This is a genomic window from Brevundimonas sp. (assembly GCF_036400995.1).
GTDB lineage: Bacteria > Pseudomonadota > Alphaproteobacteria > Caulobacterales > Caulobacteraceae > Brevundimonas.
This window is the reverse complement of sequence record NZ_DASWWG010000059.1, coordinates 1-111,785: the sequence shown is the minus strand read 5'-3', so window position 1 is coordinate 111,785 and position 111,785 is coordinate 1. Positions and strand designations below refer to the sequence as shown.

Sequence of the window (111,785 nt, the reverse complement as noted above, 5' to 3'; positions counted from 1 at the left end):
TGGATCTGATCGACACCGCGCCCGACGGCGTGCGCACCAAGCCCGAGCAGTTCGCGGTCGCCGCCATGGTGCTGGACGCCATCCCCCGGGTGGTCGCGGCGCCGCCGGGCCTGCTCCGCCTGTGACCTGACCGGGTTGCCCGCTAACAAAAGTCATGTCACTTTCAATCAAAGACTAAAAACGACAAACCGAGGAAACGACCATGGCTGAGCGCGATCCCGAGGTGCAGGCGCTTCTGGACAAGAAGGCGATCGAGGAGGTGCTGCTGCTCTTCCTTCGGGGTTGTGATCGGGGCGACGAGGCGCTGGTCGAACGCGCCTACTGGCCGGACGGCTGGGAGGATCACGGCGGCACCTTCAACGGCCCGGCAAGCGAATGGGTGGCCGTGGTCAAGGAGCGCCTGCCCAAGGCCGGCCTGATGAACCACCTGGCCATGAACATGGTCGTCGAGCTGAAGGGCCCGACCTCGGCTCTGGCCGAATGCTACATCCTCACCGCCTCGCGCCTGAAGGTGAAGGGCGAATGGTTCGACACCCGCACCCTGGCCCGCTGCGTGGACCAGATGGAGAAGCGCGGCGACGAGTGGCGCATCCTTCGCCGCACCATGTGCTGGGAGTGGAACGAGGAACACGAAATCAGCGAGACCTGGGCGCGCGGGGCGATCACCAGCGATCCGACCCAGTTGCGTCGCGGGGCCAAGAAGCCCGACGACATCCTCTACACCGCCGCCGCCTGAGGCCCGGTCATGGAGGTTCAGGGCTGTGTCGCCATCGTCACCGGCGCCAATCGCGGGATCGGCGAGGCTTTCGTTCGGGTGTTGATGCAGGAGGGGGCGGCCAAGGTTTACGCCGGCGCCCGTGATCCGGCGTCGGCCAGACACCTCGAGGAGGAGTTCCCCGGCAAGGTCCGGGCGATCGCGCTGGACGTGACGGACCACGGGCAGATCGCCGCCGCGGCGGCCGCCTGCCCGGACGTCTCGGTCGTGGTCAACAACGCCGGGGCCTTCAACAACCAGCTGCTGATCGGGGCGGACGACATGTCGGCCGCGCGTCAGGAGATGGAGGTCAACTATTTCGGCCCCTTGGCCATGTCGCGAGCGTTCGCACCCGTGCTCAAGGCCAACGGTGGCGGCGCGATCCTGAACGTCCTGTCGGTCGGGGGCATTCTCGCGGCGCCGAACATGGGTGGCTACAGCCCGTCGAAATTCGCCATGCGCGCCGCCGGAACCTGTATCCGCGCCGAGCTGGCCGGGCAGGGCACCACGGTCACCTCGCTGATCGTCGGCTCCGTCGACACCCGCATGGCCTCGCATGTGAAGGGCGCCAAGGAGGCGCCCGAGGACATCGCCCGCGCCGCCATGCGCGGCATTACCCGCGGGACGGACGAGATCGACACCGACCGCTTCGCCATCGAAATGCGCGCCGCCATGGCCCGTGATCCGAAGGGGCTGGAGCGACAAATGGCCAAGGCCGTGCACGTGAAGGAACCGACGACCGGCCGTTGAGCCGGCGCGTACAACAAGGGGAGGGAGCCCAATGCCGCCAGTTCAGGAGATCATCACGATCCTGGGGGTCAACCTCGGGATCTGTATCGCGTCCTTCGTCATCCTCTGGGCCATCGGATGCGCCCTGAAGGACGTCACCTTCGTCGACGCCTGGTGGGCGCTGGGCCTGGCCTTCATGGCCGTGACCACGTTCCTGCAGGCGAACGGCTCGCCGGAGCGGATGCAACTGATCCTGGTCCTCGCCGGCGCCTGGGGGCTGCGGCTGGGGCTCTACATCCTCTGGCGCTGGCGCTCGCACGGGCCGGACAGGCGCTATGTGAAGATGCTGGCCCGCGCGCAGGAGGCCAAGGGCTGGAGCTTCCCGGTCGCGTCCTGGCGTCTGGTCTTCATGTTCCAGGCCCCGATCCTGTGGGCCGTCAGCCTGCCGGTGCAACTGGGCCAGCTGTCGACCACCCCCGTCGCTGTCGGCACGCTGGGCTGGGTCGGCGCCGGTCTGGTGGTCTTCGGCATCCTGTTCGAGAGCACCGCGGACTTCCAGCTGGTCCGCTTCAAGGCGAACAAGGCCAATGAGGGCAAGGTGCTGGCCAGTGGCCTGTGGAAGTACACGCGGCACCCGAACTATTTCGGCGACCTGTGCGTCTGGTTCGGCCTGTGGCTGGTCGCCGCCGAGACCGGCCTGCCGGGTCTCGTCTCCATCGCAGGGCCGCTGCTGCTGCTGCTGATGTTCGTGAAGTACAGCGGCGGACCGTCCTATGAAAAACGCCTGACCTACCAGCGCCCCGGCTATGCGGACTACATCGCGCGGACCAGTTCGCTGATCCCCTGGCCGCCGAAGAAGGCCGGGTCGGAGGCCGCGTGAAGAGGCCCGCCACCCCCCGCGTCATGTCCACCCCCGGGATCGGCGAGATGACGCCCCGGGGGATGGGAGCCCTGCTGGACATCCATGCGGCGCGTGATCCGGACGCCCCGGCCCTGTCGTTCGAAGGGACGACCCTGACCCGCGGCCAGCTGGCCTCGCGGGTCAACCGCCGGGCGCGGACGCTGGAGCGGCTGGGGGTGCGGGCTGGGGACTTCGTCGCCATCGCCCTGCCCAACAGCCCGGCCTTCCTCGAACTGGCCTTCGCCGTCTGGGCGGTGGGAGCGACCCCGGCGCCGCTGTCGCACAAGCTGCCCGCCGCCGAACTGGCGGGTATCCTCGACCTGCTGAAGCCGCGGCTGGTCGTCATCAATGACGCGTCGAAGGCCGGGGACTGGCCCGCCCATGCGGAGGCGGACACCTTCGACGCGGCCGCCGATGACGGCCCCCTGCCCGAGAAGGTCGCGCCGCATCTGAAGGCCATCGCCTCGGGCGGCAGCACCGGGCGGCCCAAGGTCATCGTCGACATGTCGCCGGGCGTCGCCGATCCGGACAAGCCCCTGCTCGGCATGCTGCCCCAAGGCGACGTGCTGATGAATCCGGGGCCGCTGTATCATGCGGCCCCCTTCGGCATGACCTGCTTCGCCATGGGCTGGGGCCTGCACGTGGTCCTGATGCCCCGGTTCGACGCCGAGGAGGCCCTGCGCCTGATTGAGGCGCACAGGGTCCGCTGGTTGTTCCAGGTCCCGACCATGATGCACCGCATCTGGGCCCTGCCGGACGCGACCAAGGCGAAGTATGACATCGGCTCGCTCGACGCCGTCATGCACATCGCCGCCCCCTGTCCGACCTGGCTGAAACAGGCGTGGATCGACTGGGTCGGGGCCGAGACGGTGTGGGAGCTCTACACGGGTACGGAGGCCATGGGCGGCACCGGCATCAACGGCCTGCAGTGGCTGGACAAGCCCGGCTCGGTCGGCCGCATCCTGCCCGGCTACGAGATGCAGGTCCTGCGTCCCGACGGCTCGGCCTGCGACGTCGATGAGGTCGGAGAAATCTTCTTCCGCCCGCTGCGGGGGCAGGGGACCACCTATCGCTATCTCGGCGCCGAGCCGAAGGCGGTGGGCGAGTTCGAGACCCTGGGCGATCTGGGGCGGCTGGACGCCGACGGCTATCTGTTCCTCGCAGACCGGCGCGTGGACATGATCCTGTCGGGCGGCGCCAACGTCTATCCGGCCGAGGTGGAGGCGGCGATCGACGCCTTCCCGGGCGTCCAGTGCAGCGTCGTCATCGGCCTGCCCGACGCCGATCTGGGCCAGCGGGTCCACGCCATCGTCGAGACCGCGGATGGGCGGCTGGATCAGGCGGCTCTCGCCGCCTTCCTCGCCGAGCGCATCGCCCGCTACAAGCAGCCACGCAGCTTCGAGGCCACCGCCGAACGCCTGCGCGACGATGCGGGCAAGGTCCGGCGCAGCCAGCTTCGGGCGGGGCGGGTTGAAGCGTGAGTCTCAACCCGTCGCCGCCGGGTCCTTCATCTGGAAATAGTCGCGCCAGGCGGTGATCTTGCCGGCGTCGTTGAACTCGATGATGCCCATATAGGGATGGGACACCTTCACGCCGTCGGCGTTGACGTAGTCCTCGCGGCCCTCGGTCAGCACCTTGTTCCCGTTCTCGGCCCAGTTCACCAGCACCCACTCCGTTTCGGAGTGATTGGCCCAGTAGCGGGTAATGAATTTATCCACCCACTCGACCCCGATCAGGGGCCGGGTGCCGACGTGGTAGTGATACTCGATCGCCGGGTCGAAGGCGGCCAGGAACGCCGCCTTGTCGCGACGTCCCGAGACCACCATCAGCGCCCGCAGGCGCTCGATGGGCGCCGTCACGCCGAGGCCTTCTCGGGCTTGGCCGGGGCGTGCACCTGCGAGGTGTCATAGTAGTCCCGCATCCGGCGGATCAGGCCGTCGCGGACCTCGAAGACCTGGACGAAGGGGTTGTCCATCTTCACCCCCGTCGACCGGTCGACCAGGACCTCCATGCCCTCGACGAACAGCACCTCGCCGGCCTCGGCCGAATGGGTGATCCTCCATTCCTGCTGGTCAAAGCCCTGCTCGTAGTTCGACAGGAATTTGCGCATCTTGTCCTTGCCGATGGCCGGACGCTTGGTCGGGTGCCAGTGGTACTCGATGTCGTCGGACAGGGTGGCGATGAAGCCCTCGACGTCGCGCTTCTTCCACGCGGCCATCATGGCCTCGACCACCTTCATATGCTCGCCCATGGCGTCTCTCCCGTTCTTGTCGTTGGGCAAACGCTAGGACGGTAAGTTTGTTTATGCAAGCGACATGATCGACGCTTTCAAACGCGGACTTTCACGTCCGCGCGAGCGGCTCTTCGGTCAGGCGATGGTGTGGCCCTTGCCCGGCTTTAGCAGGACGTCGGACATCTTCAGCCGGCCCTTGCAGCAGCTGCAATCGACCTCGCTGGCCAGGGCCGCGCCGCAGTTGTGGCGGATGCGAACCGGCGGCCCGGCCTTGTCCTTCAGCCAGGTCTCGGCCCAGTTCAGCATGGTCAGGGCGTGGGGATACAGGTCCAGCCCCTTCTTGGTCATCCAGTACTCGTACCGGGGCGGGGTGATCTCGTAGAGACGGCGCTCGAAGATGCCCGCGTTCTCCAGCGTGCGGAGCCGGTCGGTCAGGATGTTGGACGCGATGCCCAGCATGTTCTGCATCTCGTCGAACCGGTGGATACCGAAATACTGGACGCTGACGACCAGACCGGTCCACCGGTCGCCCAGCAGGTCGACCAGCTCCAGCACGGGCGTCGTGTCGGTCGGCTGGCGCTTGCGGTGCATGCGCTGGACCGGGAGTTTCTCCATGCCCTGACCCGGGCCGGGCACGAAGCTGCAGCTGTGCAGGGTCATCAGTTCGCCGCAAGACGAGCAGCGCACCTCGGGCAGCATCGGCTTGCCGCAGACCGAGTGGATGAAGACCGTCGGCGCGCGGCGGCCGGCCACGCCCCAGCGCACGCCCCAGCCCCACATCAGGATCATGCTGTCGAACAGGTCCAGACCGCGCGGCGTCAGGTGATAGGCCATGCGCGCGCCCTCATCCTTGTGCGGGCGCTTCTCGAGGATGCCGTGGCGCTCCAGCGCCTGAAGGCGGCTGGACAGGGTGCTGCGCGCCCCGCCGAGTCGTTCGTGGAACTCCTCGAACCGGGTGGCGCCGAGGAAGGCCTCCTGTACGATCAGCAGGCTCCAACGGTCACCGAGCGCATTCAGCGCCCGGTTCAGGGAACTCTTGGGAACCAGCCGGGTCTTCGGCGCGCCTGCGGATGCCATGGCCTGTCTTAGCGGTCTCGCCGAACGGGATTCAAGCGGTCGAGAGCTTCTGTCGGCGGACGGACAGACCGGCGGCTTCCCGGTCGAAGGTTTCCGCCGTCACCCCTTCGGCGCGCAGTCCCGTCTTCTGGATCTTGTTGGTCGGGGTCTTGGGCAGCTCCGCCTCGACCCGCACATAGCGCGGCACCATGAAATGGGTCATGCGGGGGATCAGGTATTCGAGCAGTTCTCTCGGATCGATCGTGGCGCCGGGCACGGGGGCGACGGCCACCATCACCTCCTGCTCGCCGCCCGGCAGGTCGACGCCATAGGCGGCCGCCTCGCGCACCGCCGGGTGGCCGCAGACCTCGATCTCGATCTCCAGCGAGGACATGTTCTCCCCCCGGCGTCGGATCGCATCCTTCTTGCGGTCGATGAAGAAGAAGCAGCCTTCCTCGTCCCGCCGCATCAGGTCTCCGGTGTGGAACCAGCCGTTGCGCCAGGCCTCGGCCGTCGCCTCCGGGTCGCCCAGATAGCCGTGGCTGAGGGTCCAGGGATTGTCGGCGCGGATGACCAGTTCGCCGGGTTCGCCGTGCGGGACCTCATTGTCGAACGCATCGACGATCCGGCATTCCATGCCTTCTCGGGCGCGGCCACAGGAACGCATCACCGTCTCGTTCACCGCGCAGATCAGCGGGCCCGAAACCTCGGTCATGTTGAAGCCCGAGATGTAATCGAAGCCGAACCGGTCAGCGAGGGCGACGGTGTCCTCGGTGATCGGGGCCAGGGTCACCATCCGCAGGGGATTGTCCCGGTCGTCGGGCTTCGGCGGCTCCTTCATCAGGAAGGCGGTCAGGGCGCCGATCAGGCCGCTGCACACGGTCGATTCCGTCTCGCGGATCACGTCCCAGAAGCGCCGTGTGTCGAAGGCCTCGAACAGGGCCACTGAGCCGCCGCAGGACACCGCCGCCGTGATCGCCGCGATGCCGCCGACGTGGAACATCGGCAGGTTGACCAGCATCCGGTCGCCGCCGTGCATATAGCCGTAGGTGACCTTGCCGGTGGTCCACTCCTGCACATAGGAGGTCAGCACCGCCTTCGACGGACCTGTGGTGCCCGAGGTGAAGATGACCACGGGCACGTCCCACGGATCGGAAGACACGGGGATGTAGGCGGAGGCGTCGCCGGACAGGGCGGACGCCGGCTCGACCGTCACATCCAGATTGATCGGACCCTTCGCCTCGCCGGTCAGGATCAGGCGCTCGACCGAGCCCAGCGACAGGCCTTCAAGCCGCTCGACCAGATCGGGATGGACGATCAGGAGTGTCGCGCCGGTCTTGCGGATCGCATGCTCCAGCAGCTTGCCGCGGAAGCTGGTGTTGATCGGCGCCAGGGCCGCGCCGGCGAAGTTCGCGCCGAACCAGGACCGGACCAGCGCCGCCGAGTTCGGCGCCCAGGCGGCGACGATGTCACCCTTCCTCACCCCGCGCGCCTGCAGGGCGGCGGCGGTCTGGAGGGCTTTCAGCCGCGTCTCCGACCAACTCCATTCCTCGCCAGTCTCGTAGCGGATGAAGGCCTTGTCCGGGGTTTCGGCGGAATAGCGATCCAGCAGGCGCGGGATCACGCACTGGTCCGCGGTCGGCGGCGTCGGGTCGAACCACGGAAGCTTGAGGCCGCCCATCAGTGCTCTCCCTGCCATTGCTGCGCCTCATCCACGCTGGCGCGGAAGTGAGGCAGGGTCCGGATCAGGATGAGCGAGGCGACGGTGATGCAGACGCCGCTGACGATGGCCAGCGACAGGCCGATCTTCTCCGGTCCGCCCAGCAGGCCGTCGCTGATCGCCGCCACGATGGTCGGACCGCCGGCCAGCGAGATCAGGTTGCCGATCAGGAAGTAGATGGCGGTCACCTGCGCGCGGAATTGGTTCGGGGCGACCGACTGCAGCGAGGTCGCGGGCAGGCTGTTCATCACCCCGGCGAAGAAGCTGAACCCGGCCAGCGAGGCGACGGTCAGGGTCGCATCGGGCATCAGGGGCGTGGCGATGGCGAAGGGGATGCTGCACACCAGACCGATGATGGCGGCGTACAGCGGCGCATCCTTGCGGCCCCGCGCGGCCAGCCAGTCGCTCAGCCAGCCGCCGACCAGAACGCCGGGCGTCGCCGCCAGCAGCAGCACGGCTCCGTAGGTGAAGCCGACCTGCGAGGCGGTCCACTCATGCTGGCGGATCAGCACGGCCGGGATCCAGGCCAGATAGGAAATGCCCGCGATGCCGAAGATCGAGAAGCCCAGGATCATGGCGTAGAAGGTTGTCTTCCGCGACCACATGAACTTCATCACCCCGGCGTTCCTGTCGGCCTTGACCAGTCCGTGGCGGGGCGGCTCGCGGACGATCAGGAACAGGGCCGCGATCAGCAGGCCGGGCAGGCCGACCAGCACGAAGGTCTGCTGCCAGGGGGCCATCTCGCCGACGAGGGGCAGGGTCAGGGTCCCGTGCTGCGCGATCATGTCGATCACGCCGCCGCCGATCATCAGGGCCAGGCCGGCGCCGATGTACGGCCCCATCGAATAGACGGCGAGCGCCCGCGCCCGCATGCGGGGCGGGAAGTAGTCCGAGATCATCGAATAGGCCGCCGGCGACAGGGCCGCCTCGCCGATGCCGACGCCCACGCGCGCGGCGAACAGGGCCCAGAAGCTGTTGGCGAGACCGCAACAGACGGTCATCACGCTCCAGACGACGATGCCGATGCCGATGATCAGGCGGCGGCTCCCCCGGTCGGCCAGTCGCGCCAGCGGCACCCCCATCAGGGTGTAGAACAGCGAGAACGCCAGACCCGCCAGCAGGCTGAACTGGGTGTCGCTGATGTTCAGGTCGGTCCGGATCGGTTCGACGAGAAGGCTCAGGATCTGCCGGTCGATGAAGCTGGAGGTGTAGGCGATCATCAGGGCGCCGACGGCGAACCATCCCCATCCCGGATGGGGCCAGATCCTCGGCGTCGGAGGCGATGCCGCGACGGGCGTTTCGGGGGACGTCGTACTGGTCATTCGGCGAGGCCCACTCAAGCGATCAATCTAAAGGTGAAAGTGACTGCCGGAGTCTGCTTCGTCGCAAGGCGGGCGGGTGACGCATTTCGTCGCGGGCCGCGCATGCGGTCCGGCCTGAACGCTGTGACGTGTGGCCGATGTTTCCATGGCGTCGCCTCAACTCCCTGTTCTTGCGCCGGTTTTCCGGTCTTTCAGGTCCTGCCTGCGACTTCGGTCGTCCCCTTTCCGGGGAGGCTCGAAGGCGCCGTGGCGGCCTTCACTCACTCAAGCACGGAAGTTGGTCTGATTACAAAAGCTATTTGACAGTCTGAATACGCAAGTTACATCTAGCGCCGAAGCACCTTGGCTAAACGAGGGCTCATGGGAGGATAGGGCGTGAACATTCGAGGTTCGATCAGCGTATCCGCACTGGTTCTGGCGGCTTCTCTCGGCGCGACGCCGGTGTTGGCCCAGACCGCGCAACAGACATCGCCGCAAGAGAATGCGACCCAGCTGGACGAGGTGATCGTCACCGCGACCAAGCGCGAGGAGCGGCTCATTGACGTGCCCGTCGCCGTCACCGCGGTCGGCGCCGAACAGCTCCAGAACTCGGGCGTCTCCGACATCCGCGAGCTGACGGGCCTGGCCCCCAGTGTCCAGTTCCAGACCCCCGGCGGCGGCGCCGACTCGTCGATCCGCATCCGCGGCATCGGCACCACCTCGACCAACCCGGGCCTTGAGTCCTCGGTCGGCGTGGTCATCGACGGCGTGACCCGGGCGCGCACCGGCGTGGCCCTGTCGGAGCTGGGCGACCTGCAGCGGATCGAGGTCCTGCGCGGGCCGCAGGGCACCCTGTTCGGCCGCAACACCTCGTCGGGTCTGATCAACATCGTGACCCGTGACCCGAGCTTCTCGGGCGTCGAGGGGCGGCTTGAAGGCACCTACGGCAACTACTCGGACATGCGTCTGGCCGGGGCGGTCAACATCCCGCTGTCGGACAATGCGGCCTTCCGCATCGAGGCCAGCTCGGAGACGCGGGACGGCTTCTACCAGGACGCCAACAGCAGCGAGACCCTGGACAATCTGGATCGCCAGTTCGTCCGCGCCAAGCTGCGCTGGGAGCCGAGCGACACCCTCAGCTGGCGCTTCAGCGCCGACTACACCAACCGCAATGAGAACTGCTGCGTGGCCGTGCTGGCCATCGCCGGTCCGACTTACGGCCTGGTCAACACCCTGGCCGGCGCGCGCGGCGACGTCGGCTACACCAGCACCGATCCGTTCGACCGCGAGGCCTCCAAGTCCAGCGGCCGCCAGAACCAGGAAGACATCGTCGACTGGGGCGTGTCGGCCCAGGCGGACTGGGATCTCGGCTTCGGCACCCTGACCTCGATCACCGCCTACCGCAGCTGGGAGGCCTACCGATCGCAGGACTTCGATCACTCGGGCGCCGATCTGGGCTTCTTCGCCCCGGACGGCCTGCACCAGAGCTTCGACGTCTTCACCCAGGAACTGCGTCTGCAGGGCACCGCCGGCATCGTCGACTGGCTGGTCGGGGCCTACTATTCGGACGAGGACGTCATGAATGACTCCGCCTACCGGATGGGGGCGGACTATCCGCTGATCTATGGCGGCGCGGCGACCTTCCAGGCCTCGACCCTGGCCGCCTTCACCCCGGGCGACGGCGCGCGCGGCATCGGCAATCAGAACGGACGCGACGTCTCGTTCTTCACCCACAACATCTTCAATGTCACCGATCAGCTGAGCATCACGGCCGGTCTGCGCTACACCAACAACGAGAAGTCGATCGACTTCCGCGGCGAGAACTTCAACCCGGCCTGTGACAGCGCCCGGGCCACAGGGGACGCGCCGGGCATCACCCGCTTCTGCGCCCCCTTCTGGGATACCCGCCTGAACCCGGCGGGCGACTCGGACTCGCGCAGCGAGGATGCGGTCACCGGCACCTTCAACGTGTCCTACGAGTTCCTGCCCACGCTCACGAGCTACCTGTCGTACTCGCGGGGCTACAAGTCGGGCGGCTACAATTTCGACCGCGCCGGCTTCACCACGCCGGCGACCCCGAACGCCCGCGACCTGGCCTTCTCGGAAGAGACGGTGGACGCCTATGAGTTTGGGCTGAAGGGCGAGTTCTTCGACCGCTCGCTGACGGCCAACCTGGCGATCTTCCACCAGAAGTTCTCGGGCTTCCAGCTGATCGAATATACCGGGATCAACTTCGTGGTCCGCAGCCTGTCCGAGGCCATTTCGGAAGGCGCGGAGCTGGAGCTGACCTGGCGGCCGATGGAAGGCCTGACCATCACCAACGGCCTGACCTATACCGACGCCTACTACCCGACCAACGCTGGGAACCTGGGCTACTCGGGCCGCGACATGGAACAGTCGCCGGACTGGGTGAACGTGACCTCGGTCACCTATGAGTTCCCGATCGGCGAGCAGCTGACCGGCGTGGCCTATATCGACAACCGCTACAGCTCCGAGTTCTTCACCGGCGGCTTCGATCCGAACCGGATCCAGCCTTCGTTCTCGGTCGCCAACGCCCGCTTCTCGCTGCGCGGGCCGGACGAGAGCTGGGCCGTCGACATCTGGGCCCGCAACGTCTTCGACAAGGACTACTACCGCCGCGTAATCCCGGCCACGTTCCAGGCCGGTTCCTACTCGGCCTTCCTCGGCGATCCCCGCACCTACGGGATCACCCTGCGCCGCACCTTCTAAGGGCTGCGTTTTCCTGAGCCTTGGGGCCCCGGCGTTCTCCTGACGCCGGGGCCTTCTTCTTTGGGCCAAGAAAAGCCCTCCCCCGGCGGACCGGAGGAGGGCGTTGTTGTTCGGGTATGAGTGGGGTCAGAACCCCATCTGCTTGGCGGCGAGGTCGCGCAGGATCTCCTCGGAGCCGCCGCCGATGACGAAGATGCGGGCCTCGCGGTAGATGCGCTCGACGCGGTTGTCGCCGGTGTAGGCGCGGCCGCCGAGGACCTGCAGGCTCTCGCGGGCGCAGTGCTCCAGCGTGGTGGTCGCCTGCACCTTCAGCAGGGCCAGATCGGCCACCGGGGTCTCGCCGCGCTGGAAGCGCCAGACGAGAATGTCGAGGAAGGCGTAGGCGGCCTTCAGGCGCTGGATCATCTCGACGATCTTGTGGCGCATCGACTGGTGGTCGATCAGGCGCTTGCCGAAGGTCTGGCGTTCGCGGGCAAACGAAATCGCTTCAGCGATGCAGGTGCGGGCCATGGCGAGGGTGGCGGAGATGCCGCTGAAACGCTCGATGTTGAACTGGCCGGCGAGGCCCGCGAAGCCGCGGTTCTCGACCCCGATCAGATTGCTGACCGGCACCTCGACGTTATCGAACTGAAGCCAGCCGTTGTTGCGGTTGTACCATTCGAGGCCGGGCACCGGGCCGCGGCTGACGCCGGGACGGTCGGTCTCGATCAGCAGCATGGACAGGCCGCCCATGCCGGGCCCGCCGGTGCGCACGGCGGTCAGCAGGAAGTCGGCCTTCATCGCGCCCGAGATCAGGGTCTTGCCGCCGTTGACGACGAAGACGTCGCCCTTGCGTTCGGCGGTGGTGGTGAAGGCCGAGACGTCGGAGCCGCCGCCGGGCTCGGTGACGGCGAAGGCGATCTTCTTCTGGCCCGCCAGCACCGGTTTGGCGACGCGCTCCAGCATCTCCGGCGTGCCGCCCGAGATGATCGGGGGCAGGGCGATCCACGGGGTGGCGAGGTCGGCGAAGACGACCCCGGAGCCGAGGCGGAAGAACTCCTCGGCGAAGATGATGCGGTCCCACAGGTCGATGTCCTCGCCCGTGCCGCCGAGGTCCTCGCGGAAGCCCATGCCGAGGATCCCGGCCCTGGCCGCCTCGACGTAGAGGCTGTCGGGGAAGTCGGAGGCGGCGTCCCAGTCCTTCAGGTTGGGGGCGATGTGCGTATCGACGAAGCCGCGCAGCTGGGCGCGCCAGGCGTCGTGCCGTCCGGTCAGGAAGGGGCTGGGCGGCCGCAGGCCGTCGAAGTCGAGCGCCGGAGCGGAGTGGTCCGCCATCTGTAATTCTCCCTGTACCGCGCCGTGTTCGGCGTCGCTTTCGATTTGATACTAAAAGCCCTCGCCAAGCGCCGCAAGAATGGTATTCTAACGAAAGCTACTATTTCCGGGCCACTGGCCCGCAAGGAGTTTTCGATGCGTTTCGAACCGACCGGCGCCGCGCGTGACGTCCAGCTGGGCAAGGTTTCGCAGGAGCCGTTCAAGGTCACGCTGAAGCCGAACGAGCACCCTTACATGACGGGCGCCTGGACGCCGCAGCATGAGGAATTCACGGCCGAGGACATGCCGGTCATCGGGACGATCCCGACCGACATCGACGGCGTCTATGTGCGCAACACCGAGAACCCGGTGCACGAGCCGATCGGTCGCTATCACCCGTTTGACGGCGATGGCATGATCCACACGATCAGCTTCCGGGACGGCAAGGCGGCCTATCGCAACCGGTTCGTTCGCACCAAGGGCTTCCTGGCCGAGCAGGCGGCGGGCCATGCGATCTGGGCCGGTCTGGCCGAGCATCCGTCGCTGTCGCAACAGCCGGGCTGGGGCGCGCACGGCGGGCTGAAGGACTCGTCCTCGACGGATGTGATCGTCCATGCGGGCGCCATCCTGTCGACCTTCTACCAGTGCGGGGAGGGCTATCGCCTCGACCCCTACACCATGGAACAGATCGAGAGCGCCGACTGGTGCCCGCCGGAGGGCATTTCGGCCCATCCGAAGGTGGATGAGAAGACCGGCGACCTGCTGTTCTTCAACTACTCCAAGGCCGCGCCGCACATGCACTACGGCGTCGTTGGGCCGGATAACAAACTCAAGCATTTCACGCCGATCCCGCTGCCGGGCGCGCGCCTGCCGCACGACATGGCGTTCACGACGAACTACTCGATCCTGAACGACTTCCCGCTGTTCTGGGAGGAAGACCTGCTGCCCAAGGGCATCCATGCGGCGCGCTTCCATCCGGAGATGAAGTCGCGGTTCGGCATCATCCCGCGCTACGGCAGGGCCGAGGACGTGCGCTGGTTCGAGGCGGACGCGACCTACGTCCTGCACTTCCTCAATGCGTGGGAGGAGGGCGACGAGATCGTCATGGACGGCTATTTCCAGGACAATCCGGTGCCCCAGACCAGCCCGGACGCCTGGCCGGGGCATGAGCGGATCATGACCTTCCTCGACCAGAACATGCTGCAGCCGAAGCTGCACCGCTGGCGCTTCAACCTGAAGACCGGCGAGACGACCGAGCAGCGGATGGATGACCGGGTGCTGGAGTTCGGCATCATCAACAACCAGTACGGCGGGGTGAAGTACCGCTATGCCTACAGCGCCGTGTCCAAGCCCGGCTGGTTCCTGTTCACCGGGCTGGTCAAGCACGACATGGACACCGGCGAGAGCTGGTCGGTCGACTTCGGTCCGGAGCGCTACGGCTCGGAGCCCGGCTTCGCCCCGCGCATCGGCGCGACCAGCGAGGACGACGGCTATCTGATCACCTATGTCACCGACATGATCGAGAACCGGTCCGAGTGCGTGATCTATGATGCGCAGAAGCCGGGCGACGGACCGGTGGCGCGGATCATCCTGCCGGGACGTCTGTCCAGCGGCACCCACGCCACCTGGGCGCAGGGCGAAACCATCCGCGCCTCCCAGGCCGCGGCGTAAGGACGAAAGCGTATGACCTACATCCTCGGCGGCTGGCAGTCGGACTTCGCGCGCAACTATGCCCGGGAAGGGCTGGAGATCGGCGACGGCTTCGCCGAGGCGGTGCACGGGGCGCTGGACCATACCGGTCTGGAACCGGACGACATCGACGTGGGCCATGTCGGCAACTTCGTCGGCGACCTGTTCACCGGTCAGGGGATGCTGGGCGGCTTCTTCGCCATGGCGGACGAACGGTTCACCGGCATGCCGGCCTCGCGCCATGAGGCGGCCTGCGCCTCGGGCAGTCTGGCGGTTCTGGCGGCGGCGGCGGACATCGAGTCCGGTCGCTACGGCACCTCGCTGGTGCTGGGTCTGGAGATGATGCGCAACGTGCCGGGCGTGACCGCCGCCGAGCATCTGGGCGCTGCCGCCTGGGCCGGGCACGAGTATCTGGACGCCACCTATCCCTGGCCGCGCGCCTTCTCCGACCTGACCGAGGAGTACGACCGCCGCTACGGCATTGACGAGCAGCACCTGCGCCGGATCGCCCAGATCAATTTCGCCAACGCCAAACGCAATCCGAACGCCCAGACCCGGAACTACCAGTTCACCGACGCCAGCTTCTCGAACGATGACGAGGCCAATCCGGTGATCGAGGGACGGGTCCGCAAGACCGACTGCGGGCAGGTGACGGACGGGGCCTCGGCCATCGTCCTGGCCTCGCCGGAGCGGGCGGCGGAGTATGCGCGCAAGCGGGGCATCCCGCTGGAAAGCCTGCCGCGCATCAAGGGCTGGGGCCACCGCTGCGCCCCCATCGACTACGGCCGGAAGATCCGCGCCAGTGAGGGCCAGACCTGGGTCTTCCCGCAGGTGAAGCGGGCCATCGACGACGCCCGCGCCAGGGCCGGGATCGACCTGTCCGGCGTGGACGCGGTGGAGACGCACGACTGCTTCTCGATGACCGAATACATGGCCATCGACCATCTGGGGCTGACGGCGCCGGGCGAGAGCTGGAAGGCCGTCGAGGCGGGCGACATCGAGCTGGGCGGCAAGCTGCCGATCAACGCCTCGGGCGGCCTGATCGGCTGCGGCCACCCGGTCGGGGCGACCGGGGTGCGGATGGCGCTGGACGCCTTCAAGCAGACGACCGGAACCGCCGGCGACTACCAGGTCGAGGGCGCGAAGACCGTGCAGACGCTGAACATCGGCGGCTCGACCACGACGACGGTGAGCCTCGTCATCGGGGTGTGAGGCGGGGCGCGCAGATGGTCGAGACGCGTGAAATACACCGTCTATGTCGTCTATGTCGTCTACGTGGGCTGTCGATCCCAAACCCTGTCGTGGCGGGCATTTGAACGATTCAGGGCGCTGGACGGCCGCGAATATCATCCGGGTGATGGTCTATCACTTGAGGGGTCGGTTCGAGGACCGGTTCAAGTGCAGTCTGGCACGCGCCTGCGTCGAAATTGGTCGCATCCCCTTCTTTGCTATCGGGGAGAACGGATCGACACCCCGACCGTGCCCGGAGCGATGACCAGCCCGTCCGCCGTCGAGACCGTGGCCTCGACCACGGCCTTGCGGGCGTCGCGGAAGACGATGCGGCCGACGGTCTCGAGCCGGGCGCAGTCCAGCGGCGCGGCGTTGAGGAAGCGCATCGACAGGTCGGTGGTCAGCAGGCTCTGGCCGGGCTCGAGGATGGTCATGACCGCGCTGCCGCCGGCCACGTCCACCAGCGAGGCGGACACCCCGCCGTGGACCAGCCCCATGAAGTTGGCGTGGCCGGGGTCAAGGTCGCAGACGATGCGGACGAAGCCGTCCTCGAACTCCACCGGGCGGGCGTTCAGCCGTTGCGGATAGCCGCCCACGGTGTCGGCCTTCATCGCCCAGCGGCGCAGGAGCTCGAGGCCGGTGGCGGTCGGGTCGAGCTCGAAATCGACCGGCGAGACGAGAGACGCGACGGCGTTCACGCCGCCGCGCCCCGCGCCGTCCGTCCTCCGGTCTTCGACTGAAAGCGGGCGACGGCGGCGTCGTACTCGCCCGCCAGCTGGTCGACGATGTCGGCGACGGGTTCGACGGCCTTCACGGCCTCCAGCCCCTGACCGGCGGCCCAGATGTCGCGCCAGCGCTTGGTCGAGCCGCCCGAGGTGTAGTTGCGATCCGGGGCGGCGCCGAGGTTGTCGGGGTCCTGACCGGCGGCGACCAGGCTGGGGCGCAGCCAGGACGCCGGGGTGCCGGTGACGGCGGCCGAGACGACCAGATCGTCGGGCCCTGCGTCCACGACCATCTGCTTGTACTCGGGCTGGGCCATGCTCTCGGCCGAGGCCAGGAAGCGGGTGCCCATGTAGACGAAGTCCGCGCCCGCCGCGACCGCGCCCGCCACGCCCGCGCCGTCGCCGACCCCGCCGCCGACCGCGATATAGCCGTCGAAGAAGTCGCGCACCGCCGAGATGAAGGCGAAGGGCGACAGGTGGCCGGTGTGGCCGCCGGCGCCCGCGCTGACGCAGGCCAGACCGTCGACCCCGGCTTCAGCGGCCTTCTTCGCCAGCTTCATCGAGACGACGTCGGCGAAGACCAGACCGCCGTAGGATTTCACCGTCTCCATGACCGGTTTCGGCGAACCGAGCGCCGTGATCACCACGGGCGGCTTGTACTCGGCGATCAGGCGCAGGTCCTCGGGGAGCCTCGCGTTGGTCGAGTGGGTGATCATGTTGGCGATCCACGGGGCGTCGCCCGGCTTCAGCGCATCGGTGATCGTTCCCATCCACGTATCCAGGTCCTCGACCGTGCGGCAGTTGGGCGTCGGGAAGGCGCCGCCGACGCCGGCCTTGCAGGCGGCGATGACCAGTTCCGGCCCGCTGATCAGGAACATGGGCGCCGCGAAGACGGGCAGGCGCAGGGTGTCGAAGGGGGAGGTCATGCGGACTGGATCTCGGTGGTGACGTTCTGGCGAAGCTCCCGTTTCAGGATCTTGCCGACGGGATTACGGGGGAGGGCCTCGATCGTCTCGAGGCGTTCGATCTGCTTGTAGACGGCGACGTGGCGGTCGCCGGTCAGGAAGGCGTTGATCTCGGCCAGGCTCGCGCTCTGACCGGGACGGAAGACGACGAAGGCCAGAAGGCGCTCGCCCAGATTGGGGTCGGGCGCGCCGACGACGGCGGCCTCGGCGATGGCCGGATGGGCGACGAGATGGCTCTCGATCTCCTCCGACGAGATGTTCATGCCGCCGCGGATGATGATGTCCTTCAGGCGGCCGACGAATTTCAGATACTGCAGCCGGTCGCCGGCCAGTTCGAACAGGTCGCCGGTGCGGAACCAGCCGTCGGCGTCGAAGGCGCGGGCGTTGATCTCGGGCGCGCGCCAGTAGCCGGAGAAGATGGTGGCGCCCTTGACCCGCAGCTCGCCCGGCTGACCGGCGGTGGTGATCTCTTCCTCGGTCTCGGGATCGATCAGGCGGGTGAAGATGCGGTCGTGCAGGACGCAGGCCCATCTGAAGCCCTCGCCCAGACGCGGGAACAGGCTGGCGCGGTCGGCGGCCTCGGGCAGGTCCTTGAGGGCGGAGGGGAAGGAGGCCCCCTCGTTGGAGCCGAAGTAGTTGACGATCTGGACGCCGTATTTCTCGTGGAAGCCGCGCACCATCCACTCGGACAGGGGCGCGGAGCCCGAGCCGATGGACTTCAGCCGCCTGAAGTCGATGCCCTCCAGCATGGCCTCGTTCTGGAGCAGGAGGTTCAGCACGGCGGGCGGGGCGACGGTGTAGTCGATCTTCTCGTCCCGCATCTGCCTGAGCAGGACCTGCAGGTCGAAGGGGTGGTGCTGGATCAGGGCGCCGCCCAGCAGAAGCCAGCCGATGAAGGCGGTCGAGATGCCGCCCATGTTCACCATCGGGAACGGGTTGAGCAGGCTGGCGCCGGGCTCGAGGTCGGCGGCGTCGATGACGCCGTGGCCCATGATGATCCACTCATTGTGGCTGCGCGGCACGCCCTTGGGCTGGGCCTCGGTGCCGGAGGTCCAGCAGATGGTGACGATGTCGTCGGCGGTGATCTGCGCGGCCTTCGCGGCCTTCTGGGCGGCCTTGTGCCGGGCGGGCGTGACGCCGTCCATCAGGGGCTCGAGGTCGAGGCCGCCTTCGGGGCAAGTCTCGCCCAGGACGAAGACGTGGCGCAGGGTCGGGCAGGCGGACTTCAGGCCGACGATCATCTCGCCGTGCCGGTGCTTGCCGATGCGGTCGTTGGTGATGGCGGCGACGGCGTCGGTCTTGCCGATGATGTAGGACAGCTCGTGTTCGCGGTACTGGACCGGGGCGGGGCTGACGATGATCCCCAGCCGCAGGCAGGCCAGGTAGCTGATGGTCAGCTCGGCGATGTTGGGCAGCTGGACCACGACCACGTCGTCCTTGCCGATGCCGTGGGCGGTCAGGACGGCGCAGAGGCGATCGACCGCGTCGGCGGTCTGACGCCAGGTCAGGCGCTCGGCCACGCCGCCGACGATGTCCGGGGCGTTGAACGGATCGACCAGCGCTTCTGTGTCCGGATGGGCCTTCACATGCTTCTGGAACAGGTCGTCCAGGGTGATGTCACCCCACCAGCCGCGGGCCTTCATCTCGCGGATGCGGTGCTCGGGAATGACGATCATGGGCGGGCCTCCTCAGCGATGGCGGCGTCGGGATAGAGCAGGCTGCGGACCTCGCCGCGGACTACCTTGCCGACCGGATTGCGGGGCAGGGCGGGCAGGAGGTGCAGGCGTTTGGGCGTGCGCACGGGACCGATGGCCTCGCGCACGAAGGCGCGGATGGCGGCGTCGTCGATGAAACGGGCGTCGACGGCCACGGCGGCCTCCAGACGCTCGCCCCAGACATCGTCGGGCAGGCCGAAGGCGCAGGCCTCGCGCACGGCGGGATGGGCGTTCAGCGCCGCCTCCACCTCGCCCGGATAGACGTTGTAGCCGCCGGTGATGATCAGCTCCTTCGAGCGGCCGATCAGGGTCAGGCGACCCGAGGCGTCGAGGCGGCCGATGTCGCCGGTCTTCAGCCAGCCCTCGTGACGCGAGGCGGCGGTCAGGTTGGGGGCGTCGAGATATTCGGTGCGGGCCAGATCGCCGCCGACCACCACTTCGCCCTCGCCCCGGAAGACGACTTCGCCGTCGCGGGTCAGGACGCCGACGGGCGTGCCGGGGAAGGGGCGGCCGACGCTGGCGCGGAGCTCGGGATCGGCGGTCTCGGCGGCGGTCAGGCCGGTGACGGCCATCGGGGCCTCGGTCTGGCCGTAGAGGCTGGAGAGGACCGGGCCGAACCGGCAGACGGCCTGGGCGACCCGGCCCGGCGACATGGGGGCGGCCGACCAGGTGAGATGGCGAAGGGCGGGGAAGTCGCCGGCGCCGAAGTCCGTCTCGCCCATCAGCAGGGCGATCAGGGTCGGGGGCATGAAGACGACGCTGATCCGGCGCTTCAGCTCGTTCAGGATGGCGGCGCGGTCGGGCGTGGCGAGCAGGACGTGGGCTCCGCCCGCGGCCAGCACAGGCAGGATGTAGTGGGACGCGCCGTGGGTCAGGGGGGCGACGGCCAGGTTCACGTCCTCGGCGGTGAAGCCGTAGAATTGTTGGAGCGAGCGCAGGGCGGCGAGGCCGCTGGCCTGCGACTGGACCACGCCCTTGGGAATGCCGGTGGAGCCGCCGGTGAACTTCAGGGCGAAGGGGGCGGCGGGGTCGTCGAGGATCGGCGGCGGCGCGGCGTCGGGCAGGTCGGCCAGCCAGCCTCCCAGACGGAGCGGGTGGGCGGTGGCGCCCATCTGGGAGATGGAGGCGGCGTCGTGCAGGGTCAGGGCCAGACCGGCGCGGCGCTGGAAGTCGCTGTTCAGCCCGGCGCCGTTGCGCGGATTGAGCGGGGTCCAGACGGCGTTGGCGCGCAGGATGGCGAGATAGGCGACGACATGGCGCCAGCTGTTGGCGGCGCACAGGCCGACGCGGGCGCCGGGACCGATGCCACGCGTGGTCAGGTCGGCCGCGGCGCGTTCGACCAGGGTGATCAGTTCGCCGTGGGTCAGGGTGAGGTCGCCGTCGAACAGGGCGGGGCGGTCGGCCCTGGCGGCGGCGTTGTCGTAGAGGTCGCGGATCGGATGGGTCATGCGGCCCACCGTTCCAGGACAGTGACGACAGTGGCCGCCTCCTCGACGCCGAGGAAGCCGCCGCCGTTCTCGGCCACGGCGATGCGGGCGCCCTCGACCTGGCGCGGCCCCGCCTCGCCGCGCAGCTGGCTGGTCAGTTCGAACAGCTGGGCGAGGCCGGTGGCGCCGACCGGATGGCCCTTGGCGACGAGGCCGCCGGAGGGGTTCACGGGTGTCTTGCCGCCCAGCGCGAAATCGCCGGTCGCGGCGCGGGCGCCGACCGTGCCGGGCTCGGCGAGGCCGAGGTTTTCGATCTGCTGGAGCTCGGCGTAGCTGGTGGCGTCATGGACCTCGACGACGTCGATGTCGGCGGGGGCGATCCCGGCCTGCTCATAGGCGGCCGAGGCGGCGCGGCGGCCGATGTGGTTCGCGAAGTCGTCGGGCGCGCGGGCGCCGGCGCTGACCAGCGCACAGCCCCGGATGCGGACGGCGCGGGCCTCTGCGCCCAGACGCTTCAGCCCCCGGGTCGAGCAGACCACGGCGGCGGCGGCGCCGTCGCTGACCGGGGCGCACATGGCGCGGGTGAAGGGGAAGACGATGGGCTTGTCGGCCAGCACCTGCGAGGCCGTCATCGGGGTGCGGTACTGGCTGCGCGGATTGTGCGCGGCGGCGGTGTGGTTCTTGGCGGCCAGCAGGGCGAGGTCGAGCGGGGTCGAACCGAAGCGGGCCATGTGGGCGCGGGCCTGGGCCGCATAGAGGTCCATGAACAGGCTGCGGCCGTCGGTCGGCGGCCCGCCGCCCATCCGGCGGATGTAGTCCCGCACGCCGTCGCGGTCGTGGACGTCGGTGCCGCCTGCGAAGGCGGCGGCGACCTGTTCGGGGCGGTCGGGGAAGACCATCTTCTCGACCCCAACGACGAGGGCGATATCGCCCGCCCCGGCGCGCAGCCAGTGGATGGCCTGCAGCAGGGCGGTGGAGCCGGAGGCGCAGGCGTTCTCGACATTGACGACCGGGATGCCGGTCAGGCCGAGCGGGCGCAGGGCGATCTGGCCGCGCACGGTGTTCTGGCCCTCCAGCATGGGCTGGCGGGTGTTGGAGAACCACGCGGCCTCGATATCGGCCACGCTCGCGCCCGCGTCGGACAGGGCGGCGGTGACGGCCTCGGCGGCCAGCGACTTGACGCTGTCGCCGGGCCGCTTGCCGAAGGCGGTCATGGAGACGCCGGCGAGGAAAACGTCGCTGCTCATGCCAGCGGCCGCCGTCGCTGGACGATGCGGAAGCGCGAGGCGACGAAGGCCAGATCGGCGAGGCAGGCGTTGCCCGCGGGGTTCAGCCCGGTGACGTGATAGTCGCTGTAGGCGGCGGCGAAATTGATCCACATCGCGCCGGTCAGATTGATCGAGAGATTGGCCCCGGCGGCCTCATAGGCGGGCGTCGCGCGATCGATGAAGGCCTCGTCGGTCGAGTAGAGGTAGGACGAGATCGAGCCCTTCGTCTTCGCCAGCCAGGTCGCCTCCATCACCGCTTCGTCGGCGGGACGGGACACGAGGAACAGGACCGGGCCGAAGCGCTCCTCGGCGTAGATTTCGGGATCGCTGTCGCCCTCGATGGCGATGACCAGAGGGGTCAGGGTGCGGGCGTCCGGGAAGTCCGGATGGGCGTAGGGCGCGGCCTCGCGCAGGATGCGGGCGGCCGGTGCGGTCCCGGCGGCGCGGCGGGCCTCGGCGACGACATCGAGGCTGACCTGCCCCTGGATGGCGCCCATGACCCCGGCGGCCTGAGCCGGGTCGGCGGCGAGGGCGTCGATCTGGTCCACGATGGCTTTCGACATGGCCGGGAACAGGTCCGGGGCGATGTAGATGACCTGCGGGCTGGTGCACATCTGGGCCGAGAACAGGCTGGACGAGCGGGCGATGGCGCGGGCGACGGCCTCGGTGTCGGCGACGCTGTCGATGACGACGGTGTTCACGCCCGCCGTCTCGGTGAACAGCAGCTTGCCCGTGACCGTCCGCTCCAGATGGCCGCCGTATCGGGGGCTGCCGGTGAAGTCGATGATCTGGACGTCGGGGTGATCGACGAACCGGCCCGCGATGGGGGCAGCGAGGGTGTCCACCGCCAGCGTCACGAGGTTGGGATCGAAGCCGAAGTCGACCAGCACCTGACGGCAGGTCTCGACCCCGATCGCCATGGGCAGGACGGCGATGGGGTGGGGCTTCACGATCACCGGGTTGCCGGTGGCGAGGCTGGCGAAGATGGCGGGCCAGGCGTTCCAGGTCGGGAAGGAGGCGCAGCAGATGACCAGACCGACGCCGCGCGGAACGAGGGTGTAGGTCTTCTTCAGCGCCACCTGATCGGCGCCGAAGGGACGGTGGTATTCGGCCTCCGGCGTCACATCGCGCATGGCCTTGGCGGCGTAGGCGAGGGCCTCGACGCCGCGATCCAGCGCATTGGGCCCGGAGCCGCTGAAGGCCTGCACATAGCTCTGTCCCGCCACGTGCATGACGGCGTGGGCCATCTCGAAATTGCGGTCGTAGAGCCGTCGGGCCATCTCGAGGCAGAGGGCGAGGCGGAGCTCGGGATCGACCTCGCGCCACACCGTCATGGCGCCGACGGCGGAGGCGACGAGGATGTCCGGATCGCTGACCGGATACCGGATGCCCAAGGGCTGTTGCGTGAAGGGCGAAACCTCCTCGCCGACGGTCTCGCCGGTGGCGCCCGGCTGGTTCAGGTCGAAGGTCGTGTTCAGCCGCGCCTCGAAGGCGGCCTTGCCCGCGCCGGGCTTGTCGGGACCGTGGATCTTCGTCGAGGGCGAGTCGCTGAAGGGGCTCCACGCCTCGCGGGTGCGGACGGCCTCGATGGCGGCGTCCAGCGTCGCGGCGTGGCGCGCGATCAGCTCGGCGTGACGATCCAGCGCCCCCCCGTCCATGATCAGCCGATCCGCTCGACGATCATGGCGGCGCCGACGCCCTGTGCCCCCGCGGCGACGACCAGGCCGTAGCGACCCTTGGCGGCGTCCAGCGCGTCGAGCAGGGAGGACAGCAGGATGGCCCCGGTGGCGCCCATCGGGTGCCCCTTGGCCAGATGGCCGCCGCCGACGTTGACCTTGTCGGCATCGACATCCCGCTCGCGCAGGAATTTCACGATGGTGACGGCGAAGGCTTCCATGAACTCGATCCGGTCCATGTCGCCGAGCGTCAGCCCGGCCTTGGCGAGGGCGCGGTCCATGGCGGTGAAGCCCGCCGTCAGGGAGGCCTCGGGATCGCCGCCGGCCTCGGCATAGGCGACGATCTTCGCGCGGGCACCGTCGGCGGCGGCGCTGACCAGGGCCAGCCCGGCGCCGTCGCACATGGGCGGGGCGTGGGCGACGGTGTGGCGGTGGTCGATCTTCCGGGCGCCCAGCGCGTCTGCGTACTGCTCGCCCAGCGGCGCGAAGGCGGCGGGCATGGCGGCCAGGCTCTCGGCGGTGGTCGAGGCGCGGGCGGGTTCCTCGGTCGTCAGGCCGTTCAGCGGGATGCGCGACTTCGTCAGCGGCGTGCCCTCGGCCGCGGCGGTGCGCTGCTGCGAGCGCAGGGCGGCGTCGTCCATCTCCTGACGGGTGACGCCGATGTCCTCGGCCAGACGGTCGGCGGCGACGACGACGGGGATGTAGCGGGTGCGTCGCGGGAAGCTGGCGTCCTCGTAGTAGTCGGCCTTGTCACCCATGAAGGGGACGCGGCTCATCATCTCGACCCCGCCCGCCAGAGCGGTCTTCGCGTCCCCGGCGGCGACCATGTTGGCCGCCTGTCCGATCGCGGTCAGGCCCGAGACGCAGTAGTTGTTCAGGCTGAAGGCATAGGCCTCGTCCGGCAGTCCGGCGTGCATCTTGGTCACCAGCGCGACGTTGGCGCCCTGGGCGCCGACCTGCCCCACGGCGCCGAGGATCAGGGCGTCGGCCCTGTGCGCGGCGCCGCCGTTGCGCTGGTCCAGGGCGTCGATCAGACCGGCGACCAGTTCATGCGGCTTCAGGGCGGCGAGGCCGCCGTCGGGGCGGGCCTTGGCGCGGGGGGTGCGGACGGCGTCGATGATGTAGGCGGTCATACTGTTCTGTCCTCAGGCCGCGATCTGGCCGCCGGGAGCCCAAGTCCCGTGGAAGCCGGCGGGGACGCGGGCGGGCAGGGGGATGCGGGCGACGGGGCCGGCCTCGAAGTCCTTGGCGGCCAGCACCTGAACCTCGGACTGGCCGGTGGCCTCATCGGTGGTGAAGACGATGACGTAGCCGTCGTCCTCGTCCACCGCGCCGACGCGAGGGGCGAAGGCGGGCTCGGAGCCGCCGACGCCGGGGGCGAACTCGTGGGTCTTCGATGCGCCGGTGTTGAGGTCGTACTTGATCAGGCCCGAGAAGCGCTGGAGCTCCTGCGGGGCCATGGCGACGTGGTAGGACCAGTTGGTCTTGCGGCCGGTGTAGTCGAGATTGACGACCGGGAACTCGCCGACGCGATCGTCCAGCTGGCGCTTCCTCACCTGACCGGTGACCATGTTCATCCGCCATTCGACCGGCACGGCGTTGAGCGCCAGCACGTTCACCATCGAGGCGTAGGGGCCGTAGGCCGGGTTCGGCGGGAAGCCGTTGGGCGTCATCATGCAGGCGGTCATGACGACCTCGTCGCCCTCCTCCCAGCAGTTGGCGACGTGGTAGATGTAGCAGGTGTCGGTTTCGAACCAGCGGACCTGATCACCGGTCCCGTTTTTCGGCACGACGCCGAAGCGGGCGGGCTGGTCGGCGACCTTGATCTGCCACATCGAGTTGCGCAGTCCGGCCTCTGTGAAGACCACGGGCAGGTCGTGCAGGATGATGTAATTCTCGGTCAGGCCCATGTCGTGCGGCAGGCGCGGCCCGGGCAGGTCGACCTTCTGGAAGTTCGTCAGATTGTTGTTCGCGTCGACGACGCCGAAGGTCATCCACGGCTCGTAGAGCGAATAGTCGAAGAAGCAGAACTCGCCGGTCTTCGGGTCGACCTTGCCGTGAGCCGAGACGTGGCGGCGCAGGGCGCCGCCGAAGGTCTCGTTGCCGATGGTCTCGAGCGTGCGGGCGTTGACCCGGACCGGCTTGCCGGAGATGTACCAGAGGGCCATCAGCGCGCCGTTGTGGAAGACCAGATCGGTGTTGGCGGTGTCCTTGTAGACGAGGTCGCCGCGACCCGACGCCGGATTGGTCCGGGCCGAGGGGGCCAGGACGCCGCCGGCGTGGATATCCAGCCCCTTCTGTTCGGCGCGATAGTCGTCAGTGCCGACGTAGCGGTTGCGGTACTCGGCCTTGCCGTTCTCGAAATGGATGGCGTGGACCATGCCGTCGCCGTCGAACCAGTGGTGCAGGCCCGCGGGCGCATGGGCCGGGTTCGGGCCGTTGCGCACGAAGGCGCCGTACAGGTCCTTCGGAATCTCGCCGATGACCGGTAGGTCGAGCGCCGTCGTCTCCCTGGCTACAGGCTCGTAGAGCCCCTGAAGGTAGGGGTTCATTTCGTTCAACGGGGTCAGTTCGCCGGTTTCGATCCGGCGCGTCGCGGTCGCGTCATCGGCCATGGCTCGGCTCCTAAAGTCCTGATTTGCAATCTGCTCTTACTGGTCCGTTTGTGCAAGTCACGACAATCGAACGGCGGTCGCGGGACGCGCCCTGAGGAAGGCTTCGAACGCCTGGTTGCCATCTGTCGGAAGGGTCCAGTCCTCCAGCGACATCAGCGGTCCCATGGCCGCGGTCAGGTCGTCGGGCGAGACCTCGCCGGGCGGCTGGAACTGGACGCCGGGGCCCTCGATCCGCACGGCGCGCCGCACCTTGCCGGCGCCCGCGACCAGGGTCTCGCCGTTGAGCGGACAGGCCTCGCTCATCAGCCAGCTGACGACGGGGGCGACGTATTCGGGCGGCATGGCCGAGCCGACCTCGTCAGTGACATAGGCCTCGGTCATGCCGGTCAGGGCGTAGGGGGCGACGGCGTTGGCGTGGACGCCCTTCGCGGCGCCCTCCAGCGCGATCACCCGCATCAGGCCGATCAGCGCCGCCTTGGATGAGGAGTAGGCCGCCATCCCATGCACGCCGTGCAGGCCCGCCGCCGAGGTGGTGATGACGATGCGCCCGGCGCCCTGTTCGCGCATGCGCCGGTAGATCGGCAGGGTGGCGCTGACGGTGCCGAAGAAGTTGATGTCGAAGACCGCGCGCAGCTCGGCCAGGGTCTGTTTGTGCAGGCTCTTCGCTTCCGGAGCGCCGGCGTTGTTGACCAGCCCGTCGATGCGGCCGAAGGCGCTGAGGGCGGCGTCCAGCAGGCGCTCGCCCGCGTCGTCCTGCTCCACCGCCAGTGGGCAGGCGACGGCCTCGCCGCCCATGTCCCGGATGCGCTCGACCACGGCCTCGGCCGAGGCCGGCTGGCCCGACGCGCGCGGCCGGGTGTTCACGACCACCTTCGCGCCCCGTGACGCCAGATCCAGCGCATAGGCCAGTCCCAGCCCGCGCCCCGCCCCGGTCACCACGATGACCCGGTCTTTCAGTGACCGTTGTTCCATCGGCTCCTCCCTACTTGCGTAAAAAGACTTGCAAACTTGGTCCGTTGGCGCAAGCTACTCTTCCAGTCGAGCTTCCGATCAACGAGAAGCCGCTGCCCTGGGGAGGGAAACGCTGATGAAGTTCGCACACGCCACAACTGCGTCCGCCGTCGCTCTGATCGTGGGAGCCGCGCTCGCGGCGCCCGCAGCGGCCCAGACGGCGCCGCAGGACGCGCCCGCCGCGGCCACGCTGGACGAGGTCATCGTGACCGCCCAGCGGCGCGAACAGAGCCTGCAGGACGTGCCGATCGCGGTCACCGCCTTCACCGCGGAGACGCTGGAGCGGACGGCGGCCGTCGGGATCTCGGACGTCGCGGCCAAGGCGCCGGGCGTGACCCTGACCCAGTTCAACATCGGCGAGCCGCAGATCTACATCCGGGGCGTCGGCACGACGAGCGACTCGGCGGCCAGCGACCCGTCCATCGGCGTGTCGATCGACGAGGTCTCGATCGGCCGCTCGGGCGCCAGCGCCCTGGCCTTCCTGGACATCCAGCGCATCGAGGTGCTGCGCGGGCCGCAGGGGACCCTGTACGGCCGCAACGCCTCGGGCGGGGCGCTGAACATCTATACCCGCCGTCCGGTGTTCGAGGACTCGGGCAGCATCACGGCCCGCATCGGCAGCTTCGACGAATACGGGCTGGAGGGCGTGGTGAACCGGCAGGTCGCCGAGGACGCCGCCTTCCGCCTGGCCTTCCGTTATTCGACCAATGACGGCTACGCCGAGAACGTGCCCAGCGGCGAAGGGCTGGAGGGCGGGACCTCGTTCGGCGCCCGCGCCTCGCTGCTGAAGGACGAAGGGCCGTGGACCTTCCTCGGGTCGTTCGACTTCTCGCGCGACGACATGGACGGCCACGCCCGGATTCCGGTGACGACGGCCTCGACGGCCCCGGCCTTCGTGACCCTGATCAACACCCTGCGCGCGGGACTGGACCGGCGTCAGAGCTTCTCGTCGCCGGACAACTACCAGGACCGGACCAACTGGGGCTTCACCGGCCGGATCGAGCATTCAGGCGACGCCTTCGACTTCGTCTCCCTGACCTCGTACCGGGACAATGACTATTCGTGGCGGGACAATCTGGGCGGCCTGCCGTTCCCGGGCTTCCCGCTGGCGGTCGATGACGAGGCGACCGAGGGGGCGTCGCAGTTCAGCCAGGAGTTCCGGCTGGTCTCCAAGCCGGACTCGGCGATCAACTGGGTGGCCGGGGCCTACTATTTCAACGAGGAAGTCAGCCGCGGCGAGCGGTTCGTGGTGCGCGCGGCCCTGCCGATCGCCCCGCCGTCGTTCGGCGGCGACGTCTCCTTCCTGCAGGATGCGGTGAACACCAGCTACGCCCTGTTCGGTCAGGCGACCGTGCCGTTCGCGGACATCTGGGAGCTGACCGTCGGCGCCCGCTGGACCTGGGACGAGCGCGAGGTGCACCAGATCGCGCTGGACAACGAAGGCGGGGCCAACCCGCCGGCGGGCATTCCGCTGGGGCCGGGCGGCACGCCCTACAACGTCCGCGCCGAGGCCGACTTCAACGAGCCGACCTGGAAGCTGGCGCTGGCGGTCGAGCCCTGGGAGGACGTGCGGCTCTATGCGAGCTATGACCGGGGCTACAAGGCGGGCGCCTTCCCGTCGGCGGCCCAGTCGGGCGCGCAGGCGGTGCTGCCGCTGAACTCCGAAATCCTCGACAACTACGAGCTGGGGCTGAAGTCGACGCTGCTGGACGGCCGCCTGCGCTTCAACGCGGCGCTGTTCCGTCTCGAGTACGACGACCTTCAGGTCTATGAGCTGCTGGGCCTGACCCTGGTCACGTCCAACGCCCAGGCCGAGGTCGACGGCTACGAGATCGAGACCGCCTTCGCGGTGAACAACAACCTGACCATCGGCGGGTCCTACACCAGCCTGGACGCCCACTTCACCTCGAACGCCATCTCGGGCCCCCTGACCCTGCCGTACAACGGCAATGTCCTGCCGCGGTCGCCGGACAGCCAGTACACCCTGTACGTCGACGGCGAGTGGGACGCCTTCGGCGGGACCCTGGCCGCCCGGGCCGACTACCAGTGGACCGACGACTTCTACTTCGACCCGTCGAACAACCCGGAGGTCCTGTCGCCGGCCCACGAACTGGTCAGCGCCTTCCTGTCCTGGGAGTCGCCGTCGGGCCTGAAGATCTCGGCCTACGGCAAGAACCTGACGGACACCGAGTACCAGGCCCACATCATCAAGAACGTGGGCATCGGCTTCAGCGTCTTCGGGGCGCCGCGGTCGTTCGGTCTGGCGGTCAGCCAGAGCTTCTGAGGATCAGGCGGCGCCCGGAGCGACGGGCGCCGCCTCGACTTCCCAACGGATATTGCGCGGGTCCAGCAGGCGGCCCGTGGTCAGGTCGCAGACGACCGGATGGATCGCCTCGCCGGTGCGGGTGTCGACCAGTTTCAGCGGCGGACCGTCCGGGCACAGCCAGCGCTCGGCCCAGCCGTGCATGGCCATGATCATCGGGAACAGGTCCAGCCCCGCCTGGGTCAGCCGGTATTCGAAGCGCGGCGGCGCCTTCTGGTAGAGCTTTTTCTCCAGCACCCCGTGCAGAACCATGCGGTTCAGCCGGTCGGCGAGGATGTTGGTCGCGACGCCCAGCGCCTCATGGAACTCGTCGAAGCGACGCAGGCGGAAGAAGGCGGCGGCCAGCACCGCCCAGCTCCAGTAGTCGCCCATGATGTCGGTCGAGCGGTCGATGATCGCCCGGTCTGTCTCGATCGGCTGGGTGCGGCGGCGACGCGAGGTCGGAGGAGCGATAGGGGTCAGTCCCTCGCCGGCCTCGCCGCGGATGAAATGCGGATCGATCGGCTGGCCGCGCTCGTGGTCGAAGATGGCGGGGGTCACCCGCTCGCCGGTCTGGCGGTCGAAGAAGGACAGGGCGTAGCGCTCCTGCAGCGGTGAGCGCGCCCATTTGCGCTCCCACTGCCCCTGCATGACCGCGACCCCGAACATGTCGAGGCCCATTTCGGTCAGCCGGTATTCCATCCGGGTCGGGGACTCCTTCGCCGGGCGCTGCTCCAGCAGACCCGCGGCGACCAGACGGTTCAGCCGGTCGGTCAGGACGCTGCGCGGCATGCCCAGACGATCACGCCACTGGGAGAAGCGACGGGCGCCGTAGAAGGCCTCGCGCAGGATCAACTGCGTCCAGGCGTCGCCCGTCACCGCGAACGCGCGCGCGACGGGATTGCCCATGATCAGATCGCGGGTGGAGATGTGGTCCACGAGCCCTCGTTTCCGTCCTGCCCCGGACCGTTCTGGCATGAATCGCACCGGGCCGGGAGCGCCGCGTCTTGCGGCAGGTCCCTGTCTGGGGTGCGTTCGCCGCGACCGCAAGGGCGGGCGGCTCCCAAACGATGAAAGCCCTCGCCATGGGGGATGGCGAGGGCTCGACGGTCATCCGGTCCGGCTTCGGGGGGAACTCCGCCGGTGGAGGATCGTGCTGACTAAACGGGCGGGCCCGGCGGCTCCGTCGCGCACGCCACGGACTTTTCGCCGCACCCCTCGAACGGCGATAAATCCTGTTTTGCAAGTCAGTCCGGAGGGGTAGGGTGAAGGTGAGATCCGGAGAACCGGACGGTATGGGAGTTGCGCGTGCTGGATACGGTCGAGGACTTTCATCAGGCCCCCTGTCGGCCGATCCGCTTCGGCGATGTCGGGCTTGAGATCGACCGCCGCGAGGACGGGACCCTGATCCTGTCGGCGAGGGCGCCGCTGGAACCCTATGAGCAGAACCTGCTGCGCCGCTTCTGGTCCTGGGGGCAGACGCAGGGCGACAGGACCTGGATCGCGGAGCGTGACGGGGACGGCTGGCGGCGGCTGACCTACGGCGCGGCCCGGCGTGATGTCTCGGCGGTCGCGAACTGGCTGAAGGCCCGGGGCGTTCCGGCCGACCGGTCGATCCTCGTCCTGTCCGGCAATACCCCGACCCATGCGCTGTGGATGTTCGGGGCGATGGCGGCGGGCGTGCCGATCTGCTCGGTCAGCGTGAACTATTCGCTGCTGAGCACCGACTTCGAGCGGCTGCGCCACGTGGTCGATCTGGTGAAGCCCGCGGTGATCTTCGCCGAGACGGCTGACTTCGCGCGGGCGGCGCAGGCCGTGGCGCCCGCCGACGCGGTGATCGCCAGCGCCGAGGCGGAGGCCTTCCCCGCCGGGACGGTGGCGATGGCCGAGGTGCTGTCGCGCCCCGATGTGGAGGGGATCGGCCGGGCGGTCGAGGCGCTCGATCCGACCGCGCCCGCCCGCTACCTGCTGACCTCGGGCTCGACCGGGCGGCCCAAGGCGGTGATCCACACCCAGGCCATGATGACCGGCAACACCGCCAGCGGATCGCAGGCGATGGGCGACGCCTTCGACTGGGGCGGGACCATGCTGGACTGGCTGCCGTGGAGCCACATCGCGGGATCTTCCCTGCTGACCAACATCACCTGGCTGGGCGGGACCCTGCACATCGACGACGGGCGTCCCACCGCGACGGGCTTCGCCGCCACCCTGCGGAATTTGAAGGAGGTCCCGGTCCGCTTCTACGGCACCATGCCGAGCGGCTACGCCATGCTGGCCGACGCGCTGGAGGCGGATGAAGAGTTGCGCCGGACCTTCTTCAGCGAGCTGCGCGTCATGCTGTTCGGCGGCGCGGGCCTGCCCCAGCCCCTGCACGACCGGCTGCAGCGGCTGGCGGTGGCGACGACGGGGCAGAGGTTCATGTTCGTGTCCGGCTACGGCTCGACCGAGACCGGGTCGGCGATCAGCTACACCTGGTGGGAGAGCACGCGCGTCGGCATCGGTCTGCCGGTGCCGGGCGCGGCGTTGAAGCTGGTCCCGGCGGACGGCGCCTACGAGGTGAGGGTCAGGGCGGCCAGCGTGACGCCCGGCTATTTCGGCGACGAGGCGCGGACGAAGGAGGCGTTCGACGAGGACGGTTTCCTGCGCATGGACGACCTGGCCGACTTCCATGATCCGGACCAGCCGCTGCTGGGCCTGTTCTTCGCCGGGCGCCGGGTGGAGCAGTTCAAGCTGGCCAACGGCACCTTCGTCGCCGCCGGACGGTTGCGCGCCGATCTGCTGGAGGCCCTGCCGGGGATGTTCCGCGACGTGGTCATCTGCGGCGAGGGGCAGGCGGACCTGCGGGTGCTGGCCTGGGCCGATCCGGAGGCGGAACGGCGGCTGGGCGACGGGATGGGCGCCGCCGTGGCCGAGGGGCTGCGCCGCTACAACGCGACCCACACCGGCCAGAGTGAACGGCTGGCGGGCCTGTTGTTCCTCGATACGCCGCCGGACGTCGAGGGGCATGAGGTGTCGGACAAGGGCTCGATCAACCGGGCCATGGTCCTGCGTCGCCGGGCCGGGGAGGTGGCGCGGCTGTATGCGGGTGGGGACGGGGTGATCCTGCCCTAGCGGGCTCCCGCCTTCACCGCCTGCTCCCAAGCCAGCCGGGCCAGTTCCGGGAATTCGTCGGCGCGCTTGCGGGCCTTGGGCGAGACGGCGTTGCCGCGGATCACCCGGCCCCGGATGCCGTGGATGATGGCGGCGAAGCGGAACATGTTGAAGGCCACGAAGACGTCGAGGTCGGGCAGGGCGCTCCGCCCGGTCCGTTCCGCATAGGCGGCGACGTAGTCCGCTTCCGCGGGGATGCCGAGCGCCTGAAGATCACGCCCCGCCAGACCGCCCAGATGCGCGGGCATCCGGTACATCATCAGGTGATAGGCGAAGTCGGCCAGCGGGTGGCCGAGGGTCGACAGCTCCCAATCGATGACCGCCGCGACCTCGGGCCGGCCGGGGTGGAGGATCAGGTTGTCGATGCGGAAGTCGCCGTGGATGACCGAGGTCTCGTCGGGCAGGTCCCGCTCCCCTAGCCAGTCGGCCAGCCGGTCCATGTGCTGGTCGCGCCCGGCGTCGACATCCTCGCGATACTGCCGGGTCCACAGGGCGGTCTGGCGCTGGACGAAGCCGCCGCGACGGCCGTAGTCCGACAGGCCCAGCGCATCGATGTCGAGGCTGTGCAGCCGCGCCAGGGTCGCGTTCATGGCGTCGAAGGTCGCGGCGCGCTCGCCCGGATCGGCGATGTCGGTCGCCGGGTCCCAGACGATCCGGCCCTCCACATGGGCCATCAGATAGAAGGCGGTGCCGATCACCTCCGGGTCCTCGCAGACGCCGAGGATGCGCGGGACGGGGAAGCCCGCCTCGCCCAGCGCCCCCATGACCCGCGCCTCGCGCAGCACGTCATGGGCGCCCTTGAGCAGCGGCCCCGGCGGCTTGCGGCGCAGCACCAGGCTCAGGCCGCCTACGGTCACCCCATAGGTCGGATTGGACTGGCCGCCCGAGAACTGGCTGATCGTCAGCGGGCCGGGCGGGACCTTCATCCGCGCCTGCATCCACGCTTCCAGCGCTCCGGCGTCCAGCTCGAACCCGGCGCGCACGCCTGCATCTTCACTCATGGACACATCACTCAGAGAGACTGGCCGTCGTCGATGACGAAGACGCCGCCGGTGATCGGCGCGGCCTCGTCGGACCCCAGCAGGATCAGGGTCGGGTCCAGCCCGTCGCCCGGCATCAGGCGGCGGCGGGGGAAGCCCCTGATCTGCTTCTCGCCGCCGGGGCTGGAGAACCAGTCGGAATTCATCTCCGTCTCCAGATAGCCCGGGCAGACGGCGTTGACGTTGATCCCCTCGCGCGCCCACTCGCGCGCCAGCCCCTTGGCCAGCGACACGACCGCCGCCTTGGAGGCGCAGTAGCCGGTCAGGCCGGGCAATTGCAGCTGGGCGCCGATGGAGGCGATCAGGACGATGCGGCCGCGCCCGGCGTCGGCCGTCCCGTTGGCCCTGAAGGCCCGCGCCGCCTCGCGCGCGGTCAGGAAGGCGCCGCGCACATTGACGGTGAACATCTGGTCGAACTCGGCCACCGGCGCGTCGAGCGCGAGGCCCGGCAGGCCGATCCCGGCGTTGGCGTAGGCGGTGTGCAGCGGGCCCAGCGCCTGTTCGGCGGCGGCGACGCCGGCGATGACGCTGGTTTCGTCGGCGACGTCCATGGCGACGGCGAAGGCCTCGCCGCCGTCGGCGCGGATGCCCCCGACCAGACTGGCCAGACGGTCGGTGCGGCGGGCGGCGACGGTGACCTTCGCGCCCTCGCGCGCGGCGACCCGGGCCAGATGCTCGCCGATCCCGGACGAGGCGCCGGTGATCAGGACGTGACGCCCCTCAAGGCGTCGGGAAAGCTTGCCTTCAGCGGACATGGCGCAGCCGGGCCGAGCGATCGACGGTGGCGACCGAAACGGGGGAGCTGCCGGAGCCCAGCCCGTCCAGCCCGTCGGTCTCCAGTTCGGCCAGGGCGGCGCGAAGGTCCTCCATGCGGGCCGCGGCGGCGGCGAGCTCGGCGTCGAGGAAGCGGGCCACGCCCTGACCGTCGTCGGCGGCGGAGAGGGCGGCGTGAATGTCGGGCGTCGGCATGCCCAGGCGGCGCAGCCGGGCGATCAGGGCCGCCCGCTCGCGCTGGTCGACGTCATAGCAGCGGGCGCCCGACGGACGACGCCCGGCGGTCAGCAGGCCGATGTCCTCATAGTGGCGCAGCGCCCGCAGGGTCGCCCCGGTGCGGGCGGACAGTTCGCGGATGCTGATCGCCGGCCGGTGGGCCGGACTGGTGGACGCCCTGTGGTGCAACGGTACGACCGTCATCATTTCCTCCGTCACTTGCGTAACCGAACCTGCCGTGATCAGTCCGTCTTTGCAAGTGACGCGCGCGCGACTTTTCTCGCGCGTCCGGTCGCAGGGGAGCGGATGCGCGAAAGCGGCCCCGGTCCAGGGCGGCGACTTCAGATTTTCAGGGAAGGCTCCGTCTTCCGGAAGGAAGAGGAGAGAGTGGCGCACCCGAAGAGATTCGAACTCCTGACCCTCAGATTCGTAGTTAGGGTTTGAAGATGCGAGCGGTTACGGCGATCTACGAAAAGGTCAGTAAAAACGGACATCTGCTGGATTGACGCCGACTCTGGGCGCTCCTAGTTACGCTGCCATACTGCACCACAGTGCACCACAACAGCACCACAGGACAGCCGATGGCGGGCAGCTACACGGTCAGACTTTCAGCCCGGACGGTGAACGCCATCCGGCCGAACGGGACCGACTTCGACGTCCGGGACAGCGATCTGCGCGGCTTCCACGTTCGGGTTACGAAGCGAGGCGAGGCGGTCTATCGCTTCCAGTATCGGCGTGCGGACGGGACCCGTCCCGTCGTCACCCTCGGCAAGACGAGCGAGTTGACTGCGGATCAGGCGCGAAAGCTAGCGAACGATCATTTCGTTGCGGTCAGCGGTGGGGCTGATCCTCGGAAGGCGCGGCTGGATTGGGCGGCCGCTCCCACTATGGACGATCTCTGGGAGCGGTACGAACGCGACCGGCTCAAGATCAAGAACCGCCCTCGAACGGTGGCGGAGTATCGTCGCAACTGGAACAGCCACGCCAAGCCGCACCTGGGCCGGATGAAGGTGTCCGAGGTGATGCGCCGGGACATCAACACGGTCATCGGCGCGATGGGGGCGAAGCGCACCACCGCCAACCGGGTCACGGCGCTGTTGTCGGTCATGTTCTCCTTCGCCGTCGAGAACGAGTTGCGCGCCGATAACCCCGTCGCGGGGATCAGGAAGTACCGTGAGAACGCGCGTGACGTGGCCTTCACCGATGACGAACTCGCCAGGATCGCGGGGGCCATCGGCAAAGAACGGGAGGTCTGGGCGCGGACGGCGCTAACGCTTTTGATGGTCACCGGCGCGCGGGTCGGGGAAGTTCTCGCGGCGGAATGGTCCGAGTTCGACTTCAACGAGGACAGCCCCGCCTGGCGTATTCCGGCGGCGCGGATGAAGGGTGGAAAGCCCCATACCTATACGCTCGACCCGGATACGGTGGCGCTCCTGTCTGTATGGCGGCACGACGCTCCGTTCATCTCGACGCGATGGGTGTTCCCGAACGCCAAGGGCAGCGGCCCGAAGGACAAGCTGCAGAAGCCTTGGGCGCGGATCAAGGAAGCCGCCGGTGTCACCCGGGGGGTTCTGCACTCCTTCCGGCACACCTTCCTGACCCGCATGGCGGAGGCAGGCGCGTCGGCCATCGATATCCGCAATACGGGCGGCCACGCGGACATCGCCACGTCGATGAAGTATGTGCACGCGGCCGAGAACGCGCGGCTTCGGGAGCTTCAGGACGCCAACCGCAAGGGCATCCGCGAGGCGATGAAGGGCAAGCCGAAGACTGACAACGTGGTCGCCCTCAAGGGGTAACCGTCAGTCCTCGGGCCGTCCTCCGCGCGCCCTCAGCGCCTCCCAGAGTTGGCCTGGTCCCAACAGGACGTCCTTCATGTCCTCGCGGACCTTGGCGGAGTCGAGCGCCTGCTTGCTCATGGCGTGGTGCGCGGCCAGGGCGTCCATCACCGCGTTCATGATCTCGGTGGTCAGGGTCGGGGAGTTGGAGAACTGGGCCTTCGAGTTGTTGGTCGCCTGGAGCACCAGCTCGTCCGACTCCAGCAGCTTCCCCTTGATGACGTTGTTCACGTAGACGAGCTTGTCGTCGTCTGTGATCTCGCCCTCGAACAGGTCGTTCACCCGGGCGATGATCTCGTCGAGAAGGGCTTTCTCCTTCTCGTGGATGCCGCCGGACCCGACCTCGGACACCCCGGGGAGCTTGGGGGCTTCGCCTGCCGCATAGGTCAGGTCGCGCTTGCCTTCATTCTTCAGCGCATGGTGGGTCAGCTTCACCCCGCTGAGGTCAACGCCCTCGCGCTCGCGGCCGAACACCAGCAGCGGCAGCAGACGGCGATAGAAGATCGCCCGCTTTTCGACGTCGGTGTTCCCGTAGTCGATGATCTGGCTGAGGAAGCTGTAGAGGCGCATGAACGCGCCCATGTCGCCCTTGAACAGCTCCAGGGCGGACATGTGGTCCCGAGCGTCGGCCGCGCCCTGTTCGTTTTCTGTCGCCAGGGCGGTGGTCAGGGCCTGCTTGGCGCCGTTGTAAGCCTTCAGGATGCGGTCGGCGACCGGCTCCAGGGCCGAGATGAGCTGCCCCTGGGTCGCCTTGGGGTCCAGCTCGACCTTGACCACACGCTCGACCTCGTGGTCGTCATAGTGGCCCACGGCGTCCAGCTTGGCGCGCAGGTCGAAGATCAGGTTCGGGTCGGTCGCGCTCTCCAGCTCGGCCGTCTCGTAGTAGGTCTTGAAGGCGGTCAGGACTTCTTCGGAGCTGTTCACGAAGTCCAGGATGTAGGTCGTGTCCTTGTTCGGGTAGGCGCGGTTCAGGCGCGACAGGGTCTGCACCGCCTGGATGCCCGCCAGTCGCCGGTCAACGTACATGCCACACAGCTTGGGCTGGTCGAACCCGGTCTGGAACTTGTTGGCGACCAGCAGCAGGTGGAACTCGGGGCCGTCGAAAGCGTCGCGGATGTCCCGACCCTTCAGTCCGGCGTTCAGCTCCTTGCTGGCCTCGGTGAAGGGCTCGCCCCCGGACTCCTTGTCGTTCACCTCGCCGGAGAAGGCGACCAGGGTCCCCAGTGAGTAACCCTTCTCCTTGATGTATTTCTGGATCGCCAGCTGCCAGCGCACCGCCTCGATGCGGCTGCCCAGCACGACCATCGCCTTCGCCTTGCCGTCCAGAAGCGGCTGGACGTTCTCGCGGTAGTGCTCGACGACGATCTGGACCTTCTGGCTGATGTTCCAGGGGTGCAGCTGGACCCACTTCATGATGGCCTTGTTGGCGGCCGACTTCTCGACCTCCTTCTCGTCCCAGTCCTGCCCGTCGTGGGCCAGGCGGAAGGCCAGCTTGTAGGGGGTGTAGTTCTTCAGGACGTCGAGGATGAAGCCTTCCTCGATAGCCTGGCGCATCGAATAGACGTGGAACGGCGTCGGCAGGCCGTCGTCGCCCTTGCGCCCGAACAGCTCCATCGTCTTGGCCTTCGGGGTGGCGGTAAAGGCGACGTAGGTGATGCCCTTGTCGTCGGCGCGTCCGGCCATCTTGGCGGCCAGGATGTCCTCGTTCGACACCTCGCCCCCGTCCGCCAGTTCGGCGGCCTCGGCGGCGGACAGCATCTCCTTCAGCTTGGACGCAGCCTCGCCGGTCTGGCTGGAATGGGCCTCGTCGGCGATGACGGCGAAGGCCTTGCCCTCGGTCGCCGCCAACTGCTGCACGGCTTCCAGGGCGAAGGGGAAGGTCTGGATGGTGCAGACGATGATCTTCTTGCCGTCCGCCAGGGCCTTGGCCAGCTGGTTGCTCTTCGACCCGCCCTCGCTCTTGATCGTCTCGACCACGCCGGTGGTCCGCTGGAAGTCGAACAGGGCTTCCTGGAGCTGGCTGTCGATGACGTTCCGGTCCGACACCACGATGACGCTGCTGAACAGCTTCTTGTCGTCGGCGTCGTGGAGCTCGGACAGGAAATGGGCCGACCAGGCGATGGAGTTGGTCTTCCCCGACCCGGCCGAATGCTGGATCAGGAACCGCCCGCCTGGGCCTTCCTTCAGCACCTGGGCCGCCAGCTTCCGCGTGGCGTCCAACTGGTGATAGCGGGGGAAGATCACCGCCGTGATGGCCTTCTTGGCGTCTTTTCGGGTCACCATGAAGCGCCCGAGGATCTCCAGCCAGCTGTCGCGCTGCCAGACCTGCTCCCACAGGTAGGCCGTGGGGTGCCCGCCAGTGCCCGAGGGGTTGCCCTTGCCGCCATGGTTGCCCTGGTTGAAAGGCAGGAAGCGCGTGGCGGGGCCTTCCAGCCGGGTCGTCATCGCGACTTCCCTGTTGCTGACCGCGAAGTGGACCAGCGCGCCCCCGGGAAAGGAGAGTAGCGGTTCGGCGGCTTGGCCTTTGGGCTTGGGGTTCCGGTCGAACCGGTATTGGTCGATGGCGTCCTGAAGGCTCTGGGTGAAGTCGGTCTTCAGCTCGGCCGTCGCGACCGGGATGCCGTTCAGGTACAGGACCAGGTCGATGCTGTTCTCGTTGGCCGTCGAATACCGGACCTGACGAACCACGCGCAGGCGGTTGGCCTCATAGCGCGCCGTGATGTCCGGGTTCATGCCCATGGCGGGCTTAAACTGCGCCATCGCCAGCCGCCCCTTGGCCCCGACGATGTCCAGGCCGTTGCGCAGAACGTCCAGCACCCCGCGCTCGTCCAGCGACTTGCGCAGCCTGTCGGCCAACACCGTCCCCGCAGCGGCCCCGTGGCTCTTCGACAGGGCCTCCCAGGCCGCCGGATGGGTCGCCTGCACCCAGGCGGTCAGATCGGCGGGAAACAGGGCGCGGCCGCGGTCGTGCCCGGCCGCGTCGCCGGGCGCGTACAGCCAGCCGTGGGCGGCCAGATGCGCGCAGACTTCGTCCTCGAAGCTGATCTCTTTGTGGACGCTCACGTTCCCCCCCCCTCGGCTTGCCCTCAGCTCGCCAACTGCGCCGCTTCCCAGTCCTTGTAGGTTAGGCCTGTAGATGTTCGCCAGACGGTTGTCCCGTTTACGTTGTAGCCCAGCACAACGGCTCCAGCCGCGCTCGGTGATCTGAAGGCGTAGCTGCTGGTGAAGACGTAATGCTCGCCCTGTCGCAGGAGGACTCCCGTCGCCACCAGCTCCTTGATGAGCTCGGAGTATGATCCTACGCCTGACCCGACGTTTTCCTTACCTTGGGCGAGCGAGCCGGCCTGCACGACGAACTCTCCGTCGATTAGCAGCGCGTCGGCACGCAGGCCGTGCTTGCGGCTTTCGAGTTGGAAACCAGTGGCGTCCGAGACAATCAGGCCTTGAGCTGCTGGCGCTCGCCCGGTCGCCTCGACAACCACTGGACCCGTCGGGCGCACGTTCTGGACAAACATGTCGATCCGCACGGCAGGCAGGACCATGAACAGGTAGTCGAGGAAGGCTTCCATATTCGCCCGCGCCGACTCCGACAGTCCGGGGCGCGGCGGCGTGTTTCCGTTGTCGAGCGGCATGACGCCGACCTTGCGGGCCTCCTCAACAAGGCGGGACTCCAGGAACTTCGCGTGGGCCTTGTGCAGGTTGTTCGCGGCCGACGTCACCAGCACGGCGGTCGTCCACCAGTCCTTGCCCGCCTCGTGGCTCCGCATCCGTGCGGCGATGTCCTCGCCCTCGCCGATATAGGCTAGGGGCTTTCCGTCCCTCTCGCCAAGCAGCAGATAGACGCCGGTGAAAGACGACTGCGTCCGCGCCAGCGCCTCCTTCAGCCGGGTGCGCGGCGTGACCAGGACGTGGCCGGTCCAGTTGAATACCTCGGCGGTCAGCATCCCATCCGGGCGGCCGTCGATGAAGTAGAGTTCGAGAGACCGACCCAGAACGCCCGCGCTCATGCCGCTTCCGCCTGTTCGGGCGCAATGCCGCGCACGTCGATCTTGCCTGTGACGGCGGCGGAGATCAGGGCGGCGCGGCGCTCTTGGAGAAGGCTGATAGCAGCGTCGGCCTGGGTGCTGAGCTCCCGGTATCGGAACGCCGTCTGTTGAAGGTGAATGGAGATCGCCTCCTGCTCTATGAGTGGCGGAACAGCGATGACAGCGTTTGCGATCTGCCCCTTGTTTAGCGAGGGCACCGTTCCGGGGTTTGAGATCAGGTCGAATTTCACCAAGCTCATAGCGCTTCGGACGAACTCTAGGTCATTGCCGGCGTGTACTGTCAGGCCCATCATGTTGTTGTCGAGGCAGGCGGGAGCCGGCAATCGCCTCAACCGACCGAGCAAGAGTGCGGCGCCGATCTTGGCGAAAACGATGGAGTCTGCGGGGAACACGTACGCGCCGAGTCGCTTGGCGGTCTCGCGCGAAACAGTATTTTCGCCGGTTGTGAGAAAATCGTCCGGGTCAGCGAGGGCGAGTGCATTGACCTTGTAGAACGGGAGTTCCTCAAACTGGAGACCCTGCTCCGCGTCAGGGAAGCCCGCTCCGGCGTTGAACTCGCCAACGTGTTTGAGTGCCTTCACCTCCCAATGCGCCGGAACCTGGCCCAGCCATTCGACGCCGGAGTCCTTCATCGGTGCGGCGGGGTCGAGGCCCTTGGTAACGGCGTGGGAGATGACAGCCTGCCGCTTCTCCTTCAGCAGTTCGATCAGCCGCCGCTGCGCCTCCACCAGCGCATCGATCTTGCTGGTCTCCCGGTCGAGGAAGGCGGCGATAGCTGCTTGTTCTTCAAGCGGAGGGATCGGGCAGCCCACGTTACCTAGGAGTTCAAGGTTGAGGCCGTCTCGGTTGTCACCGCCAGCCATGTTTCGCAGGTTTTGATAGTTCGAGTTCAGCCACCAGAAGAGAAATCGGGCTTCGAGTTCGGCACTCGGTACGATTGCCGCCATTGACTGGTTACAAGTCGACGGCAGCCCCAACTGCGCCACCATCCCTTTTGTCTTTCCTTGACCAGCAAGCGCCATGACCAAGGCTCCGGCGGGAACCCAGCGGGCGCTACTGTTGGCGAAGGCATCCTCGGTGATGAACGCGGAAGGCACCCGGATGAGCCCTTGGTTTACGCTGCCGGAGTTGAGCCACGGGATAGTGCCGTCGGTCCAGTAGTCTTCCCGCGTCTTGTCCGGAGTGCCCCCGGCGTAGCGCTTTGAAAGCCAACGGAGCGTGCCCTCGCTCCAGTGAGCAGGAATGAAATCCAGCCACTCAGAACGCGCCGCGCGGTAGGCCGGGTATGGGCTTGTGCTCACGCCACCAGCCCCTCGATCATCGCCTTGATCTGGTCGGTGACGGTCAGCAGGTCAGCGTCAATCTCGGCCAGATCGCGCGGCGGCTCGAACACATAGAAGTGTCGGTTGAACGGGATTTCGTAGCCGATCTTGGTCTTGCTCTCGTCGATCCAGGCTTCGGGCGCATGGGGCAGGACCTCGCGCTTGAAGTAGGAGTCGACGCTCTCCGCCAGCGGCACGTTCTCGGTGTCGCGCAGGGCGCTGTCAGGCATCGGCTTGCCCTTGGCCTTGCCCTTCAGGCCGACCACCGGCCGCTCCTGGTCGTCCAGCAGCGGGCGTTCGACGGTGATGGTGCGGTAGCCGAAGGCTTCATTGTCGAAGACGCGCGACAGGGGCTGCAACTTCACCTTGCCGCCCTCGGGCGCGGCGGGCGGGGCCTCCCCGTTGATCACCACCTCGCGGGTGACCTCCTTACCACCGGCGTCCGTGACGGTCGCCAATTGGGCCGCCTGGAAATCGCCGAACAGGCGGGTCACGGTGGTGATGTCGTCGTCGGACATCTCGCGCCGCTTGGAGCCGAGAGACTTCCGCATCTTCTTCCAGAAGGCGCTGGCGTCGATCAGCTGGAGTTGGCCCTTGCGGTGCGCGGGCTTCCGGTTCGAGACGATCCAGACATAGGTGGCGATGCCGGTGTTGTAGAACATGTCGGTCGGCAGGGCGACGATGGCCTCGACCAGGTCGCTCTCCAGCAGGTAACGCCGGATCTCGCTCTCGCCCGAGCCCGCCCCGCCCGTGAACAGGGGCGAGCCGTTCAGGACGATGCCGAAGCGGCAGCCGCCCTCGGACGCGGGCCGCATCTTCGACAGCAGGTGCATCAGGAACAGCAGGGACCCGTCGGACACCCGGGGGAGGCCCGGGCCGAACCGGCCGTTGAAGCCCTGTTGCTCGTGCTCCTGGCGGACGACCTTCTCGACCTTCTTCCATTCCACGCCGAACGGCGGGTTGGACAGCATGTAGTCGAATTTGCGGGTCGGATGGCCGTCGTCGGACAGGGTGTTGCCCGGCATGATGTTGGCGACGTCCTGGCCCTTGATGAGCATGTCTGCCTTGCAGATGGCGTAGGACTCATCGTTCAGCTCCTGGCCGAACATGGTCAGACGCGCGCCGGGATTGAGGCCGGTCAGCTGTTCCTCGGCGACGGACAGCATCCCCCCGGTGCCCGCCGTGGGATCGTAGATGGTCCGCACCACGCCGGGTTTCGACAGGGCGTCGTCGTCCTCGACGAACAGCAGGGACACCATCAGCTTGATGACCTCGCGCGGGGTGAAGTGTTCCCCGGCCGTCTCGTTCGACAGCTCGGCGAAGCGCCGGATCAGCTCCTCGAACGCCAGGCCCATCTGGTGGTTATCGACGGCCTCGGGGTGCAGATCGACCCGGGCGAACCGTTCGGTCACCTGGTACAGCAGTCCGGCCTTGGCCAGCCGGTCGACCTGGGTGGCGAACTCGAACCGCTCGAAGATGTCGCGCACTTCCGGCGAGAAGGCCTGGATGTAGGCGTACAGGTTCTGGGAGATGTGGTCGGCGTCCCCGACCAGCTTGGTCATGTCCAGCTTGGACGTGTTGTAGAAGCTCTGCTTCGCGGCCCGGCGCAGGAACGGCTCGGCCGTGACGCCTTCAGCCTCGCGCTTCTCCAGCTCCGCTAGCACGGCCGGCTTCGTCGCCTCCAGCACGCAGTCCAGGCGGCGCAGCACCGTGAAGGGCAGGATCACCTTGCCGTAGTCGGACTGCTTGTAGTCGCCGCGCAGCAGGTCGGCGACCGACCAGATAAAGGCCGACAAAGACTGGTGGTTCATGCGCTTCCTCCCGAACATCCCGAATAGCACGCGGGGCGCACCCACGGGCAAGCGCGACGTGGTGCAAGACGGGTGCGTCGGAATCGGTCGTGTGGGGAAGGGCGTTTTTATCCCACCCTTGGGCCCGGAATCTTTTTCACGCACCCTTGGATAACGTTGCGCCGTTTTGGCCTCATCCTTGAGAGAGGCCATCTTTTTCCGCCACCCTTGGACACGTCAGCGTCCTCGCAGCGAAATAGGTTGCCCTATAGGAGCCGCAGCGCTCGCTCGCCGTCTCCCCCCCCCTCTCACCCCTGCTTTCTGATCTCCCGTAGGCCAATCCGCCACGGGCTGGAGACCCTATGCCTGAAACCAACCCACCCACCCTTCTCAGCATCGACCTTGGTGTCCTGCTGGACACCCCTATGCCCGAGCGGCGTTGGCTTTTGTCGCCCTGGCTGCGTGAACAGGAGTCCGTCCTCGTCTGGGCCGCGCCCGGCGTGGGCAAGACCATGCTGACCCTGTCCCTCGCGCTCGCCATCGCTGGCGGCGGCTCGCTTCTTGGCTGGACCGCGCCGCGCCCCGCCCGCGTCCTCTTCATTGACGGCGAGATGCCCTTGGATGACCTCAAGGCCCGTCTCGGGTCCCTTGCGGCGTCCGTCGAGGGCATCGACCTTGCGGCCGCCCGAGCCAACCTCATGATCCTCGCGCGGCACCACCAGTGCCCCGACACCCCGTTCCCCGACTTCGGCGCGGAGAACCAGCAGGATCAGGTCCTGTCCCTGATCCGCAGCTATCAGCCCGACCTCGTCATCCTCGACAACCTCTCGACCCTGGCGACCATGGACGACGAGAACGGGGCGGCCGAGACTCAGCGGGTCGTCCGGCTGCTGACCCGGCTCAAACAGGCGCGGATCGCCACGGTCGTGGTGCACCACTCGGGCAAGTCCGGTCGCGCTTATCGGGGCAGTTCGATGCTGGCCACCACCTTCGAGGCGATCATCGGCCTGACCAAGGAGCCGGGAGCGGACGCCCTCGACGCCAGCGGGACGGCCCGGTTCAACATCGAGTGGTCCAAGTTCCGGGGCCGTCGCGATGCGTCCGTCGGGGACCGGCTGGTTCACCTCAAGGAGACCGCAGGGGTCCTTCGGTGGTCCTCGGAGATGCCGCAGGACGAGGTCCTGAACGCGCTGGCGGCGCTGACCCGAACCGGCCGGTTCACGACCCGGGCGGCCGTAGGGGCGGCCCTGCCGGAACACCTCTGGCCTACCCTTGGGTCACCCCCGTCGGCCGGCTGGATTTCCGGGCAGTTCCGCATGGCTGGCGCGAAGGGGATCATCGGCAAGGTCGAGGTCGACAACATCCTCGGAGCCGCTCGTGAGGCCACGGAGGGCGACCTGCATGATGATCTCTGAGATCGCCCCGCTGGTCGCCTGGACGTGGATCGAGGGTGCGAGCCTCGCTCCACAGGTGATCTCATATCTCACCCTCTTCCTTAGAGCCCTGAAATCCTGAAATCGCCGCCACCACTGCCCTGAAGCGCCAGCCCGCGCGCTTGGCTTCATGAAGCCGCCGGCGGCCCGTCGGCCCTAGTACATCACCCCTCTTGAAAGGCCCGACCGGAACCCCGGCGGGCCTTTCGTGCATCTGGAGTCCATCCATGACCACGACCACCACGCGCCGGCTCTCGAACGACCCGCGCACCGTCAAGCTCTGCCCTGTCGGCGAAGCCTTTCTCGCCGCTCAGGGTGACCCTTCCTTGTTCGTCAGCTGGGACGGTTCGAAGCGCTACGGCTACGTCAGCTTCGCCGATCCCACAGTCGCCGGCGAACTGACGACGCTGTCCCGCCGGATCGCCGGCGCAGGAAGGCGGCAGCGTGTCCGCTATCTGAACGGCCAAGTTACGGACCTTCGCCGCGCAAACCTCTGCATCGAGCGCGGCGGGGCTCGGGGACAGGCGCCGAACCTGCGCAGGCTCGGAGACGCCGCTTGAGCTTTAGCTTTCTGACTCAGCCGGCCTTCAGCCTGTCCGTCCCGTTCGTCGCTCCAGCTGCAAGGCATCGGCGCACATCGCCCGTAAGAATGCTCGACAGCGCGACTCGCGAGCCGCTTCTGAGCACAGTCGAGGCGGCGACCTGTCTCGCTCTGTCTCCTCGAACGTTGGAGGCTTACCGGCGAAAGGGCGGCGGCCCGGTCTTCGTCGCCCTGTCTCGCAATGTGGTCCGGTATCGCCGGAGCGACCTGGATGCCTGGGTGACGTCTCGCTCGGCCCCTCATACCGCGCGAGCGCGAGCCCTTGTCGCGTGAGGGTCCTGTCCGGGCGTTTTAGGGTCACCTATCCGAAGGCCCATATTTGAGCGCGGACGCCCGGCCACTCCCCCCGTGGGGGTGGTCGGGTGGCTCGCTGCGTGGCGGGCCTACTTTTTTAGAAAGGGGGAGAGCGACGCAGGCGACGAAAATCCGGCGCTGTGCACCATGACGGCACCACAGCCTGTCGAGGCTAGGTGCGGGTTGTCGCTAAGTCATTGAAAAGAGTGGCGCACCCGAAGAGATTCGAACTCCTGACCCTCAGATTCGTAGTCTGATGCTCTATCCAGCTGAGCTACGGGTGCGCATGCCTCTCGGCGAGGGCGGGTCTCTAGCGCAGGCTCGCCGGGGGGGCAAGCCCGTTTGCGCGCTTTTCCGCGCAATCCTTGATCGATCATCGCTCCGCCACGGCCGCGCCGGGCCGGGAAGGCGCATGATCAGGCGGTTTCAGGGCTTTTCCGGCCCGACGAGGGTTTCGCCCGGCGCCCGTACGGTCCAGATAGGAAGTCAGTTTTCCCTTCGGAGATCGAGATGATCGCAGCCCCCTCGGCCCTGACCCGCCCGTTCGTCGCCTTGCTGACCGCAGCCGGACTGGCGCTTTCGGGGTGTTCGGGCTGGACCGGGGCGCCGTCGTCGGTTGTGACCCCCGCGCCGGTCGCGGCCGAGGCGCCGCCGGCGCGCGGGCCGTTCGTCGCGGCGGCCAATCCGCTGGCGGTCGAGGCGGGCCTTCGGGTCCTGCGCGACGGCGGTTCGGCGGTGGATGCGGCGGTGGCCGTGCAGGCGGTGCTGGGGCTGGTCGAGCCGCAGTCGTCCGGCCTGGGCGGCGGCTCCTTCATGATGGTCTATGACGCGGCCAGCGGCGAGGTGACCAGCTACGACGGTCGCGAGACCGCGCCCGCCGCGGCCACCCCGGAACTGTTTTATGAGGACGGCAAGCCGCTGGACTTCCCATCGGCGGTGCTCAGCGGCCGGTCGACCGGGGCGCCGGGCGCGGTCGCCATGCTGGCGATGGCCCAGCAGGAACACGGCAAACTGCCGTGGAGCGCCCTGTTCAGCGACGCCGAGCGGCTGGCCCGCGACGGCTTCACCGTCAGCCCGCGCCTGGCCGGAATGATCGCCGCCACGCGCGGACAGGCCCGCACGCGCTGGGCCGACGCCTATTTCACCAAGCCGGACGGGACCCGCTATGTGGCCGGCGACGTGCTGCGGAACCCGGAGTACGCCCGGACCGTCGCCGATCTGGCCGCGCAGGGGCCGGACGTCTTCTACCGCGGCCGCATCGCGCAGGAGATCGCCGCCACGGTGGCGCAGGAGCCCCGGCCGGGCGCCCTGACGGTCGAGGACATCGCGGCCTACCGGCCGATCGAGCGCGGCGCCCTGTGCCGACCCTGGCGGATCTATGTGATCTGCGTGCCGCCGCCCCCGTCGTCGGGCGTCGCCGTCCTGCAACTGATGGCCATGGCCGAGCATGCGCCCGACCTCGCCGAGGGGCCGGACAGCGCCGCCGCCTGGACCGCCTTCGCCCAGCTTCAGCGGCTGATGTACGCCGACCGGGACCGCTATGTCGGCGATCCCGGCTTCGTCGGGGTGCCGGTGCAGGGATTGCTGGATCCGACCTACGTCGCCGAGCGCGCGGCCCTGGCCCCCGGCCTGACCGGCGCCGCCCAGCCGGGCACGCCGCCCGGGGGTGTATTGGCGGGACCCGACGCGACGCATGAGCCCTCGGGCACGACCCACTTCGTCATCGTTGACGCGGCGGGCAATGCGGTCAGCATGACCACGACGGTCGAGAGCGTCTTCGGCTCGGGCCGGATGGCGGCGGGCTTCTTCCTGAACAACCAGCTGACCGACTTCTCCTTCTCGCCGACGCGGGCGGACGGCGGACCGGCGGCCAATGCGGTGGCGGCGGGCAAGCGTCCGCGCTCGTCCATGTCGCCGATCATCGTGCTGGACCGCGAGGGCCGTCTGGTCGGCGCCTTCGGCTCGCCCGGCGGTCCGTCGATCCTGGCCTACAACACCAAGGCGCTGATCGGGGTGCTGGAGTGGGGCCTGCCGGTGCAGCAGGCATTCGCCCTGCCGAATCTGGTGGCGCGCGGCGACGGCTTCGGCGCGGACACGGATCGTTTCCCGGAGACTGTGCGCGAGGGGATGGCGGCGCGGGGCATCACCCTGCGTCCGAACGCCAGCGAGAACTCCGGCCTGCACGGCGGCATCTGGCGGCAGCGTCCCGACGGCGTCTGGGCCTGGGACGGCGGCGCGGACGACCGGCGCGAGGGCGTGGCGCGGACTGAATAGGTTCCAGGTTTCAGGGGGCAGGTTGGAGACTTCCCCCAGAACCTGACCTCTGGAACCTAGCCCCTCACTCGGGCTTGATGCTCAGCTGGAAGGCGATCAGGCCTTCGGAGACGTCGGTGTCGACGCCGTGGCCCGCGCGCAGGCCTTCGGTCTCGATCTCGCGATAGACCAGACCGATCGAGCTCTGGATCGCGCCCCGGCGCATCGCCACGCCGATCGAGGCGTCGCCCATGAAGTTGCCGCTGTCGTGGCTGACGCCCGAGCGGGCGTAGTCGCCGTCGCGGGTGCGGGCGAAGTTGTAGCCGACCGCGCGGCCCGAGCCGGCGGCGTAGATGTACCAGCGCTGGCGCTCGCCGAAGGCTTCGCTGCCGTCGGGCACCATGCGGTCGAGGTCCGGCCCGATGCGCAGGGTGGCCCCGGCCTCGGTGGAGCTGCCCCGGCTGCCGACGCCGACGCCGATGTGCGGGGTCAGGGTGACGTCCAGGCCCGACTGGGTCCGGCCCAGGGTCTCGGTCCAGCCGCGGGTATAGCTGACGTCATAGTGTTCGGCGTCGAGCGCCGCAGCGTCCAGCGGTCCCGGGGGCAGGGGCGCGCCGTCCTCGCGGCGGATGCGGCCCTCGGTGCGCAGTCGCAGGCGGTCGTTGTAGGCGCCGCCTTCGAACCAGACGTCCCGGTTGGTCGTCGCCCAGGCGCCCCGTTCGGACGGGACGAAGCCTTCGCGGTCGGTGATTTCCTCGAAGCCGCGCGCACTGGCTTCGGCGAAGCGGGCGTCGCGGTCGATTTCGGTGAGCAGGTCGGAGACATTGGTCGGCCGTTCGCGGGCCACGGTCCACGGATCAGGCATGGCGACCTGTTTTGAAGCGGCTTCGCCCGCGTCGGCAGCCGCCGCGCAGGCTCCCCACACCAGAACTCCGGCCATGATTGCCGTAAAACGCATCAACGGTCCCCTCAGTCCGTTAACGGAATCGACCCTGCACGATCCGGGCCATCCCGCCAACTGACATTTTCATGTCACTTCCTCGCCCCGATTACGGACAGACCGGGGGCCGGTTCCGTATGGCCAAGCTTTCGGGGCCGGTGCAGGCCTGTCAGTCTTCGTCAGCGGCGGTTTCCCGGCCTTCGTGGGAAGGTGCTGCGATGAGGATGTTCCTGACGCTGCTGGTCGCCCTGGCTCTCGCCCCCGAGGCGTCGGCGCAGGTCGGACCGGAGCGGTTGACCGGCCGGTTCGATACCCTTGTGGTCACGCTGCGGCTGCGGGGCGAGCAGCCCCTGGGCACGATGGAGAACGACTGCGTGGGCTCGGTGGGACGCCGTCCCGCGCTGGTGTTCGACTACGACCCCGGCGACGCCCCGCCTCGCGGCATAGAGGTCCGGATGGTGTCCGCCACGGACACCGTGCTGGCGGTGCTGGTTCCCGGCGAGCGGTTCGACAGCAGCGGGGGACCGGCGGCTTGCAGCGACGATGAAGGCGGCGACCTGAACCCGCTGGTGCTGTTGGAGAGCCCGATAGCGGGCCGGTACTCGGTGCTGGCCGGTCCGCTGGAGGCCGGTGTCGTCGCGGAGGCCGTGCTGACGGTTCGCGCGGTCGACTAGGCGCAGCAAAAAGGGCGGAAGCCGAAGCCTCCGCCCCTTCGCGATGTCAGTTCCGGCGAGGCCTTACTGGCAGGCCAGGCACTCGTCGTAGTCGGTGCGGGCCGCCGAGAAGAGGTCCGGCTGGTTCGGATCGACCTCGGCCTCGGCCTTGTCTTCCGAGCCGGCGAAGGCGGCGCGCTGCACAGACTTGGAGCGCAGGTAGTAGAGCGACTTCACGCCGGTCTCCCACGCGCGCCAGTGCAGCATGTGCAGGTCCCACTTATCCACGTCGCCGGGGATGAAGAGGTTGATCGACTGGGCCTGGCAGATTTCCGGGGCGCGGTCGGCCGACAGTTCGACGACCCAGCGCTGGTCCAGTTCGAAGGCGGTCTTGAAGACGCCCTTCTCTTCCTCGTTCAGCTGGTCGAGGTGCTGCACCGAGCCCTCGTGCTCGAGGATCGAGTTCCACACCGCCTCGGTGTCGATGCCCTTCTCGCCCAGCAGCTTCTGCAGGTAGGGGTTCTTGACCGCGAACGAGCCCGACAGGGTCTTGTGCGTGTAGATGTTGGCCGGGATCGGCTCGATGCCGGCCGAGGTGCCGCCGCAGATGATCGAGATCGAGGCGGTCGGGGCGATCGCCATCTTGTGGCTGAAGCGCTCCATGACGCCCAGTTCGGCGGCGTCCTCGCACGGGCCCTTCTCTTCGGCCAGCAGGCGGCTGGCCTTGTCGGCCTCGCGACGCAGGTGCTTGAACAGGCGCATGTTCCACGACTTGGCCATGGCGCTTTCGAAGGCCACGCCCTGCGACTGCAGGAAGGAGTGGAAGCCCATCAGGCCCAGACCCACCGAGCGCTCGCGCTTGGCCGAATAGACGGCCTGCGACATGGCCGGCGGGGCGCGGCGGATGAAGTCCTCCAGAACGTTGTCGAGGAAGCGCATCACGTCCTCGACGAACTTCGGCTCCTCACGCCATTCCAGGAAGGTCTCGGCGTTCACCGACGACAGGCAGCAGACCGCGGTGCGGTCGACGCCCAGGTGGTCGCGGCCGGTGTGCAGCATGATCTCGGCGCACAGGTTGGACTGCTTGACCGACAGGCCCAGCTCCTTCTGGTGCGGCGCCAGCTGGCGGTTCACCGTGTCCGAGAAGATCAGGTAGGGCTCGCCGGTCTGCAGGCGGATCTCGAGGATCTTTTGCCACAGGGCGCGCGCGTCGACCGTCTTCATCACTTCCTTGTTCTTGGGCGAGACCAGGTCGAAGGTCTTGCCGTCGCGGACCGCCTCCATGAAGGCGTCGGTGATGTTGATGCCGTGGTGAAGGTTCAGGGACTTGCGGTTGAAGTCGCCCGAGGGCTTCCGGATTTCGAGGAACTCCTCGATCTCCGGGTGGTGGATGTCGAGGTAGACGGCGGCCGAGCCGCGACGCAGCGAACCCTGCGAGATCGCCAGGGTCAGCGAGTCCATCACGCGGATGAAGGGGATGATGCCCGAGGTCTGGCCCGCGCCCTTGACCTTCTCGCCGATGGAGCGGACGCCGCCCCAGTAGGTGCCGATGCCGCCGCCGTTCGAGGCCAGGGCGACGTTCTCGTTCCAGACGTTCTGGATGCCGTCCAGCGAGTCGCCCACGGCGTTGAGGAAGCAGCTGATCGGCAGGCCGCGGTCGGCGCCGCCGTTGGACAGCACCGGGGTCGCCGGCATGAACCACAGCTTCGACATGTAGTCATAGACGCGCTGGGCGTGGTCGGCGTCGTCCGAGAAGGCGGTCGCCACGCGGGCGAACATGTCCTGGTAGCTCTCGCCCGGCAGCAGGTAGCGATCCTCGAGGGTCTTCTTGCCGAAGTCCGTGAGCAGATCATCCCGCGAACGGTCGATCTGGATCGAGGGGACGAGCGACAGGTGGGGTCGAGCCTCGTCCCCGGCGCCTGCAACCGTCTGGAATTCCATCGACTTCAACGCTTCGCCGCCAGCCATTTCGATCGCCGCCCTGAACAAATTTGAGAGGGGTATCCCAGCGCCCCGACCACAATACCTAGTGGCTGAAGCGCTCCCCGAGCCAACATATGGGAGCCAGATGGCTAACCAACCGTCAACGGGCTTGACGATCACTTTCTGGGCGAATCGAGCAATCGGCGGGGGATTAGCCTGTGGATTGGCCGCGACACGGGCATGACACGGTCTTGCCGCATTTGATCACGAACGCGTGATTGGAACGTCCCACAAACGGGACCGTTAGCTTGGCCATGACCGGGGACCAGCAAGTTGTTTTCTGGCGTCGCGCACTGCGTGTCGCCCGCACCGAAATCGCCGCCGTGACCGCTCTACTGATCATCGCCCTGGGGGTGATGACCTTCGTGGAGGTGGCGGATGACGTAACCGAGACCGATGGCCAGAGGTTCGACCTCGAGGTCCTGCACTGGCTGCAGCCGCAGCCGGGCGAGCCGCGCGGGCCGTGGTGGCTGCACGAAGCGATGGCCGACCTGACCTCGTTGGGCGGCATCTCGGTGCTGACCCTGTTCGCCGTGATCGCCTTCAGCTTCCTGCTGATCCAGAGGAAGCGCCTGTCGGCCGCCCTGCTGGTGGTCGGCCTGATCGGCGGGGTGATCCTGAGCGAAGGGCTGAAGGCCCTGTTCGAACGGGAACGTCCGCCCGCCGCCTATCAGGCGGTGGAGACGATAAACGCCAGCTTCCCCTCCGGCCACGCCCTGTTGTCGACCGTCTTCTACCTGACCCTGGGGGTCATGCTGACGCGCGCCTTCCCGAAGAAGCGCCTGAAGGCCTTCGTGCTGGGCAGCGCCATCCTGATCGCGGTCCTGATCGGCCTGACCCGCGTGTACCTGGGGGCTCACTGGGCCTCGGACGTCATCGCGGGCTGGTGCGCGGGCGCCGCCTGGGCCATGGCCCTGTGGCTGGTCGCCTACGCGATCGAGCGGCGGCAGGTGGTGCACCACGCGCCGCTGCAGGACGAGGATCCGGGATGATGTCCTCCCCGTTCGCGTTGCGAATGGGGAGGTGTCGCGCTTCGGATACGAAGCGTGACGGAGGGGGCGGCTGAGGCTTCCGGAAGCCGTCCGCCAATCCCTTTCTGTCTGCGCCGCCCCCTCCGTCTCGCCCGCGATGCGGCCGAGCCACCTCCCCATTGCAATGCAACGGGGAGGAGACGGCATCAAACCTCGAACACCCGGTACGGCTGGTCGCCGAGCGTCCGCAGAACCGGCAAGGCGACGTTGTAGACGGGGACGCCCTTGTGGGTCCTGCCCTCGGGGGCGCCGCGATGGGCGTGCCCGTGGACCACCAGGCTGACGTTGTCGTAGCGATCGATGGTCTCGCCCAGACGCGATGAGCCGAGGAAGGCGTGAATCTCGGGCGGCTCGCCCATCACGGTGTCGACCACCGGGGAGTAATGCAGGAGGACGACCGAACGCTCGGTGCGCAGCATGCGGATCGAGTTCTCGATCTGGTTGGCGTCCTCGACCGCCTCCTGGACGAAGGTCTTGATGGTCGCCTCGCCGAAGGGGCTGAGCATGTAGCGGCCGAACCCGCCGACGAAGCCCTTTCCGCCCGCGAAGCCGACGCCCTCGATCTCATAGGCCTGCCCGGTCAGCATCTTCACGCCCGCATCGCAGAGCATCTTCGTGACGTGCTCCGGCTGGCCGCATTCGTGCTCGTGATTGCCCAGCACCCCGACCATGGGAATCCTGCAGGACCGGATGTCCTCCAGAAGGATCTCGACCTCGCGCGTCTTGCCGAAATTCGTCAGGTCGCCGCACAGGCACAGGACGTCGGCGTCATCGGCCACGCGCTCGAACAGCTCGCGGTGCGGGCGGTCGTGGGTCTCGCCGACGTGCAGGTCGCCGACGGCGGCCACGCGCAGCTTCTTCTTTGGACCGGCGTCGAGACCCGGCTGAGGAGTTTGAGGGTCAGTGGATGGGGTCATGACGTTCCTCCAGCCCCTTGCCCACCACGTCGCCGAAGCCCCATTCGGTGATGTCGGCGATATAGTCGCGCGGGCTGAACAGGCGGCCGCGGCAGACCTTCACCCGGGGGGCGGGCAGGTCGACCTGGGCGCGCAGGCGCTCGTTCAGTTCGACGATAAGCCAGCCCGGCACGCGATCCCGCTCGGTCGGATAGGCGAAGCGGAAGTTCAGGATGTGGGCGAACAGGACCTCCCAGTAGAGGTCCATCTGGTCCAGCAGACTCTTCCAGTCGATGGCGTCCGACTGCTTCAGGATGACGTGGTTCACGTCAGCCCCGTCGTAACGGTAGCGGTCCTGGATGAAGACCTTGGACAGGATCAGGGCCGTCGGCGGGGTGATGCCGACCTCGTGGCCATAGACGTGGATCGTGTCGCCGCCGAACCAGCTGTCGTTCACCGCGATGGTGCCGTTCGACATGGCGAAGATCACGTCGAAGAAATGCTTGTCGTCCTTCCAGACCTTGGCGATCCAGCGCTCGTCCTCGACGTCGGTGCGGTACCCGCGCGCCTGGAAGAAGGCGAGGATGCGCGGATAGTCCCCCGGCTTGCAGAACACGTCCAGGTCCTTGGTCGGCCGGCTGATGCCCGTGTAGGCGGTGACCGCATAGGTGCCCGACAGCAGGAAGGGGATGCCGCTCTCCTTCAGCAGGCGGAGGGATTCCTCATAGAAGGCCAAGGCCTCCTCGGGCGGATGGAAGGTCGGCTCGGCGATCAGGTCTGACATGGCGGTCCTCCGCGACGCGGCGGGAGGCGGCGCGGGGCAAAAAACGGCTCCGCCGTCGCGCCGGTTCCGTCGGCAGGCCGACACCGGCGTTAGGTGAAATCCCTCATTCGCGTGGAAGTCAGTTTGTTTACGGATTGGATTCTAACAATGAGGAATGGGGTTGGAGCCGGGAGGGCCTCCAGTTGCAGGGTCGTTGGCGTCTGTTCAGGCATGAAGCGGGTCGGGTCGCCGGTCCGGCGCCCTGGGTTTACGTCCTGCTCTTCGCCCTCTCGCAGATCGTCGGACACTGGAGCGCCGCAAGCTTCTCAGCGGTGACGGTCTGGCTGTCGAACGGCATCATGGTCGCGGCGCTGCTGCAACTGCATCGCCGTCCGGCCATGATGGTGATCACCGCCTGCTTCGCCATCAACCTGTTCTCCAATGTGCTGCGCGGCGACCCCGGCATCCTGCTGTGGGTCAACGCCCTGATGAACATGGCCCTCGCCTGGCTGGTCTCCGTTCAGGCCCGACGTTTCTGCGGCGCCGCGCTGGACATGCGTCGTCCGCGCCGTCTGTTGCGGTTCGCCCTGATCTGCGCCGGCTCGGTGGTGGTGGTGGCGTCGATCGGGGTCTCGATCCTTTGGGCGATCCGGCAGCCGCCGACGCCCCTGCTGCTTTTCAGCTTCACCTCCTTGGTCAGCGTGGAGCTGATGGGATTGCTATTAGTGACGCCGGTGCTGCTCCTGTTCGCGCGGACGCACCGCTTCCGGACCATGAGCTCGGCCAGCCGGCTCGAAGCCGGCCTGCTGATGACGCTGATGATTGTCGTCACCGCCGCGATTTTCTTGCAGAACCGCGCGCCGGTGATGTTCCTCGCCTTCCTGCCGATGCTGGTCATCACCCTGCGCCTGTCGCCCCGGATGGCGGGATTGGCGCTACTCATCCAGGCGGCACTGAGCGGCGCCGCCACCCTGACGGGATACGGGCCGGTCAATCTGTTCGATCCTGCCCACGTCGCGGGTCTTGAGGCCGTCCCCACCATTGTGCGCCGTCTGAGTGTCTACAACATCTACATGCTGGCCATGGTGGCGACGGTGTTGCCGTTGTCGACGGTGATGAGCGAGCGCCGCCGGCTGGAGTCGCGGCTGCGCACCCGCACCCTGGCCGCCCAGGACGCCCGCCGCCAGGCCGAGGACGCCGCCGCAGCCCGGTCGCGCTTCCTGGCGGTGATGAGCCACGAGATGCGCACTCCGCTGAACGGGGTCGCCGGTTTCGCCGACCTGCTGGCCGCCCGCCCGGACCTGCATCCGGAGGCCCTGCGTCAGGTGCGCCAGATCCGCGAGTCCGGGGACGGCCTGCTGATGCTGGTCGAGGACATCCTCGACTTCGCCCACGGCGACGACGCCCTGGCCCCCGAGCCGCTGAACCTGGCGGCTGTGGCCTGCGAGGCCCTGTCGCCGAGTCGCGCCGCCGCCGACGCGCGGGGGCTGTCCCTGACCGTCGATGACCGCCTGCCGCGCGGCGCCCGCTTCGCCTGCGACCGCCGCGCCCTGCGCCAGACCCTGCATCCGCTGGTCGCCAACGCCGTCAAATTCACCGAGGCGGGCGAGGTGTCCGTGCGGCTGGACTGGCATTCGGGCGGCGTGGTCATCCGCGTGTCCGACACCGGGATCGGCATTCCGCCGGAAGCGATGCCGGATCTGTTCGAGGCCTTCGAACAGGTCGACGCCTCGATCCGCCGCCGTCACTCCGGCGCGGGCCTTGGCCTGGCCCTGGTGGCGCGTCATGTGACGCGCATGGGCGGCCGTATCGAGGTCGAGAGCCGTGTCGGCGAAGGCTCGACCTTCACCCTGCACCTGCCGCTGGAGCGACTGGCGGACGCCGCGCCCGAGCCTGCGCCCACGCCGGCGCCGGAACCGGTGGTCGAGGTCGTCGCCGAGCCTGAAGCGACGGAACGCGCGCCGCGGGTGCTGGTCGTCGACGACCATCCGGTGAATCGCGAGGTCGCCCGGATCATGCTGCAGGCCTTCGGCTGCGACGTGGTCGAGGTGTGCGACGGCGTCGAGGCGGTCGAGACCGCCGGCGCCGAGGTCTTCGACCTGATCCTGATGGACGTCCGCATGCCGCGAATGGACGGGCTGGAAGCCACCCGCCGCATTCGCAAGCTGTCCGGCGACGCCGGCGCGGTGGCTATCGTGGCCATGACCGCCGACGCCATGCCCGAGGACGTCGTGCGCTGCCTCGCCTCCGGCATGAACGCCCACATGGCCAAGCCGGTCAGTCAGGCGGGCCTGTTCGACGCGGTCAGCCGCGCCCTGTCCGGCGAACTCCCGGACCCGCAGATGGGGCAGGCGGCCTAGTCTTCCGCGAACGGGAACCGCGCGGCCCAGAAGGCCTGCAGTTCCGGCAGGGCGTCGACCCGCCTGACCACGGGCGTCATCCTCGGCGCGACCTCGGCGAACCGTTCGCGGCGCGGACGCCAGCGGCTGACGGTGGCGACATAGAGGTCCAGCACGGTCAGTTCGTCGCCCAGCAGCCAGCGACCCGGCGTGATCTGGCTGTCCATCACGCTCCAGCATTCGGCGATGCGGTCCAGCGTCAGGGCCTCGATGCGCGCCTGCGCCGCCGGGTCGTCGCCGCCCAGCCGGGAGGGCGCGTCGCGGACCCAGAACATCGAATAGATCGAGGCGGGGATGAAGCTCATCCAGCGCAGGAACTGCGCCCTGCGCGGGTCGCAGGGCTCGGGCGCGAGGGCCGCCTCCGGGTGCTGTTCGGCCAGCCAGATCAGGATGGCCGCGCTCTCGGTGAGGGTTTCGCCGTCGGGGGTGATCAGGGCCGGTATCTGGCGCATCGGATTGACCGGGGCGACCTTGTCGCGCTCGGCGTCGCCTTCCCAGGTGACCGCCTCGATCACCTCATAGGGGGCGCCGATCAGGGTCAGGGCCGCCTCCACCGGGACCGAGCCCGAGCCGGCGGCGCCGTAGAGGGTGTAGGTCATGCGCTGTCCTCCTCGGGCCCGAACGTGCGCCGCCGATGACGGCTCCGCACCCAAGTCCTTGGCCGGACGGTATAAGTCCGGCTTGGGATCATCCCCCGCTTCGTCCCCAAGAGAGTATGGCTCAGCTACTACATCTAGCGGTCATGAAAAAAGTGATCGCAAAATAGCCTTGTTTCGGCTTGGCGCCGGAGCCGCTCGCCCGCATGGTGAAAATCCACTTCCACCGGATTCGCCGTCAGAGCTCTCCCGATGAACGCGCATGTCTCGCCCACTGGTCTGATCACGCCGGGTCTGCTGACCCCCTCGGCCGCCTACAAGCCGTTCCGGTATCCGTGGGCGTTCGACATGTGGAAGAAGCAGCAGCAGGTCCACTGGATGCCCGAAGAGGTGCCGCTGGGCGAGGACGTCAAGGACTGGGCCGTCGCCCTGGATGACGGCGAGCGCAACCTGCTGACCCAGATCTTCCGCTTCTTCACCCAGGCGGACATCGAGGTCCAGGACAACTACATGGAGCGCTACGGTCGGGTGTTCAAACCGACCGAGGTCAAGATGATGCTGGCGAGCTTCGCCAACATGGAGACCATCCACATCGCGGCCTACGCCCTGCTGCTCGAGACCATCGGCATGCCCGAGGCCGAGTTCGGCGCCTTCATGGAATACGAGGCCCTGCGCGACAAGCACGACTACATGGGCCAGTTCGGGGTCGAGACCGACGCCGACATCTGCCGGACCCTGGCGATGTTCGGCGGCTTCGCCGAGGGGCTTCAGCTGTTCGCCTCGTTCGCGATGCTGATGAACTTCCCGCGCCAGAACAAGATGAAGGGCATGGGCCAGATCGTGTCCTGGTCGGTGCGGGACGAGAGCCTGCACTGCGAGGGCATCATCAAGCTGTACCACGCCTTCAACAAGGAGACCGGCGCGGTCACCAAGTCGGTCGCCGACGACATCGTCGAATGCTGCCGCACGGTCGTGAACATGGAAGACAAGTTCATCGACCTGGCCTTCGAGCAGGGGCCGGTGAAGGGCATGACGCCCGACGACATCAAGGCCTACATCCGCTTCATCGCCGACTGGCGCCTGCGCCAGCTGCAACTGCCGGAGCTGTACGGCGGCGTGAAGGACAATCCGCTGCCGTGGCTGCAGGCCCTGCTGTCGGGCGTGGAGCACGCCAACTTCTTCGAAGCGCGCGCCACCGAGTACTCGAAGGCCGCGACCAAGGGCTCTTGGCACGGCGCCGACGGCGTCTGGGGCTCGTTCGACGCCCTGATGAAGAAGCGCAAGGAGGATACGGAGGCCTGAGCCTCCGCATCCGTTTCCACGCCTGGCCGGTCCTTACTTGGCCGGCGCGGCCGCCGGCAGTTCGGTGCTGCACGCGTACTGGGCGCAGTAGGCGTTGCGCATGTGCGCGGCCAGCCGTTCGTTGGCCGAGAAGAACTCGGGGCTGACCGCCTCGATGTCCCACAGCATCGGCAGCATCACATAGCCGCCCGAGCGCGACAGACGGCTGCGATCCTCCGGCGACAGGGCCTGGACCACGGCCAGGGGCATGGTGGCGCGGCGCTGGGCGCCCTCGGCGTCGTAGGCGCGGTCCACGATCCCGCTGACGGCGGTCATCCTGTCCAGTTCCACGGTGCGGGAGGCGCGGTAGGCGGCCGACTGGCCCTCGGCCTCGCCGATGTAGGACAGGTGACGGCGCACCAGGGCGACGTCGGAATCGCGCACCGGCTCGCCGCTGTAGGGCGCCGGGGCCGCGGGCGGGTCGAAGCTGATCACGAAGGTGATCGGCGCCGGAGCCGGACGGCCGTCATAGGTCTGGGGCGAGACGGTGTACTTGCCCAGCAGACGCGACACGCCCTTCTCGAAATTCAGGCCCTCGGGCGCGACCGCGAGCTGGCGGCAGCGCTGCAGGCTGCCGGAGATGGTGTACTCGCAGCGCATCTTCACCTTGCCGGGGATGCGGGCCATGCGGGCGAAGGTCGGGTAGACCTCGGCGATATCGGAGACCGACGGCCGGGCGGTGAAGGTGGCGGGAACGACCTCGGGTCCCTTTTCGCACGAGCCAAGGGCGACGGCGGCCGCGGCGAGCGCGGTCGCGCCCGCAAGCTTACGATTCAACATGAAAAATCCCCCTGCCGGACCGACCCCCTTCAGGTTGTCCGGTCCGAGTCTTATCGCGTCGATAGCGGCGCTCTGGCAAGTCGCTCCGTGGCGCCGAACGTGACCGCCGGGTGCGACGGATTGCTTTAGAAGGGACGCATGACGACCCGCATCCGCCCCAACGTCGCCCTGGTCGGCTTCGGCTACGCCGGCCGGACCTTCCACGCCCCCCTGATCGGCACCTGCCCGGATCTGCGTCTGCACAGCATCGTCTCCAGCCGGCCGGACGAGGTCCGCCCCGTCTGGCCGGACGTCCGGGTGACGCCGGACATGGCCGCTGTCCTTGCGGACCCGGAGATCGATCTGGTGGTTCTGGCCACCCCCAACGCCCTGCACGCGCCGCAGGCCCGGGCGGCGCTGGAGGCGGGCAAGGCGGTGGTCATCGACAAGCCGTTCGCCCTGTCCCTGACCGAGGCGCGGGGCGTGAGCGAACTGGCGCGGGATCGCGGCCTGTTCCTGTCCGTCTTCCACAACCGGCGCTGGGATGCGGACTTCCTGGGCCTGCAGGCGAAGATCGCCTCGGGCGCGCTCGGCGACATCCGGACGTTCGAAAGCCATTTCGACCGCTTCCGTCCCGAGGTGCGCGACCGCTGGCGGGAAAGGGACGGGCCCGGCGGGGGCATCTGGAACGACCTCGGCCCGCATCTGATCGACCAGGCGCTGGTCCTGTTCGGCCGTCCGCTGGCCATCCTGTGCGAGCTGGCGGTGCTGCGGGACGGCGGTCAGGCGACCGACTGGGCCCACGCGATCCTGCGCTACGCTGACAAGCGGGTGATCCTGCACGCCGACATGACCACGCCGGCCCCGGATATCCGCTTCGCCGTGCACGGGACGGAGGCGTCCTGGCTGAAGGGCGGACTGGATGTCCAGGAAGACCAGCTAAAGGCCGGGGCGCCGGTCGGCGGCGACGGCTGGGCGGTCGATCCGCGCCCGGCCACCGTGGTCGACGGCGCGACGGGCGCGCGGACCGAGGTCGACTGTCCGCCGGGCGACTATCCTGCCTATTACGCCGCCGTCGCCGCCGCCCTGACCGGTCGAGGCGCGAACCCCGTGCCGCCGGAGCAGGCGCTGGCGGTCATGGCGGTGCTGGAGGCGGGGATCGAGAGCGACCGGACCGGGGCCGAGGTGCTGCTCTCCTAGGTCCCCGGCTGGATGTAAGGGATTCGCCCGAAGAAGCGCCGTTCATCCCCGCGCGGATCGTCCTCCATGCGGGACGCGTGATCCAGCACCATGGTCTCGCGCCGCTCCAGCGAATAGGGCGTCCAGCGCGGCAGGCCCGGGTGGTTCGGGTCGCCGGTGCGGGCGAAGGCCAGAAGGGCGTCGGCCATGCGGTTGCTCATCGCCTGTCCATCGGGGCCTGATGCGCCCGATCCCTCGGCCTCGACATTGTCCAGCATCAGCGGGATGTCGGAGGTGTGATAGGCCCCCGTCCGCCCGTTGGTCCGGCGGCTGGCGAAGTCCAGCTGATAGACAAAGGCGGGCGATCCCTGCGCCGCCCGCGCCTCGGCCTCGATCACGGCCGCCCGCCAGGACCGCGCGGCCGTGGTGGCGCGGATCAGCACCTGATCGGGCGTCATCTCCGGATGTTCGCGGCGGTACCAGTCGACGACCTCTTCCGGCGCGACGTCGATGCGCATCTGGGAGGGGGTCAGCTTCGCGGGCAGGGTCTCCCAGGTCAGTCCGGCGTTGCCGGGATCGTCGCCGAGGAAGGCCAGGGTCTCCTCGCGGCAGTTGCCGATCATCATCGGGATGTGCGCGGACTGGGCCGGGGCGTCGGGCCAGAAGGGGTGTCGCGACAGGCTGCGCCCGTCCAGCACCGGACCGAAATAGAGGGAGCCGCCGAGGATCGGATCGGTCGCCCCCGCCGCCTCAAGCAGGCGGGCGACGGGCAGGGTGCGGACCGCGTCGGCGCGGTCGGGCGCCAGGCCCAGCGCCTCCAGCCAGACCTGCCCGCGCTTCGTGGCGTTCAGGGGGCCGGACGCCGTCACCTGCTGGCCGCTCATGGTCACAGCGCGGTGGAACAGGCCGGCGGCGGCGGGCATGGCCATCAGGGTGGCGATCTTGGCCCCGCCGCCCGACTGGCCCACCACGGTCACGCAGCCGGGGTCGCCGCCGAAGCTCGCAATGTTGTCCCGCACCCACTCCAGCGCGAGGATCAGGTCCAGCTGGCCCAGGTTGCCGCTATCCTCGAACCCGGGCGCGAGACGGGCGAGGGGGGCGTACCCCAGCGCGCCGAGCCGGTGGTTGACGGTGACCACCACCACATCGCCCCGCGCTGAAAGACGGGCGCCGTGGGTCAGGGGGCTGGAGCCCGAGCCGGTCGAATAGCCGCCGCCGTGGATGTAGACGATCACCGGCCTGCGTCCGCGATGAACTTCCGGCGTCCAGACGTTCAGGCGCAGGCAGTCCTCGGACTGGTCCGGCTCATTGCCGCGCTGGGGCGAGGCCGGGCCGAAGGCCGCGGCGGAGAGGATGCCGGTCCAGGGCTCGGGCGGGCGCGGGCGTTCGAACCGCGCGGCGCGGCCGTAGGGGACGCCCTTGGCGGACAGGACGAGGCCGTCGGACTGCATCCGCACGCCGCCGGAACGGGTGACGACGTCCACCGGCCGCCGGGTGCGCGCCAGGGCGGGCCGCGCGATCAGCGTGGCTCCGGCGGCCAGCGCCAGTCCGCGTCGGGTCAGTCCGTTCGCCACCTCGCCCCCCGCCCCGTGGTCCGTCCTACTGCGGCGTCACGATGCACTGGCGGCCGGTGGCCCGGCAGGCGGCGACCCGGGCGTCATAGGCGGCGCGGTCACGCTCCCACTGGGCCTGGGCCGCGGCGGCGGCGGCGACGTCGGCCTCCCACTGCACCCGGGCCGTGTCGGCGCGGGCGGTGTCCTCGCGCCAGCGCTGGTTCTCGATGTCATAGCGGGCCTGATCGGCGGCCTCGGTCTCGGCGGCGGCGGTGTTGCGGGCGCTGATGCCCTCGTTCAGCTTGGCGGTGGCCGCGACCTCGGCCGGATCCTGCTCGGACTCCGGGGCCGAATGATAGGTCTCCCCGCGCTGGCGCAGCCATTCCTCGGACCCGACGGCGGGATCGGCCGGGCGCGGCGCGGCGGCGGCCGGAGTCGACTGCTGCGCCACGGCGGGGGCGGCGACGAGAAGGGTCAGGGCCGCGAGGCCGACGAGCGTGCGGGTCATGTCAGGTCTCCTGCAGAGAAACGTGGTCAACAAGCTGGACCGTTTTCAGGCCTTCCGCGAGCCTAAACGCCGCCCGTGCGATTTCGCTTCAGGTCGGAACGACCAGAAGCCGGAAAACCGCTGCGCTTGAAAGTTGAGCGAAGTCGGTCGGCGATTTGGCTCAGTTCGGAAAACGCAGTTCGAAGGTGGTGCCGGTCGGGCCGGTCTCGATCAGGGTCAGGGTCCCGCCGTTGTTGGCGGCCAGTTCGCGCGAGATGGTCAGGCCCAGACCGCTGCCGCCCGAGGCGCGCCCGCTGACGAAGGCCTCGAACAGGCGGTCCGACACGCGAGGCGGAATGCCCGGGCCGTCGTCGCTGATCAGGATCACGCAGTCGCCGTCGGCGGTGGAGCCCGAGACGCGCACGGCGCCGTGCTTGTCGGCCCGGGTGGGGTCGCTCTCGATCGCCTGCCGGGCGTTGCGCAGCAGGTTGACCAGGATGCGGTACAGCTGGTCGGGATCGGCGTGGACGTTGAAGCGGGCGGGCAGGGCCTTCACCAGCTTCACCCCGTCCGGCGACAGCCCCGCATCCTCGGCCGCCACGGTCAGGGCGGCGGACAGCGGCGCGCGGACCTTCTGCGGCGGCGGCTCCTCGCTGCGGCCGTACTCCAGCACATTGCGCGACAGGGCGGCGGCGCGGCCCAGCGCCCGCTCCAGCCGGGGCAGGGCCTTGGCGACGGCGGGGTCCGGCGAATCGGCCAGCCGCTCCGACGCCATCTGGGCCGAGGTCAGCATGTTGCGAAGGTCGTGGTTGATCTTGGCCACCGCCTCGCCGAGCGCCACCAGACGGGCGCGCGAGCGCAGGGACTGGCGGACTTCTTCCTGCATCCGGGCCAGTTCGCGCTCGACCCGGCCGATTTCGTCCTGGCGCCGGCTGGGCGGGTCGCCCTCGACCTCGGGATCGCGGGCGAAATGCTCGATCGAGCGGGTCACCCGGCGCAGGGGCTGCAGCACCAGGAAGGCCAGGCCGGCGTAGAGCAGGGCCCCGGCCACCAGCGATACGAACAGCGAGGTCAGCAGGCTGTTGCGCAGGAAGGTCTTCAGCTCGGTCTTCAGCGGCTGGGCGGGCGCCAGGATTTCGATGAAGTCGCCCGAGCGGTAGCGCGGCCGCGCCTGCACGCGGATCGAGCGGTCGGGGTGGCCGAACAGGGTCTGCCAGGGGTCCATCAGGCGGGCCAGCGGGCGACGCTTGCGCAGGTCGATCAGGTCCGGGGTCCGGGGCAGGTTGGGCGCCTGCAGCAACAGGCGGCGCACGCCCTGGTCGCCGACGACCACCGCCTGCACGCCCCCGATGGCCAGCAGCTGTTCGGCGGTGTCGTCCTCGACCGCCGAATAGGGCAGGGCCTCGACCCCCACGGAGGCCAGCTCCGCCGACTGCAGGCGGTCCAGCAGCCAGCGCTCATGGAAGCCGGCGGCGCTGGGGGCGACGATCAGCACCTCGACCGAGGCGGCGAAGATGAAGGTCAGGGCCAGCAGCCGCCAGGACAGCGCATCCGGCGCATGAAAGCGCACGCGCTCGCGCCAGTCGGCGGGCACCCGCAGTCGCTTGCGGACTTCACTCAGAAAGGCGCGCGGCGGCGTCATTCTCCCCCTAACGCAAGGCGCTGCATGTCGGCTGCTTGTCTCACGTCGCGGCCTTCCGGCCCAGAGCGGCCTGTATGCCCTTCAATGCGAACGGAAGCACCACCGCCAGAAGGAAGACCCCGGTCATCGGGGCCCAGAACTGGGCGAACAGGGCCTGGAAGTCCGGGTTGGGGTTCTCGGCCAGAAGCGTGTTCAACCGCGCGCCGATCCAGCAATAGATGGTGTGGGCGGGCAGCAGGCCGATCACCGTGGCGAGGGTGTAGGGCGCCAGCCGCACGGTCATCATCCCGGCGGCGATGTTGATCATGTGGAAGGGCACGACCACGGCCAGCCGGCTGGCCAGCACGTACCAGAAGGTGTCCTTGTCGATGGCGACGCAGACTTTCTGCATCAGCCCCTGATTCTTTTCGGCCCGCTCCCGCAGGCTGCGGCCGAGGGCCGAGGTGGCCACGCCATAGACCATCAGGGCGCCGATGGTGGCGGCGATGGAGGTCGAGATTCCGCCGACCCACGGCCCGAACAGATAGCCGGCGGTGATGGTCACGAAGAAGACGCCGGGCACCACGCTGGCGGTCAGGACGGCGAAGACGGCCATCAGGATCAGCAGGCTGACTATATAGTGCTGGGCGGTGAAGGCCCGGAACTCGGCCCCGTGATCGCGGATGGTGTCCAGCGACAGATACCGGTTCCAGCCCATGCCGAAGATCAGGGCGATCACGGCCGCGAGCACGATCAGGGGCAGGAAGCGCTTCAGGCGGGCCATTTTCTCTCCGTACAGCCGCGATCAGATGGGCGCTACGGCGTTGACTCCGTCGGATCGTCCCCTTATACGCCCGCCCTTCCTGCGGCGGACGTGTTCCGGCGCGTCCCAGTTACTCTTTCCAAGGAGCCCGACCGTGAAGCGGACCTATCAGCCGTCGCGACTCGTGCGCAAGCGCCGTCACGGCTTCCGTTCGCGGATGGCCACCAAGAACGGTCAGAAGATCGTTGCGCGCCGCCGCGCCAAGGGCCGCAAGCGCCTGACGGCCTAAGTCGTCAGCGCTCTGCGCGAGCGCATGGGCGATAACGTCAAAATTTGTCGCCTGACGTCGCGGCCCCAGTTTCTGGCGGCCGCGAAAGGCGTTTCAGAGGCCCGCGGGGCGGTGGTCGTGCAGCGACTGGACCGCGCCGACGGCGACGCCTCGATCCGCCTCGGCTTCACCGCCACCCGCAAGGTCGGCGGGGCGGTGATCCGCAACCGCGCCAAACGCCGTCTGCGCGAGGCCGCCCGCGCGCTTGCGCCGCAGTTCGGCGTCGCCGGCAGTGACTATGTCTTCATCGCCCGCATGGGCACGGTCGACCGTGACTGGGACCGTTTGCTTGACGATGTGAAATCGGCGCTTACAAGGCTGGCGACCCCGCGGTCGGCGCCCAAGCACGCGCCCTCGACGCCCGCGCCAGCCGGCCAGGATTCCTGACTTCCATGCCCCCTCAGAACAACAGCCGCAACACGATCATCTTCTTCGTGCTCGCGGCGATCATGGTGACCCTCTATTCGGTCTTCGTCGTCGGCCCGCAGCGCAAGGCCGAGGCCGAGAAGCGCGCCGCCGCGACCGCCGCCGCCCCCGCGGGCTCGGCGACTGAAACGCTGAACGGCGGCCCGGCGCCGGTGACCTTCATCACCGACCGGACCCGCGCCCTGGGCGCCGGCCCGCGCGTCCGCATCCAGACGCCGACCATGACCGGTTCTCTGGCCCTGACCGGCTCGCGCATCGATGACCTGTTCCTGACCCGCTACCGCGAGACCATCAAGAAGGACTCGCCGGCGGTGGAGCTGTTCCGTCCCGAGGGCATGCGTCACGCCTTCTTCGCCCAGTTCGCCTGGGGCGGCCCGAATATCCCGGGCGGCGTGCCGAACTCGGCCACTCCCTGGCGTCTGACCCAGGGCTCGGTCCTGACCCCGACGACCCCGGTCACCCTGGTGTGGGACAACGGCCAGGGCCTGCGCTTCACCCGCCGGGTCTCGGTCGACGACCAGTACATGTTCACGGTGACCGACACGGTCGCCAACTTCAGCCCGCGTCCGGTGACCCTGAGCGCGGTCTCGGGCATCCAGCGTCAGGGCATTCCGGACGATCTGGGCCGCAACCAGGTCCTGCACGAAGGCGCCATCGGCACCTTCGGCGACGGCGAGAAGTACAAGACCGAGCAGCTGAAGTACGGCGCCTGGGCCAAGAAGCCGAACGAGGAGCATTCCTCGACCGGCGGCTGGATGGGCATCACCGACAAATACTGGCTGGCCGCCCTGATCCCGAGCCAGAACGAGAAGATCGAGGGCGCCTTCCGCGTCGATGATCAGGCCCACGCCGACATCCACCACGCCAACATGGTCGGCGAGGCGCGGACGATCCAGCCGAACGCCACCATCACCGAGACCACCCGCCTGTTCGCCGGCGCCAAGCGCAACGAAATCCTCTCGAACTACGAGAAGGACCTCGGGCTGCCGCGCTTCGTCTATGCGATCGACTGGGGCTTCCTGTTCTTCCTGACCCGCCCGATCTTCTGGCTTGTCGAGCAGTTCTACGGCCTGGTCGGCAACTTCGGCGTCGCCATCCTGCTGCTGACCCTGACGGTCCGCCTGTTCATGTTCCCGCTCGCCAACAAGAGCTACGAGAGCATGTCCAAGATGCGGAACCTCCAGCCCAAGATGGAGGAGATCAAGAAGAAGCATCCGGACGACGCGGCCAAGCAGCAGCAGGAGCTGATGGCCCTGTACCAGAAGGAGAAGATCAACCCTCTGGCCGGCTGTCTTCCGCTGCTGCTCCAGATCCCGGTCTTCTACGCCGTGTACAAGATGCTGTTCGTGACCATCGAGATGCGTCACCAGCCGTTCGTCGGCTGGATCCAGGACCTCTCGGCCAAGGACCCGACGGCCATCTGGAACCTGTGGGGCCTCATCCCGTGGGATCCGGCGAGCGTGCCCTTCCTGGGGCAGTACCTGGCCGGCACCTTCGCGCTCAGCATCCTGGCGATCATCTACGGCGCGACCATGTGGCTGCAGATGGCCATGAGCCCGCCCGCGCCGGACCCCGTCCAGCGTCGCATCTTCCAGTTCATGCCGGTGGTGTTCACCTTCATCATGGCCACCTTCCCGGCCGGCCTGCTGATCTACTGGGCGTGGTCGAACGTGCTGACCATCATCCAGCAGTACATCATCATGCACCGCCTGAAGGCCGAGAACCCGATCGACACCTTCCTGGCCCGGTTCAAGAAGGCCTGATGACCGACGAGTTCACCCCTGAGGAGCTGGAGCAGGCGCGCATCCTCTTTGCGCGTCAGGCGACCTTCGTCATGGGCTGCGCCAAGATCGAGCAACTGCCCGATCCGGACCTGCCCGAGATCGCCTTCGCGGGCCGGTCGAACGTCGGCAAGTCCAGCCTGATCAACGGGCTGGTCGGCATGCACAAGCTGGCCCGGGCGTCGAACGAGCCGGGCCGCACGCGCGAGGTCAATTTCTTCGACCTCGACGGCAAGATGCGTCTGGTCGACCTGCCCGGCTACGGCTGGGCCAAGGCGTCCAAGTCGACCGTCAAGAAGTTCCAGGACCTGGGTCGCGACTACCTGCGCGGCCGGGTGACGCTGAAGCGGGTCTATCTGCTGATCGACGCCCGCCACGGGCTGAAGTCGGTGGACACCGAGGCGCTGGACGCCCTCGACCTGGCCGCCGTCAGCTACCAGATCGTCCTGACCAAGGCCGACAAGCTGAAGAAGGGCGAGGGCGAGAAGGTTCAGGCCGCGACCCTGAAGGCCATCTCCAAACGCCCCGCCGCCTTCCCGGCGGTGGCCCTGACCTCGTCCGAAAAGGGCGAGGGCCTGCCGGAACTCCGCGCCGAGATCATGCGCACGACGGGCGTGGTGCTCTGACGCCTCTCCTCCCCGTTCGCGTCGCGAAGGGGGAGGTGTCGCGCTTCGGATACGAAGCGTGACGGAGGGGGCGGCTCAGGCTTCCGGAAGCCGCCCGCCAATCCCTTTCCGCTCATGCCGCCCCCTCCGTCTCGCCCGCGATGCGGCCGAGCCACCTCCCCATCGCGGACCGCGACGGGGAGGAGACGCTTGCCCGATCGGTCGGCAAGTGATCCGGTGCGCCCATGCAGCAACGCCACATCCAGACGGACACGCTCCGCCAGCAGATCCTCGAGGCCGGCTCCGGGCCGCTGGTGCTGTTCATCCATGGCTTCCCCGAGCTGGGGATCAGCTGGCGCGCGCAGGTCGAGGCGCTGGCCGAGGCCGGCTATCACGCCGTCGCGCCGGACATGCGGGGGTATGGCGGGACCGACAAGCCGGAGCAGAAGGAGGCCTATTCGGTCCTGCATCTGGTCGGGGACATGGTCGATCTGGTGCGGGCGCTGGGGCATTCGACCTGCACCGTCGTCGGCCATGACTGGGGCGCGCCGGTGGCCTGGCACTGCGCCCTGATGCGGCCGGAGGTCTTCACCGCCGTCGCCTGCCTGTCGGTGCCCCTGCAGCCGCGCCGGGCCAAGGGGCCGCCGACCGTGGCCATGGCGGCGATCTCGAAGCGCGCCGGTCTGGGCGAGCTCTACATCAACCAGTTCCAGGCGCCGGACGCCCATGAGGTGTTCGAGGTCGATGTGGCCGCAGGCTTGCGCAAGGGCTTCTGGGCCTATGACGGCGCCACCCCGCCCGAGCTCCAGTCGACCGGCTTCATCCGGCCGGGAGAGAATTTCATCTCCACCGTCCCCGACGATGCGCCCCTGCCGCCGTGGATGAGCGCCGAGCATTTTGCGGAATACGTCGCGGCGTTCGAGGCGGGCGGCTTCCGCGCGCCGCTGGACTGGTATCGCTGCATCGACCTGAACTGGTCGCTGACCGCCTTCCTGCAGGATGCGCAGGTGCGCGTGCCCAGCGCCTTCATGGTCGGCGACCGCGATCCGGTCCGGCACTATTCCGGCCAGCATGAGGCGGGGCTGAAGGCCCTTGTGCCGGATCTGCGCCCGCAGGTCGTCGTGCCGGGCGCGGGGCACTGGATCCAGCAGGAGCGGCCCGGGGTTGTGAACGGGTGGCTGCTGGAGTTTGTGCGCGGATTATAAAATCCCGCTCATCCCCGCGAAGGCGGGGACCCAGTTCTGTCCAGCTTGGCGCCTGTGCTTCAGGACGATCTGCTGAGGCCCCGGACGTCCGCTAGATCACCCAAAACACTGGGTCCCCGCCTTCGCGGGGATGAGCGGAACAGAATCACAGTCCCTTCACCGCCTCCGCCGTCACCTCGAGGCTGTGCAGGCGCGGTTCAAGGTCGTGGATCATGCCGGTGACCATCACCTCGTTGACCCCGGTCAGGGCGATGAACTCGGCCAGTTTGGCGCGCACCGTCTCCACCCCGCCGATGGCGGCATAGGTCAGGCGGCTTTCGACCGCGGCGATCTGGCGGGCGTCCAGCACGGTGGTGATGTCGTCCACGGGCGGTTTCAGCTTGCCGGGCTTGCCGGTGACCACCGCTGCGAACGACTGCTGCATGGAGGTCGACAGGCGTTGCGCTTCCGCGTCGCTGTCGGCGGCGAAGACGTTGATGGCGGCCATGGCGTAGGGCTCGGCCAGCTGCTTCGACGGGCGGAAGCCGGCGCGATAGCTATGCAGGGCCTGCAGCAGCAGTTCGGGCGCGAAATGGCTCGCGAAGGCGAAGGGCAGGCCCAGGTGGGCGGCCAGTTCGGCGCTGAACAGGCTGGAGCCCAGCAGCCAGACCGGCACCTTCGAGCCCGCGCCCGGCCAGGCGGTGACGCGCTGGCCCTCGGCCGGATCGTCGAGGAAGCGCTGCAGCTCGATCACATCGCGCGGGAACTGGTCGGCGGCGTCGAAATAGCGGCGGAGCGCCCGGGCGGTCTCGCCATCGGTCCCGGGCGCCCGGCCCAGGCCCAGGTCGATCCGGTCCGGATAGAGGGCGGCCAGCGTCCCGAACTGCTCGGCCACCACCAGAGGCGCATGGTTGGGCAGCATGATGCCGCCCGAGCCGACGCGGATGGTCTCCGTCTGGCCGGCGACGAAGCCGAGGGCCACCGCCGTGGCGGCGCTGGCGATGCCGGGCATGTTGTGGTGTTCGGCCAGCCAGAAGCGGTTGAAGCCGGTCCGTTCGGCCGTCTTCGCCAGCTCGGCGGTTTCCAGAAGGGCGCGGCGGGCGTCGCCGCCCTCCACGATGGGCGACAGGTCGAGCACGGAAAAAACGGTCATGGCCGACAGATCGGGTCTGCCGCCGGGCATTCAAGTCCTGTCCGGTTACGGATTGCGGCGAGCCGACACCTTGGCCTCCCGGGGGCGGGCGCATAGGCTCATCGGCACGGAGGACCCCATGACCCTGCTCTCGCTGACCGTCGCCGCCGCTGTCGCCTTCGCGGGCGCCCAGACCCCCGCCGGGGAGCTGGCCGGACGCTGGGAGGGGCGTATCTCATTCAGTGGCCAGAGCCTGCGGGTGGTGCTTCATGTCGACGCCGTCGGCGGCGCCACGATCGACAGTCCGGATCAGGGCGTCACAGGTCTGGCCGTCAGTGGCCTGACCGTGCAGGGCGGCGTGGTCCGCTTCTCCATCCCCGCCGCGAACGGCAGTTTCGAGGGCTCCCTCGCCGACGGCGGGCGTACGCTGAACGGGACGCTGTCGCAGGGCGGCGCCACCCTGCCGCTGGTCCTGACCCGGGTCATGGAGATCGCGCCCTCGGCCCCGCCTCCCGTCGAGGCCCAGCCGACCGTTCATCGCCCCCAGACCCCGCAGGCGCCCTTCCCCTATCGCAGCGAGGATGTGGTCATCCCGACCCCCACGCCGGGCGTCCAGCTGGCCGGAACCCTGACCGTACCGGAGGGCGCGGGCCCTTTTCCCGCGGTCCTGCTGATCACCGGGTCGGGCCAGCAGGACCGGGATGAGACCGTCTTCGACCACAAGCCGTTTTGGGTCCTGGCCGACGCCCTGACCCGTCGCGGCGTGGCCGTGCTGCGGGTTGATGACCGGGGCGTCGGCGGCTCGATCGGCCCCGTCGCGACCGCCACCAGCGCCGACTTCGCCGTCGACGCGGGGGCCGCGTTCGCCTTCCTCGGCGGTCGTCCGGAGATCGCCCGAGGCCGCATCGGCCTGATCGGCCACAGCGAAGGCGGGACCATCGCGCCCCTGGTCGCGGGCGCCGATCCCCGCGTCGCCTTCATCGTCATGATCGCCGGTCCGGCGGTGTCGGGCGAGGCGTTGCTGGTCGAGCAGTCCCGCGCCATCCAGCAGGCCTCGGGCCTGCCTCCCGCGGTGATCGAGGGCAATGTCGCGACCCAGGCCCGCGTCATGCGCGCCGTGGCCGAACACGCCGACAGCGCCGAGGCGACGGTCGCCGCCGTCACCCCCATCCTCACCGAGGCCGGCCTGCCGGTCGCCCAGGCTGAGGCGGGCGCCGCCCAGCTCGGCGCGCCCTGGACCCGCTGGTTCATCGCCCATGACCCGCAGCCGTCGCTGGCCGCTCTGCGCGTCCCGGTGCTGGCGATCTATGGCGGCAAGGACGTGCAGGTCCCGGCCGAGCAGAACGCGACGGCCCTTCGCACGGTCCTGCCGTCGGCCGAGGTCGTGGTCCTGCCCAACCTGAACCACCTGATGCAGCCCGCCGGGACCGGTCTGGTGACGGAGTACCGGACGATTGAAACCACCCTAGATCCCGAGGCCCTGAAGACGATCGTGGACTGGGTGGCGGCGCGCTAAACGCGCCCTAACCCTGCTATCGTCATCCTCCGGCAAGCCGCGCAGCGGCGCGACCGGAGGACCCAGCGGCGCGCGTGAGCGCGAACCTGTCGGGAGCACAGGCGCTTCGGTTTCGACCTTCAGTGTTTCGCCGCCGTCGCGGCGCCGCTGGGTCCTCCGGTCTCCCCTCGCGTTCGCGAGCGTCGCCGTAGGATGACGATAGCAGTGAGGACTAGACCGGGTGGGTCCCTTCCTTCGGCGCCGGTTCGGGCGTCGAGGGGACGTCGGGCAGGGGGATGAACTCCAGGTCGTCCTCGGTCGGCAGGGCCATGCGGCCGGCCTTCCAGTCGGCCTTGGCCTGATCGATCCGCTCCTGCGAGGACGAGACGAAATTCCACCAGATCAGGCGCGGGCCGACCGGCTCGCCGCCCATGACCATGACCGACGAGGGCCGGATCGCCTTCACCGTCGGCTCGGCCGTCGGCTCCAGCACGATCATCTGGCCTTCGTGGAAGGTGCGGTCGCCGACCTCGATCTCGCCCTTCACGACGTACAGGGCGCGTTCGGAATAGCCGCCGCCGCCCTTGCCGGCGGGCGGGGCGGTGCGGACGCCCTCGGCCAGTTCCCAGTGCACATAGAACAGGGGGGACGAGATCGGGGCCAGCGCCTTGGCGCCGTAGGCTTCGCCGGCCACCAGACGGGCGAACAGGCCGCCGTTCTCATAGGCGGGCTGGCCGTCCTCGCCGAGGTGGTGGAACGACGGCGCGGTCTCTTCCAGCTCGGTCGGCAGGGCGACCCAGGCCTGCATGCCGTGCATGGGCCCGCCCTGGCTCTTCTTCAGTGGATCGGTGCGTTCGGAGTGGACGATGCCGCTGCCCGCGGTCATCCAGTTGACCTCGCCCGGGCGGATCGCCTGGGTCGCGCCGGTGTTGTCCCGGTGCATGATCTCGCCCTCGAACAGATAGGTCAGGGTCGACAGGCCGATGTGCGGGTGCGGCCGCACATTGATGGCCTCCGAACCCGGCGCGAACTCGGCCGGGCCCATCTGGTCCAGGAAGATGAACGGGCCGACCATCCGGCGCGAATGGAACGGCAGCACGCGGCCGACCTCGAACCCGCCAAGGTCCTTGCGACGCGCGTCGATCACCAGTTCGATCATGACATGTCCCCCGGCCCGCCCGACCCGGGGCCGACCGGCACTATCCGACGTGAGGGGTCACGATGCCAAGGGGGAGGGCGGTCACATTCTTCACACCCCGGGTGACGATGTGGCTTTCGCAGTCCGAGACGATGTTCAGGCTGAGCAGCTTCTCGCGCAGGAACTTGTCGAAGGCGTGCATGTCCGAGGTGATGATCCGCAGCACATAGTCCTCGCGGCCGGTGATGGTGGCGCACTGCACCACCTCGGGCCAGTGGGCGACGGCGGCCTCGAAGGTGTCCAGGTTCTCGCTCGACGGCAGGCTCAGCTTGACGATGGCGTAGACCTCGAAGTCCAGGCCCAGCTTCTCGGCGTCCAGCAGGGTGACGCGCTTGCGAATGAAGCCGGTGTCCTCCAGCCTCTTGATCCGGCGCCAGCACGGCGAGGCGCTCAGGCCCACGCGGTCGGCGACCTCTGCAACCGACAGGCCCGCATCCTGTTGGAGGATGTCGAGAATCCGGGCGTCGACGGGATCCAGCTCTTCGGCCAATGCGTTTCTCCACTTATTATTATGGCGCAATAAAATACCCGGTATCACCACAAGGCAAGGTCAAAATCGAGCGAGCCTTGGCGCCGACGTCGTGCTAGACGGCTGGTCGAGGAAAACGCGGACGGATCAACCGGACGGCAGGACGGAATGAAGAAGCCCAATACGCCCCAATTGTCGCTGCGCGTGCCCGAGCCCTCGGGCCGTCCGGGCGACGCCCCTGATTTCAGCCACCTGCGCTTTGACGCGGCGGGGGCGGTCGATCGTCCCGACGTGGCGTCGACGCCCTATGAGATGCGCGACCACGCCTTCCAGCTGGTGCGCGTGCTGGACGACGACGGCAAGGCCGTCGGCCCGTGGGACCCCAAGCTGGACCCCGAGACCCTGCGCCAGGGTCTGAAGGCCATGATCCTGACCCGCGCCTTCGACGACCGGATGCACCGCGCCCACCGTCAGGGGAAGACCAGCTTCTATATGAAGTGCACCGGCGAGGAGGCCATCGCGGTCGCCCAGGGCATGATCCTGCGCCGTGAGGACATGGGCTTCCCGACCTATCGCCAGCAGGGCCTGCTGATCTCGCGCGGCTATCCGCTGGTCGAGATGATGAACCAGATCTACTCGAACGCCGCCGACCCGATCAAAGGCCGCCAGCTGCCGATCATGTACTCGTCCAAGGAGTACGGCTTCTTCACCATCTCGGGGAACCTGGGCACCCAGGTGCCGCAGGCCGTCGGCTGGGCCATGGCCAGCGCCTACAAGGGCGACGACAAGATCGCCATCAGCTGGATCGGCGACGGCGCCACGGCGGAAGGCGACTTCCATAACGCCCTGACCTTCGCCGCCGTCTATCGCGCGCCGGTGATCCTGAACGTCGTCAACAACCAGTGGGCCATCTCGTCCTTCATGGGCATCGCCGGCGGTCTGGAGACCACCTTCGCGTCCAAGGCCATCGGCTACGGCCTTCCGGCCCTGCGCGTCGACGGCAACGACTTCCTCGCCGTCTGGGCCGCGACCAAGTGGGCCGAGGAGCGGGCGCGCACCAATCAGGGCGCGACGGTCATCGAACTGTTCACCTACCGCGGCGCCCCGCACTCGACCTCGGACGACCCCAGCCGCTACCGCCCGGGCGACGAGCATGAGAAATGGCCGCTGGGCGATCCGGTCGACCGCCTGAAGCAGCACCTGATCGCGCTGGGCGAATGGTCCGACGAACAGCAGACGGCCGCCGAGGCCGACGCCGTCGAACAGGTCCGCGCCGCCGGCAAGGAGTCCGAAGCCATCGGCACGCTCGGCCAGTCGCGCCCCAGCGTGAAGACCATGTTCGAGGAAGTCTTCGCCACCGAGGACTGGCGCCTTGTGGAACAACGTCGCGAGGTCGGAGTCTGACCATGACCACCGCTCCGATGAACATGATCCAGGCCTTGAACTCGGCCCTGGACGTCAAGATGGCCGAGGACGGCAACGTCCTGTCGTTCGGCGAGGACGCCGGCTATTTCGGCGGCGTCTTCCGCGTCACCGATCACCTGCAGCAGAAGCACGGCCTGACCCGCAGCTTCGACGCCCCGATCAGCGAATGCGGCATCGTCGCCGCCGCCATCGGCATGGGCGCCTACGGCCTGCGTCCGGTCGTGGAGATCCAGTTCGCCGACTACATCTATCCGGCCTACGACCAGATCGTCTCCGAGGCGGCCAAGCTGCGCTACCGCTCGGGCGGTCAGTTCACGTCTCCGATCACGGTCCGCAGCCCCTACGGCGGCGGCATCTTCGGCGGCCAGACGCACAGCCAGTCGCCGGAAAGCCTGTTCACCCACATCGCCGGCCTGAAGGTCGTGGTGCCGTCCAACCCGTATGACGCCAAGGGCCTGCTGACGGCCTGCATCGAGGACGACGACCCCACCATCTTCTTCGAGCCCAAGCGCCTCTACAACGGCCCGTTCGACGGCTGGCACGAGAAGCCGGTCTCGCCGTGGAAGACGCAGGAGTTCGCCCAGGTCCCGACCGGCAAACACGTCGAGCCGATCGGCAAGGCCCGCGTGATGCGCGAAGGCAATGACGTCACCATCCTGGCCTGGGGCACCATGGTCTGGGTGTCGCTGGCGGGCGCCGAGCACGCGGGCGTGGACGCCGAGGTCATCGACCTGCGCACCCTCGTGCCGCTGGACATCGAGACCATCGAGGCCTCGGTGAAGAAGACCGGCCGCTGCGTGATCGTGCACGAGGCGCCCAAGACCTCGGGCTACGGCGCCGAGCTGTCGGCCCTGGTGCAGGAGCGCTGCTTCTATCATCTGGAAGCCCCCATCGCCCGCGTCTGCGGCTGGGACACGCCCTATCCGCACGCCTTCGAGTGGGAATATTTCCCCGGCCCGCAACGCGTGGCCGACGCCCTGAAAGCCACCATGAGCGGGGGACGCTGAGATGGGTCGTTTCGTCTTCAAACTGCCCGACGTGGGCGAAGGCACCGCCGAGGCTGAACTGGTCGGCTGGCACGTGAAGGTCGGCGACGTGGTCGCCGAGGACCAGATCGTCGCCGACGTGATGACCGACAAGGCCACCGTCGAAATCACCGCCCCGGTCTCGGGCAAGGTCATCGCCATCCACGGCGAGCCCGGCCAGATGGTCCCCGTGCGCGGCCCGCTGGTGGAGTTCGAGGTCGAGGGGGCGGGGAATGCGTCCGACGAACCGGCTCCGGCGCTGAAGGCTGAAGCCGCTCCGGCTCCGGTCGAAGCTCCGAAGGCTGCTGATCCGGCTCCGGTCGCGCAGGTCGCCGCCGGCGCCAACTACGTCTTCAAACTGCCCGACGTGGGCGAAGGCACGGCCGAGGCCGAGCTGGTCGGCTGGCATGTGAAGGTCGGCGACACGGTGTCCGAGGACCAGATCCTCGCCGACGTCATGACCGACAAGGCCACGGTCGAGATCACCTCGCCGGTCTCCGGCGTGGTCATCGCCCTGCATGGCGAGCCCGGTCAGGCCTCCGCCGTCGGCGGTCCGCTGGTCAGCTTCCAGGTCGAGGGCAAGGGCAATGTGGCCGCTGCTCCGGCCGCCGCTGCACCTGCGCCGAAGGCCGAGGCTGCTCCGGCTCCGGTCGCCAAGGCCGCGCCGAAGCCTGCGCCCGCTCCGACGCCGGTCGCCGCCGACAGCAAGCCGCGCACCCTGTCGGACCGCAACCAACGCCCGCTGGCTTCGCCGGCCGTTCGCAATCGCGCCCGTGACCTCGGGATCGAGCTGCAGTTCGTGCCGGGCTCCGGCCCCGCCGGTCGCATCGAGCACGCCGATCTCGACGCCTATGTCGCCGGTGGTTCGAAGTCGTCCGTCTCCGGATCGTCGGCCTCGACCTATGCGAAGGCCGAAGGCACGACCGAGGTCCGCATTATCGGCCTGCGCCGCAAGATCGCGGAGAAGATGGCCGAGAGCGTCCGTCGCATTCCGCACATCACCTATGTCGAGGAGATCGACGTCACGGCCCTGGAGGAGCTGCGCGCTCACCTGAACGCCGAGGCGAAGAAGAGCGGCAAGGCCAAGCTGAACGTCCTGCCCTTCATCGCCCGCGCCATCGTGGTGGCCCTGCGCGACCAGCCGCAGATCAACGCTTGGTACGATGACGAGAATGGTATTCTGACCCGGCACGCCGCCGTGCACCTGGGCATCGCCGCCCAGACGCCGAACGGCCTGATGGTGCCGGTGGTCCGTCACGCCGAGGCGCGCGATCCCTACGATACGGCGGCCGAAATCGCCCGCGTCTCGGGCGCGGCCAAGGACGGTTCGGCCAAGCGCGAGGAGCTGTCGGGCTCGACCATCACCATCACCTCGCTGGGCACGCTGGGAGGGGTGGTTCACACCCCGATCATCAACCACCCGGAAGTCGCCATCGTCGGTCCGAACAAGATCATCGAGCGCGTCGTGGTGAAGGACGGCCAGATGGTCGTCCGCAAGATGATGAACCTGTCCTCCTCCTTCGATCACCGCATCGTCGACGGCCACGACGCGGCCGTCTTCGTCCAGCGCATCAAGGGCCTGCTGGAGCATCCCGCGACGCTGTGGATGGGGTGATCATGGCCAAAGGATTCCGTCGGCTCGCGATTGTTTTGGCGACGGCCTACTGGGTTATTTGTCTGCCGCTGATCGGCGGCCATGTTCACTCGACTTACAACTACGAGCTGGAGAGCCTCCAGGTCTTCGACGTGAACATAGGCGACACGCAGACAGTGGCGGTTGTCGCTCGCTCCGATGAGGATTTGGAGCGAATCCTGCGGGATCTCTGCGGTCCTCCTCACTTGAACGAGTTTCGAAAGCGATACCCGGAGTACGACGATCTCAACAATGAGCAGCTATCGGAGGCGCTCCATCGTCGATTCTATCGGCAGATGACGCGGGAGGCGTTTGACCGAGAGTTTGGGCGGCCCTCCGGCAGGTGCGATGGCACAGCTCTCCAGGGGCAAACTATCGGCGACGAGCACCGACAGTCGTTGAATGCAGCGGTGAATGTCGGATTGCGTCAGTTGGCGTGGGCTGCCCTCGTATTCGCCGCGATTGCCGCAATCACTTTCTCAGGCTTCTGGGTAGTCAGAGGATTCCAATCGAAATGACTCAATCGATCAAAACCAAAGTCCTCATCATCGGCGCCGGCACCGGCGGCTATGTCGCGGGGATCCGTTGCGGCCAGCTGGGCCTGGACACCGTGCTGGTGGACGGCGGCGACGGGCTGGGCGGGACCTGCCTGAACGTCGGCTGCATTCCGTCCAAGGCCATCATCCATGCGGCCAACAAGTTCGAGACGGTGGCCAAGGCCGCCGACGGCGGGACCCTGGGCATCACGGCGGCCAAGCCGGCCATCGACCTGTCCAGGACGGTCGAATGGAAGGACGGCATCGTCCGTAAGCTGAACAACGGCGTCGCGGCCCTGCTGAAGAAGGCCAAGGTCAAGGTCATCAAGGGCTGGGCGACCTTCGCCGACGCCAAGACCTGCACGGTGAAGACCGACGACGGCGACATCACCATCACGGCCGAGCACGTCATCCTGGCCACCGGCTCCGAGCCGGTCGAACTGCCCTTCCTGCCTTTCGGCGGCGACGTCATCTCGTCCACCGAGGCGCTGAGCCTGCCCGAGGTCCCGAAGAAGCTGGTCGTCGTCGGCGGCGGCTATATCGGGCTGGAGCTGGGCATCGCCTTCCGCAAGCTGGGGGCCGAAGTCGCCATCGTCGAAATGGCCGACCGCCTGCTGCCGCTCTACGACAAGGCCCTGACCGAGCCGGTCGCCAAATGGCTGCAGAAGCACGGGGTCGAACTGCACCTCGGCGCCAAGGCCGGCTCCTTCGAGAACGGCGCGCTGAACGTCACCGGCGCCGATGGTCAGGCGCTGAAGATCAAGGCCGACAAGGTGCTGGTCACCGTCGGCCGCCGCCCGCGCACCAAGGGCTGGGGTCTGGAGAACATGGGCGTGGCCATGGCCGGGCCGTTCGTGAAGATCGACGACCGCTGCGCCACCAGCATGCGCAACGTCTGGGCCATCGGCGACCTGACCGGCGAACCCATGCTGGCCCACAAGGGTTCGGCCCAGGGCGAGGTCGTCGCCGAGATCATCGCCGGCCAGGACCGCAAATTCGACCCGGTCACCATCGCCGCCGTCTGCTTCACCGAGCCGGAAATCGTCTCGGCGGGTCTCGGGCCGCAGGACGTGACGGGCCGCGACGACGTCATCCAGGCGGTGTTCCCGCTGATGGCCATCGGCCGTGCGCTCGCCATCGAGGCGGGCGAGGACGGCGGCTTCGTGCGCGTTCTGGCCTCGAAGACCGATCACCGCCTGCTGGGCGTGCAGGCCGTCGGCCAGCACGTCTCGGAACTGTCCAACAGCTTCGCCCAGATGCTGGAGATGGGGGCGGTGCTGGAGGACGTGGCCGGCACGATCCACGTCCACCCGACGCTCGGCGAGGCCTTCCACGAGGCGTCCCTGCGCGCGCTGGGGCATGCGATCCACATCTAGGGATCAGGGACGAGGTTCGAGGGGCGAGGGAAGAAGGCGGGCGGCGCGGACCGTCATACCCCCGACCCCCGACCCTCGAATCTCGAACCTCGCGGGCCTTCGCCCAACCGTCACAATCCTCTGGTCTAAGCGGCGCGAACATTCAGCCGTCCGGAGACTGACGATGACCCGCATCCTGCTCGCCGCCGCGTCGGCGGTGGCCCTTCTCGCCCTCGGCGCCTGCGGTGAAGGCAGCCCCGGCGCCCAGCAAACCCGTTCGGGGATCTGGGCCGCGGGCTCCTCGACCGTCTTCCCCTTCGCCACCCGCGTGGCCGAGAATTTCCAGCGGACCCAGGGCGGCGCCGCCCCGCGCGTTGAAGCCCTGGGCACCGGCGGCGGCATCCAGGCCTTCTGCCAGGGCGTCGGCCCCTCGACCCCGGACATCGCCAACGCCTCGCGTCCGATGAAGAAGTCGGAGTTCGAGCTGTGCCAGAAGAACGGCGTCACCGACATCGTCGAGATCAAGATCGGCTATGACGGCATCGTCATCGCCACGGCCCGCACCGGCGCCAGCTTCAACTTCCGCCTCCAGGACCTGTATCTCGGTCTGGCCAAGGAAGTGCCGGGCCCCGGCGGCGCCTTCGTCGCCAACCCGGCGACCACCTGGCAGCAGGTGAATCCGGCCCTGCCGAACCAGCGCATCCAGGTCTACGGCCCGCCGCCCACCTCCGGCACCCGCGACGCCTTCCTGGAGCTGGGCATGGCCCCCGGCGCCAAGCTGATCCCGGCCCTGGCCGCCGTGGACGAGGCCGACGAGGACCGCTTCGAGGCCCTGGCCCACACCCTGCGTGAAGACCAGCTGTGGATCGACTCGGGCGAGAACGACAACGCCATCGTCCAGACCCTGACCCGCACCCCGGGTTCGCTGGGCGTGTTCGGCTTCTCGTTCCTCGAGCAGAACATGGACACGGTGAAGCCCGAGACCATCGACGGCGTCGCCCCGACGGTCGAGACCATCGCCGACGGCTCCTACCCGCTGGCCCGCAGCCTCTACATCTATGTGAAGAAGCAGCACATCGGCGTCATCCCGGGCCTCGAGCAGTTCGTGATGGAGTTCATGTCCGAGGCCGCCGCCGGCCGCGGCGGCTACCTGCAGGACCGTGGTCTGGTGCCGCTGCCCGCCAACGAACTGGCCGGCCAGCGCGCCATCGCCCAGGCCCTGACGGTGATGACCGCGCCGAACTGAGTTCGGACGTCGCCTGAAAAGACAGAAGGCCCCGGAGCGATCCGGGGCCTTTTGCTTTGGGGGCGAGGCGTTCACCTCTCCATCGCCCCTTCAAGGCGATGGGGAGGACAGATCGCGCAGCGATCAGGTGGGGGCGACGCAGGTGGTCAGGGATCAGCCGCCGACACCGGTGTTTGCGCCACATCCGGCCCCGACGGAGCCGCCCTCACCTGATCGTCGCTGGCGCGCCGATCTGTCCTCTCCATTCGCCTTCGCGAACGGAGAGGTGAGACTCAGGCCGCCGCCTTCCTGCGCAACCGCGCGATGCGGCGCAGGCGGCGCCAGAAGCGGCCGCGGTCCGGCTCGGGGTAGGGCTGCAGGTTCTCGATGAACTGCTCGGCGGAGGCGCGCCAGCTGAACTTCTCGGCATAGGCGCGCACCACGCCCCGGTCGCACTTCAGCGCTTCCAGGCAGGCGGTGCGCAGGTCCTTGTCGATCGCCCCGGCGTTCGAGCCCGGGATGATGTCGATCGGGCCGTGGGCCGGATAGGCGGCCACCGGGGTGCCCGTGGCCATGGCCTCCAGGATCACCAGGCCGAAGGTGTCGGTCCAGCTGGGGAAGACGAAGACGTCGGCGTCGCGGAAGCAGCGCGCCAGCTCCTCGCCGAAGCGGGCGCCGAGGAATTTCGCTTCCGGATACTTGGCCTGCAGTTCCTCGCGGGCCGGGCCGTCTCCGACCACGATCTTGGTGCCGGGCAGGTCCTGTTCGAGGAAGGCCTCGATGTTCTTCTCCACCGCCACGCGGCCGACGTTCAGGAAGAAGGGGCGCGGCCAGTTGGCGCCGCCCAGCTCGTCATAGATGCGCGGCAGGTCGGGGTTGAACTGTTCGGTGTCCACGCCCCGCGTCCACGGCGAGACGTTGCGGAAACCGTGCGCGGTCAGCTCGTCGCGCAGGGTCGGGGTGGCGACCATCAGCCGTCCCGACGGCTTGTGGAACCACTTCATGTAGGCGTAGCCGACCTGCACCGGGATCGGGAAACGGGCCGAGACGTACTCGGGGAATTTGGTGTGGTAGCTGGTCGTGAACGGCAGCTTCCATTCCACGCAGATGCGGCGCGTGGCGATGCCGATGGGGCCTTCGGTGGCGATGTGCACCGCCTCGGGCTCGAAGGCGCGCAGGCGCTCGCGAATTTCTTCTTCCGCCCCCAGCGCCAGCCGGATTTCCGGATAGGTGGGGCAGGGGATGGTCTTGAACTGGCTCGGCTCGATCACCTCCACCTCATGGCCCATCGCGCGGCATTCCGCGGTGATACGGCTCAGGGTGCGGACGACGCCGTTGACCTGGGGCTCCCAGGCGTCGGTGGCCAGAACGATGCGCATATGGGCCGTAAGGCTCCGCCGTTGATCGGGTGACTGGTCTAGCGGTTTGCGATGACGTTGGCGAGACGCGGTTAAAGCGGGAGCGCCGTCGTCGCCTTCACCTCTTCGAGAACGGCATAGGTCCGGGTCTCGCGCACGCCCGGCATCTTCACCAGCACATCGCCCAGGAAGGCGCGGTAGGCGTCCATGTCGCCGACGCGGGCCTTGATCAGGTAATCGAAGCCGCCGGCGACCATATGGCACTCCAGCACCTCGGGCTGGCGGCGCACGGCCTCGGCGAAGGCCTCGAACATGTCGCCGGTGGTGCGGTCCAGCAGGACCTCGACGAAGATCATCAGTCCGCGCCCCACCTTGGCCGGGTCGATCATGGCGGCGTAGCCGGTGATCACCTTCTTCTCGCGCAGCCGCCGGACCCGTTCGAAACAGGCGGCGGGCGACAGATTGCACCGCCGGGCCAGTTCCGCGTTGGAGATGCGGCCGTCCTCCTGCAGCGCCTTGAGCAAGCGGCGGTCCACGGCGTCCAGATTTTCCATCGGTTCAGAACCTGTATGGCCGAATGATCTTCGGCTGTGCGGCCCATCATACGATGCACATTCGGAGTTGTCCGCCATATATGGCCGATCACACAGGATATCCGCGCCCATGACCACCGTCGCCTTCACCCCCTCGAGCGTCGCCGGCTGGGACACGCTGGATCACGGCAAATTCGCCGATGAGACCGCGACCGTCCGCGGCCTGCTGGACCGCACCCCGCTGGACGGCGCCGAGCGCGCCGCCGTGCTGACCAGCGCCACCGATCTGGTCGAGCGCGCCCGCCGCAGCGTGAAGAAGCAGGGCGTGGTCGAAAGCTTCCTGCAGGAGTTCTCGCTGGGCACCCGCGAGGGTCTGGCCCTGATGTGCCTCGCCGAGGCCCTGCTGCGCACGCCGGACGAGGAGACCCGCGACCGCCTGATCGCCGAGAAGATCGGTTCGGCCGACTGGGCCAGCCACCTGGGCCAGTCCGACAGCCTGTTCGTCAACGCCTCGACCTGGGGCCTGATGCTGACCGGCAAGCTGGTCGATGTGGACGAAGAGGCGAAGACCGACCTGCCGGGCTTCCTGAAGCGCATCGTCGGCCGTCTCGGCGAGCCGGTGATCCGCGAGGCCGTGGCCGCCGCCGTCCGCATCATGGGCGAGCAGTTCGTGGTCGGCCGCACCATCGAGGCGGCGCTGAAGCGCTCGAACAAGGAAGGCTGGCTCTGCAGCTTCGACATGCTGGGCGAGGGCGCCCGCACCGCCCACGACGCCGAGCGCTACGAGAAGATCTACGCCGACGCCATCGAGGCCGTGGGCAAGACCGCCAAGGGGCAAGGGCCCGAGGTCGGCCACGGCGTCTCGGTCAAGCTGTCGGCCCTGTCGCCCCGCTATGAGGCGGTGCATGAGGACCGCGTCTGGTCAGAGCTGTATCCGCGCGTGAAGCGCCTGGCCCTGATCGCCGCGAAGTACGACATCAACTTCACCATGGACGCGGAGGAGGCCGACCGCCTCGCCCTGTCGCTGAAGCTGCTGGACCGTCTCGCCAATGAGGCCGAGCTGGGCGAATGGAAGGGCCTCGGCCTGGCCGTTCAGGCCTATCAGAAGCGCTGCCCCGAGGTGATCCGCCGCGTGGCCGAACTGGCGAAGACCTCGGGGCGTCGCCTGATGGTCCGTCTGGTCAAGGGCGCCTACTGGGACACCGAGATCAAGCGCGCCCAGCAGTTCGGCCGCACCGACTATCCGGTCTTCACCACCAAGGCCGCGACCGACCTGAACTATCTGGTCTGCGCCCGCCTGATGATCGAGGCCGCGCCGCACATCTACAGCCAGTTCGCGACCCACAACGCCCACTCGCTGGCCGCCGTCTACAAGATGGCCTCGGAGCGTGGCGTGAAGATCGAGTTCCAGCGCCTGCACGGCATGGGCGAGGCCCTGTACGACGCCGCCCGCGACACCTTCGGCCCGGTCACGGTGCGCGCCTACGCCCCGGTCGGCGGGCATGAGGACCTGCTGCCCTATCTGGTGCGCCGCCTGCTGGAGAACGGCGCCAACTCCAGCTTCGTCCACGCCCTGCTGGATGAGCGCGTCCCCGCCGCGGCCGTGGCCGCCGACCCCATCTCGACCGTCGAGGCTCATCCCGACCGTCACGCCAAGATCCCCGTTCCGAAGGATATGTACATGGACCGCCAGAACTCGCTCGGCCGCGACTACTCCCAGCTCGCCGACCGCGAGCGGCACGCCCTGGCCCTTGAGAAGGTGGACAGCGAGAAGCTGACCTCCGGCCCGATCATCGGCGGCAAGCTGAAGGCCGGGACCGCTCCCCAAGATGTCAGAAATCCCTTCGACACCACCCAGGTGCTGGGCCACGTCTCGGAAGCGACGGCGGAAGACATCGACGCGGCCGTCGACGCCGCCGCCCGCGCCCAGATCGTCTGGGACCGCAAGGGCGGCGCGGGCCGCGCCCCGGTGCTGCGCGCCATGGCCGATGCGCTGGAAGCCGACATGGACCGTCTGGTCGCCCTGCTGTCGCGGGAAGCCGGCAAGACCCTGAACGACGGCGTCGCCGAGGTGCGCGAGGCCGCCGACTTCTGCCGCTACTACGCCATGCTGGCCGAGCGTGACTTCGGCGGGGCGCAGGAGCTGAAGGGCCCGGTGGGCGAGATCAACTCGCTGGTCCTGCACGGTCGCGGCATCTTCGCCTGCATCAGCCCTTGGAACTTCCCGCTGGCCATCTTCACCGGCCAGATCGCGGCTGCGCTGGCCGCCGGCAACGCCGTGCTGGCCAAGCCCGCCGAACAGACCCCACTGATCGCCGCCGAGGCCGTGCGCCTGTATTACAAGGCCGGTCTGGACGCGAACCTGCTGGCCCTCGTCCCCGGTCGCGGCGAGACGGTCGGCGCGGCCCTGGTCTCGCACCCGGGCATCGACGGCGTCGCCTTCACCGGCGGCACCGACACCGCCGGCGCCATCAACCGCGCGCTGGCGGCCCGTCCGGGCGCCATCATCCCCTTCATCGCCGAGACCGGCGGCCTGAACGGCATGTTCGTGGACACCACGGCGCTGAAGGAACAGGTCATCGACGACGTCATCCTGTCGGCCTTCGGCTCGTCGGGTCAGCGCTGCTCGGCCCTGCGCCTGCTCTATGTGCCGAACGACTCGGCCGACGCCCTGATCGAGGGCCTGAAGGGCGCGCTGGCGGCCCAGGTGGTGGGTGATCCGACCGATCCGTCGACCGACATCGGCCCGGTGATCGACGCCGACGCCAAGGCCATGCTCGAGGCTCACCTGACCCGTCTGGGCGGCGACGCGAAGATCATCGCCCGCGCCGAACTGCCCGCCGGTTCGGAGAAGGGCCACCTGTTCGCCCCGACCATCGCCGAGATCCCGACCGCCGACTATCTGGAGCGCGAGGTCTTCGGCCCGATCCTGCACATCTGCCGCTATGAGCCGTCCAAGCTGAAGGAGACGGCGGCGAAGCTGGCGCAGCGCGGCTACGGCCTGACGCTGGGCGTGCACAGCCGCATCGAGGCCTTCGCCGAGGAGGTCACGCGTCTGGTCCCGGCGGGCAATGTCTACATCAACCGCTCGATCATCGGCGCGGTGGTCGGCGTCCAGCCGTTCGGCGGCGAAGGCCTGTCGGGCACCGGCCCCAAGGCGGGCGGCCCCTACAGCCTGATCCGCTATGCGTCGGAAAAGGCCGTCAGCAACAACATCTCGGCCCAGGGCGGCGACCCGGCGCTGCTGAATCTCTAGGGCGCGGTCTCGCGTTCACCTCTCCATTCGCCTTCGAGCGAATGGAGAGGACAGACCGGCGCGTCAGCGACGGTCAGGTGAGGGCGGCTCGGTCTCGGCAGGAGACGCCTCAAATACCGGTGTCGGGGGCTAAGCGCTCAACGCCTGCGCCGCCCCCTCCTGATCGCTGCGCGATCTGTCCTCCCCATCGCCTTGAAGGGGCGATGGAGAGGTGAGGTCGGCGCTAAGCCGCCGCCTTCTCGTCAGCCCGAAGCGTCAGCACGCGCACGCCGTCCTTCGTCACCGCGACCGTGTGCTCGAACTGGGCCGACAGCTTTCCGTCGATGGTGGTGACGGTCCAGCCGTCGTCGCCGGTCTCGACGCCCGCGCGGCCCTGATTGAGCATGGGCTCGATGGTGAAGGTCATGCCCTCGCGCAGGGTCAGGCCCTTGCCCGGACGGCCGAAGTGCAGGACCTGCGGGTCTTCGTGCATCTCGCGCCCGATGCCGTGGCCGCAGTAGTCGCGCACGACCGAATAGCCGGCCTTCTTCGCATGGGTCTCGATGGCGTGGCCGACGTCGCCCAGGGTGGCGCCCGGCTTGACCGCCCGGATGCCCTTCCACATCGCCTCATAAGTGGTCCGCACCAGCCGCCGCGCCGCCGCCGGGACCTCGCCGATCATGTAGGTCTTGGACGAGTCGGCGATAAAGCCGTTCTTCTCCAGGGTGATGTCCAGATTGACGATGTCGCCGTCCTTCAGGAACTCCTCGGTCGAGGGCACGCCGTGGCAGACCACGGCGTTGATCGAGCAGTTCAGTACGAAGCCGTAGCCGTACTGGCCCTTGGACGCGGGCCGTGATTTGAGGTCGTCGACGATGAAGGCCTCGACCCGGTCGTTGACCTCCATGGTGCTCATCCCCGCCAGCGACAGGGTGTCGATATAGGCGAAGACCGAGGCCAGCAGGCGGCCGGACTCGGCCATCAGCTCGATCTCTTGCGGCGTCTTGGTCATGCCGCCGCTCCCGCCGCGGGGGACGCGTCCACGCCCGCCGCCTTCAGCTCGCGCGCCGCCAGCTCCTGGAAGGTCAGGCCGGGGTTCAGCTCGCCCAGCATGCCGATCCGCATCCAGAAGGCCGCCTGCCCGTTGATTGACCGACACGAGGCCCTGCTGGCCCGGCGCAGCTGCTCGTGCAGCTCGTCCTCGATGTTGACGATGCCCATGGGGTGAACTCCGCATATACGTTTCGTATATGCGACATATATGGTCGATCGTGCGGGTTCAAGGCGCCGTCAGTCGCGCGGGGCGAAGCTCTTCTCTTCCGCCAGCGGGGCGATGAAAAGCCGGTCGCAGCGGTCCTCGTCATCCTTCAGCGGGATGACCTCGAAGCCGTCCGCTGCGGCCTCGACCTCCTCGGCCAGGGCGCGGAACGCCGCCTCATGACCTTCGCGGCCGTACAGCAGATAGCCGTCCTTGGCGTCGATGACGCCGTACGATGGACCGCCTTCGAGGAGGGTGTCGATGTCCATGGTCATGAGACCGGAAAGCGGAACCCCCCGGTCCGGTTTCAAACAGTGAAGCTCGCGCCCCGGATCAGGTCCGGGGCCATCCGCCCGCGCGGCTGAGGGCGCTCGGGGCGGGGCGGCCGATCTTCTCGCCGATCCAGCGGGCGGTCCCGATCAGCTGGTCGAGGTCATACCCGGTCTCGAACCCGGCGCGCTCCAGCATGTAGACCAGATCCTCGGTGGCGATGTTGCCGGTCGCGCCGGGGGCGAAGGGGCAGCCGCCGATGCCGCCGACCGAGGCGTCCAGCACATCCACCCCCGCCTCGACGCCCGCATAGGCGTTGGCCAGGCCGGTGTTGCGGGTGTCGTGGAAATGCAGGCGCAGGACGGCGTCCGGCGCGGCCTGGCGGGCGGCCTCGACCTTGCGGGTGACGGCCCACGGGTCGCCGACGCCGATGGTGTCGGCCAGGGCGATCTCCCCGACGCCGAGCGCCGCGATACGGCCCACCAGATCGGCGACCTGATCGACCCCGACCTCGCCGTCGAAGGGGCAGCCCCAGACGCAGGACAGGGTGGCCGACAGGGACGGCGCGGCGCCGGAGGCGGCTCCGGCGTTGGCGCGTCCGGCCACGATCCCGGCCAGCATCTCGACCTGCTGGTCCACCGTCAGGCCCTGGTTCTTCAGGCCGAAGCCGTCGGTGGCGGACATGGCGACGTTGACCTCGTCCACCGCTGTGCCCAGCGCCCGGTCATAGCCCTTGCCGTTCAGGACCAGGCCGATGCGGCTGCGGCCCTCCTGATGCGGCAGCGCGGCCATGACCTCTTCGGCGCCGGCCATCTGGGGCACGTATTTCGGATGGACGAAGCTGACCGCCTCGATCCGGCGCGCGCCGGCGGCCTCGAGCCGCTGGACGAAGTCGGCGCGGACGGCGGGCTCCAGCACCGCCTTCTCGTTCTGCAGGCCGTCGCGGGGACCGACCTCGACGATGGTGATGCGGCGGCTCATCGGGCGGGCCTCGGGGCGGGCGCGGCGTCGGCGGGCGGGGCGTACAGGAACAGGTCCACGTCGTCGCCCTGCGAGTAGTTGTGGCCGCGCACCTCGGCGACGGTCCGTCCCGCGACGCCCATGCGGGCGACGGCGGCGCGGAAGGCCTCGGCCTCGCGCTCCTCGACGATGGCCGGACGGCCCTCGGCCAGCGCCCTGGCGGCGCCTTCGGCGTCGGTCAGCTCGGTGTCGCGGCCGGTCAGGAAGACGAAGCTGGGCTCGTGATAGCCGGCGATGGCCACCGGTCCGGGCCGCCCCTGACGCGGGTGCAGGTCATTGGCGTACAGCGCCTTGTCCAGTTGGGGCGAGACCGACAGGGGGCGCAGCTGGCGCAGGGTGCCCGCCAGGGCGCCGTGGGCGACGACCCCCAGGGTGATGCTGACCAGAACCGCCGTCACCGCCGCCCGGTGCATCAGCAGGAAGGCGCCGATCAGGCCCGCCAGAACGGCGAAGACGATGGTCAGGGTCGCCCAGGTCTGGGCGGTCGACTTGCCGAACTCGGTCAGGCCGTAAACCACGCCCGCCGCCAGCAGCAGGCCGACGAAGACGGTCAGCCCGGCGCCGGTCCAGCGCGAGATCTTGCCGATCGGCCGGGTCAGGGCGGCGGCGGCCAGCAGGGCCAGGGCGCCGAAGGTCGGCAGGTTGTAGTGGATCAGCTTGGTCGGGGTCAGTTCGAAGATGATCCACGCCGGGACCAGCCAGCAGACCAGGAAGCGGATCGTCGGCTCGGCCCGGCGATGCCAGCCGGTCGAGACGGCCGCGGGCAGCAGCAGGGTGGCCGGGAAGAAGGTGATCAGCGCGGCGACCAGATAGTAGCCCGGAGGGGCGCCGTGGCTCTCGTGGCCGCCGGCGATCTTGGGCGCGAGGTCTCCCGCGATGGCTTCACGCCAGAAGCCGCCGTCGGTGGCGATAGTGATGGCGATGGCCCATGGCCCGACCAGCAGGGCCACCAGCGGCAGGCCCCAGCCCCAGCCGAGTCGCTTCAGCCAGCGGAAGTCGCGGTCCCACGCGGAGACCAGCAGCATGGCCGGGGCGATGACGATCAGGCCGATCGGGCCCTTGATCAGGATAGACAGGCCCAGCCCGAACCAGAACATCAGCTTGTGCGGCCGTTGCGGCGTCTCCCCGGCCTTCGAGGCCAGATAGATGCGGGCCAGGCCGGCCATGGCCAGGGTGACCGCGCCGCACAGCATGGCGTCGGTCTTGGCGATCCCGGCCTCGGTCGAGAGCAGGAAGGAGGCGCCCATGATCGCGCCCGCCAGGAAGCCCGCGCGGGTCCCGAACATGGCCTGCCCGACCCAGGCCACGGCGGCGGCGGCCATCATGGCGCCGAGGATCGAGGGGATGCGATAGGGCTGGATGTCCCGGTTCTCGACCTTGGACGTGGCGGCCACGGCGACCGCCTGCATCCAGTAGATGCCGACCGGCTTCTTCCAGCGCGGATCATCCTGGAAGCGGATGTCGACGTAGTCGCCGGTCTCCAGCATCTGGGACGTCGCCTGGGCGTAGCGGCTCTCGTCCCGGTCCAGCGGCGGCAGCAGGGCCAGCACGGGCAGGCCGGCGAACAGCGCCACCAGCGCCGCCAGCAGGGGGCCGCGCCATCCGGTGATATATTTGTCGAGGTCGGGACGGATCATGGGCGCAGTCCTACCATGCCGGTTCCGCCGTCGTCATGCGTGTGCGGAGCATGTCTCCCGCGCGGGCGCAAAACCGGCTAGAGAGCGGGCATGACCGAAGCCGCTCCCGACATCTCCGTCGTCGTTCCCGTCCATGACGAGGAGGGCGCCGCCGGCCCGCTGGCCCGCGAGATCGCCGCCGCCTTCGCCGGGCGCTCGTTCGAGATGGTGTTCGTCAACGACGCCTCGAAGGACGGGACCCTGGCCGAGCTGCGCGCGCTGCAGGCCGAGCTGCCGCAGCTGCGGGTGCTGAGCCACGGCTCCAACGCCGGACAGAGCCGCGCCGTCCGCACCGGGGTGCTGGCCGCCCGCGGGCCGATCGTGGTGACCCTGGACGGCGACGGCCAGAACCCGCCCGCCGACGCGCCGAAGCTGGCCGACCTGCTGGCGTCCTCGCCGCCGAACGTGGCCCTGGTGGGCGGGGTGCGGGCCAAGCGACAGGACTCGGAGTCGAAGCGCTGGGCCTCGCGCTGGGCCAACCGAATCCGCAAGAACCTGCTCGGCGACGACGCCGACGACACCGGCTGCGGGCTGAAGGCCTTCCGCCGCGACGTCTTCCTGCGGCTTCCCTACTTCGATCACATCCACCGCTACCTGCCCGCCCTGATGATCCGCGAGGGGTACGAGAACCGTTATCTGGATGTGGATCACCGCCACCGCGAGACCGGCCGGTCGAAGTACACCAACTGGGGACGGCTGATGGCGGCCTTCTCGGACCTGCTGGGCGTGATGTGGCTGAAGTCCCGCTCGCGCCGTCCCGGGGCCATCAGCGAGTTCTGAGCCCGGCTCCGGAGCCGCTTTCGCCCGGCGGGCGAGCGGGCGTAGCCGTATGGAGCGAACCGGGGTATCTATCGTTAACAAGCGCGGCCGTTGCCGGTCGTGGATGCTGGAGCTGAGCTGATGCTGGTCGCCCTGCCGCTGCTGGTGATCCCGGTGGTCCTGTACAACATCGTGGTGCTGTCGAACGTCATCTCGGGCAGCGATGTGAACCTCGCCGCCGGCGGCGCCGACGCCATCCTGCGCGACCCGATGTTCTCGATCCCGATGGCCTCCGGCACCAGCTGGAACGTGGGCGTGGGCGACCTGATCCTGCTGCTGTCGCTGATCCTGCTGTTCTTCGAGCTGCTGAAGTCGACGTCGAGCCAGAAGGTCGCGATCGTCAATCACGCCCTGTCGATGATCCTGTTCGTCGTGGTGCTGGTCGAGTTCCTGCTGATCAAGGGCTTCGCCACCTCGACCTTCTTCCTGATCGTGACGATGGTCATGCTGGACGTGCTCGCCGGCTTCATCGTGACCATCATCTCGGCCCGCAAGGACCTGGACTTCGGCGCCTCGGCGTAGCCGAGGCTCGACTTCAGGAGAACACCACGAAGATCATGGCGACGACGGTGACGTCGAAGGCGCGGGTCAGGAAGTTCAGCATGGTCCGCTCCGAAACGGGTCGATCTGACCCCGGAGCAGCAAGGACCGTGCCGCGTCCCTAGATGTCAGTGTCCTCGTTCCGGCCCGGCCTGGGGCGGCGGTCGACGGCGCCGGAGTATTCCGTGCCGAGGTAGGCGCTGCGGGCCGCGTCCAGCACGGGCTGGCCGCCCTTGAGGCCGCGCCGCTGGCCGGTCTGGCCCATCACCTGCGCCGCGAAGATCGCCGCCGAGCCGTCCGAGGGCGGGGTCGGGGCAGGTCTTGCCGGGCGCTCGGCGTCTTCTGCCGGAAAGTCCACGGGCACGAGGGCGCGGGAGGAGGGGCCGGAGCGGCGCTGGGCCGTCCGGCGATCCGACGCCTCGCGACGGTCACGCCCCTCGATGGGGGTTATGCCGCGGACCTCGTCGGTCATCCCTTGGCCAGCTTGTCCAGCTGGGCCCGCATCTCGTCCATCTGGCGGCGCATCTCCTCCAGCGGATCGGCGGCGGCGGGGCCGTCGGCGGGCGCTTCGGGCGGGGGGGCGGGCTGGCGGGCGACGCCGCCGAAGCCGGGCCACATCTTCATCGCCTCGGCGAACATGGCCATGTTCCGCTTGACCGCCTCGTCCATCAGGCCGGCGCCCGGGGTGCCCCCGAAGGCGCGCGAGAACTGGCCTCGGATCTGCTCCTGCTGGCGGGTGAAGTTGTCCAGCGACATCTCCAGATAGGAGGGCAGGACGCCCTGCATCTGGCCGCCGTAGTAGCCGATCAGCTGGCGCAGGAACTGCACCGGCAGCAGGGCTTCGCCCCGGCTCTCTTCCTCGAAGATGATCTGGGTCAGAATCTGACGGGTCAGGTCCTCGTTGGTTTTGGCGTCATAGACGACGAATTCCGTCCCCTCGCGGACCATCCGCGCGAGGTCTTCCAGTGTGACGTAGGCCGAAGTCGCCGTGTTGTAGAGCCGCCGGTTGGCGTACTTCTTGATGACGACGTTGTCTCCCGCACCGGACTTCTTGTCAGCCACGCGCTGTCCCCGTTCCTGTTGCAACGCCACAGTTTCCGCGCTGCGCGTGCGAAAGTCTAGCCGACACCGATGCCGGCGGCGGGGGCTAGGACGACGCCGACCAGCACCGCGGCCCAGTGGACTGTGGCTCCGGTGACCACGAAGCCGTGCCAGATGGCCCGGCGGAACTTCACCTTCGGGCTGATGAAGACGAAGACCCCGGCGGTGTAGATCAGCCCGCCGATGACCAGCAGGGTCAGGGCCGCCGGGTGGACGGTCTCGACCATGGGCTTGAGGGCGATGACCGCCAGCCAGCCGAAGGCGACGTAGACGGCGCTCCAGAAGGCGTCGGACAGGCGTGGCATCAGGACCTTGGCGAAGGCGCCGCCCAGGCCCACGGCCCAGACCAGCAGGGTGAAGCCGATGGCCCAGGCCCCCTCGAACCGCTGGGTGGTGAAGGGGGTGTAGCTGCCCGCGATCATCAGGAAGATCGCCGCCTCGTCGAGCTTGCGCAGCACCGGCCGGGCCGCGCAGGGGCGGATCTGGTTGTAGATGGTCGAGGCGCTCAGCATGGCGACCAGACACAGGGCGTAGACGCCGATGGCCAACGCCGCGCCGATCCCGGCGTAGAGGGCCGCCAGCGCCGCCAGCAGGCCGCCGCCGACGATGGCGAGGGTCAGGCCGACGACATGGACGACCAGATCGGCCGTCTTCTCGGCGGGCGAGAGGTAGTGCTCGATCATGTCGAGCTCGTCTGGCGTGCAGACGTGGCGGAGCAGGCGTTTCAGGCGCATGAGCATGGTCCCTTCAAGACCGGACGCCACCAGTTCGTTCCCGTACAATATGGCCGCATCGGGGTGACTATCCGGTGAACGGCGCGTTCGGGGCTGACGAACGTGCTGCAATGCGGCACAAGCGCCACAAAGTTATTCCCGCTGGAGTGAATTCCATGACCGAGGTCGTGATCGTTTCCGCCGCCCGTACGCCGGTCGGCAGCTTCCTGGGCGCCCTGTCCAGCCTGTCCGCCGCCCAACTGGGCTCGGTGGCCATCAAGGCCGCGCTGGAGCGGGCCGGGGTGGCGCCGGACGAGGTGGACGAGGTGGTGCTGGGCCACGTCCTGCAGGCCGCCAACGGGCAGGGGCCGGGCCGTCAGGCTGCGATCGGCGCGGGCCTGCCCAGGGAGACCCCGGCCTGGACCCTGAACCAGATCTGCGGCTCGGGCCTGCGCGCGGTGGCGGTCGGCGCCCAGCAGATCGCCACGGGTGACGCCAAGATCGTCGTCGCCGGCGGTCAGGAGAGCATGAGCCAGGCGGTGCACGCCCAGCAGCTGCGCGGCGGCCAGAAGATGGGCGACGTGACCCTGGTCGACACCATGATCAAGGACGGCCTGTGGGACGCCTTCAACGGCTATCACATGGGCCAGACCGCCGAGAACATCGCGGCCAAGTTCGACATCGCCCGCGAGGCCCAGGACCAGTTCGCCCTCGCCAGCCAGCACAAGGCGGAAGCCGCCCAGAAGGCCGGCCGCTTCGATGACGAGATCACCCCGGTCGTCATCGCCTCGAAGAAAGGCGACGTGGTCGTCGACAAGGACGAATACATCCGCCACGGCGCGACCATCGAGGCGATGGAGAAACTGCGCCCGGCCTTCACCAAGGACGGCAGCGTCACCGCCGCCAACGCCTCGGGCCTGAACGACGGCGCCGCGGCCCTGGTGCTGATGAGCGCGGACGAGGCGAAGGCGCGGGGCCTGACCCCGCTGGCGCGCATCGCGTCCTCGGCCACGGCGGGCGTCGATCCGGCCGTCATGGGCACCGGCCCGATCCCGGCGTCGAAAAAGGCGCTGGAGAAGGCCGGCTGGACCGTGGCTGATCTGGACCTGATCGAGTCCAATGAGGCCTTCGCCGCCCAGAGCCTGTGCGTGGTCAAGGAACTGGGCCTCGACACGGACAAGGTGAACGTCAACGGCGGCGCCATCGCCATCGGCCACCCGATCGGCGCCTCGGGCGCGCGCATCCTGACGACCCTGCTGTTCGAGATGCAGCGCCGCGACGCCAAGAAGGGTCTGGCGACCCTGTGCATCGGCGGCGGCATGGGCGTGGCCATGTGCGTCGAGCGCGACTGAGTTCAAGGTTTCAAAGACCGGAGCCTCGTGACGGGGCTTCGGTCATTGAAGCACGGCCGTGCGTCAGAAACGGTCGTAGGCGGGGTCAGTCCCGCGAGAAGACGTGCAGGGCCTCGCCGCCGCGGTGCAGCTCGACGTGGCTGTAGTCGCGGGTCAGCAGCAGGCGGACGCGGGCCAGCTCGCGGGCTTCGGTCTCGTCGACGGCGTCGAGGGCTTCGGTGGTCGGATCGATCCCCGACATATAGTGCAGGCGCAGGGTATAGGCTGACAGGGCTGTCTCCCGTTGAACGGAGCGGGAGTGTTCGAACGACCCCATTTTTCAGGCGGGGCGGGCCAATATCTCTCAGCCGCGACGCGCTCGAAGATCGGCAGGGCTCGCGGTATCGATACTGTGCGCCCTAACGATGCGGAAAGCCAGTAAAATCAGTTATGTCCGCTAACCGACAATCAGTCGCGGTCGAGGGCGGACCAGCCGAAATCCAGCAGGGGCCTGGCCGACGCCGCGAAGCTCGCCAGCGTGGCCGGAAGGTCGGCGGAGGCGATTTCGGCGCCCGTCAGCGGCCGTGAGACCAGCCAGCGAGTGCGCTTGAGCGCGGCCTCGAGCGGGCCGCCGGCGTGGTCCTCGAACCCCTTGGGCATGCGCTTGACCGGGGCGCCCGGATCGAGCGCCAGCCCGGCCTTGGACAGGGCGGACTCGACCCCGTCCCAGCGGGCCGGATCGGCGACGATGGCGCGGCGCACGGCGTCGATGTCGGGCCGTTCGTCCAGATAGAAGCCGCAGGCCACGAAGGGCCCCTTGCCGAAGGGGCCGTCGTCTCCGCCCGCCGCCTCGGACGGATGGGTGGACGGGTCCAGAGGGTCGATGCTGTCCGGATCGAAGCCGGGGCGGCTGCCGCCCTCGGGCTCGATGTGGATGTACATCATGCCCGGGCTCATCTTGCGGCCGTCGCGGGTCAGGGTGGCCGAGACGTGGGTCTTGTACGGCCGCTTGTCCTTCGAGAACCGGGTGTCGCGATGGATGCGGAAGACGCTCTTCTTCGGGTCGCCGGACAGGGGGATGTCGCGGGCCGCGCAGGCGGTGGAGGCGTCGGCGATCAGGGCGGCCAGGGCGGGCTTGAGCCCGTCGTCATAGGCGGCGCGGTGGGCCGTGAACCAGTCACGGTCATTGGTCACGGCGAGACCGGTGAGGAAGGCCAGATCGGCGGAGGCGAAGCCGGAGAAGGTCATGGGCGCCACCCTAGCGCCGGGCGCCGTTGCGGGGGAAGCGCCGCTCCCCATATGCGCCTGAACCTGTTGCGGATGGCGAAGATGACCAAACCCCTGAAGATCGATTTCGTGTCGGACGTCGTTTGTCCGTGGTGCGTGGTGGGCCTGGGCGGGCTGGAGACCGCGCTGGACCGGCTGAAGGGCGAGGGCATCGAGGCGGAGATCGCCTTCCGCCCGTTCGAGCTGAACCCGCAGATGGCGCCCGAGGGCGAGAACATCGTCGAGCACATCGGCCGCAAGTACGGCTCGACGCCGGAGCAGTCGGCGCAGAACCGGGCCATGATCACCGAGCGGGCCAACTCGGTCGGCTTCGACATGCGGATGACGGCGGACAGCCGGATCTGGAACACCTTTGACGCCCACCGCCTGCTGCACTGGGCGGGCGAGACGGCGCCGGACAAACAGGGGGCGCTGAAGAAGGCCCTGTTCCGCATCCACTTCACCGAGGGCCGCAACCTGACCGACGCGGGCGAGCTGACCGCGGCCGCCCAGGCCGTGGGGCTGGATCGCGCCGAGGCCGCCGAGGTGCTGGCGTCGGACCGGTATGTGCAGGCGGTGCGCTCGGAAGAGGCCCTGTGGCAGTCGCGCGGCATCAACTCGGTGCCCGCCGTGGTGGTCGAGGGCAAATACCTGATCTCGGGCGGCCAGCCGCCGGAGGTGTTCGAACAGGCGCTGCGCAACATCGCGAAGGAAGAGGCGGCGGGGGCCTGAACCCCCTCACGGCGGCGCCGCGGGCGCCTTTCCGACCGGCAGGCCGGGCAGGGTGAAGGCGGCGCCCGGAGACGGTGGAAAAACACCGTCCAGATCGTCCAGATCGTCCAGATCGTCGGGCGGGGTCGGCAGGCCCCGGCCGGCGTCGAGACGACGGATCTCGGCCTCCATGACGCGGGTTTCCGCCAGCAGGGCGTCGGTGGCGGCGCGGACCTGGCGTCGCCCGGCCGCGAGGCGGCGCTCCTCCTCCTGCTCGACCAGCCGGGCCAGGCGCCGGTGCTCGTCCCCCAGCGCCTGATGCAGGCGGCGCCAGCGCAGGGCCGCCATGGCGTCGCCGTGCAGCACGGCCCGCATCATCCGCTGGAAGGCGACCACGGACAGTTCGCCCAGGCCGATCTGCTCCAGATCGCCGTCGACGCTCTCCTCCAGCGCCAGCCCCTCGTCGTCGCGGTCCAGCCCGCGCGGCCCGGCCCACGGCTGGTCGGCGCGTCGCCAGCCCTCGTCCGCCGCGCGCCCGCGCAGGGTGCTCAGGCCGACGCCGTACCGGCGACAACAGGCCGGCGCCGACCAGCCGGCCAGATAGTCGGCGCGGATCTCGTCCCAGACGGCCTCGGACAGCCGGGTCTGGCCCGCGTCGGCGGCGTCGGGGCGGGTGTCGGGGGATGCGTCGCTCATGAAAGCCTCCGGGTCTGAGGCATTATGGAACGGCGATACGTCAGAATTGGTCGTGTGGGGGGAGGGGGCAGGGAACAGGCAGCAGGCAGCAGGGAGTAGGGAGTAGGGAGTAGGGAGTAGCGGGGTGTCGGCGGCGGTGCAGGCCGGGCTAATTCCTACTCCCTACTCCCTACTCCCCATTCCCTACTCCCTCTCGATCTTCCCGATCCTCAACACCCCCACGCTGAGCTCATCGACGTGCAGGCGGCGGACGCGGGCGCGGCCGATTGTGAGCGCCCCGATGGCCAGGGCGCCGACGGCGAGGGCTCCGATGGCCAGCAGCCCCACGCCCAGCGCGCCGACGGATGCGGCCCCTGCGGCGGTCGCCCCGACGGCGGAAGCCTTGCGAGCGGCGGCGGGCAGGGGGCGCTGGGTCATGGCGCGGAGGATGCGCCGATAGGGGCGGGGTGCAAGGGGGGGGCTTCTCCCCTTGCGGGAGAAGACCATCCTCGCGGAGCGAGACGGATGAGGGGTATCCGCTCCGGCGGGAGGCGTTTTCATTACCATCGCGCCCGACCGTCAGGCGTTCGCGCCGACACCCCTCATCCGGCCCTCCGGGCCACCTTCTCCCTCAAGGGGAGAAGGAAGGCTCTTCTGCCCGATCCGATCCCGGAGGAGGGGCCGGTCGACCTGTACGCTCCCTATGACCGGACGCGGCGACTGACGTTCGGGCGCTGATCCTGGGCCTGATGGCCTTCCGGGGCGTCGGCAGGGTGAGGTGGGCCGGCGGCGCCTTCCCCGAGGCGGGGCCGATGACGGTGTGGAGCGTGCTGAAGAGCGTGCCCTGGGCCTTCTGCCTCGGCTACGGCGTGCTGATCGTGGTGCGGCGGCGGTGGGTGAACGGGACGCTGCTGGCGGCGGGGCTGGTTTACTACGGGTGGAGCGTGCTGGCGGTGAGGTTGGGGGAGTGATCAGGCGGCCTTGCCCTTGACGGGCTTGGGCTTGAGATCGTCCAGTTCGCCGGGAGCGCCGGTGATCAGGCGACCCTTCCAGCCGGGCGGCGGCAGGAATTTGCCGGACTTCTCCTCGCGCGTGCCGTTCCTGGCCATATCGGCCGCGCGGCGGCTGGCCTTGAGGATGGTCTCGTGATCGAAGATCGACTTGTTCATCGCGGTCCCCAGTCTAGCAGTTCGAGAATGTCGCCACCACTGGCGTAGACCTTCCAGTCGTCCACGAGTGGCTTGTAGGTGCTCTCGAGGTACTCGCCGCTGAGAATGAAGCGGCGGCGCAGGGTGTCTTCAGGAATGCCGTGACCACCCTCCGCCACACGATTTGCGACGCGGGCGATGGAGTGTTCCGCGCTGGGCAGGCGCAGATAGACCAGTTCGACCCGGTATCCCGCCGCCTTCCACTCGCGGATACGCACGGCGTGCGAACGGCTGGCCAGTGTCGTCTCCAGCACGAAGTCAGCCCGCGCGGCGACCAGCTCGTCCAGACGCTCCAGCACTCGACGCCCGGCCGCCAGATCGCGGGCTTCGCCTGCGGCGGTCAGGCCGCGCGCCACCTCGTCCGGATTGACGAACCGGAACGCCTCCGCGCGCTCGCGCGGGAAGTTGTTGAGGAAGGTGGTCGTCCCGGCCCCGTTAGACCCGGCGAGGAGGACGAGGGTGGTCATGCGGGAAGGTTGGCGCGGTGGACCGGCCGGCGCGAGCGGCGGAAAAGAGTGTGTGTCCTTGTTTCCCCGGTTCCCCGGTTGTCTAGAAAAGCCGTTTCGATATGTCGCTCACAGAGTTCAGGCCGCCTCGGTGATCACTACCAGTTTTGGGGATCGTGAAAGTATACCGATCGTCGCCTTGGTATGTGAGCTTAACATGTTTTCCGTCCTCCGAAATTGAGAAGCCCATTTCGGCAAGTCCGTCACGAATTTCCTTGTTTAAGGATCTGTAATCTCGAAGTAATGCCTTGAGATTTTCTCTGCGTTCGTGGGGAATATTTGAAGAGAGATTATTATCGACGACAGCTTTCAGAATGTGTTCTCGGCGACCGTTATCTTGAACTCTGCTAAGTGCATCAGCGGCGGCATCCCGAATGACGGAAGAAATTTCGTCAGGATAGTAGTCTTGCTCGGAGCCTACTTTTATTCTGACACCTGTCGAAGCGGAACGCTGTCTTGACGATCGGATTTCGCTCGACAGTCGATTGATCTCCGCTTCCGCAGCTTGGATTGCTGCGTCCTTAAGTGCGAGTTCAGCGTCAAAGGTAGCGACATAAACATCTACTTCGTTGGAGCCGGAAGCGCGCAGTGCTTGAATTGCTAAGCGGGACTGCAACTGCTGCGCCGCAGCCCACGAGCACCAAGTGAGCGGACGGCGGTTCAGGAGTGCTTGTCGAACCTCCTTGGAGATAGATTTTCGTCGATCAGAATTGGTCAGTGACCAATCGGGTCGGATCAGGCGTCGACCTGAACCATCAGGCCAGTAGATGCCTACGGCGGCACCGTACGCTGGCTCGACCTCTAGGCGGAGGCGGCTCGAAAAATACCTATCAGGCTCTACGATGACATGTGCCATCCCGCAGAGCTCTCGAGCGAGTGCATCGACATTCACCCAGTAGGAACCATCAACATTGGCGCTAACGTAAACGACTGGAAGGTAGCAGCCTGAGTCGCCGGAAATTAGGTTTGCGGCAAGTTCAACTTCGTCTGAGGTAAGTCGTCTGGCGGTGCGGCTGACCTGTATACCGCCATCCCATCCGCCTTCGAGAGAATCCAGGAGCGCGGCGACTACGATGGGTTTCTTGGCAGGTGGCAGGCGAGCTACCGGAGCAGCAGAATCCCGGTATGTCCGTATGCTGACCCAAGGCTCTCGGTGACCGGCATAGGAAACCTCGCTGATCCAATCGACGTTGTCTTCGGTCGCGGTGAGCCTGATCGAAACTGCAATGTCATCGGCGTTCGACGCGCCGGTAATTTCTATGAGCTGTTTCCCCGCTCTAACCGACTTTTCAGCACCCAAGCTAAGCAGGCTGAGACCCTGCGCCGTAAACGAAGTGTGAGGGGATGCGAGAACCCAGGATTTCACGGCGTCAATAAAAGCGTCAGGCGTGCTTTCCGGGCCAACGGGAAACTCAGTTGAGAAGGACAGCATTGCATACGCCCCAGTGAATTCACGCAACAGGTGCCAGCCGAATCAACGGTTTGCAACTTCAGCGTTTTGATGCGCGGAGCGGATCGGGGCCGCTCGGGCCCCTCATACCTTCATCTCCACCACAACGCCCCCCGGCGCGGAGCTTCAAGCTCATCTCCGCCATCCCGGCCTCCGGTCGTCCGGTTGGGCCTGATCCGCTTCCCCCGAACCATCCCCCGCCCCGGGAGTTTCCCCGCCCGGACCGGACGAGGGCGCGGGATGAGGGCGGGGTTTGCGGTGGGGGTGAGGGACGGGGTCGGGCGGTGGCTGTCGCGGTGGTGGCCGTCGAGGCGGCCCGGGTGGCTGCCCGCGTGGCTGCCGTCGGTCCTGCCGTCCTGGTCGGGCGCGGTCGAGGGGGCGGCGCGGGTCGGGTATGGGGCGCGGGGGTTTGTGTATCTGTCGGCCGGGGCGCTGACGCTGCTGGCGGCGGCGGACCGGTTCGATGAGGCGGCCGGGTCGTCGGGGGCGATCGGCTGGCTGGCCCGGCAGCCGTTCGGGCCGCTGTGGCTGGTGCTGCTGGGCGCCGGGCTATGGGCCTTCGTGCTGTGGCGCGCGCTGCAGGCGGTGTTCGATGCGGACCACGAGGGGACCGACCTGAAGGGCTGGGCCGCGCGGGCCGGGCAGGCGGTCAGCGGCCTGTTTTACGGCGTGCTGGCGGCCTCGGTGTTCGAATACCTGGACGAGTACGGCGGGGCGCAGGACGGCGCCGACGCGGCCGAGAACCAGGAGAAGGCGGCGATGCTGCTGGCCCTGCCGCTGGGCGACTGGCTGCTGATGGCCGTGGGGCTGGCGATCCTCGCGGTGGGGATCGGCAATATCGTGCGGGCCGCGCGCGACGACTTCGCCGGGGCGCTGGCCTGTTCGAAGGCGGTGTGCAGGCGGGTCACGCCGCTGGCGCGGGCGGGCTATGCCGCGCGGGGGTTCGCCTACCTGCCGCTGGGGGTGTTCGTGATCCTGGCGGGGTTGCGGGCGCGCGTGTCGACCGTGACCGACCTGGGCGGGGCGCTGGATGCGCTGGAGCGCCAGCCGGGCGGCGACTGGGTGCTGGGGATCACCGGGATCGGCCTGATGGCCTTCGGCGCCTTCGCCTTCGTCGAGGCCCGCTGGCGCCGCATCCGCCCGCCCCGCGACCTGAACCCGCTGGACTGAGCCGGTTCAGGCGCGAGGGGGAGGGGGGAGCGGAGGTCTAGACCTTGACCTCGATGGCTCCGCCGCCGGCGCGGAATTTCGCCGACATCTCGGCCATGCCGGCCTCGGCCTCGGTGAGGGAAGCGCCCGCGTCGTTCTGGCCGCGCGCGGCGTCCCGGATGTCCTGGCTGATCTTCATCGAGCAGAATTTCGGGCCGCACATCGAGCAGAAGTGGGCCGTCTTGTGGGCCTCCTTCGGCAGGGTCTCGTCGTGGTATTTGCGGGCCGTCTCGGGGTCGAGGCCGAGGTTGAACTGGTCTTCCCAGCGGAACTCGAAACGGGCGCGTGACAGGGCGTCGTCGTGGAGGCGGGCGGCCGGGTGGCCCTTGGCCAGGTCGGCGGCGTGGGCGGCGATCTTGTAGGTGATGACGCCGTCCTTGACGTCCTGACGGTCGGGCAGGCCGAGGTGCTCCTTGGGCGTGACGTAGCAGAGCATGGCCGTGCCGAACCAGCCGATCATGGCCGCGCCGATGGCCGAGGTGATGTGGTCGTAGCCGGGGGCGATGTCGGTGGTCAGCGGCCCGAGGGTGTAGAAGGGCGCCTCGTGGCAGTGCTTCAGCTGCTCATCCATGTTGGCCTTGATCTTGTGCATCGGCACGTGGCCGGGGCCCTCGATCATCACCTGACAGCCCTTGGCCCAGGCGATCTTGGTCAGCTCGCCGAGGGTGCGCAGCTCGGCGAACTGGGCCTCGTCATTGGCGTCGGCGATGGAGCCGGGGCGCAGGCCGTCGCCGAGGCTGAACGACACGTCATAGGCCCGCATGATGTCGCAGATCTCTTCGAAATGCTCGTAGAGGAAGCTCTCCTTGTGGTGGGCCAGGCACCACTTGGCCATGATCGAGCCGCCGCGCGAGACGATGCCGGTGACGCGCTTGGCGGTCATCGGAATGAAGGGCAGGCGCACGCCGGCGTGGATGGTGAAGTAGTCGACGCCCTGCTCGCACTGCTCGATCAGGGTGTCGCGATAGACCTCCCAGGTCAGGTCCTCGGCGACGCCGTTCACCTTCTCCAGCGCCTGGTAGATCGGCACGGTGCCGATCGGCACGGAGCTGTTGCGGATGATCCAGTCGCGGATGTTGTGGATGTTGCGGCCGGTCGACAGGTCCATGACGTTGTCCGCGCCCCAGCGGGTGGCCCAGACCAGTTTGTCGACCTCGTCGTCCACCGACGACAGGACCGCCGAGTTGCCGATGTTGGCGTTGATCTTCACCAGGAAGTTGCGGCCGATGATCATCGGCTCGACCTCGGGGTGGTTGATGTTGTGCGGGATGATGGCCCGGCCGCGGGCGATCTCCTGACGGACGAACTCGGGCGTCACGAAGTCGGGGATCGAGGCGCCGAAGTCCTCGCCGTCGCGCTCGGGGGTGTGGGGTGTGGGGTGTGGGGTGTGGGGGAGGCGGACCGTCGAGCCGTCGGCGAGGGTGACGTGCTGCTCACCCCCGACACCCGACACCCCATCCCCCACACCCGGCGCAGCCCGCCGCATGTTCTCGCGGATGGCGACGTATTCCATCTCGGGCGTGATGATGCCGGCCCTGGCGTATTCGTACTGGGTGACCGGGCGGCCCTCGACGCCCTTGAAGACCTGATGGTTCGAGACGTCGAAGCGCGGGGCCAGGTGCTTGCCGCTGGCGTGGCCGTTGTCCTCGGGCTTGACCTCGCGGGGGTTGGCGACGGGGGCGATGTCGCCGCGATCCAGCTGCCAGCTGGATTTGACCTTCGGCAGGCCGCGCTTGATGTCGATGGTGACCGAGGGGTCGGTGTAGGGGCCGGAGGAGTCGTACATCGTCACCGGCGGCTCATTGGCGCTGGGGTGGACGGCGACCTCGCGGAAGGGGACGCGGATATCCGGGAACAGCTCGCCCGCCACATAGACCTTCACGCCGCCGGCGCGCGGGCCGGTGGGGATGCGGCCGGTTTCGGCCTCGACGGCCTTGCGGGCGTCGGCGAGGGGGAGCTCGATGTTCGGCTCTTCCGGCAGGGCGGGGGGCGTAACCTGGATGTTCATTTGGCGGCCTCAAAGCGTTTGAGGTCCGCCGACGTCGGGCGTGCGGGTCCTGTGGCGTGAGGCCGTGACCCGAAGCGTACTCATCCCTTCGCCGGCATGACCCGGATCAGGTTCGACGGGTCAGAGGACTACCTCAATCTCAGCGGCTCGAATGCCGCCCCCCGGAGAACGGAAGCAGCCATACGCCTCCGGGGGGACGGGTTCAACGCATCAGTTACGCGACGGGAAGACCCCTTGGAGGCAGATGCAGTAGTTCAGCGCCATATAGGGCTGGAGCACGGGGAAGGGCTGGGAGGCGCCGGCGAAGTCGATGGACTCGGGCGCCAGACCGATCCGTTCGGCGGCCGGACCGTAGATGTTGATCGGATTGCCGCTGGAGTCCGACGCCTTGGCCAGGACCCTGTCGGCGGTCGGCGTGTCGCTGTCGGCGGACGCCTTGGTCGCAGCGAGCACATGCCGGTGGCGGGGCAGGTTCTCGTCGCGGATGGTCCGTTGCTCGGCGCCGCCCTGCTGGCCGACGGCATAGGGCTCCATGACGCCGGGCGATTGGCCCATGCCGACGACGGTGCGGCCGCCGAGGTTCGGGATGTTGAAGTACCGCACGCCGTCGCCGCCGTAGGTGGTTCCGATCAGGCTGTACAATGCGGTTTGCTGCACGACCGAGAGCTGCTGGCCGTTGCAGAGAAGCCAGCCGCGCGGCGCGAACGGGAAGGCGAAAGACTGAACTGTGCCGACATAGGCGTCCATGCCGCCCCTTTCCTGAATGTGGGTGGCCGGACGCCCGGGCGGGTCAGTTCTGGCTGGGCCAGAGTCCGCTGACGGCGATGCAGTAGTTGTTGACCAGATAGGGCTGCATCATCTCCACCGGGAGACTGCCGCCCGCCGGGGTGACGCCGCCCATGGGCTGGCTCGCGCCGCCGGCGGGGGCGTAGATGTTGACCGTCACATCATCGCCCGAGGTCGGGTCATGACCGGTGGCCCCGGCCAGGAAGTCGGCCGATCCCGGCGCCGGAACCGTCCCCGCACCGCTCGCGGCGAGCAGCGGGTGGCTGTGGGCGGGCAGGTTCTGCTGGGTCAGCGTCATGGATTCATAGCCGCCCGTCTCGCCGATCACCCAGGTGGTCCCGAGCGCGCTGCCCTGTCCCAGCAGGGTGCGGCCGCGGATGTCTGGGATGGCGAAGGTGTTGATCCCGTCGCCGCCGTAGGTGGTGCCGATGAGGGCGAAGAGCGCCTCGTACTGGCTGACAGACAGAAGCGCGCCGTTGCAGATCATCCATTCGCGCGGGGCGAAGGGGAAGCCGAAGGGCTGGATGACGCCGATGAAGACCTCACTCATGAGGGGTTCTCCCTGAAAAGGATGACTGGGGTCAGTTGCGCGACGGGAAGATGCCGGAGGTGGCGATGCAGTAGTTCACCACGAGGAACGGCTGCATGTTGCTGAACGGCTGGGAGCCGCCCGCCACGCCGACGGCGTTGGGCGCCAGGGCGACGCCGGCCGGGCCGGGGCTGTAGATGTTGACGTTGACGGCGTCGCCGCTGGTCGGGTCCGATCCGTTGGCGGCGCCCAGCACGACGCCCGTACCCGGCTGGCCGGTCGTCGCCGCGGCGGTCGAGCCGGTCAGGCCGTGGGTGTGCATCGGCATCTGGCTGGAGAGCAGAGTGGTGGTCTCCGTCCCCGCCGCTTCGCCCATGACGTAGGTGCTTCCCGTGGTGCTGGGGCCCTGGCCCAGGATGGTGCGGCCGTTCAGGTTCGGCAGGGCGAAGGTGGTCTGGCCGTTGCCGCCGTAGGTCGTGCCCAGCAGGGAGAACAGCGCCGTGTTCGTCTGGATGGCCAGGATCTGGCCGCTACAGAACATCCACCCCCGCGGCGCGAACTGGAATGCGAACGGCTGGATCGTACCCAGATAGACTTCCATTGGTCCCTCCCTTCCGGCGGGCCCGTGAGCGCCGCCGACCCCTCCCGCGCTCCGATAGCGTCAGGTTGTGTTGCGGACATCAATGCACGAAAATCGGGATTGGCAACTCGCATAACGATATTTTTTCACCACGCCGCGCGTTCAGGTTGCCTGCGACGGTTGGTCTCTTGCCGGTCGGACGGGGCGGGGCGAGGCTGGGGCATGGATATCGCCCGCCCCTATGTCGCCGCTGACCGCCAGGCCTGCCTGGCCCTGTTCGACAGCAATGCGCCGCGCTTCTTCGATCCGTCGGAACGGGCCGGGTTCGAGCAGTTCCTGGACGAGATGCGCTGGCCCTATCAGGTCATCGAGCGAGACGGTCGGGTGGTGGCCTGCGGCGGTCATGCGGTGGAGCCGGACGGGCGGACGGTCTCCCTGTGCTGGGGCATGGTGGAGCAGGCGCTGCACGGGCAGGGGCTGGGGCGGATGCTGACCGAGGCGCGGCTGGCGGCGGCGCGGGCCGAGCCGGGCGCGGTCGAGGTGCGGCTGGACACGGGGCGGCATACGACCGGCTTCTATGAACGGTTCGGCTTCGTCATCGAGCGGGTGGTGGAGGACGGCTACGCTCCCGGCAGCGACCGGCACGACATGCGGCTGGGGCTGTAGGCGAGTTCCGGGAAGGCCGGTTGAACCGATCCGTTGCGGGCGGGCGCGAGGGCGTGCGAGGGTCGCCGCATGGGGATTTCAGGACGTGTGATCGCGGTCGTCGGGGCCGGGCTGATGCTGGCGGCGGGCGGCTGCTCGCGGGGCGAGGCGGAGAAGCCCGAAGCCGAAGCGAAGGCGGCGGAGAGCGCAGAGGCGACGGCTCCGGGACCGGCGCGGCTCGAGTCGGCGATACCCGGCATGGTCCTCGTCGCCCTGGCCGACCTGCCGCGCTCGCCCGAAACCGGCGCGGTGGACGAATACTGCGATGGCCATCGGGGAGACGCCGAGAGCGCGGCCGGGCGCGCGGTGGAAGGACGAGGCTGGATCGTGACGTCCGAGGCGCCCTTGGGGCGGTACCGGGTGGTCAGCTTCGTCAGCGGATTTGATCCGGCCACGAGTGGAATCTGCACCGCGCGCAACGGCAACATCGGCGTGTTCGACGGGGACAGGCCGGTGGCGCTGGCCTACGCCCCGTCGGGATCAGGGACGATCCCGGGACGGGTGGAGGCGATAGAGGGCGGCGCCCTGCTGGTCTGGGGCGGCGACTATCCGGGGCCGCCGCTCGGCGAGTTGCGTCTGGACGGAGACCGCCCGCGTCTGACGGGCCTCGCCGCGGCACAGACCTTCTGCGATCGGACCGCGACCGTGCCGAACGTCTACGGACTGTCCATCGAAGCCGCGCGGACGAAGCTGATCGCAGGCGGCTGGCGCCCGCTGGCTCCGGACGAGGCGCCGGACCCGTATGACCGGGCGGCCGAACTGGCCCGGAACGGCATGATCGAGGCGCAGCACTGCTCGGGCACCGGAATGGGGTACTGCGCCTTGCGGTATCGCGGTCCGGACGGTGTTCTGGAGGTGACAACGGCCGGTGACGAGCCGCCGCTGGTGCTGGTGTACGGGGTCACCTGCCAGAAGGGGTGAGCTCAGTCCGGGAAGGCGATCAGCAGGCGGTCGAGCGCGGCCTCGATGCGGGTCCAGCCGGCGTCATCCAGCGCCACGCCGCCGACGCCGGGGCGGGCGTCGGCCGAGAGGGCCAGATGCTGGACGGCGGCGAGGAGCACGGCGTTGAGCGCGGCCGGATCGCCCTCGGGCGGGACGCGCAGGCGGGGACGGCGCTCGCGCATCCAGCCCTGCAGCACGGCCGAGCGGTCATCCTCGATGCGGTTCAGCAGCGGCGAGCTCTCCACCAGGGCCCAGGCCATCAGGCGCAGGGTCAGCGGGCTGGCGCGCAGGGCGGCGACCCAGGCCGACAGGCTGAGGCGGGCGAAGGCGCGCAGGGATTCGGTCTCGACGGCGGGCGTGGCGTTCAGGCTGGCGACGAGGCCGGAATGGGCGCGGGCGGCGATGCGGGCGACGACGCCGTCGGCCCCCTCGAAATAGCGATAGACCAGCTTGCGGTCACAGCCCGCCTCGGCGGCCAGGGTCTGGACGTTCAGGCCCGGAAAGCCGTCGCGCAGCAGGATCCGTTCGCCCGCCTCGACGATGGCGGCTTCGGTGGCGCTGCGGTCGCGCAGTCTGATCGGCGATTCGCCCATGGGGGCAGTCTCGCGCGGGTGCTCGATTCGGGGCAAGCGGCGGGGGCGAGGGTGTGGGGTGTGGGGTGTGGGGTGTGGGGGAGCGCGCTTGTCGCGAGGGGGGCGAGGCCGCCAACACCCGACACCCCAAACCCCACGCCCTCCCCGGAGCGCAAGTTCGAAGACGACGGAGCCATATGTCAGACAAGGTGCGGCCCCGGTCTGCGTCGGGGGGCGTGGCAGAGACCGGGGCCGCTTGGAGGACTCTGTCGAGCGCGCATCGCCGCAAGGTCCGATGCGATAACAGCGATTGGAAAGATCGGTTCCGGACATAGCGAATCATTTTTCGTCTTCCGGTTCGCGGCTGTCATCGGGGCGGGGTAGGAAGGGGAAAATCAGGGAGCCCGTCCATGCATCTCGCCCGCTTTCCCCGTGTCCGACTGGCGCATCTGCCGACGCCGCTGGAGCCGCTGCCCCGGCTGAGCGAGGCGCTGGGCGTGGAGCTGTGGATCAAGCGCGACGACTGCACCGGGCTGGCCGGCGGGGGCAACAAGACCCGCAAGCTGGAATTCCTGCTGGGCGAAGCGATGGAGCAGGAGGCCGATACGCTGGTCACCCAGGGGGCGGTGCAGTCGAACCATGTGCGACAGACGGCGGCGGCGGCCGCGGCCCACGGGCTGAAGTGCGAGATCATCCTGGAGGAGCGGACCGGCTCGACCGCCGTCGACTATGTCGACAACGGCAATGTGCTGCTGGACCGGCTGTTCGGGGCGAGCCTGCGCCGCGTGCCGGGCGGGACGGACATGGTCGCCGAGCTGGAGAAGACGGCGGCGGATGTGCGGGCGCGGGGCGGCCGGCCCTATGTGATCCCGGGCGGCGGCTCGAACGCCGTGGGGGCGCTGGGCTATGTCGATTGCGCGCGCGAGATCGTGGTCGGGGCCGATGAGCTGGACCTGAAGATCGACCGGATCGTCACGGCCACGGGCAGCGCGGGGACCCATGCGGGTCTGGTGGCCGGGCTGGCGGTGATGGGGGCGGACATTCCGGTGCTGGGCATCGGGGTGCGGGCGCCCAAGGCCAAGCAGGAGGAGAACGTCCTGAAGCTGGCCCGCGAGACGGCGGCCCTGCTGGGACGGCCCGAGGCGGTCACGCCGGAGATGGTGGTGGCCGACTGTGACTATGTGGGCGAGGGCTACGGGCTGGTGGACGCCGGGGTGATCGAGGCCCTGACGCTGGCGGCGCGGACCGACGGGATCGTGCTGGACCCGGTCTATACCGGCAAGGGGATGAAGGGTCTGATCGCCCTGGCCAAGGCGGGACGTTTCGAGGGGGAGACGGTGGTCTTCCTGCACACCGGCGGGGCGCAGGGGCTGTTCGGCTATGAGAGCGAGATCGGGGGATCGCTGTGACTGAACCGGTGAAGGGCCCCGCGTCCTATTTTCCGTCGATCGAGAAGAAGTACGGCCTGCCGATCGCCGAGTGGAAGGCGCGGGTCAGGGCCGGCTATCCGGCGAAGCATATGGAACTGGTGACGCTGCTGAAGGACCAGCACGGCATGGGCCACGGCCACGCCAATGCGGTGGTCGCCCATACGCTGGCCGAGGACGGACTGAAATGAGGGCGCTCGGGATATCGGCGGGTCTGGCGCTGCTCGCCCTGACCGGCGGCTGCGCTACGACGGGCGGCCCCACGCCCAAGCGGGGGATTGTCGAGCTGAGCTGTGTGGTGAACGCGGACGGCAGCCTGTCGGCTTGCCGGATCGTGCGCGAGGAGCCGGCGGGCGCGGGCTTCGGCGAGGCGGCCCTGCAGGCGGCGGCGCGGGCGCGGGTCTCAGTCCGGACGGCGGAGCGGAGCGTGGGCGAGCGGGTGAGCTGGACGACGCGGTTCGAGGCGACGGATTGAGCGGCAGTCGATGAGCAAGATCCTCGGCATTCTCGGCGGCATGGGCCCTGTCGCGACGACGGCCTTCATGGCGCGGGTGCAGGCGCTGACGCCGGCGAGGCGGGATGAGGATCACATCCGGATGCTGGTGGACCTGAACCCGCACGTGCCGAACCGGCATACCCAGCCCGAGGCGGCGGGCGTGACGCTGGGCGAGATGGCCGTGCGTTTGCGGGATGCGGGGGCGCAGGTGCTGGCCATGCCGTGCAATACGGCCCACAGCCATGCGGCGGCGATCCGGGCGGCGGGGCTGCCGTTCATCGACATGATCGCGGCGACGGTGGAGGCGGTGTCGGCCACAGGCGCGACGCGGATCGGGGTGCTGGCCACGCCGGGTGGGGAGGCGCTGTACGCCGACGCCCTGACGACGGCGGGACTTCAGATCGTGCGGCTGGAAGGCGCGGACCGCGAGGCCTTCATGACGGCGGTGTTCGCCGTGAAGGGCGGCGACGACGGCGAGGGACCGCGCGGCGAGATGCGGCGGCTGGCGGCGACGCTGGTTGAGGCCGGCGCCGGGGCGGTGATCGCGGGGTGCACCGAGGTCCCGCTGCTGCTGCGGGCGGAGGAGGTCAGCGTGCCGCTGGTGGACTCGGCGGAGGTGCTGGCGGCAGAGTGCGTGAAGATGTGTCTGGGGGAGTGACGGCGTGAGTTTTCTGGTTCTTTTGGCTGCGGCGGCTCTGCAGGTTCCGGCCCCTGCGCCCGCGCCGCGGGTCATGCCTCGGCCCGCGCCGCGCCCGTATTGCCCGGTGCCCTATACCGGTGTCCGGACGCTGACCGTGCAGTTCGAACAGGGCTCTGCCGAGTTGCCGGAGGGCGCGAGAGCGCAACTGATCGAGCTGTTCACGCCCATTGCGGGCGAGCCGTTGGCCGAGGTGGAGGTGCAGCGCTACTTCCCCTACGGCGTGCGGGACACGACCGATCCGGCGGCTGTGTTGGGCATGGCGCGGTTCACGGTCATCGAGGAGACGGCGGTCAGTGCCGGGGTTTCGGGAGATCTGGTCGGCGCTGACCACCGAACAGCGCCTTGGCGCATCGGCGACAGTACGCGCGCGCCCTATCCGCCCGGACGGGTCGAGAGGATGGATGTGACGGTCAAGGTCAAGACGGCCTGCCATCCGCTGGTCGAGGTGGCGATGCGGCTGAACCCCTACGATTGAGGGCGCGCGGGCCGCGCAGCCGGTGGACACGGCTGAGCTCCACGCGGCAGAGTAGCAGCAGGTGTCGGGGGAGTGACGGTGTGAGTGAGGGTATCGGGGGCTATCTGCGGGCGGACGAGAAGCTGCTCTGGAAGGGGCGGCCGCAGCAGGGGATCCGGCTGGGCGGGCATGACGTGATCATGATCCCCTTCAGCCTGTTGTGGGGCGGAGGCGTGGTGGCGATCTTCACCGTGGGCGGGGGTGAGATCGTCGCCCAGGGCTTCCCGTTCGTCCTGTTCCCGCTGATCTTCGGCGTGGCGGCCGTCTACATCACCATCGGGCGGCTGATCCATGATGCGTGGATCCGGTCGAACATCGAGTACGCGCTGACGGACCGGCGGGTGGTGATCCTGAAGACCGGGATCGGCAGCGACCTGACGACGCTGGATATCGGGCGGATCGACCAGATCAATTTCAAGCCGCGCGGCGACCGGGGCGACATCGTCTTCGGGCCGACGCAGGGCCTGTTCAGCTTCGGCGCGCGCTCGTTCCGCAACAGCTTCGCGATGTGGACGCCGAGCCTGTCCGATACGCCGCAGTTCATCGGGGTGGAGAACGCCCGGCGGCTGTTCGACCAGATCGAGGGGCTGAGGGCGCAGGCCCGGCGGTAGGCGGTCGCGCCCGACGGCGCGTGGAGGTCCGCAAGCGGGAGAGGGCTTGCCGCCGCCCGCGACCCGGCCCAAACGGGACGGGTGAAGAGACAATCGCTGATTATCGATTGCGACCCCGGCGTGGATGACGCCGTGGCGCTGATGCTGGCCTTCGGGGCCGA

104 protein-coding genes, 1 tRNA gene, 1 pseudogene and 1 riboswitch (1 of these 107 running past the window's edge) are annotated in these 111,785 nt (G+C 68.5%); of the genes and pseudogenes, 47 read left to right on the top strand and 59 right to left on the bottom strand.

The annotated features are described in order from the left end of the window. The 5 genes from VGE03_RS09010 to VGE03_RS08990 all read left to right on the top strand — a co-directional run. Positions 1-125, top strand: partial view of a hypothetical protein gene (locus VGE03_RS09010; protein ID WP_331046146.1) — the end only. It extends 898 nt beyond the left edge of the window; 125 of the gene's 1,023 nt are visible here — the last part of the coding sequence; its start codon lies beyond the left edge, outside the window; it ends in the stop codon at positions 123-125. A 77-nt stretch (positions 126-202) separates the two neighbouring features. Next, the gene (locus VGE03_RS09005; protein WP_331046145.1) at positions 203-736 is read left to right on the top strand and encodes a nuclear transport factor 2 family protein; all 534 of its coding nucleotides are present in this window, start codon (positions 203-205) and stop codon (positions 734-736) included. Between the two features lie 9 nt (positions 737-745). Continuing rightward, on the top strand, positions 746-1,504 hold the full coding sequence (locus VGE03_RS09000) for an SDR family oxidoreductase (RefSeq protein ID WP_331046144.1): 759 nt from the start codon (positions 746-748) through the stop codon (positions 1,502-1,504). A gap of 31 nt (positions 1,505-1,535) precedes the next feature. Further along, positions 1,536-2,363, top strand: a complete 828-nt coding sequence (locus tag VGE03_RS08995; protein ID WP_331046143.1) for a DUF1295 domain-containing protein — start codon at positions 1,536-1,538, stop codon at positions 2,361-2,363. Continuing rightward, positions 2,360-3,865, top strand: a complete 1,506-nt coding sequence (locus VGE03_RS08990; protein ID WP_331046142.1) for an AMP-binding protein — start codon at positions 2,360-2,362, stop codon at positions 3,863-3,865. Before VGE03_RS08995 ends, VGE03_RS08990 begins: the two co-directional genes overlap by 4 nt. A 3-nt stretch (positions 3,866-3,868) precedes the next feature. Here VGE03_RS08990 and VGE03_RS08985 read toward each other — a convergent pair whose 3' ends face one another. The 5 genes from VGE03_RS08985 to VGE03_RS08965 all read right to left on the bottom strand — a co-directional run bounded on the left by VGE03_RS08985 (position 3,869) and on the right by VGE03_RS08965 (position 8,613). Continuing rightward, complete coding sequence (locus tag VGE03_RS08985) at positions 3,869-4,243, bottom strand: nuclear transport factor 2 family protein (RefSeq protein WP_331046141.1); 375 nt, start codon at positions 4,241-4,243, stop codon at positions 3,869-3,871. Further along, on the bottom strand, positions 4,240-4,635 hold the full coding sequence (locus VGE03_RS08980; RefSeq protein WP_331046140.1) for a nuclear transport factor 2 family protein: 396 nt from the start codon (positions 4,633-4,635) through the stop codon (positions 4,240-4,242). The genes VGE03_RS08985 and VGE03_RS08980 overlap by 4 nt, the downstream gene beginning before the upstream one ends. A gap of 117 nt (positions 4,636-4,752) precedes the next feature. Continuing rightward, positions 4,753-5,694 carry a helix-turn-helix domain-containing protein gene (locus VGE03_RS08975; RefSeq protein ID WP_331046139.1) on the bottom strand — a complete coding sequence of 314 codons (942 nt, stop codon included), beginning with the start codon at positions 5,692-5,694 and terminating at the stop codon, positions 4,753-4,755. A 31-nt stretch (positions 5,695-5,725) separates the two neighbouring features. After that, positions 5,726-7,354, bottom strand: coding sequence for an AMP-binding protein (locus tag VGE03_RS08970; RefSeq protein WP_331046138.1), 1,629 nt, complete (start codon positions 7,352-7,354; stop codon positions 5,726-5,728). Continuing rightward, entirely contained in the window at positions 7,354-8,613 is a 1,260-nt protein-coding gene (locus VGE03_RS08965; RefSeq protein WP_331046137.1) for an MFS transporter, read from the bottom strand. The genes VGE03_RS08970 and VGE03_RS08965 overlap by 1 nt, the downstream gene beginning before the upstream one ends. Positions 8,614-9,090: 477 nt before the next feature. Between VGE03_RS08965 and VGE03_RS08960 the strand changes: the two genes are divergently transcribed. Continuing rightward, on the top strand, positions 9,091-11,424 hold the full coding sequence (locus tag VGE03_RS08960; RefSeq protein WP_331046136.1) for a TonB-dependent receptor: 2,334 nt from the start codon (positions 9,091-9,093) through the stop codon (positions 11,422-11,424). Between the two features lie 126 nt (positions 11,425-11,550). On the opposite strand, the gene VGE03_RS08955 is transcribed toward VGE03_RS08960, so the two are convergent. Continuing rightward, positions 11,551-12,738 carry an acyl-CoA dehydrogenase family protein gene (locus VGE03_RS08955; protein WP_331046135.1) on the bottom strand — a complete coding sequence of 396 codons (1,188 nt, stop codon included), beginning with the start codon at positions 12,736-12,738 and terminating at the stop codon, positions 11,551-11,553. A gap of 135 nt (positions 12,739-12,873) precedes the next feature. Here VGE03_RS08955 and VGE03_RS08950 point away from each other — a divergent pair, with 135 nt between their 5' ends. Both VGE03_RS08950 and VGE03_RS08945 read left to right on the top strand, forming a co-directional pair. Then, positions 12,874-14,388, top strand: coding sequence for a carotenoid oxygenase family protein (locus VGE03_RS08950; RefSeq protein WP_331046134.1), 1,515 nt, complete (start codon positions 12,874-12,876; stop codon positions 14,386-14,388). Between the two features lie 12 nt (positions 14,389-14,400). Next, a complete protein-coding gene (locus VGE03_RS08945) occupies positions 14,401-15,618 on the top strand; it encodes an acetyl-CoA acetyltransferase (RefSeq protein ID WP_331046133.1) in 1,218 nt (405 codons plus the stop codon). Positions 15,619-15,854: 236 nt separating this feature from the next. Here the strand turns inward: VGE03_RS08945 and VGE03_RS08940 are convergent, their stop codons facing one another. From VGE03_RS08940 to VGE03_RS08900, 9 genes are read right to left on the bottom strand one after another with little or no spacing between them, the layout of a single operon-like run. Continuing rightward, on the bottom strand, positions 15,855-16,334 hold the full coding sequence (locus tag VGE03_RS08940) for a PaaI family thioesterase (protein ID WP_331046132.1): 480 nt from the start codon (positions 16,332-16,334) through the stop codon (positions 15,855-15,857). Next, positions 16,331-17,284 (bottom strand): nitronate monooxygenase, encoded by a 954-nt coding sequence (locus tag VGE03_RS08935; RefSeq protein ID WP_331046131.1) that lies wholly within the window; start codon positions 17,282-17,284, stop codon positions 16,331-16,333. The genes VGE03_RS08940 and VGE03_RS08935 overlap by 4 nt, the downstream gene beginning before the upstream one ends. Next, positions 17,281-18,999 (bottom strand): class I adenylate-forming enzyme family protein, encoded by a 1,719-nt coding sequence (locus VGE03_RS08930; protein ID WP_331046130.1) that lies wholly within the window; start codon positions 18,997-18,999, stop codon positions 17,281-17,283. The genes VGE03_RS08935 and VGE03_RS08930 overlap by 4 nt, the downstream gene beginning before the upstream one ends. After that, positions 18,996-20,486, bottom strand: coding sequence for a class I adenylate-forming enzyme family protein (locus VGE03_RS08925; protein ID WP_331046129.1), 1,491 nt, complete (start codon positions 20,484-20,486; stop codon positions 18,996-18,998). Before VGE03_RS08925 ends, VGE03_RS08930 begins: the two co-directional genes overlap by 4 nt. Beyond that, a complete protein-coding gene (locus VGE03_RS08920; protein WP_331046128.1) occupies positions 20,483-21,712 on the bottom strand; it encodes a thiolase family protein in 1,230 nt (409 codons plus the stop codon). Before VGE03_RS08920 ends, VGE03_RS08925 begins: the two co-directional genes overlap by 4 nt. Beyond that, positions 21,709-23,391: an aldehyde dehydrogenase family protein gene (locus VGE03_RS08915; protein ID WP_331046127.1), complete on the bottom strand. Its 1,683-nt coding sequence runs from the start codon at positions 23,389-23,391 to the stop codon at positions 21,709-21,711. The genes VGE03_RS08920 and VGE03_RS08915 overlap by 4 nt, the downstream gene beginning before the upstream one ends. Positions 23,392-23,393: 2 nt before the next feature. Then, the gene (locus tag VGE03_RS08910) at positions 23,394-24,542 is read right to left on the bottom strand and encodes an acetyl-CoA C-acyltransferase (protein ID WP_331046126.1); all 1,149 of its coding nucleotides are present in this window, start codon (positions 24,540-24,542) and stop codon (positions 23,394-23,396) included. A gap of 12 nt (positions 24,543-24,554) precedes the next feature. Next, complete coding sequence (locus VGE03_RS08905; protein WP_331046125.1) at positions 24,555-26,024, bottom strand: carotenoid oxygenase family protein; 1,470 nt, start codon at positions 26,022-26,024, stop codon at positions 24,555-24,557. 57 nt (positions 26,025-26,081) lie between these two features. Beyond that, positions 26,082-26,996, bottom strand: coding sequence for an SDR family NAD(P)-dependent oxidoreductase (locus VGE03_RS08900; RefSeq protein WP_331046124.1), 915 nt, complete (start codon positions 26,994-26,996; stop codon positions 26,082-26,084). Positions 26,997-27,111: 115 nt separating this feature from the next. Here VGE03_RS08900 and VGE03_RS08895 point away from each other — a divergent pair, with 115 nt between their 5' ends. Beyond that, positions 27,112-29,319, top strand: coding sequence for a TonB-dependent receptor (locus VGE03_RS08895; protein ID WP_331046123.1), 2,208 nt, complete (start codon positions 27,112-27,114; stop codon positions 29,317-29,319). A 3-nt stretch (positions 29,320-29,322) separates the two neighbouring features. On the opposite strand, the gene VGE03_RS08890 is transcribed toward VGE03_RS08895, so the two are convergent. Beyond that, positions 29,323-30,276 carry a helix-turn-helix domain-containing protein gene (locus VGE03_RS08890; RefSeq protein ID WP_331046122.1) on the bottom strand — a complete coding sequence of 318 codons (954 nt, stop codon included), beginning with the start codon at positions 30,274-30,276 and terminating at the stop codon, positions 29,323-29,325. A 369-nt stretch (positions 30,277-30,645) separates the two neighbouring features. Here VGE03_RS08890 and VGE03_RS08885 point away from each other — a divergent pair, with 369 nt between their 5' ends. Then, the gene (locus tag VGE03_RS08885; protein ID WP_331046121.1) at positions 30,646-32,448 is read left to right on the top strand and encodes an AMP-binding protein; all 1,803 of its coding nucleotides are present in this window, start codon (positions 30,646-30,648) and stop codon (positions 32,446-32,448) included. On the opposite strand, the gene VGE03_RS08880 is transcribed toward VGE03_RS08885, so the two are convergent. Genes VGE03_RS08880 through VGE03_RS08870 form a run of 3 tightly spaced genes read right to left on the bottom strand, consistent with a single transcriptional unit; the run spans position 32,445 to position 34,721 of the window. Next, positions 32,445-33,488: a phosphotransferase family protein gene (locus tag VGE03_RS08880; RefSeq protein WP_331046120.1), complete on the bottom strand. Its 1,044-nt coding sequence runs from the start codon at positions 33,486-33,488 to the stop codon at positions 32,445-32,447. The two genes, VGE03_RS08885 and VGE03_RS08880, sit on opposite strands and share 4 nt — an antisense overlap. 11 nt (positions 33,489-33,499) lie before the next feature. After that, positions 33,500-34,282 carry an SDR family NAD(P)-dependent oxidoreductase gene (locus VGE03_RS08875; protein WP_331046119.1) on the bottom strand — a complete coding sequence of 261 codons (783 nt, stop codon included), beginning with the start codon at positions 34,280-34,282 and terminating at the stop codon, positions 33,500-33,502. Further along, a complete protein-coding gene (locus VGE03_RS08870) occupies positions 34,272-34,721 on the bottom strand; it encodes a MerR family transcriptional regulator (RefSeq protein ID WP_331046118.1) in 450 nt (149 codons plus the stop codon). The genes VGE03_RS08875 and VGE03_RS08870 overlap by 11 nt, the downstream gene beginning before the upstream one ends. 377 nt (positions 34,722-35,098) lie before the next feature. Here VGE03_RS08870 and VGE03_RS08865 point away from each other — a divergent pair, with 377 nt between their 5' ends. Beyond that, entirely contained in the window at positions 35,099-36,316 is a 1,218-nt protein-coding gene (locus VGE03_RS08865) for a tyrosine-type recombinase/integrase (RefSeq protein ID WP_331046117.1), read from the top strand. Between the two features lie 282 nt (positions 36,317-36,598). Here the strand turns inward: VGE03_RS08865 and VGE03_RS08860 are convergent. The 4 genes and pseudogenes from VGE03_RS08860 to VGE03_RS08845 all read right to left on the bottom strand — a co-directional run. Further along, positions 36,599-39,418: pseudogene (locus tag VGE03_RS08860) on the bottom strand (type I restriction endonuclease subunit R); the annotation flags it as partial. Between the two features lie 23 nt (positions 39,419-39,441). Further along, positions 39,442-40,362 carry a GIY-YIG nuclease family protein gene (locus VGE03_RS08855; RefSeq protein ID WP_331046116.1) on the bottom strand — a complete coding sequence of 307 codons (921 nt, stop codon included), beginning with the start codon at positions 40,360-40,362 and terminating at the stop codon, positions 39,442-39,444. Beyond that, a complete protein-coding gene (locus VGE03_RS08850) occupies positions 40,359-41,702 on the bottom strand; it encodes a restriction endonuclease subunit S (RefSeq protein ID WP_331046115.1) in 1,344 nt (447 codons plus the stop codon). Before VGE03_RS08850 ends, VGE03_RS08855 begins: the two co-directional genes overlap by 4 nt. Beyond that, a complete protein-coding gene (locus VGE03_RS08845; RefSeq protein ID WP_331046114.1) occupies positions 41,699-43,534 on the bottom strand; it encodes a class I SAM-dependent DNA methyltransferase in 1,836 nt (611 codons plus the stop codon). Before VGE03_RS08845 ends, VGE03_RS08850 begins: the two co-directional genes overlap by 4 nt. Positions 43,535-43,875: 341 nt before the next feature. Between VGE03_RS08845 and VGE03_RS08840 the strand changes: the two genes are divergently transcribed. The 3 genes from VGE03_RS08840 to VGE03_RS16545 all read left to right on the top strand — a co-directional run bounded on the left by VGE03_RS08840 (position 43,876) and on the right by VGE03_RS16545 (position 45,820). Then, a complete protein-coding gene (locus VGE03_RS08840) occupies positions 43,876-44,928 on the top strand; it encodes an AAA family ATPase (protein WP_331046113.1) in 1,053 nt (350 codons plus the stop codon). Positions 44,929-45,173: 245 nt separating this feature from the next. Further along, positions 45,174-45,506 (top strand): hypothetical protein, encoded by a 333-nt coding sequence (locus VGE03_RS08835; RefSeq protein ID WP_331046112.1) that lies wholly within the window; start codon positions 45,174-45,176, stop codon positions 45,504-45,506. 89 nt (positions 45,507-45,595) lie between these two features. Further along, positions 45,596-45,820 carry a helix-turn-helix transcriptional regulator gene (locus VGE03_RS16545; RefSeq protein ID WP_414644917.1) on the top strand — a complete coding sequence of 75 codons (225 nt, stop codon included), beginning with the start codon at positions 45,596-45,598 and terminating at the stop codon, positions 45,818-45,820. Between the two features lie 228 nt (positions 45,821-46,048). Here VGE03_RS16545 and VGE03_RS08830 read toward each other — a convergent pair. Further along, positions 46,049-46,125: transfer RNA gene (locus tag VGE03_RS08830), tRNA-Arg, on the bottom strand. A gap of 226 nt (positions 46,126-46,351) precedes the next feature. Here VGE03_RS08830 and VGE03_RS08825 point away from each other — a divergent pair. Continuing rightward, positions 46,352-48,115, top strand: coding sequence for a gamma-glutamyltransferase family protein (locus tag VGE03_RS08825; protein ID WP_331046111.1), 1,764 nt, complete (start codon positions 46,352-46,354; stop codon positions 48,113-48,115). Positions 48,116-48,179: 64 nt separating this feature from the next. Here the strand turns inward: VGE03_RS08825 and VGE03_RS08820 are convergent, their stop codons facing one another. Next, on the bottom strand, positions 48,180-49,052 hold the full coding sequence (locus tag VGE03_RS08820; RefSeq protein WP_331046110.1) for a lipid A-modifier LpxR family protein: 873 nt from the start codon (positions 49,050-49,052) through the stop codon (positions 48,180-48,182). 200 nt (positions 49,053-49,252) lie between these two features. Here VGE03_RS08820 and VGE03_RS08815 point away from each other — a divergent pair, with 200 nt between their 5' ends. Continuing rightward, on the top strand, positions 49,253-49,708 hold the full coding sequence (locus tag VGE03_RS08815) for a hypothetical protein (RefSeq protein WP_331046109.1): 456 nt from the start codon (positions 49,253-49,255) through the stop codon (positions 49,706-49,708). A 63-nt stretch (positions 49,709-49,771) separates the two neighbouring features. On the opposite strand, the gene VGE03_RS08810 is transcribed toward VGE03_RS08815, so the two are convergent. After that, positions 49,772-51,661, bottom strand: coding sequence for a ribonucleoside-diphosphate reductase subunit alpha (locus tag VGE03_RS08810; protein ID WP_414644921.1), 1,890 nt, complete (start codon positions 51,659-51,661; stop codon positions 49,772-49,774). Between the two features lie 332 nt (positions 51,662-51,993). Between VGE03_RS08810 and VGE03_RS08805 the strand changes: the two genes are divergently transcribed. Beyond that, on the top strand, positions 51,994-52,662 hold the full coding sequence (locus VGE03_RS08805) for a phosphatase PAP2 family protein (protein WP_331046108.1): 669 nt from the start codon (positions 51,994-51,996) through the stop codon (positions 52,660-52,662). Between the two features lie 185 nt (positions 52,663-52,847). Here VGE03_RS08805 and VGE03_RS08800 read toward each other — a convergent pair whose 3' ends face one another. Continuing rightward, entirely contained in the window at positions 52,848-53,618 is a 771-nt protein-coding gene (locus VGE03_RS08800; protein WP_331046107.1) for a metallophosphoesterase family protein, read from the bottom strand. Continuing rightward, on the bottom strand, positions 53,602-54,381 hold the full coding sequence (locus VGE03_RS08795; protein ID WP_331046106.1) for a hypothetical protein: 780 nt from the start codon (positions 54,379-54,381) through the stop codon (positions 53,602-53,604). The genes VGE03_RS08800 and VGE03_RS08795 overlap by 17 nt, the downstream gene beginning before the upstream one ends. A gap of 182 nt (positions 54,382-54,563) precedes the next feature. On the opposite strand from VGE03_RS08795, the gene VGE03_RS08790 reads away from it, so the two are divergent. Continuing rightward, positions 54,564-56,720, top strand: a complete 2,157-nt coding sequence (locus VGE03_RS08790; RefSeq protein ID WP_331046105.1) for a hybrid sensor histidine kinase/response regulator — start codon at positions 54,564-54,566, stop codon at positions 56,718-56,720. On the opposite strand, the gene VGE03_RS08785 is transcribed toward VGE03_RS08790, so the two are convergent. Beyond that, the gene (locus VGE03_RS08785) at positions 56,717-57,358 is read right to left on the bottom strand and encodes a glutathione S-transferase family protein (RefSeq protein ID WP_331046104.1); all 642 of its coding nucleotides are present in this window, start codon (positions 57,356-57,358) and stop codon (positions 56,717-56,719) included. The two genes, VGE03_RS08790 and VGE03_RS08785, sit on opposite strands and share 4 nt — an antisense overlap. Positions 57,359-57,607: 249 nt before the next feature. Between VGE03_RS08785 and VGE03_RS08780 the strand changes: the two genes are divergently transcribed. Then, a complete protein-coding gene (locus VGE03_RS08780) occupies positions 57,608-58,657 on the top strand; it encodes a ribonucleotide-diphosphate reductase subunit beta (RefSeq protein ID WP_331046103.1) in 1,050 nt (349 codons plus the stop codon). A 33-nt stretch (positions 58,658-58,690) separates the two neighbouring features. Here the strand turns inward: VGE03_RS08780 and VGE03_RS08775 are convergent, their stop codons facing one another. Next, on the bottom strand, positions 58,691-59,476 hold the full coding sequence (locus VGE03_RS08775) for a hypothetical protein (protein WP_331046102.1): 786 nt from the start codon (positions 59,474-59,476) through the stop codon (positions 58,691-58,693). A gap of 138 nt (positions 59,477-59,614) precedes the next feature. Between VGE03_RS08775 and VGE03_RS08770 the strand changes: the two genes are divergently transcribed. Next, complete coding sequence (locus tag VGE03_RS08770; protein ID WP_331046101.1) at positions 59,615-60,655, top strand: oxidoreductase; 1,041 nt, start codon at positions 59,615-59,617, stop codon at positions 60,653-60,655. On the opposite strand, the gene VGE03_RS08765 is transcribed toward VGE03_RS08770, so the two are convergent. The 4 genes from VGE03_RS08765 to VGE03_RS08750 all read right to left on the bottom strand — a co-directional run bounded on the left by VGE03_RS08765 (position 60,652) and on the right by VGE03_RS08750 (position 65,079). Continuing rightward, entirely contained in the window at positions 60,652-62,085 is a 1,434-nt protein-coding gene (locus tag VGE03_RS08765; RefSeq protein ID WP_414644920.1) for a carboxylesterase/lipase family protein, read from the bottom strand. The genes VGE03_RS08770 and VGE03_RS08765 overlap by 4 nt on opposite strands. Positions 62,086-62,233: 148 nt before the next feature. Continuing rightward, positions 62,234-62,695: a hypothetical protein gene (locus VGE03_RS08760; RefSeq protein ID WP_331046099.1), complete on the bottom strand. Its 462-nt coding sequence runs from the start codon at positions 62,693-62,695 to the stop codon at positions 62,234-62,236. A gap of 160 nt (positions 62,696-62,855) precedes the next feature. Beyond that, positions 62,856-64,316, bottom strand: coding sequence for a HAMP domain-containing sensor histidine kinase (locus tag VGE03_RS08755; RefSeq protein WP_331046098.1), 1,461 nt, complete (start codon positions 64,314-64,316; stop codon positions 62,856-62,858). Positions 64,317-64,356: 40 nt separating this feature from the next. Next, entirely contained in the window at positions 64,357-65,079 is a 723-nt protein-coding gene (locus VGE03_RS08750; protein ID WP_331046097.1) for a TVP38/TMEM64 family protein, read from the bottom strand. Positions 65,080-65,212: 133 nt separating this feature from the next. Between VGE03_RS08750 and rpmH the strand changes: the two genes are divergently transcribed. The 5 genes from rpmH to VGE03_RS08725 all read left to right on the top strand — a co-directional run bounded on the left by rpmH (position 65,213) and on the right by VGE03_RS08725 (position 69,403). Next, positions 65,213-65,347: a 50S ribosomal protein L34 gene (rpmH, locus tag VGE03_RS08745; RefSeq protein WP_003164000.1), complete on the top strand. Its 135-nt coding sequence runs from the start codon at positions 65,213-65,215 to the stop codon at positions 65,345-65,347. Between the two features lie 24 nt (positions 65,348-65,371). After that, the gene (gene rnpA / locus VGE03_RS08740; RefSeq protein WP_331046096.1) at positions 65,372-65,773 is read left to right on the top strand and encodes a ribonuclease P protein component; all 402 of its coding nucleotides are present in this window, start codon (positions 65,372-65,374) and stop codon (positions 65,771-65,773) included. A 5-nt stretch (positions 65,774-65,778) separates the two neighbouring features. Continuing rightward, positions 65,779-67,575: a membrane protein insertase YidC gene (gene yidC, locus VGE03_RS08735; protein WP_331046095.1), complete on the top strand. Its 1,797-nt coding sequence runs from the start codon at positions 65,779-65,781 to the stop codon at positions 67,573-67,575. Beyond that, entirely contained in the window at positions 67,575-68,219 is a 645-nt protein-coding gene (yihA, locus tag VGE03_RS08730) for a ribosome biogenesis GTP-binding protein YihA/YsxC (protein WP_331046094.1), read from the top strand. The genes yidC and yihA overlap by 1 nt, the downstream gene beginning before the upstream one ends. 224 nt (positions 68,220-68,443) lie before the next feature. After that, positions 68,444-69,403: an alpha/beta hydrolase gene (locus tag VGE03_RS08725; protein WP_331046093.1), complete on the top strand. Its 960-nt coding sequence runs from the start codon at positions 68,444-68,446 to the stop codon at positions 69,401-69,403. A gap of 145 nt (positions 69,404-69,548) precedes the next feature. On the opposite strand, the gene VGE03_RS08720 is transcribed toward VGE03_RS08725, so the two are convergent. Next, on the bottom strand, positions 69,549-70,535 hold the full coding sequence (locus VGE03_RS08720; protein ID WP_331046092.1) for an LLM class flavin-dependent oxidoreductase: 987 nt from the start codon (positions 70,533-70,535) through the stop codon (positions 69,549-69,551). 118 nt (positions 70,536-70,653) lie between these two features. On the opposite strand from VGE03_RS08720, the gene VGE03_RS08715 reads away from it, so the two are divergent. Further along, the gene (locus tag VGE03_RS08715; RefSeq protein ID WP_331046091.1) at positions 70,654-72,030 is read left to right on the top strand and encodes an alpha/beta hydrolase; all 1,377 of its coding nucleotides are present in this window, start codon (positions 70,654-70,656) and stop codon (positions 72,028-72,030) included. A gap of 211 nt (positions 72,031-72,241) precedes the next feature. On the opposite strand, the gene VGE03_RS08710 is transcribed toward VGE03_RS08715, so the two are convergent. Then, entirely contained in the window at positions 72,242-73,168 is a 927-nt protein-coding gene (locus tag VGE03_RS08710) for a pirin family protein (protein ID WP_331046090.1), read from the bottom strand. Between the two features lie 40 nt (positions 73,169-73,208). Beyond that, complete coding sequence (locus VGE03_RS08705; protein WP_331046089.1) at positions 73,209-73,697, bottom strand: Lrp/AsnC family transcriptional regulator; 489 nt, start codon at positions 73,695-73,697, stop codon at positions 73,209-73,211. A 147-nt stretch (positions 73,698-73,844) separates the two neighbouring features. Here VGE03_RS08705 and VGE03_RS08700 point away from each other — a divergent pair, with 147 nt between their 5' ends. The 6 genes from VGE03_RS08700 to VGE03_RS08675 all read left to right on the top strand — a co-directional run bounded on the left by VGE03_RS08700 (position 73,845) and on the right by VGE03_RS08675 (position 80,896). Continuing rightward, positions 73,845-75,080, top strand: a complete 1,236-nt coding sequence (locus tag VGE03_RS08700; RefSeq protein ID WP_331046088.1) for a 3-methyl-2-oxobutanoate dehydrogenase (2-methylpropanoyl-transferring) subunit alpha — start codon at positions 73,845-73,847, stop codon at positions 75,078-75,080. A gap of 2 nt (positions 75,081-75,082) precedes the next feature. Next, entirely contained in the window at positions 75,083-76,108 is a 1,026-nt protein-coding gene (locus tag VGE03_RS08695; protein ID WP_331046087.1) for an alpha-ketoacid dehydrogenase subunit beta, read from the top strand. 1 nt (position 76,109) lies between these two features. Further along, a complete protein-coding gene (locus tag VGE03_RS08690; protein ID WP_331046086.1) occupies positions 76,110-77,741 on the top strand; it encodes a 2-oxo acid dehydrogenase subunit E2 in 1,632 nt (543 codons plus the stop codon). Positions 77,742-77,743: 2 nt separating this feature from the next. Further along, positions 77,744-78,277 (top strand): hypothetical protein, encoded by a 534-nt coding sequence (locus tag VGE03_RS08685; protein WP_331046085.1) that lies wholly within the window; start codon positions 77,744-77,746, stop codon positions 78,275-78,277. After that, a complete protein-coding gene (gene lpdA / locus VGE03_RS08680; protein WP_331046084.1) occupies positions 78,274-79,671 on the top strand; it encodes a dihydrolipoyl dehydrogenase in 1,398 nt (465 codons plus the stop codon). The genes VGE03_RS08685 and lpdA overlap by 4 nt, the downstream gene beginning before the upstream one ends. A 163-nt stretch (positions 79,672-79,834) precedes the next feature. Then, positions 79,835-80,896 carry a substrate-binding domain-containing protein gene (locus tag VGE03_RS08675; protein WP_331046083.1) on the top strand — a complete coding sequence of 354 codons (1,062 nt, stop codon included), beginning with the start codon at positions 79,835-79,837 and terminating at the stop codon, positions 80,894-80,896. A gap of 272 nt (positions 80,897-81,168) precedes the next feature. Here the strand turns inward: VGE03_RS08675 and VGE03_RS08670 are convergent, their stop codons facing one another. Together VGE03_RS08670 and VGE03_RS08665 are read right to left on the bottom strand one after the other, a co-directional pair. Next, complete coding sequence (locus VGE03_RS08670; RefSeq protein ID WP_331046082.1) at positions 81,169-82,254, bottom strand: glycosyltransferase family 1 protein; 1,086 nt, start codon at positions 82,252-82,254, stop codon at positions 81,169-81,171. A 71-nt stretch (positions 82,255-82,325) separates the two neighbouring features. Then, positions 82,326-82,787, bottom strand: a complete 462-nt coding sequence (locus VGE03_RS08665; protein WP_331046081.1) for an Lrp/AsnC ligand binding domain-containing protein — start codon at positions 82,785-82,787, stop codon at positions 82,326-82,328. Between the two features lie 109 nt (positions 82,788-82,896). Between VGE03_RS08665 and putA the strand changes: the two genes are divergently transcribed. Then, complete coding sequence (gene putA / locus VGE03_RS08660) at positions 82,897-86,022, top strand: bifunctional proline dehydrogenase/L-glutamate gamma-semialdehyde dehydrogenase PutA (protein ID WP_331046080.1); 3,126 nt, start codon at positions 82,897-82,899, stop codon at positions 86,020-86,022. Between the two features lie 223 nt (positions 86,023-86,245). Here the strand turns inward: putA and map are convergent, their stop codons facing one another. The 5 genes from map to VGE03_RS08635 all read right to left on the bottom strand — a co-directional run bounded on the left by map (position 86,246) and on the right by VGE03_RS08635 (position 90,186). Next, the gene (map, locus tag VGE03_RS08655; RefSeq protein ID WP_331046079.1) at positions 86,246-87,013 is read right to left on the bottom strand and encodes a type I methionyl aminopeptidase; all 768 of its coding nucleotides are present in this window, start codon (positions 87,011-87,013) and stop codon (positions 86,246-86,248) included. Continuing rightward, positions 87,010-87,222 carry a ParD-like family protein gene (locus VGE03_RS08650; protein WP_331046078.1) on the bottom strand — a complete coding sequence of 71 codons (213 nt, stop codon included), beginning with the start codon at positions 87,220-87,222 and terminating at the stop codon, positions 87,010-87,012. Before VGE03_RS08650 ends, map begins: the two co-directional genes overlap by 4 nt. Before the next feature lie 69 nt (positions 87,223-87,291). Then, positions 87,292-87,534, bottom strand: a complete 243-nt coding sequence (locus VGE03_RS08645) for a hypothetical protein (protein WP_331046077.1) — start codon at positions 87,532-87,534, stop codon at positions 87,292-87,294. Positions 87,535-87,592: 58 nt separating this feature from the next. Continuing rightward, positions 87,593-88,510, bottom strand: coding sequence for a hydroxymethylglutaryl-CoA lyase (locus VGE03_RS08640; RefSeq protein WP_331046076.1), 918 nt, complete (start codon positions 88,508-88,510; stop codon positions 87,593-87,595). Next, positions 88,507-90,186, bottom strand: a complete 1,680-nt coding sequence (locus tag VGE03_RS08635; protein ID WP_331046075.1) for a glycosyltransferase family 39 protein — start codon at positions 90,184-90,186, stop codon at positions 88,507-88,509. Before VGE03_RS08635 ends, VGE03_RS08640 begins: the two co-directional genes overlap by 4 nt. Positions 90,187-90,276: 90 nt before the next feature. Here VGE03_RS08635 and VGE03_RS08630 point away from each other — a divergent pair, with 90 nt between their 5' ends. Both VGE03_RS08630 and VGE03_RS08625 read left to right on the top strand, forming a co-directional pair. After that, the gene (locus tag VGE03_RS08630) at positions 90,277-91,005 is read left to right on the top strand and encodes a glycosyltransferase family 2 protein (RefSeq protein ID WP_331046074.1); all 729 of its coding nucleotides are present in this window, start codon (positions 90,277-90,279) and stop codon (positions 91,003-91,005) included. A gap of 120 nt (positions 91,006-91,125) precedes the next feature. Further along, on the top strand, positions 91,126-91,566 hold the full coding sequence (locus VGE03_RS08625; RefSeq protein ID WP_331046073.1) for a hypothetical protein: 441 nt from the start codon (positions 91,126-91,128) through the stop codon (positions 91,564-91,566). Positions 91,567-91,705: 139 nt separating this feature from the next. On the opposite strand, the gene VGE03_RS08620 is transcribed toward VGE03_RS08625, so the two are convergent. The 3 genes from VGE03_RS08620 to trhA are packed head-to-tail and all read right to left on the bottom strand — an operon-like array spanning position 91,706 to position 93,425. After that, complete coding sequence (locus tag VGE03_RS08620) at positions 91,706-92,056, bottom strand: hypothetical protein (protein WP_331046072.1); 351 nt, start codon at positions 92,054-92,056, stop codon at positions 91,706-91,708. Next, positions 92,053-92,646, bottom strand: a complete 594-nt coding sequence (gene phaR / locus VGE03_RS08615) for a polyhydroxyalkanoate synthesis repressor PhaR (protein WP_331046071.1) — start codon at positions 92,644-92,646, stop codon at positions 92,053-92,055. Before phaR ends, VGE03_RS08620 begins: the two co-directional genes overlap by 4 nt. A 56-nt stretch (positions 92,647-92,702) precedes the next feature. Then, the gene (gene trhA, locus VGE03_RS08610) at positions 92,703-93,425 is read right to left on the bottom strand and encodes a PAQR family membrane homeostasis protein TrhA (RefSeq protein ID WP_331046070.1); all 723 of its coding nucleotides are present in this window, start codon (positions 93,423-93,425) and stop codon (positions 92,703-92,705) included. Between the two features lie 149 nt (positions 93,426-93,574). Here trhA and VGE03_RS08605 point away from each other — a divergent pair, with 149 nt between their 5' ends. Continuing rightward, on the top strand, positions 93,575-94,750 hold the full coding sequence (locus VGE03_RS08605) for an acetyl-CoA C-acetyltransferase (protein WP_331046069.1): 1,176 nt from the start codon (positions 93,575-93,577) through the stop codon (positions 94,748-94,750). An 85-nt stretch (positions 94,751-94,835) separates the two neighbouring features. On the opposite strand, the gene VGE03_RS08600 is transcribed toward VGE03_RS08605, so the two are convergent. Beyond that, positions 94,836-95,066, bottom strand: a complete 231-nt coding sequence (locus VGE03_RS08600; protein WP_331046068.1) for a hypothetical protein — start codon at positions 95,064-95,066, stop codon at positions 94,836-94,838. A 131-nt stretch (positions 95,067-95,197) separates the two neighbouring features. Next, complete coding sequence (locus tag VGE03_RS08595) at positions 95,198-95,977, bottom strand: DUF2461 domain-containing protein (protein WP_331046067.1); 780 nt, start codon at positions 95,975-95,977, stop codon at positions 95,198-95,200. An 81-nt stretch (positions 95,978-96,058) separates the two neighbouring features. Here VGE03_RS08595 and VGE03_RS08590 point away from each other — a divergent pair, with 81 nt between their 5' ends. Beyond that, positions 96,059-96,727, top strand: coding sequence for a DsbA family oxidoreductase (locus tag VGE03_RS08590; RefSeq protein ID WP_331046066.1), 669 nt, complete (start codon positions 96,059-96,061; stop codon positions 96,725-96,727). Positions 96,728-96,733: 6 nt separating this feature from the next. Here the strand turns inward: VGE03_RS08590 and VGE03_RS08585 are convergent, their stop codons facing one another. Both VGE03_RS08585 and VGE03_RS08580 read right to left on the bottom strand, forming a co-directional pair. Beyond that, positions 96,734-97,402, bottom strand: coding sequence for a hypothetical protein (locus VGE03_RS08585; protein WP_331046065.1), 669 nt, complete (start codon positions 97,400-97,402; stop codon positions 96,734-96,736). 183 nt (positions 97,403-97,585) lie between these two features. Further along, positions 97,586-97,819 (bottom strand): hypothetical protein, encoded by a 234-nt coding sequence (locus VGE03_RS08580; RefSeq protein WP_331046064.1) that lies wholly within the window; start codon positions 97,817-97,819, stop codon positions 97,586-97,588. 335 nt (positions 97,820-98,154) lie between these two features. On the opposite strand from VGE03_RS08580, the gene VGE03_RS08575 reads away from it, so the two are divergent. Next, positions 98,155-98,352: a hypothetical protein gene (locus VGE03_RS08575; protein ID WP_331046063.1), complete on the top strand. Its 198-nt coding sequence runs from the start codon at positions 98,155-98,157 to the stop codon at positions 98,350-98,352. On the opposite strand, the gene VGE03_RS08570 is transcribed toward VGE03_RS08575, so the two are convergent. The 3 genes from VGE03_RS08570 to VGE03_RS08560 form a co-directional block, all read right to left on the bottom strand. Next, positions 98,353-98,550, bottom strand: coding sequence for a hypothetical protein (locus VGE03_RS08570; protein ID WP_331046062.1), 198 nt, complete (start codon positions 98,548-98,550; stop codon positions 98,353-98,355). After that, positions 98,547-99,056 (bottom strand): zeta toxin family protein, encoded by a 510-nt coding sequence (locus tag VGE03_RS08565; RefSeq protein WP_331046061.1) that lies wholly within the window; start codon positions 99,054-99,056, stop codon positions 98,547-98,549. Before VGE03_RS08565 ends, VGE03_RS08570 begins: the two co-directional genes overlap by 4 nt. Positions 99,057-99,138: 82 nt before the next feature. After that, the gene (locus VGE03_RS08560) at positions 99,139-100,554 is read right to left on the bottom strand and encodes a hypothetical protein (RefSeq protein ID WP_331046060.1); all 1,416 of its coding nucleotides are present in this window, start codon (positions 100,552-100,554) and stop codon (positions 99,139-99,141) included. A 315-nt stretch (positions 100,555-100,869) separates the two neighbouring features. Between VGE03_RS08560 and VGE03_RS08555 the strand changes: the two genes are divergently transcribed. Beyond that, on the top strand, positions 100,870-101,715 hold the full coding sequence (locus VGE03_RS08555) for a DUF1206 domain-containing protein (RefSeq protein WP_331046198.1): 846 nt from the start codon (positions 100,870-100,872) through the stop codon (positions 101,713-101,715). 37 nt (positions 101,716-101,752) lie between these two features. Here the strand turns inward: VGE03_RS08555 and thiC are convergent, their stop codons facing one another. From thiC to VGE03_RS08535, 4 genes are all read right to left on the bottom strand, one after another. Beyond that, entirely contained in the window at positions 101,753-103,762 is a 2,010-nt protein-coding gene (thiC, locus tag VGE03_RS08550; protein WP_331046059.1) for a phosphomethylpyrimidine synthase ThiC, read from the bottom strand. 65 nt (positions 103,763-103,827) lie between these two features. Further along, positions 103,828-103,936, bottom strand: a riboswitch (TPP riboswitch). A 36-nt stretch (positions 103,937-103,972) separates the two neighbouring features. Then, positions 103,973-104,509, bottom strand: a complete 537-nt coding sequence (locus tag VGE03_RS08545; RefSeq protein ID WP_331046058.1) for a phage tail protein — start codon at positions 104,507-104,509, stop codon at positions 103,973-103,975. Positions 104,510-104,552: 43 nt separating this feature from the next. Next, entirely contained in the window at positions 104,553-105,098 is a 546-nt protein-coding gene (locus VGE03_RS08540) for a phage tail protein (RefSeq protein ID WP_331046057.1), read from the bottom strand. A gap of 31 nt (positions 105,099-105,129) precedes the next feature. Beyond that, positions 105,130-105,678 (bottom strand): phage tail protein, encoded by a 549-nt coding sequence (locus tag VGE03_RS08535; RefSeq protein WP_331046056.1) that lies wholly within the window; start codon positions 105,676-105,678, stop codon positions 105,130-105,132. A gap of 201 nt (positions 105,679-105,879) precedes the next feature. Here VGE03_RS08535 and VGE03_RS08530 point away from each other — a divergent pair, with 201 nt between their 5' ends. Further along, complete coding sequence (locus tag VGE03_RS08530) at positions 105,880-106,323, top strand: GNAT family N-acetyltransferase (protein ID WP_331046055.1); 444 nt, start codon at positions 105,880-105,882, stop codon at positions 106,321-106,323. 69 nt (positions 106,324-106,392) lie between these two features. Beyond that, complete coding sequence (locus VGE03_RS08525; protein ID WP_331046054.1) at positions 106,393-107,283, top strand: hypothetical protein; 891 nt, start codon at positions 106,393-106,395, stop codon at positions 107,281-107,283. A gap of 2 nt (positions 107,284-107,285) precedes the next feature. Here VGE03_RS08525 and VGE03_RS08520 read toward each other — a convergent pair whose 3' ends face one another. Then, positions 107,286-107,897 (bottom strand): TetR/AcrR family transcriptional regulator, encoded by a 612-nt coding sequence (locus VGE03_RS08520; protein WP_331046053.1) that lies wholly within the window; start codon positions 107,895-107,897, stop codon positions 107,286-107,288. A gap of 389 nt (positions 107,898-108,286) precedes the next feature. Between VGE03_RS08520 and VGE03_RS08515 the strand changes: the two genes are divergently transcribed. The 6 genes from VGE03_RS08515 (at position 108,287) to VGE03_RS08490 (ending at position 111,624) form a co-directional block, all read left to right on the top strand. Continuing rightward, entirely contained in the window at positions 108,287-109,285 is a 999-nt protein-coding gene (locus tag VGE03_RS08515; RefSeq protein WP_331046052.1) for a D-cysteine desulfhydrase, read from the top strand. Further along, a complete protein-coding gene (locus VGE03_RS08510; protein ID WP_414644919.1) occupies positions 109,276-109,494 on the top strand; it encodes a DUF4287 domain-containing protein in 219 nt (72 codons plus the stop codon). The genes VGE03_RS08515 and VGE03_RS08510 overlap by 10 nt, the downstream gene beginning before the upstream one ends. Next, positions 109,491-109,778: an energy transducer TonB gene (locus VGE03_RS08505; protein WP_331046050.1), complete on the top strand. Its 288-nt coding sequence runs from the start codon at positions 109,491-109,493 to the stop codon at positions 109,776-109,778. The genes VGE03_RS08510 and VGE03_RS08505 overlap by 4 nt, the downstream gene beginning before the upstream one ends. A 10-nt stretch (positions 109,779-109,788) precedes the next feature. Beyond that, positions 109,789-110,457, top strand: coding sequence for an aspartate/glutamate racemase family protein (locus VGE03_RS08500; RefSeq protein ID WP_331046049.1), 669 nt, complete (start codon positions 109,789-109,791; stop codon positions 110,455-110,457). Positions 110,458-110,461: 4 nt separating this feature from the next. Continuing rightward, the gene (locus VGE03_RS08495) at positions 110,462-110,974 is read left to right on the top strand and encodes a hypothetical protein (RefSeq protein ID WP_331046048.1); all 513 of its coding nucleotides are present in this window, start codon (positions 110,462-110,464) and stop codon (positions 110,972-110,974) included. A gap of 80 nt (positions 110,975-111,054) precedes the next feature. Next, positions 111,055-111,624 (top strand): hypothetical protein, encoded by a 570-nt coding sequence (locus VGE03_RS08490; protein ID WP_331046047.1) that lies wholly within the window; start codon positions 111,055-111,057, stop codon positions 111,622-111,624. Positions 111,625-111,785 lie beyond the last annotated feature (161 nt).

Bases quoted from the DNA above. Each gene is read 5' to 3' on its own strand.
- map (WP_331046079.1), bottom strand. From the start codon at position 87,013: ATGACCAAGACGCCGCAAGAGATCGAGCTGATGGCCGAGTCCGGCCGC.
- VGE03_RS08780 (WP_331046103.1), top strand. From the start codon at position 57,608: ATGAACGCGCATGTCTCGCCCACTGGTCTGATCACGCCGGGTCTGCTG.
- VGE03_RS08595 (WP_331046067.1), bottom strand. From the start codon at position 95,977: ATGACCTTCTCCGGCTTCGCCTCCGCCGATCTGGCCTTCCTCACCGGT.
- VGE03_RS08670 (WP_331046082.1), bottom strand. From the start codon at position 82,254: ATGCGCATCGTTCTGGCCACCGACGCCTGGGAGCCCCAGGTCAACGGC.
- lpdA (WP_331046084.1), top strand. From the start codon at position 78,274: ATGACTCAATCGATCAAAACCAAAGTCCTCATCATCGGCGCCGGCACC.
- VGE03_RS08915 (WP_331046127.1), bottom strand. From the start codon at position 23,391: ATGGACGGGGGGGCGCTGGATCGTCACGCCGAGCTGATCGCGCGCCAC.
- VGE03_RS08875 (WP_331046119.1), bottom strand. From the start codon at position 34,282: ATGTCCGCTGAAGGCAAGCTTTCCCGACGCCTTGAGGGGCGTCACGTC.
- VGE03_RS08665 (WP_331046081.1), bottom strand. From the start codon at position 82,787: ATGGAAAATCTGGACGCCGTGGACCGCCGCTTGCTCAAGGCGCTGCAG.
- VGE03_RS08950 (WP_331046134.1), top strand. From the start codon at position 12,874: ATGCGTTTCGAACCGACCGGCGCCGCGCGTGACGTCCAGCTGGGCAAG.
- VGE03_RS08945 (WP_331046133.1), top strand. From the start codon at position 14,401: ATGACCTACATCCTCGGCGGCTGGCAGTCGGACTTCGCGCGCAACTAT.
- VGE03_RS08965 (WP_331046137.1), bottom strand. From the start codon at position 8,613: ATGATCGCCTACACCTCCAGCTTCATCGACCGGCAGATCCTGAGCCTT.
- VGE03_RS08845 (WP_331046114.1), bottom strand. From the start codon at position 43,534: ATGAACCACCAGTCTTTGTCGGCCTTTATCTGGTCGGTCGCCGACCTG.
- VGE03_RS08515 (WP_331046052.1), top strand. From the start codon at position 108,287: ATGCATCTCGCCCGCTTTCCCCGTGTCCGACTGGCGCATCTGCCGACG.
- VGE03_RS08675 (WP_331046083.1), top strand. From the start codon at position 79,835: ATGACCCGCATCCTGCTCGCCGCCGCGTCGGCGGTGGCCCTTCTCGCC.
- VGE03_RS08760 (WP_331046099.1), bottom strand. From the start codon at position 62,695: ATGACCCGCACGCTCGTCGGCCTCGCGGCCCTGACCCTTCTCGTCGCC.
- VGE03_RS08720 (WP_331046092.1), bottom strand. From the start codon at position 70,535: ATGACCGTTTTTTCCGTGCTCGACCTGTCGCCCATCGTGGAGGGCGGC.
- VGE03_RS08695 (WP_331046087.1), top strand. From the start codon at position 75,083: ATGACCACCGCTCCGATGAACATGATCCAGGCCTTGAACTCGGCCCTG.
- VGE03_RS08955 (WP_331046135.1), bottom strand. From the start codon at position 12,738: ATGGCGGACCACTCCGCTCCGGCGCTCGACTTCGACGGCCTGCGGCCG.
- VGE03_RS08700 (WP_331046088.1), top strand. From the start codon at position 73,845: ATGAAGAAGCCCAATACGCCCCAATTGTCGCTGCGCGTGCCCGAGCCC.
- VGE03_RS09000 (WP_331046144.1), top strand. From the start codon at position 746: ATGGAGGTTCAGGGCTGTGTCGCCATCGTCACCGGCGCCAATCGCGGG.
- VGE03_RS08905 (WP_331046125.1), bottom strand. From the start codon at position 26,024: ATGGCCGATGACGCGACCGCGACGCGCCGGATCGAAACCGGCGAACTG.
- VGE03_RS08910 (WP_331046126.1), bottom strand. From the start codon at position 24,542: ATGACCGCCTACATCATCGACGCCGTCCGCACCCCCCGCGCCAAGGCC.
- VGE03_RS08840 (WP_331046113.1), top strand. From the start codon at position 43,876: ATGCCTGAAACCAACCCACCCACCCTTCTCAGCATCGACCTTGGTGTC.
- VGE03_RS08600 (WP_331046068.1), bottom strand. From the start codon at position 95,066: ATGGGGTCGTTCGAACACTCCCGCTCCGTTCAACGGGAGACAGCCCTG.
- VGE03_RS08635 (WP_331046075.1), bottom strand. From the start codon at position 90,186: ATGATCCGTCCCGACCTCGACAAATATATCACCGGATGGCGCGGCCCC.
- VGE03_RS08815 (WP_331046109.1), top strand. From the start codon at position 49,253: ATGAGGATGTTCCTGACGCTGCTGGTCGCCCTGGCTCTCGCCCCCGAG.
- VGE03_RS08540 (WP_331046057.1), bottom strand. From the start codon at position 105,098: ATGAGTGAGGTCTTCATCGGCGTCATCCAGCCCTTCGGCTTCCCCTTC.
- VGE03_RS08565 (WP_331046061.1), bottom strand. From the start codon at position 99,056: ATGACCACCCTCGTCCTCCTCGCCGGGTCTAACGGGGCCGGGACGACC.
- VGE03_RS08785 (WP_331046104.1), bottom strand. From the start codon at position 57,358: ATGACCTACACCCTCTACGGCGCCGCCGGCTCGGGCTCGGTCCCGGTG.
- putA (WP_331046080.1), top strand. From the start codon at position 82,897: ATGACCACCGTCGCCTTCACCCCCTCGAGCGTCGCCGGCTGGGACACG.
- VGE03_RS08775 (WP_331046102.1), bottom strand. From the start codon at position 59,476: ATGTTGAATCGTAAGCTTGCGGGCGCGACCGCGCTCGCCGCGGCCGCC.
- VGE03_RS08750 (WP_331046097.1), bottom strand. From the start codon at position 65,079: ATGGCCCGCCTGAAGCGCTTCCTGCCCCTGATCGTGCTCGCGGCCGTG.
- VGE03_RS08650 (WP_331046078.1), bottom strand. From the start codon at position 87,222: ATGGGCATCGTCAACATCGAGGACGAGCTGCACGAGCAGCTGCGCCGG.
- VGE03_RS08645 (WP_331046077.1), bottom strand. From the start codon at position 87,534: ATGACCATGGACATCGACACCCTCCTCGAAGGCGGTCCATCGTACGGC.
- yihA (WP_331046094.1), top strand. From the start codon at position 67,575: ATGACCGACGAGTTCACCCCTGAGGAGCTGGAGCAGGCGCGCATCCTC.
- VGE03_RS08625 (WP_331046073.1), top strand. From the start codon at position 91,126: ATGCTGGTCGCCCTGCCGCTGCTGGTGATCCCGGTGGTCCTGTACAAC.
- VGE03_RS08535 (WP_331046056.1), bottom strand. From the start codon at position 105,678: ATGGAAGTCTATCTGGGTACGATCCAGCCGTTCGCATTCCAGTTCGCG.
- trhA (WP_331046070.1), bottom strand. From the start codon at position 93,425: ATGCTCATGCGCCTGAAACGCCTGCTCCGCCACGTCTGCACGCCAGAC.
- VGE03_RS08975 (WP_331046139.1), bottom strand. From the start codon at position 5,694: ATGGCATCCGCAGGCGCGCCGAAGACCCGGCTGGTTCCCAAGAGTTCC.
- VGE03_RS08545 (WP_331046058.1), bottom strand. From the start codon at position 104,509: ATGGACGCCTATGTCGGCACAGTTCAGTCTTTCGCCTTCCCGTTCGCG.
- VGE03_RS08710 (WP_331046090.1), bottom strand. From the start codon at position 73,168: ATGATCGAACTGGTGATCGACGCGCGTCGCAAGGACCTTGGCGGGTTC.
- VGE03_RS08620 (WP_331046072.1), bottom strand. From the start codon at position 92,056: ATGACCGACGAGGTCCGCGGCATAACCCCCATCGAGGGGCGTGACCGT.
- VGE03_RS08530 (WP_331046055.1), top strand. From the start codon at position 105,880: ATGGATATCGCCCGCCCCTATGTCGCCGCTGACCGCCAGGCCTGCCTG.
- thiC (WP_331046059.1), bottom strand. From the start codon at position 103,762: ATGAACATCCAGGTTACGCCCCCCGCCCTGCCGGAAGAGCCGAACATC.
- VGE03_RS08970 (WP_331046138.1), bottom strand. From the start codon at position 7,354: ATGGGCGGCCTCAAGCTTCCGTGGTTCGACCCGACGCCGCCGACCGCG.
- VGE03_RS08685 (WP_331046085.1), top strand. From the start codon at position 77,744: ATGGCCAAAGGATTCCGTCGGCTCGCGATTGTTTTGGCGACGGCCTAC.
- VGE03_RS16545 (WP_414644917.1), top strand. From the start codon at position 45,596: ATGCTCGACAGCGCGACTCGCGAGCCGCTTCTGAGCACAGTCGAGGCG.
- VGE03_RS08715 (WP_331046091.1), top strand. From the start codon at position 70,654: ATGACCCTGCTCTCGCTGACCGTCGCCGCCGCTGTCGCCTTCGCGGGC.
- VGE03_RS08920 (WP_331046128.1), bottom strand. From the start codon at position 21,712: ATGAGCAGCGACGTTTTCCTCGCCGGCGTCTCCATGACCGCCTTCGGC.
- VGE03_RS09005 (WP_331046145.1), top strand. From the start codon at position 203: ATGGCTGAGCGCGATCCCGAGGTGCAGGCGCTTCTGGACAAGAAGGCG.
- VGE03_RS08640 (WP_331046076.1), bottom strand. From the start codon at position 88,510: ATGAGCCGCCGCATCACCATCGTCGAGGTCGGTCCCCGCGACGGCCTG.
- VGE03_RS08895 (WP_331046123.1), top strand. From the start codon at position 27,112: ATGAAGTTCGCACACGCCACAACTGCGTCCGCCGTCGCTCTGATCGTG.
- VGE03_RS08590 (WP_331046066.1), top strand. From the start codon at position 96,059: ATGACCAAACCCCTGAAGATCGATTTCGTGTCGGACGTCGTTTGTCCG.
- VGE03_RS08585 (WP_331046065.1), bottom strand. From the start codon at position 97,402: ATGAGCGACGCATCCCCCGACACCCGCCCCGACGCCGCCGACGCGGGC.
- VGE03_RS08930 (WP_331046130.1), bottom strand. From the start codon at position 18,999: ATGATCGTCATTCCCGAGCACCGCATCCGCGAGATGAAGGCCCGCGGC.
- VGE03_RS08725 (WP_331046093.1), top strand. From the start codon at position 68,444: ATGCAGCAACGCCACATCCAGACGGACACGCTCCGCCAGCAGATCCTC.
- VGE03_RS08870 (WP_331046118.1), bottom strand. From the start codon at position 34,721: ATGACGGTCGTACCGTTGCACCACAGGGCGTCCACCAGTCCGGCCCAC.
- VGE03_RS08880 (WP_331046120.1), bottom strand. From the start codon at position 33,488: ATGAGTGAAGATGCAGGCGTGCGCGCCGGGTTCGAGCTGGACGCCGGA.
- VGE03_RS08570 (WP_331046062.1), bottom strand. From the start codon at position 98,550: ATGAACAAGTCGATCTTCGATCACGAGACCATCCTCAAGGCCAGCCGC.
- VGE03_RS08525 (WP_331046054.1), top strand. From the start codon at position 106,393: ATGGGGATTTCAGGACGTGTGATCGCGGTCGTCGGGGCCGGGCTGATG.
- VGE03_RS08935 (WP_331046131.1), bottom strand. From the start codon at position 17,284: ATGACCTCCCCCTTCGACACCCTGCGCCTGCCCGTCTTCGCGGCGCCC.
- VGE03_RS08995 (WP_331046143.1), top strand. From the start codon at position 1,536: ATGCCGCCAGTTCAGGAGATCATCACGATCCTGGGGGTCAACCTCGGG.
- VGE03_RS08690 (WP_331046086.1), top strand. From the start codon at position 76,110: ATGGGTCGTTTCGTCTTCAAACTGCCCGACGTGGGCGAAGGCACCGCC.
- VGE03_RS08605 (WP_331046069.1), top strand. From the start codon at position 93,575: ATGACCGAGGTCGTGATCGTTTCCGCCGCCCGTACGCCGGTCGGCAGC.
- VGE03_RS08825 (WP_331046111.1), top strand. From the start codon at position 46,352: ATGATCGCAGCCCCCTCGGCCCTGACCCGCCCGTTCGTCGCCTTGCTG.
- VGE03_RS08630 (WP_331046074.1), top strand. From the start codon at position 90,277: ATGACCGAAGCCGCTCCCGACATCTCCGTCGTCGTTCCCGTCCATGAC.
- VGE03_RS08855 (WP_331046116.1), bottom strand. From the start codon at position 40,362: ATGAGCGCGGGCGTTCTGGGTCGGTCTCTCGAACTCTACTTCATCGAC.
- VGE03_RS08765 (WP_414644920.1), bottom strand. From the start codon at position 62,085: ATGCAGTCCGACGGCCTCGTCCTGTCCGCCAAGGGCGTCCCCTACGGC.
- VGE03_RS08755 (WP_331046098.1), bottom strand. From the start codon at position 64,316: ATGACGCCGCCGCGCGCCTTTCTGAGTGAAGTCCGCAAGCGACTGCGG.
- VGE03_RS08770 (WP_331046101.1), top strand. From the start codon at position 59,615: ATGACGACCCGCATCCGCCCCAACGTCGCCCTGGTCGGCTTCGGCTAC.
- VGE03_RS08520 (WP_331046053.1), bottom strand. From the start codon at position 107,897: ATGGGCGAATCGCCGATCAGACTGCGCGACCGCAGCGCCACCGAAGCC.
- yidC (WP_331046095.1), top strand. From the start codon at position 65,779: ATGCCCCCTCAGAACAACAGCCGCAACACGATCATCTTCTTCGTGCTC.
- rnpA (WP_331046096.1), top strand. From the start codon at position 65,372: ATGGGCGATAACGTCAAAATTTGTCGCCTGACGTCGCGGCCCCAGTTT.
- VGE03_RS08580 (WP_331046064.1), bottom strand. From the start codon at position 97,819: ATGACCCAGCGCCCCCTGCCCGCCGCCGCTCGCAAGGCTTCCGCCGTC.
- VGE03_RS08835 (WP_331046112.1), top strand. From the start codon at position 45,174: ATGACCACGACCACCACGCGCCGGCTCTCGAACGACCCGCGCACCGTC.
- VGE03_RS08980 (WP_331046140.1), bottom strand. From the start codon at position 4,635: ATGGGCGAGCATATGAAGGTGGTCGAGGCCATGATGGCCGCGTGGAAG.
- VGE03_RS08505 (WP_331046050.1), top strand. From the start codon at position 109,491: ATGAGGGCGCTCGGGATATCGGCGGGTCTGGCGCTGCTCGCCCTGACC.
- VGE03_RS08800 (WP_331046107.1), bottom strand. From the start codon at position 53,618: ATGACCCCATCCACTGACCCTCAAACTCCTCAGCCGGGTCTCGACGCC.
- VGE03_RS08795 (WP_331046106.1), bottom strand. From the start codon at position 54,381: ATGTCAGACCTGATCGCCGAGCCGACCTTCCATCCGCCCGAGGAGGCC.
- VGE03_RS08925 (WP_331046129.1), bottom strand. From the start codon at position 20,486: ATGACCCATCCGATCCGCGACCTCTACGACAACGCCGCCGCCAGGGCC.
- VGE03_RS08500 (WP_331046049.1), top strand. From the start codon at position 109,789: ATGAGCAAGATCCTCGGCATTCTCGGCGGCATGGGCCCTGTCGCGACG.
- VGE03_RS08865 (WP_331046117.1), top strand. From the start codon at position 35,099: ATGGCGGGCAGCTACACGGTCAGACTTTCAGCCCGGACGGTGAACGCC.
- VGE03_RS08820 (WP_331046110.1), bottom strand. From the start codon at position 49,052: ATGCGTTTTACGGCAATCATGGCCGGAGTTCTGGTGTGGGGAGCCTGC.
- VGE03_RS08900 (WP_331046124.1), bottom strand. From the start codon at position 26,996: ATGGAACAACGGTCACTGAAAGACCGGGTCATCGTGGTGACCGGGGCG.